Origin of the sequence: Pseudoalteromonas fuliginea, from assembly GCF_000690055.1 — a bacterium.
Classification (GTDB): domain Bacteria; phylum Pseudomonadota; class Gammaproteobacteria; order Enterobacterales; family Alteromonadaceae; genus Pseudoalteromonas; species Pseudoalteromonas fuliginea.
In genome coordinates this window covers 57,672-173,014 of sequence record NZ_JJNZ01000008.1, presented here as the reverse complement: position 1 = coordinate 173,014, position 115,343 = coordinate 57,672, and the positions used below count along the sequence as shown (strand labels likewise).

The window sequence follows — 115,343 nt, the reverse complement described above, 5'->3', positions numbered from 1 at the left end:
CCGATAATAGTTATAGACAATAAAATAAGGTAATCAATATGGCCGCAGGCTTCTCTTTTCAAAACCTAAGCATAACTAAAAAAATACATGCAATAACATGTATTGCAGTTTTGGCTTTTTTAGCGATCGTTCTGATCAATTATTTTGCAATGAATGATAATAGGATATCACTTAATGAAATGGAGAGCTCTACATACAAGGTTGTTAAGCTTACTTCAGAAAATGTTAGTACTTTAGAAAAGTTAGACGAGCTTTATACTCAAGCTGTCACATTCGGTGAGCAAGACCTTGTTGTTAAAGCAAGTGACACTTATAAATTGTTAGAAACGAATATTAATTTAATTGAACAGATAAATGAATCCTATATAAACAGTGAGACAAAAAAGCAGTTAGCTAATTATGAAGAAATATCTTCGATTATTGCCAATGGGATGGTTAGTGGCACTGCTGATTTTAGTAAAATTCAACAGCAAGCTCAGTTAAAAACATCTCTTTATAACGAGGTCTTAAGTAATTTTAAAAGTGCGCAACAAAAAGCAGACAATCGTTTTTTTGAACTTGTTACTAGTACCAAAGATCGTTCTGACTATGCATTAACTTTAATGCTAGTCGTATCCGTCGTATCGTTAATATTACTATTATTTATGGCCGTCTGGATTGCCAGAGGGATTGGCTCGTCAGCTAGTGATGCTGCAAATAACTTAAGCTTATTAGCAAGCGGTAAAGGCTCTCTTAGTACACAATTAAAAGTAAGCTCTGAAGATGAAATAGGGCAAGTATCAATTAACTTTAATGCGTTTATTACTCTGCTTAGAGAAACTGTACTTGAGGTTATTGCCGTGTGCGAACCTTTGATGGAAAATTCTACGCGACTTGTTCAGGGGATGGAGCAAGCTGAGCGTGCCACAACGAAACAAACTACCGATGCTGAAATTGTTAAGCAATCAATGGAAGAAATGAAGCAAAGCGTTGGTGATATCTCTCAATCAGCCGCTAGTGCTTCCCATGCTGCTGAAACAGCAGAAAAAGAGGTCGAACAAAGCAGAACTCAAGTACAGATGTCAGTAACTGCATCTCGCACGCTTAGTAATGAAATAAACCAAGCTGCTACTACAATAAATAAACTGGCGGATGATACAAAAAATGTATCACAAATATTGAATGTAATTACTTCTATTGCAGATCAAACTAATTTACTTGCACTTAACGCCGCCATTGAGGCAGCTCGTGCTGGTGAGCATGGCCGTGGTTTTGCTGTTGTAGCTGATGAAGTTCGAGAATTAGCATCTCGTACAGCACATTCGACCAATGAAATACGCGAGTTATTAGGTGCATTAACAACGGCTGCTAATGAATCTGTGACAGCGATGACTTCGGCAAGAGACATGGCTACTGATAATGCGACCGCAGCAGAAAAAACAGGGATTTCTATTGAAAAAATTGCAGAGCAAATGCTCGAAATAAATGGAATGAACTCTCAAATAGCTGCTGCTACGGAAGAACAAACCTCTGTAGCTGCAATGGTAGTAGAAAACGTATCGAATATGCACGTATCGTTTGAGGATACCATGGACTCATTATTGGCAGCACGTGATGTTGCTAAAAACCTTCATTACCTATCAGATAACTTATTAGATGCAACAGCTAAATTTAGAATAGAGTAGTAATACTTTTAAGTAACTATATTTATTAAAACAAAAAAACCACAATTAAAAATAATTGTGGTTTTTTTATTCATCAGTAAATTAAAATTTACCAACTACCTTTACGCTATCATTGACCTTTGCACTATCAACATAACCTATTGCGTCGTTGTTTGCTGCAACAAAGTCGAGTACTGCTTGATCATTATCTAGCTTTTCAGGAGGGGTTCCTTTACCTGTAAATACCAGCTTTGACCAATAGGCATTGAGCTGACTACTCGATTTACCAACAACCTTATCATTAAACTCATCGGCAACACTATTGCCATTTTGGTTTACTGGATTCACTTTCGCACCATTATCAAATGATTTACTTTTACCTAAATAAATCTTTTTGATTGTATCTGCATCAAGGTTACTTGTATTACTCGCATTTACGATAACAGCTACCTCAGCAGAGGCGCTGATTGAGCATAATGTTAGTGCACTGGCTAAAATTAACTTCTTCATGGTTTGCTCCAATTAAAATACTAGGTCTATGCCTACAGCAATAACATCAGTTTCTGTATCTGTTATGTCATCTTCAAATCGACTAAAATCTATTTTAAATGCAGCAGAAGGGTGGAAGTCGTATCGAGCACCAATAGTGTAAACATTACTTTGTGCACGAACACCTTCTAAAGCGCCATTCACTGCGGCATTAAGACTTGGAATCGCTTGAATTTTATCAAAACGAGAAGAATCATGTTTATCGTCATTGTCTTCATAGGTGAAATGAATAATAACGTCATCTAATCTGTAACCTACTGATGCATAATATTGAGATTGCTCAGCTAAAATACTGTTCTCAACTTCAAGCTGTGTGTATTCTGCATCAAACAAAATGTCGTTGTAGTCAATTGAAAAACCTAAACCAATGAATGTGCTATTATCTTCATCAATAGCTATATCATCCGCTAGGCTAGTCAAATTACTTGCTCTAAGTATATCTTCCAGGCCGTTCAATGCTGCGCCTGTTGAGTCATTTGAATCAAGCTCAAAAGAGGTTTCAGCAACTAAGTAAGCTGCACGAAGGCTTAACCAATCGCGTGACATTGTCCAGTTTATACCTGCAAAATTGTTTAACTCGGCTTTATCGTTAGCACTTACAGCATCAATTTCACCATCAAAACCACCGTAAATAACCTGTAGGGTTGAATCCCAATCACCTAATTGAGTATTGTGGAGTAGACTTAAGCCTTCATAAGTTGAAAATGGAATATTGTAAACAGATTGTGGAGGCCTAACCCATCTATAGGCATAGCCTACATCAATAAAGTCAGAATAACGGTAAAAAGGAACTCGCATTTTACCTGCGCTTAACTGCAACTCATCTGAAAACTCATAAGTAACATATGCCCACTCAAACTCCGCGTCGAAATCATTATCACCACGGGCTACAATTTGAGCTGTTGCGCTTAACTTATCTTGCAAATCCGCAGATAACTGCAGCGCAAATACACTTTCGTTTTTAAACGAAATGTTGTCGTCATACCCATATAATGTGCTATCACTATCTAGGCTTTTTCCGCCAACAATTGATGCAAATCCATTTATTCGTACTTCAGCACTTGTATAACTTGATACTAAAGCTGCACATACCGCTACTGCTACAGATAGCTTTTTCATATGTATTTCCTGTTTAATTTAAATGTTGATTTCATTTTCATTATAGGTACTTATTTAAAATATATCTAATAAATAGAGACGTTTATATTATTATATAAAATATAAGCGCTTCTTTTTAAAGGTGATAATAATAATTATACGAATTGTTGTTATTTTTTATATTAATAATGTGACTCCCGACACAGGATAAGTATTGACGATTAATATTGTTGGGATTATTGAGGTTTTAATTAGTTGAAAATGGAAGGTCATTCAATGACAAAAAAAATTGTAACTTAGCAGGCTAAGTTACAATTTTTGTATTTTTTGTTAATTCATATTTTAAATATGTGTATTGCTAACGCTGTTTTATATCGGATAAGCACTTAACAATAAGGTTAGTCTCAAAACTTTCCAACGACCTTGACTTTATCATTTACTTTCCCACTTTCGACATAACCTATAGCATCACCATTTGCTGCTACAAAATCTAGCACTGCTTGGTCGTTATCTAATTTTACAGGGGGAGTTCCTTTGCCTGTAAATATAAGTTTCGACCAGTACGCATTAAGTTGGTTACTCGATTTTCCAACAACTTTATCATTAAATTCGTCGGCTATTGCATTGTCATTTTGATTTACCGGATTGACCTTTGTTCCATTGTCAAATGACTTACTTTTTCCTAAGTAGATCTTTTTGATTGTGTCCGCATCAATATTACTTGCGTTGCTCGGATTAATAATAACGGCTACTTCTGCAAAGGTGCTGATTGAGCACAATGAAAATACGCCAGCTAAAATAATTTTTTTCATCATTTGCTCCAATTAAAATACTAAATCAACGCCGACAGCAACAACATCAGTTTCAGTTTCAGTTTCAGTGTCTGTTATGTTATTTTCATATCGGCTGAAGTCAATTTTAAAGGCTGCTGAAGGATGAAAATCATAACGAACACCTATTGTATAGACATTATCTTGGGCATTGAATGCATCAAAAGAGCCATTAATTGCAGCGTTTAGTGCAGGGATCTCTGGTATTTGATCATAGCTTGATGAGTCATTAGCATCATCATTATCTTCATAAGTAAAATGAACAATTATTTCATCCATTCGATAACCGATAGATGCATAGTATTGTGTTTCTTCTGGTAGTAGGCTGTCACCTGGGTTTAACTTAGTGTATTCAGCATCAAAAAGCACATCATTATAATCTATAGAAAAGCCTAAAGCGTAAAACCGTGCATCTTCTTCATCTATATCTAAACTTTTTGCTTGCTCGACAAGACCATTTTCGTTCAATGTCGCTAATAAGCCATATAGTGAGCTATCGGTTGATAGCTCTGTAGATGACTCTGCCTGTAAATATGCTACTCGCGCACTAAACCAGTCTCGTGTTACAGACCAGTTAATACCAGTAAAATCATTTAATATAGTTTTAGAAGCAGAGCCGTTGAGGTTTCCATCATACGATCCATAAATAAGTTGTAATGAAGAGTCCCAATCACCCATCTGAGTATCATATAGCAAGCTTAATCCTTCATATGTTGAAAAAGCAATGCTATATACTGATTGTGGGGGGCGTACCCATCTGTATGCATAGCCTACGTCTAAAAAGTCAGAGTACTTATAAAATGGAGCTCGCATTTTACCTGCGCTTATTTGTATTTCATCGTTTAATTGATATGTTAAATAAGCCCATTCAAAATCGGCATCAAAATCATTGTCACCACGAGCAACAATCTGTGCAGTGGCTGTTAATTTCTCTTGTAAATCCGCTGATAATTGTAATGCAAAAACACTTTCATTTTTAAATGATATGTCGTCGTCATAACCATAAATAGTTTGCTCACTATCTAGACTTTTACCGCCTATAATTGATGCAAAGCCATTAATTCTTACTTCGGCATTTACATAGTTTGTTGCAAGCGCGCAACAAACCGCTACTGCTACTGATAGCTTATTCATGTATGTTTCCTACTTGTTGTTTAAATGTTAATTCACTTTAATTGTAGTAGCATAAAAACAATTTATCTAATTAACAGAATGATTTTGTTGTTTAACTTTATCATTTTACGAGATTAAGTCAGAAGGCTATAAATGTATAACGAAATTTTTTGATAAGCTTTATGTAGATAAACCCGAACTGTGGTTGCGTTAATTAATTTGATAACTGGATAATAAATCTATCTCGAATAGTTATTTTCAGCGCTAACTGCGTTGAATTTACTTGCAACAGGCCAGCTATTGAGGCGTAAATTCGCCTTGTTTTTATTGAGAATATCGGGCTAAAAAAAATAAATTTAAATATCACCATGGTTCACTATATTAGTAAATCTCTTAACCGGAGTTCAGGTTAAGTAACAACATAAGTCGCTTTTATAGATGTTTTATGAAAAATTTATACATTTATTCACAATTCTGCCATATAATACCCCTCCAGAGGAAAGATGCTATTTAGCGTCTTTTTTTATGCCTGAAATTTATATTATCAAAATATAAACGCATAACTTATCATACGGTATCCTTTGGAGAATATTTTGAAACTACGAAACCTCTCACAGCTAAGCATAGCAATTCTTGCTGCACTGACGACCTCAATACATGCTGAAGAAGCTAAAACAACAGCAAAACAAGATGCATTTGAAAAAATCGAAGTAACAGCGCGTAAACGTACAGAGAGTCTGTTCGAATCTCCAACCGCTATCACATCAATTGGTGCCAACTTAATTGATAAAGCCAACATGAGTAATCTTGAAGATATTGGTAAATATGTTCCAAACTTAAACATCACCCGTTACGGTGTTGGTAATGCAGCACATGCCTCTGTATTTATTCGTGGTATTGGTCTGCAAGATCACATAATAACTACTGATCCAGGTGTAGGCGTATACTTAGATGGCGTTTATTTAGGCCGTCAAATGGGTTCTAATTTATCATTACCTAATGTTGAGCGTGTTGAGGTACTTCGTGGTCCACAAGGTACTTTATATGGCCGTAATACATTAGGTGGTGCAGTAAATGTAATTACAAAACAACCCGGTGATGAAGGCATTATTACAACGACAGCAAAAGTTGGTAGCCGTGGGCGAATTGCTGGTGATGTGTATTTTAATAACGCGCTTTCTGATGATTTGAGTATGTCTGCCAGTGCATCGTACAAAACACGTGATGGTGTGGGCGAAGCTGTTAATTTAGCAAATCCAGAGAAAGAAATTGGTGAGGAAGAAGAATTTAGTGGTCGTGTAGCCCTTAAATGGCAAGCGAATAGCGATTTAGCATTCACTTTTGCTTTAGATGGAGTTGATAACGAATCAGGTCAATCGCCTTACACAATTGAATTAACTGACTCGCTAGATGCAAACGATGTGTTTAATGGAGACTTCCCATTATTGACTCAAGATTTAATACCATCAGACCCAGATGATCTAGGCACAACGGTTGCTGGTATTGAATCTACGTCTTACTCAGGTTGGGGTACATCGTTTACCGCTGATTGGGCAATTAACGATACTTATACTGCTAAATTCATTTCAAGCTACCGTACATCTGAGTATGAAGGTGGCTTAGATGACGATGCATCACCTTTAAACTTATCTGAATTCCCTGAAGAGGGCGGTGCAGATCAGTACTCTTTTGAAGTTCAGCTAAACGCCACATTCGATAATATGGACTTTGTATCGGGTCTTTACTTCTTTAATGAAGATGGCTTTACACGTTCAGGTCCGTTTGTTTTTAGCCCATTTAATACACCTAATGGTTTATTAAATGATGGTGTAACGGAATCGTTTGGTGGTTACGGCGACTTTGAAATTAACCAAGAAACTAACTCATATGCCGCGTACATCAATGCCAGCTACGATTTAACTGACGATTTAACGCTTGGTGGTGGTCTTCGCTATTCACAAGATGAAAAAGATGCAAATGCTATATTCCCATCATTCCCAACTCGTAAATATGTCAGTGCAGATTTTGATGCAGTTACGTGGGATATAAATGCTTCTTATCAGCTTAGCAATAATATGAATGTCTATGGGCAAGTTCAAAAAGGCTATCAAACAGGTGGTTTCCCACCGCGCCCATTTGGCGGGCCAGACCAGTTTGTATCGTTTGATGAAACAAAAGCGATTAACTACGAAATAGGCTTAAAGGGTCAAGTACACGAAAATGTGTCTATGATGCTTGCGGTATTTGTGACTGATTACACCGATTTAGCATTACCGTTCTCTGACCCTACTTCAGGTGGTGGGTTTGTGACTATTGTCGAAAATGCTGGTCAATCTAAAGCGCAAGGTATTGAGCTTGAAACAACAGTGGCTATTACTGATGATTTTACAATTAGAAGTGCGGTAGGCTACTTAGACTCTGAAATTACCGAAGTATCAGAAGGGGTTCAAGGTATTGGTAAAGGTGATTCACCAGCACTGACACCTCGCTGGACTGTAATGATTGCACCATCTTACTTTATGGATTTAAGTAATGGCGGAACGTTAGCACTTAATGCTAATTATTCATTTAGAAGTGATATGCAAGGTCAATCTGTTTTTAACAAAAGTGAAACGATTGATTCTCGAGAATTGGTTGGCTTTAATATTTCGTACACGAATCCATATGGCGATATGGAAGTAACGTTATACGGCGAGAATGTTCTAAATGAAGTTTATGATGTAGGTCGCTTACAACAATCAGGTTTTGTTGGTGTAATGCGCAGTAATGACCGCAGCGAGTTTGGTTTGAAATTCAAAAAAGATTTTGAGCTATAATTAGTCAGTATTAACAAATATTGAAAACAAAAAAGGAAAGCCGAGGCTTTCCTTTTTTATTATTGAAGGTAAAATTAACCTTCGTTATGTTCTTTACGCGCTTGTTCAATTTCGTCAGCAATTTCTTGCGCTTTTTGCTTGGTTTTTTCAGTTAATTCGCCAGCAGCTTCTTTGCTTTTAACCCATGCGTCAACCGCAATCTCTTTGCCGTCGTCGTACATGTCTAAGCCCATTGTTTTACTTTGCTCTAATAGCTCGTTTAAAGACTCGTCATTTTTAAGATCGTTAGTTGTCTCTTTAACGTCGTTCCATGCATCACCAAGCTTTTCTTGCATTTGTGCGCTTTTATCTTTTGCATCTTCTTTTACTTCGTTGGCATCTTCACAACCAGTTAATGTAATTAAAGTGCCTAATAAAGCTAAACCTGCTAATTTATTCATGTGCTATCTCCTTTAGAGACTGATAATTAATTCAAGGTAGACTATACAGCAATGAAAATGAACGCCCCCGTAACAAAACGATTAAATTTCAAATTAATGAATGAGCATGATTGGCCTCAATTATTTGAGCTCGACCAAGACCCAGCTGTAATGCAGTATTTAACGCGAGGTGTGCCTACCTCTTTAGAGCAAATAAAAAATGAGGGAGTACCTCGTATGCTCGCATATCGAAATGAGCTAAAAGGCTGGGGGCTGTGGAGTATCACTATAAAGCAAACCAATACATTTATAGGCTGGGTATTAATAAGGCCTATGGATTTTTTTAGTGATGCACCAAATTACGGTGATATTGAAATAGGCTGGCGTTTTAAGCAATCAAGTTGGGGGCATGGTTATGCAACCGAGGCGGCTTTAGCATTATGTGATGAACTTATAAAACAAGATGACGTTAAGGCGATAAGTGCAACGGCACTCAAAGATAATACAGCCTCTATAAAAATAATGAAAAAGTTAGGTCTGCAATTTATAAAAAATTACACACATACAGATGAGCAAGGCGATTTACCAGCGGTGCTTTATTCAAAAAAAGTTTGAAGATGATTAAATATCAATAGTATAAAGATTGACCTGTCTTTAAATGACGTGCATTAATATGGGCAACAAAAATAATAAATTAAGGATGTTGTATGGGATTGTTTTTTTCACCACGTAAATTAATCGTCAAAAGTGTGCTGGTTTTACAGTTCGCTGCTTTTAGTGTTTTAGCGCAGCCTTTATCGCAAAGCGCGGTCGCAATGCCTGACTCGTTCAGTGCCGATGCTGCTAAAAGTATATTAGAGCAAGGCGGTAATGCTGTTGATGCGGCTATAACGGCACAATTTGTACTTGCAGTAACGCTTCCTGAAGCCGGCAATATTGGCGGCGGGGGATTTATGCTTATTCAAAAAGATGGCAAGGGCGATTTTATAGACTATCGCGAAACAGCGCCAACAGCGGCTCATCGTGATATGTATTTAGATGATCAAGGTAATGTTATTGCAAACAAATCAATATATGGCATTCACGCAAGCGGTGTACCTGGCAGTGTAGCGGGTATGTGGCTTGCCCATCAAAAGCATGGCACTTTAAAGTGGGAAACACTAGTACAGCCTGCTGTAACGTTGGCTGAGCAAGGGTTTGTCGTTCCGCCTAAGTTAGCAAAAGGTGTTAGCCATTATATAGCCCATCTAAAAGAGCAAAAAATAAATGTAAACTTCGAAAAATATTTTGCTGATGTAAAAACTAATAAAGTATTTAAGCAACCCGAGTTAGCGGTAACGTTAAAGCGTATCCGTGATAACGGCCAAGATGGGTTTTATAAAGGCGAAACTGCAAATATTATTGCTAAATTTATGCACCAGCATGGTGGTATTATTAATCAAGATGATTTAAAAAATTATACCGCTAAATCACGTACACCTATTAAAGCGAGTTGGAATGGTTATGAAGTACTTACTTCGCCACCGCCGAGTTCAGGTGGTATTGCTATTTTACAGTGGCTTAAAATGTATGAGTTACAAAAACCAGATGCGGGCTTAGCGCATAACTCTACTCAGTATGTACACCTACTTTCTGAAATAGGTAAACGTGTATTTGCAGATAGGGCGGAGTATTTAGGCGATCCTGATTTTTTTGATGTACCAGTCAGCGCATTAACTAATATTAACTACCTCAAAGAGCGAAGTAATGGCATTTCGTTAACCGCGATCTCGACTACTGAAAGTATTAAACCGGGCCTTAAAGAAAGTGAGCAAACTACGCACTTTTCAATCGTTGATAAAATGGGTAACGCTGTCGCAAATACCACCACAATAAACTTAGGGTTTGGTAGCGGTGTGGTTGTTGAAGGTGCAGGGTTTATTTTAAATGATGAAATGGACGACTTTAGTGCCAAACCAGGCGTTATGAATGTGTTTGGTGCAATAGGCGGTAAAGCTAACGAAATACAGCCGCACAAGCGTATGCTTAGCTCTATGACGCCTACAATACTCCTTAAAGACAACACCGTTAAAATGGTGACAGGCTCGCCTGGTGGCACAACAATTATTAGCTCTGTGTACGAATCTATCTTAAATGCGGTAGAGTTTGATATGACTGCTGAGCAGGTTGTAAATAGCCCTCGTTTTCATCATCAACTATGGCCTAAAAATATAATTAGAACACACATAGGTTTAACCGATAGCGTAAAAGCAGAGCTTACAAAAATGGGTTACACCATAGATGAGAATCACTTTGGTGACTTACACGTTATTATTAATAAAGAGGGCCAATTAGATGCCGCTTCTGAAGCATCAGGACGTGGTAAGTCAATTGTTTTTTAAATAAAAAAACACCGCGCTAAAAGCGCGGTGTTTTACACAATATAAAATTATTGAGTATCAATTAAATCTTCAACACCCACTATTAGCCATGGAGCGTCGTCTGAAATTAGACGCTCTAAGTGCCAAATTTCTAAAATAGGCTCTTCTTTTTTATCGCCTAAATCACGGTACTTACCTTTAAAGCGAACACTAACCTGCCACGATTGCGCGTTTGTATCTGCGCACACAAGTTCGGCATCAATAAACATCACTTCTGTTTCTACGCTTTGTATAGCTTCACGTTCAGCTTTAAACTCGGCAACAAGTGCAGGGCTTAAGTATTCAGCCATTGTGGTGTAATCGGCATTGTTCCATGCAGTTTGTAGCGTATGGTAATGACTACGGGCACCTTGCAAAAAGCCATTAACGTCAAAGTTAGGTGGTAAATTAAAAGGCACACTTTCACCTTGTGGGGCGCTGCTTGCAAAGCCTGTACTTGTTGGTTGCTCGATAGGTGCTTGTTTAAAAATATTTTGCTGAGCACTTGTACCTGCACTGGTATTTGCAAGTTGTGGGGCGCGATTAGCACGTAAAAAGCCCGTTACTAGCTTAAATAAAATAAAGAGCCCGCCAGCTAATAAAATCATTTCTAATAGCTGAAAACCTTCAAAATTGTCGCCTAGCATTGCTGCAATTAAGCCACCCGCTAAAAGGCCACCTAAAACGCCTGCCATAATGCCTTTTTTATTTGATTTAGCTTTTGGGGCAGCCGTTGGGGTTGTTGTATCAGCTTTTTGTTTTTGCGCTGTTTGTTGTGTTGCAGGCGTTTTTCCGCGTTTACTGCTGCCAAATTTTTTACGTGCGTGTGCATCAAAACTGGCAGTACATAACAATGCCAATAGTGAAAAAATAACGATGATATTCTTCATGAAATTCCTTAATTTTAATCGAGCCGCGATTATAATTTACTTTCATGAGGAATTTAATTAATTAGTTTATAAATAAGAGTTTTTAGGTATAAAAGGGAGGGTTTATTATAGGGTATTTAATAAAAAAACCGCTCAGTAGAAACTAAGCGGTAAATTTGTTTTTTAAAGCCAACGAATGGCGCCTGTAACGCGTTCGTTATAAGTATCTAAAGGTGCTCCAACACTTGCCACTAAAATAGTATCAGCTTGTGAACCTCGGTTGATATGGCCTTCAAAGCGCTCATCTTTAAAATCATCATCACCAAATCCAAATGATTGATTTTCAGAAGGTACTATAAATACAGTCATAGGGCCAAAGTCAGATTCAAATATTAAATGCAGGCCTTTTTCGCCTTTAAAATCACAAAACATAGCGTAAGTGACTGCACCAGGAAGTTCATCAATATGACCGCCTAAAACAGCTAACTTATCGTTTACACTTTGCAAGCTAATGGGCTCTTTTTTATCAAGCGCACTAATTTCGTAGTACACATGAGCTAGTGCATGTTCACCCGCTTCGTGTGCAATATTTTGCTCTGTACTAAAAAAGAAGGCACTAATCGCCACTACAAAAGATGCTGCTAACGCAAGATGCACGCGGTCAAGCTTAAAACGCGAGCGGGCATCAACTACATTTTTTCCTGTTGCTTGTTCTTCTTGTAGTGCTTTTTCTTTTAACGATGTGTTTAAAAGAATGCGGTCTGCAAGGTTTTCAGGCACAGGTATGTCTAAAGAATCTTGAATAAATTTATCAAAATCTTTCATATCGTTAATAAAACTTTGTCGCTCAGGATTACTGTCAGCAAACTCCATAAGCTCCTTGTCAATGTCGTTTGGCTGCGCAATAGTGCGGCGACGAAACTCAAGTTCATCCATTATTTTGATGCCCCTTTAAGTTGTTCATCATCACGGCTTAAAGCCTCTTTAAGTTGATTTCGGGCACGGTATAAACGGGTCATTACCGTGTTTTTATTTAAATTAAGTATGTCTGCAATCTCTTCACCAGAGCAGCCCATTACAACTTGCAGTAATAACGGCTCTCGGTATTCATCAGATAGCAGTGCAATCTGGCGTTGAATAACCGTTTGTTCCATTTCATCATCTAATGAGTGGCTGGTTTCATCAACAAGCGTATCGTTTTCTACGTCGCTATAATCAAACTGTTTACGTTCAAATCGGCGTGCGTTTTCTCTTCGTAATATAGTAAGCAACCAGGGTTTAGCTGCTTTTTGATCAAGTAAAGAGTCGAGTGAACGCCAAGCGCGTAAAAACGTTTCTTGTACTAGATCATCTGCTATGTGCGGATCACGACATAGCCAATAAGCAAAGCGATAAAGCTCTTTATTGTAAACGTGGACCAAGGCTTCATAACGCTTTTGTTTCTCTGCCATATCGATTAAGACCTGATTGTTTGATTTTTTCTTTCCAAGCATAAGCACTTTTTTAATTAAAAATTATTATTTATTGCAAAAAAGACCTGAGTATCGTAGTTATTAATCATAAAGGTCTTTTAATACAGCTTGTTGCGACTTTAATGCTTGAGTTTGATGGTTCTCAAGAATTTTAATAATAGCATTAAGATCACAGTTTGTAGTTCTATTACTGTAAAGCTGTGCCTGCAATTGCATAATATAGTTATTTAACTCACTATTGCTTACAATGCAGCATAGTTCATCAATTGCGCCCACATTTTTATTCGTAACCAGGACCGCATAATTATTAAGCTCATTATAAAACACTTTATTATCGTTTGATTTTGCTACCGCAACCAGCTTTTTCAAGCTTGGTTGGTTAATTATATCCGCAGTTGATTGTACTTTCTTAGTGGTATTGCTAGTAGAACGGTTAAACCAATAAAAAATTACAGTCACAATCCATAAAACATAACCTAATATCGCAACAGCAATAAGCCACAATGGTATATTTTTTTGTACTTGCATTGATTCTAACTGTGTAGCATCTACATTATTATTTGGCGAAGATGTTAGCGTATCGATAGTTTGTTGATTACTGTTAGTTGTTGAGCTAATAGCTGTACTACTAGGTGTAACAGTTATAGTACGCTTGGGTAATGTAGCTACGTTAATACGGTTCATTTTAGTATTAAACCAAGGCAGCTGTATTTCAGGTAAAGTGTAAGTACCTGGTTTTTGCGGCAGTAATGCATACGATGCAGTTTGCTGCGATACAACACGTCCGTCACGTACTGCATTGTTATTTTCTTTTTTATCAGGGTAGCTGCGTATGCCATCAATGGTAGGCATAGAGATTTCAGGTAATTGCTCTTTTGTAACGCCAAGAGCGGTAAGTGTAATAGTACGTGTTATAGGCGTACCGACTTCTACGGTGTTGTCGTTAGGTTGCCATTCTTCGTCTAGATTAACCAACTCGCTTGGTAACCACGTTCCCTTATAGTCACTCGGAATTGGCTTGATTTCTATTTGCTGGTCGTCGCCAAGAGCGGATACTTCTAATTGACGATAATTTTGTTGTACTCGCCCTTGAAAAGCAGGACCTGCAATCGTGTAGACACCACTTTTTTGTGGCTGAATTAAATACTCACGAGTAATAACAAGGTAGCGCTTGCCATCAACCAGCTCATAGCTCTCGGTTTGTTTACCTAATTGAGTAAGCTGAGCGTCTTCCATACTTGGTGCACTTAGGCTGCCATCAAGCAGTTCTTTCGCAAGGTAAAGTTTAATAGTGTAAATGCCTGCTTCTTGCACAAATAATGAATTACTCGAGAGCGACGTTTTTAAAAATATTTCGTTATTTTTATCTGCATCAACTGAGCGTTTTGCCACTTTTAATTTAATAGGCTTTGAGGTTAACCCTGCAACGCTAAATGCCGGAATCGTGTAATCACCCTCTGCACGGGTCATTAATTTAACTGACCACGTGGTTTGTTTATTAATGCTGCCATTAATAATGTTGGTACGAGAGCTTAAGCTCGTCGGGCCTACAACAAAGTCTTTTAACAGCGATGAGGTGTCTGGTTGCTCGCCTTTAACTGTATCGTCTACGGATATATTAAGCATAAAAAATTCACCCGCTAATACAGGGTTTTTATCTACGCTGGCTTCTAATTTGGTGGCAGCCCACGAAGGCATCGCACTTAATAGCAATAAACAGCAAAATAATCGCATTACCATGATTTTTCGACTCCTGTAGGGCGACGTTTATATTGTCTTTTTTGGGCTTCTAATTGCATTTTATTCCGTAATAAAATAGCCGGATCATCCGGGACTTTTCTAAGTAGTTGATTAAGCTGTTGTGCTTTTTCTTTTTCTTCATTAGTGAGCTCACTTGCTTGGGCTTTCATCGCTTGTTGCTGAGCACTTTGTTTTTGCTCATCAGTGGTCGGTTGCTCACTCATTGCTTGTGGTTTACTTTGTTGCTGCTCGTCCTCTTTAGGCTGGTCAGCGTCTTTATTTTGCCCTTGCTCACTTTGTGGCTGAGCTTGCATATCAGGTTCATTTTGCTTGTCTGATTGTTCGTCAGGCTCACCTTGTTGATTTTTTGATTGTTCAGACTCTTTATCTGATTCTTTATCAGATTTTTCATCGCTTGAGCTTTGACTTTCGTTTTCGCCTTTTTCAGAATCGCTTTTATCACCATTTTGTTGCTTATCCTGTTTTGACTCATCAGAATTTTGCCCTTGGTTTTGCTCATCTTTTTTCTGGCTATCATCTTGGTCTTGAGAGTCGTCGCCGTCGCTTTGCTGGTTTTGTTGCTCTTGTTGATTGAGTAATTGTTCAACTAAAGCTTGGTTGTCAGTTGCTTGTGTAAAGTCGTCTTGTAAGGTTTGGGCTTGTTTGTAGGCTTCAATGGCGTCCTCAAGCTTGCCAGCTTTGGCAAGGGCATTACCGTAGTTGTATAAACCGGTAGCCGACTTATCATTACTAAACTCATTAAGTGCAGCATCAAAATTACCTTGCTGGTAAAGCGCCGCGCCTTTTAACTCACTCGATTGCGCCTGTGTTGCTGCATTGTATTCTTTATTTTTGTAAGCCTCTAATGCACGTTGATCTGCATTTTGCAAAAGAGTAGGAAGCTCTACGGCATACGCATTTTGCTGCGGTAAAAAGCTAAAGGCTAAAAAAGCCCCCAGCAAGGCAGCGCGTCTAAATAAATACAAGCCAAATGGCAGTAATAACAAGAGTCCGTATATACCTGCATCTATTCGCCAAAGTGCGTGGCTTTGTTTTTCGTCTTTCAATAATTCACTCTGTGCATTTGGGGCAAACGTATTTATGTCGTTATTACTAGGCTGGTAACTAGCAAATTTACCACCACTGCTCGATGCTAAATTTTTAAGCTGACTGGCATTGAGAGTAGGTACTACAATTTGGCCGTATCTGTCTTTCAAAAAACCACCTTCAGGTAACTTAATTGGAGCGCCTTGAGCGGTACCCACGCCATATATATTTAATCTATATTGGGTGTTACTGGTAAAGCTACTCACGTCGCTTTGTTCTTGCTGGTCAATACCGTCGGTCACTAAAATAATGTCGCCATCAATATAACCCGCTTGCGTTAATAGCTCTTTGGCCATATCAAGACCGGCTAAAACGTTTGAGCCTTTGTCTGGCATTATTTCAGGGCTTAAGCTTGGAATTAAATTACTGAGTGTTGTGGCGTCGTTTGTTAGCGGCGATATTATATAGGCTGTGCCTGCGTAAGCTACAAGCGCGGTATCACCTTCTTTAAATAGCTCAATCATATCAAGCGCTTTAAAGCGTGATTGCATTAAACGATTTGGTAAAATATCGGTGCTGTACATTGAGTACGACATATCCATAACAATTACACGGGCACTTTTACTTTGAAATACAGGAACTTGTTTTTTCTCAAAGCTAGGCCCAGCACTAAATAAAATGCCAAGGCTGCAAAACAAAGCAACTAACCAAAGTGGCTGGCTGGCTTTAGTGTTTGCTTCGCTCATTATAAATTGTGCTAAATGCGGTGCAATTAGTTGCTCACTAGTCGTTTTTTTATGCTTAATTAAGGCGACAAAAAATAATGCCACAGCAGGTATGAGTAACCATAAAAGAGCGGGGCGAATAAATTCAAAATCCATTAGTTTGGCTCCTTTAATGCACGCAGTGTACTCAGCATTACTTTTAAGCTAATAAGTAAAATAGCGATAAGTAACGGGTAGTAAAATAATGAGCTTTGTGGGCGAAATGTTTGTTCATCAGCGCTAATAGGTTCAAGTTTATCAAGCTCTGCGTAAATTTGTTGAAGGCCTGCTACATCTTTGGCTCTAAAGTATAATCCGCCAGTTTGCTCGGCAATCTTTTTAAGTAAGCTTTCATCTAAATTACTGCCACTAGAGCCACCCATATTAAAGAGGCTAAAGCCGCGCGGATTATCTGAGCCAACACCAATGGTGTACACTTTAATACCTTCTTCGCGAGCTAGCAGTAGTGCATCTTCTGGGTTTAAATTGCCCGCTGTATTTTGTCCGTCAGTTAATAGCACCACAATACGGTTACTTTCATCTTTATTGGCAAAGCGTTTTACCGAAAGACCCAATGCATCACCAATGGCTGTTGCGCGTCCCACTAAACCAATTTGGGCTTCGCTGAGCATTTTACTTACTGTTTTAACGTCGCGCGTGAGCGGGGTTTGTAAAAACGCGGTGTCGCCAAATAATATCAGCCCAAGCCTGTCGCCTTGACGCTGTTCTATAAAGTCACTGAGTACGGCTTTTACCATGGTGAGGCGGTCAACATATTGGCCATTGTAAGCCATGTCTTGTTCGGTCATCGAGCCTGATAAATCGACCGCTAACATTATATCGCGCCCTTCATTTGGTAATGAAATTGGCTCATCTAACCATGTTGGATTGGCAGCGGCAGTAACAAGTAATAACCAAATTATCCACTCGAAAGGGTTTAAGCGTCGTGCGTGTGGCTCAATGCTTTGGCTGGTTAAATTGTGCTTTGCAAAACTGGGTATACGTAAACGCGTACTGGCATTACTTGCAGCGGGTTTTAATAGTAAAAGTAATAAAGGCAAGGGTAGTAATAAAAATAACCATGGCCAGCTAAATTCAAACATTTACTGACTCCTTTATTTTAAATTGCTTAATACCTTGGCGAAATTTTTCGCACAGTGTTGTATCTTTTTGGCTGGGGTTATACAAGCTTAGTATTTCTTGTTCTGTAAAGCTCAAACCGGTAAGCGTATTAAGTGTTGTGCACCATTTAGAGGTAGATTGCGCAGCAAGGCGCTTGTCGTAATATTCAATCACTAAACGTTTTAAAATAATATGCAGTTGCTGAGGATTTTGCTCACTTTGGCTCAATTGTATTGCGTAGCGTTTAGGCTTTTTAAATTTATGTTTTTTGTAAAATATATAAATAGCTGCGCACAGTGCTAAAAACAGCAGTGCAATAATAACCCACCAAGCAGGGGCGAGTGGCCACCAATTAACTTGGCTTGGCGCTATTATATCGTGCAGGCCATCGAGTGGATTGGTTTGCATGGTTATTTTCTCACTAATTGCTGCTCAAGCGGTGTTGCTGCATTGAATGATATTAAATTAAGACCCGATTTAGTTAAGCGATTAAAGCGCGTACTAAATGCTTGCTCAGCATTTTTAGCAAAGCGTTCTCTAAAGCTGTTATCCATTAATGGTAGGGCAAAGTCTTGACCATTTGCATTAACAGTAACGGCTTGCTTAAACGCAGGTAACTGATGCTCAAATGGATCGCTTATATGGCAACCAATCAGCTCGCAGTGGCGGCTTAATATTTCGAGTTGCTTAAAGCTAGCATCATCCAGAGCATTAAAATCAGACACCAAATACACTAAGCTGCCTGGTTTTGCTAAATGATTAAGGCGCTTTAGGTTATCGCTAAAGTTGTTAGGGGCTGTTTTATCAATATTGTTAAGCGCTTGCTGGTGGTTATCGCATAAATTATGGCAAAGCTTAAGCACTGCTTTTTCACGGGCACTGGGTTTTAGCTCTAAATGCGAGTGCTGATTAAACACAATACCGCCAATTCTATCGCCGCGCTGACACGCCGACCATGCAACAAGAGCGCTTATATGCGCAGCTTGCACCGACTTTAATAGTAACTTTGAGCCAAACAGCATTGAGTTTGAAAAATCAGTAAATACAAACACAGGGCGCTCTTTTTCTTCTTGAAAGAGCTTTGTGTGAGTCTCGCCGGTACGCGCAGTAACTCGCCAATCAATAGAGCGAATATCGTCACCTTGCTGATAATGTCGCACTTCGGCAAATTCCATTCCTCGGCCTTTGTGCGGTGCAAGGTATTGCCCTGTTAAGGTGTTTTTTATTTTTACCTTAGGGGCAAGTTCAAGCAATTGCGCTTTGGCTTTGTAATACATCAGCTCTTTGAGTGCTAAATTAACACCGTGGCTATGGCTCTGTTTGAGCCATGCTTGGGTTTCTAATTGTTTTTGCATAACTTATGGTACGGCTACAAGTTCAACTATACGGCTTATTACTTGATCTTTAGTAATGCCATCGGCTTGGGCTTCGTAACTTAAAATAATGCGATGACGCAGTACATTATGCACAACAGCTTGAATATCATCAGGTGCTACAAAGTCGCGACCTTGAAGCCATGCATGAGCACGAGCACATTTATCAAGTGCTATTGTTGCACGCGGGCTTGCACCAAACTCAATCCAGCTACCAAGTTGTGCGTCTAATTTAGCGCCTTCACGGGTGGCTATAATAAGTTGTACTAAATATTGCTCAAGTGGCTCTGCTAAATAAAGGCCTAGTATTTCTTTACGAGCTGCAAATAAGTCGCTTTGACTAATTTTTTGCATTACTGGTTGTTGCTCGTTAAGCGCTTCGCCACGTGTTAAACGCAGTATATCAAGCTCATGCTCTGCGCCAGGGTAGTCAATACTTAGGTGCAGTAAAAAGCGATCCAGCTGGGCTTCTGGTAACGGGTAAGTTCCTTCTTGCTCTAGCGGGTTTTGCGTTGCCATAACTAAAAACAGTTCGCTAAGCGGATAGGTATTTTTACCCACGGTAACTTGTCGCTCTGCCATGGCTTCTAATAGTGCTGATTGTACTTTTGCTGGTGCACGGTTAATTTCGTCAGCTAAAATTAGGTTGTGAAAAAGAGGGCCTTTTTCAAATACAAACTCGCTAGTTTGTTGGCGGTAAATGTCGGTACCTGTAACATCAGCCGGTAATAAATCTGGCGTAAACTGTACGCGCTGAAATGAGCCTTCAATGCCTTTAGCAAGTGCATTAACTGCACGTGTTTTTGCAAGCCCAGGAGGGCCTTCTACTAATAAGTGACCATCAGCTAAAATAGCAATAAGTAGCGCTTGTGTAAGCTCTGGCTGGCCAATGATTTGTGTATCTAAGTACGTTTTTAATTGTGAAAATGCGTTAGCTGCCATAATAAGTGGACTGTCCTCGTCAGCTGGGTTTGTACCTAATAGTGCTAGGTGATAAATACTGACCTATTTATAAGGTTTATAATTGAGTAACTCAAGGGTTAGACTGTATTTTTTAAAATAGTTCGTTATTTCTTAACGATTTTTAGCGTACCACAAAACTTTGTAAATGCGTCTAAAAAAGCCTATTGTGATAATCGTAATTAAACACTGTTTATATAAATTTGTGTTTATCTATTGGCTTTAGGGCACGGGTTGTTTAGAATCGAGGAAAACAAACAGGTCAGACCTGTCAGCGGGAGAGCATAAATGTCTGAGCAAAACATACTAAAAACACCAAAGGGCGACCGTATTGCCATCGTTAGCGGCTTACGTACACCTTTTGCAAAACAAGCAACAGCGTTTCACCATGTACCAGCACTTGATATGGGTAAATTGGTGGTTAACGAAATGCTTGAACGATTAAATTTCAATAAGTCAGAAATTGATCAACTTGTATTTGGTCAAGTAGTACAAATGCCAGAAGCGCCAAATATTGCACGTGAAATTGTATTGGGTACAGGTATGCCGGTATCGGTTGATGCATATTCTGTATCGCGCGCATGTGCTACCAGCTTTCAGGCTATTGCTAATGTAGCTGAGTCTATTATGGCGGGATCTGTAAGTGTAGGTATTGCAGGCGGCGCAGACTCGTCATCAGTACTGCCAATTGGTGTTAGTAAAAAGCTAGCAGGCAGCTTAGTTGATTTAAATAAAGCACGTACGCTTGGTCAACGCTTAAAAATATTTTCAAAACTGCGTTTAAAAGACTTATTACCAGTGCCTCCTGCAGTTGCAGAGTACTCAACAGGCCTTTCAATGGGGCAAACTGCTGAGCAAATGGCTAAAACACATAATATTAGCCGTGAAGATCAAGATGCATTAGCGCATCGTTCTCACTCACTTGCAACGCAAGCATGGGCTGATGGAAAGTTAAAAGACGAAGTAATGACGGCGCATTTACCGCCATATAAAAGCTTTATTGAAGAAGATAACAACATTCGTAAAAACTCAACGGTTGAAGGCTACGCAAAGCTTAAGCCTGTTTTTGACCGTCAGCACGGTACTGTTACCGCCGCAAATGCAACACCATTAACTGATGGTGCAGCGGCTGTACTTATGATGAGCGAAAGCAAAGCAAAAGCACTTGGCTACGAAATACTAGGTTACGTACGTAGCTTTGCATTTTCGGCAATTGGTGTAGAAAAAGACATGTTAATGGGCCCAGCTCATTCAACGCCTATTGCACTAGATAGAGCGGGTATTACGCTTGCTGATTTAGATTTAATTGAAATGCACGAAGCGTTTGCATCGCAAACACTTGCCAATATGAAAATGTTTGCCTCAGACAAATTTGCACAAGAGCATTTGGGTCGCAGCAAAGCAATTGGCGAAATTAACATGGATAAGTTTAACGTTAACGGCGGCTCTTTAGCATATGGTCACCCATTTGCAGCAACAGGTGCGCGCTTAATTACGCAAAGCTTACACGAGCTTAAACGTCGTGGTGGCGGTTTAGCATTAACAACAGCGTGTGCTGCTGGTGGTTTAGGTGCAGCCTTTGTATTGGAGAGCGCGTAATGACAGATTCAGTATTTAATTTAGCGGTAGATGAAAATAAAATCGCCGTGGTAACGATTGATGTGCCAGGGGAGAAAATGAATACCCTGCGCAGCAGTTTTGCCGATGATTTAAAAGCGTTACTAGAAGACGCTAAGTCGCAAAATGTAAAAGGCATGGTATTTATAAGCGGGAAAAGCGATAACTTTATCGCGGGCGCCGATGTAAAAATGCTCGATAGCGTTCAAAAGCGTGAAGATGCGCTAGCGATTAGCGAACTATGCCATCAAGCTTTTTTTGATATGACAAAACTGCCATACACTACAGTAAGTGCGATTCATGGCGCTGCATTAGGTGGTGGTTTAGAATTTGCTTTAGCGTGTGATTACCGTGTTGGTACCGACAGCGATTTAACAAAAATTGGCTTACCAGAAGTGCAACTTGGTTTACTACCAGGTGGCGGCGGCACGCAGCGTTTAACTAAAATTGTTGGTATTCAAAAAGCACTAGAGTGGATGCTAACAGGTAAACAAATTCGCCCTAAGCAAGCTAAAAAAGCAGGCGTGCTTGATGATTGCGTACCGCACAGTGTGCTGTTAAAAGTTGCAAAAGAATTTGCGACTAAGAAAAAGCCACAAGCAAAAGAGCCAAAGCTCGACAATATTAGTAAATTATTAGAGTCAAACCCGTTTGGTCGTAACTTTATCTTTAAAAAAGCCAAAGAAAACGTACTTAAAAAAACGGGCGGGCACTACCCAGCACCACTCGCTATTATTAAAGCAGTGCGTGCTAGTGTAGAGCTTGATGAGCTAAAAGCGTATAAAACAGAAGCTGAAAGCTTTGCAACACTTGTAATGAGTGACGAATCTAAAGCGCTTCGCGGTATTTTCTTTGCAACCACTGAAATGAAAAAAGAGTGGCGCAATGATGACGCACCCGCAATCAGTAAAACGGCTGTTTTAGGTGGTGGACTAATGGGCGCAGGTATTGCGCACGTAAGTGCAGTTAAAGCTAAAGTACCGGTACGTATTAAAGATGTAGCAGAGCAGGGCATTAGTAATGCAATGAGCTACACCTACAAAATTTTAGATAAGCGTCTTAAGCGCCGTATTATGTCTAAAGCTGATATGCAGTTAACAATGAACCGCATTACAGGTGCAACAGACTACAGCGGCTTTAAACATATTGATTTAGTAATAGAAGCGGTGTTTGAAGATCTTGCACTTAAGCAAGGTATGGTTGCAGACGTAGAGCAGCAATGCCAAGCAAATACAATTTTTGCAAGTAACACGTCATCATTACCAATATCGCAAATTGCAGCGCAGGCAGCACGTCCTGAAAATGTAATTGGCTTGCATTACTTTTCACCAGTGGAAAAAATGCCATTAGTGGAAATCATTCCACACGAAGGTACATCTCAAGAGACCATTGCCCGCGTTGTTAACTTTGCACGTAAGCAAGGTAAAACGCCAATTGTTGTAAAAGACATGGCCGGTTTTTACGTAAACCGTATTTTAGCGCCTTACTTAAACGAAGCTGCTAATTTGATGCTTGCGGGTGAGCCAATTGAAAAGATTGATGCAGCGCTTGTTGAGTTTGGTTTTCCGGTAGGACCGCTGGCTCTACTTGATGAAGTAGGTATTGATATTGGCTCTAAAATTGCCCCAATTCTTGAAAAAGAATTAGGCGAGCGTTTTAAAGGCCCTGATGCATTTGTGCGTATGATTGATTCAAAACGCCTTGGCCGTAAATCGGGTCGTGGTTTTTATGAATACGATAAAAAAGGCAAAAAGGTTGATGAGTCAGTTTACGAACTATTGGGTGTTACCCCGGCTCCACGTTTAAACAAGAGCGAAATTGCTAAGCGTTGTGTATCGCAAATGCTTAACGAAGCAGTACGCTGTTTAGATGATGGCATTATTGCCAGCCCACGTGATGGCGACATTGGTGCAATATTTGGTATTGGTTTTCCACCATTTTTAGGTGGCCCGTTTAGCTATATGGATAAATTAGGCGCAAGTAAAATAAGTGCTGATATGTCTACATTAGCTAACAGCGATGCTAACTTTGCACCATGTGAATCACTGGTAACAATGGCAAGCTCTAGTGCTACTTTTTACACTGTTTTACAAGCCGATATAGCTGGTGAGCAAGCAACTGTGGATGCAGCGATTGCGGTTAAAGCGGACGTTGAAGTTACGCAAGAAGATGCTACAGAAGCCTCGCTTGAGGTTGTTGAAGTAAACGAAGATAAAATAGTAAAGTAATCCTTCAAAGTTACTTTTGATTAAATGCAGCTCGTCTAGATGAGCTGCATTTTTTAGGGAGTTACTTCAACACATTTTTATCTTTAGAAATTAAATATACAGCGGTGTCGTTATTAAGCTCACAGGTTAAAAATATAATACTGTGATAAATCCTCTCTAAATTGACCGGTAATCCAAAAGCTTAATATGATCCTTTAAAGGTGATTTTTTCAAAAATGGACTGACTAGATCCTGTTTATTTTCGAGGTTAAACATACACTGTCCTTGCGTTCGCCCTAGGGGAAATTTACTCTTTGTTGCCTAAATGGGTGTAGGTAAGGGGCGGAAGCTTTGCTCGATTTTTACTTAGCCCACTAAGTTACAACCTCATGCCGCAATTAAATTGCCCCTAGAACGAGCAAATTTTAATCCTGAAAGGTCAACAAGCCCTCGCTTTTTAGTTTGTGTAAAGGCTAGGTTGTTCGCTACAATAGCGCCTCTTAATTGCTAAACGGACTCTGTAATGAAAATTCTTGCCGATCAAAATATGCCTTTAGTTGAGCAGTACTTTGCAGACTTTGGTGAGGTTGAGCGTTTTGATGGTCGTAAATTAACCCCTGAACAATTAATTGATGTAGATGTACTCCTTACTCGTTCAGTGACCAATGTTAATTATGAGCTGTTGTCACAAGCTAATAAGCTTAGCTTTGTGGGTACAGCCACAATTGGCATTGACCATATTGATACGCAATTACTGCATGATAGAGATATCGCTTTTACTAGCGCGCCTGGTTGTAATGCCGTTGCGGTAGCTGAATATGTAATTAGTAGCTTATTTGCATTAAGCCAAGAGAATGCGCGCCCATTGTGTGGTCAAACAATTGGTATAGTCGGGGTGGGTAACATTGGTACGTGTTTAGCTGAAAAATTAAAAGCACTAGATGTTGATGTACTGTTATGCGATCCAATTAAGCACGAACAAGGCTTACTACAAGATCATATAGCGCTTGATGAGTTATTAGCAAAATCAGATGTTGTTACTTTTCACGTTCCCCTTGTTAAAAGTGGCGAGCATAAAACGCTGCACATGATGGGTAAAGAGCGATTAAAAGCACTTAAGCCAGGGCTTACGCTGATTAATGCAAGCCGAGGCGATGTAATTGATAACCAAGCGTTGCTTGAGGTAATGGAAGCGGGAGCTGATCTGGATTTAGTGCTTGATGTATGGGAAAAAGAGCCCAATATTTTAACTGAATTACTAGAACATGTTCGCTACGCCAGTGTGCATATTGCGGGTCATACGCTTGAAGGCAAAGCTCGTGGTACACAAATGCTGTATCAAAAACTGTGTGAACTGAAAAGTGTCGATGCGAGTAAATCGTTGAATGATTTTTTACCTACTCCAGCTATTACACAATCGGTTATTACGTCAAACTTTAATGAGCAGGATGTTGCCCGTTTAGTGCATTTAATTTACGACGTTCGCCGTGATGATGGTATTTTACTTCGCCACTTAGAAAGTGATGGTTTTGATAGTTTACGAAAAAGCTATCCGGTAAGACGAGAATTTAGCACCTTGTCGGTACAAGGTGATAGCTCACAACTAGCTGCACTTAGTCAACTTGGTTTTACCATAGCTAAATAGTTATTTAACTAACGATGTTGTTTTAATGTCGTTTATAGAGGAAGAAATATGTCGCAAAAATATAACGTTGCCGTACTTGGCGCTACTGGTTTAGTAGGCCGTCAAATCATTGAAACGCTAGCAGATCGTAAGTTTCCTGTTGATCAGCTTTTTTTACTTGCTAGCAGCCGCAGCGCGGGTGAAGATATAAAGTTTCGTGGTGAGACCATTGAAGTATTAGACGTTGAAGGCTTTGACTTTAGCCAAGCGCACATAGGTTTGTTTTCTGCTGGTGGCAGTGTATCTGAAAAATATGCACCTATTGCAGCAGACGCCGGTTGTATTGTAATTGATAACACATCACACTTTAGAAATGATTTTGAAATCCCATTAGTAGTGCCAGAAGTTAATGCTTCAAGCCTAGCTGATTTTAGAAATCGTAATATTATCGCTAACCCTAACTGTTCAACTATTCAGATGATGCTAGCACTTAAACCAATTTATGATGCTTACGGAATAGACCGTATCAATGTATCTACTTACCAAGCTGTATCGGGCGCAGGTAAAGAAGCGGTTGATGAACTTGCAAAACAAACTGCTAATTTAATGAATGCTCGTCCTATGGATAATAAAGTTTTTCCAAAGCAAATAGCATTTAACGTTATTCCTCAAATTGATAGCTTTGAAGAGAACGGCTACACACGCGAAGAAATGAAAATGGTAAATGAAACCCATAAAATTTTGGGTGATACGACTATTGCTGTAAATCCTACATGCGTACGTGTGCCTGTATTTTTTGGACATTCTGAATCAATTAATATTGAAACGCGTATGCCTTATGACTTTGAGCATGTTAAGCAACTTTTAAAAGATGCCCCTGGTGTTGAGTTGATTGACGATGAAGGTGATTATCCAACGGCAGTATCTGATGCAAGTGGAAATGACACTGTTTATATTGGTCGTTTACGAGCTGATATCTCGCACCCTCATGGTTTAAATATGTGGGTTGTAAGTGACAACACGCGTAAAGGCGCTGCAACTAACAGTATACAAATTGCAGAAGAACTTATTGCTAATTACATGTAATATTTTATAGCTAACGATTAGTTTAGAAGCGGTAAGCACCAATTGTTTGCCGCTTTTTATTCGGGTTACCGCCATTTTTTTGCCACTTATCTCACGAAGTATATAAACCTACTGATAATCCTCGATAAATTTATATTATTAATAATGTTTTTAGGTATTTATTTTCAATGTGTTGCAATGGATATTACTCCTGAACTGGTTTATAGTTTGTAATTGGAATAGAGCTTGCAACAAAAATAGATTGTAATAACAAATGTGAATCAGTCATTTGACTGATAAAAGCAAGATTAATCAATGTTTATGCACTTAACTTTCTCGGTGCTGCGTTAACATTTAAACATTAAAGGATCAGCATGCGCGGTTTAGCTACACTTATTATATTAGCGTCTGCATTGATAGTAACATCAGTTTACTCTCAAGACAGTACCCAGTTAAAGGGGCCAAAGGGCGCTGACTATGGTGCGCAAGGGCGATCTATTGGGCCAATAAAACCGACGGATACGCTTTGGCGTATAGCGGCTAAGGTACGCCCGGACAACTCGGTTAGCATTTATCAAGTTATGCAGGCTTTGTATAACAAAAATCCTAATTCATTTTTAGAGCAAAACCTTAACCACATGCAAAGTGGTGCCTATTTAAAAATTCCTACTCTAGCTGAAATTAGAAATGTTAATACACAACTCGCTAAACAACGTTCTGAACAAGATGATGCGTTATGGGAAAAGAAAAAAAACGGTACGCTTACGCAAAGTGAAATTAATTCAGCTCAAACTCAAGTTACTCAAGCTCGTAAAGTTGATGTAGATGACGCAAAAAAAGAATTACAAAAAGAAATTAAAGAAATTAAAACAGATCAAACTAGTAAGTTAGTTGAGCTTCAACAACAATTCAAAAGTTCAGTTGATAACGTAGAAGAAATTTTAGTTGAAAATAATAATTTAAAAAAACAGCTTACGGGCATCTCCAAAGAGCTTGAAAATGTGCGTATGCAGCTCGGTCAAGACAGTGAAATACAGCAACAGTTAAAAGAACTAATAATTAAACAAAATGAAATGATAGAACAGCAAAAGGCTGAGAAAATAGAGCCAGAAGCTGAATTTGATCTGGGATCTTTTTTATCTAATCCTTTTGTTCTTGGATTATTGATGGTTATTCCTGGGTTATTGATTGTTTTTGCTGTTGTGATGTTCTTACGCAAGCGGGCTAGTAAAGATGATGTCCAAAGCGACGATGATTTTTTACCACAAACACCTACCTACGCAAACGATGACGATTTAGATACTCAAAATATTGAAGACCCTATCGTCCCGGAACCACTTGATGACTTAAGTATTCAGCTAGATGATAGTTTAGAAAATGATATCTTACCGGACGATGATACCCCATTACCGGATGATGATATTGCTTTTGATGACAGCCTAGAGGACTTTACTGAGTCTGATAGCCTACTTGATCAGGATGAATTAGAAAGTTTATTAAGCGATGATATTGTTTTTGACGATGAAAATATTGAAGACGATGAACTTGATATTTTCATGCAACAAGATTTCGATAAATCACCTGATGATAGCCCAGAAGGTGATATTGATTTAGATTCGCCACTAGAATCATCAAATAGTGATGATATTTTAAGTAATGATGATTTAGATAGTTTATTTAATGAAGATGATGGCTTATCGGAGTTTGACTCACCACAAACAAACGATATAGAAGAAGATAATAGCTTAGAATCGAATGATGAAATGGCCGCCCTTAGCGAAGAACTCGCTGAAGATGATGATTTTGATATTGATGACTTATTAGATCAAACAAATACTGAATCAGATTTAGATAATACAGAAGATAGTCTTTCAAGTGAAAAAGATGATTTTGATTTAGACGATATTGATAGCTTAATTGATCAAGCTACAGACGATAGCGTTGATGAAGTCTTAGTCGAAGAAAGTGATGATTTTGATTTAGATGATATTGATAGTTTAATTGATGACGCTGCGGATGACATTGCACCTGATGCGTTAGTCGAAGAAAAAGATGATTTTGATTTAGACGACATTGATAGCTTAATTGACCAGGCTACAGACGATAGCGTTGATGAAGCCTTAATCGAAGAAAGTGACGACTTCGATTTAGACGATATTGATAGTTTAATTGATGACGCTGCGGATGAAAGTGCTGCTGATGCGTTAGTCGAAGAAAAAGATGATTTTGATTTAGACGATATTGATAGTTTAATTGATGACGCTGCGGATGACAGTGCTGCTGATGCGTTAGTCGAAGAAAATGATGATTTTGATTTAGATGATATTGATAGTTTAATTGATGACGCTGGGGATGACAGTGCAGCTGATGCGTTAGTCGAAGAAAAAGATGATTTTGATTTAGATGGTATTGATAGTTTAATTGATGAATCCGCAGATGAATCCGCAGATGAAGAAGCTGAGACTGAAAAGCGTGACTCTGATATTAATGTGGCATTAGCCGATTCTGCCGATGATTTAGCCGAAGCGCAGGAAGAATTAAATGTTGCTGATGTAGAGTCTCTAGCATCTACATTAATTGAAGAGCCTGAACTTGTAGAAGAGCCTGAACTTGAAGAAGAGCCTGAGCTTGCAGAAGAGCCTGAACTTGAACAAGAGCCTGAACTTAAAGAAGAGCCTGAACTTGAAGAAGAGCCTGAACTTGCAGAAGAGCCTGAACTTGAACAAGAGCCTGAACTTGAACAAGAGCCTGAACTTGAAGAAGAGCCTGAGCTTGCAGAAGAGCCTGAACTTGTAGAAGAGCCTGAACTTGCAGGAGAGCCTGAACTTGTAGAAGAACCTGAACTTGAAGAAGAGCCGGCGCTTTTAGAAGAACCTGAACTTGAAGAAGAGCCGGCGCTTTTAGAAGAACCTGAACTTGTAGAAGAGCCTGAACTTGTAGAAGAACCTGAACTTGTAGAAGAACCTGAACTTGAACAAGAGCCTGAACTTGCAGAAGAGCCTGAACTTGAAGAAGAGCCTGAACTTGAAGAAGAGCCTGAACTTGAAGAAGAGCCAGCGCTTTTAGAAGAGCCAGCGCTTTTAGAAGAGCCTGAACTTGAAGAAGAGCCTGCGCTTTTAGAAGAACCTGAACTTGAAGATGAGCCTGAACTTGCAGAAGAGCCTGAACTTGCGGCAGACCTAGATGATTTTTCAGATACTTCAGAGACCTTACTTGATCCAGAAGATGCACTAGAAGAATACAATGATGACGAACTAAAAAGTGTTGATGAACTCTTAAATGAGTTACAGCAAGTAGAAGATGATTATATTGAAACGCCAGAGTGGTCTTTAGAAGATTTAGATAATGATATTGAAGAAGTTGAAATTGATTTAGGTGATGATCCATTAGCAGATGATGCAAGCACAAATCGATTACCTGAACATTCAGATACCAATATGGTAGTGAGTGATGAAAATTCAGACGAATATACTGAATTAGATATAGACGAACCTTACTCAGGTGCTACTGATGAACAAGATGTTGAGTCTACACAAGATATTGATTTAAAATCTGAGACTAAACAAGTTATAGCAAGTCAAACTGAACAAGATTTAGCGAGTGCACTTGCGCAAGGAAGCGATTTAGATAGCCTCGAGGATGATTTAGACGATGAGCTGTTACTCGATAATGACTTTACTGAACTTGATAAAGATCTAGCAATTGATGCTGAACTACAAAACAGTCAAATAGATGAAAATCTTAACGAATTCGATAACGATGAATTACCGATAAGCTTAGATGATGATATTACGGTTAATGAATCTGAAATTCCAGAGCTTGAAAAAACTCAACCTTTAGAGCCTGACGACGAATTGTTACTTGATAATGATTTTACTGAGCTTGATACAGATAGCGATGAATTACCGATAAATTTAGATGATGCTATTACGGTTAATGAATCTGAAACTCCCGAGCTTGAAGAAACTCAACCTTTAGAGCCTGACGACGAATTATTACTCGATAATGATTCTGCTCAGCTTGATACAGATTTAGCAATTGATGCTGAGCCACAAAATAATTCAAGCGCTGAAATAGATGAAACTCTTAATGTAGAAGATAGCGATGAATTACCGATAAACTTAGATGATGCTATTACGGTTAATGAATCTGAAACTCCCGAGCTTGAAGAAACTCAACCTACAGAGCCGGACGACGAATTATTACTCGATAATGATTCTGCTCAGCTTGATACAGATTTAGCAATTGATGCTGAGCCACAAAATAATTCAAACGCTGAAATAGATGAAGCTCTTAATGTAGAGGGTAACGATGAGTTATCGGTAAATTCAGATGCTGATATTTCGGTTAACGAACCTGAAACTCCTGAGCTTGAAGAAACTCAACCTACAGAGCCGGACGACGAATTATTACTCGATAATGATTCTGCACAGTTTGATACAGATTTAGCAATTGATGCTGAGCCACAAAATAATTCAAACGCTGAAATAGATGAAGCTCTTAATGTAGAGGATAACGATGAATTATCGGTAAATTTAGATGACGAACCAACACATTCATTACCGAGTCAAACCGAACAAGACTTAATGAATGCGCTCTCAGCTGGAAACGATTTAAATAACTTGGATGATGATTTTGACAACGAGCTGTTACTTGATAATGATTTTACGGAACTTGATGCTGAATTAGAAAGCACCGCAGGCTCTGAAACTATGATTTCGGAAAACCCAGATGAAGCGCTTTCTAATGAGCTCGCTGGTGAGCAAACGAATGCCGATCGTGAAGCTGAAATAACCCGAACTGAGTTATTTAATAGCAGTGATATAGCATCAGATGATGAGCTTGATGATGAGTTTATGGCTGAGCTAACGGAAACTGATTTTGATTCATTACTTAACGAATTAGCTGAACCAGAAGAATTAAGTGTTGAAGATAGTAGTGAGTTTGACGTTGATTTTGACAGTTTGCTAAAAGAAGACTTAGGAGTTGATGAGGCGTTAGTTGTTGAAGAACCGCTTGTCCAAAGTAACAATGTTGAGCTACTTGATAATGATGAATTTGTAGATATTGATTCATTATTAGAAGAAAGTGACGACGCAGAAATTGAACACGAACCTTACAACGACGTTAATATGGATGTTGGCTTGAGTGAATTTGACGCGTTACTTGCCGGTGATAACCCGACGGATGTTGATGCTGAAAGTGGTGGCTACTCAGCTAAATTAGATTTAGCGCGTGCTTATATTGAAATTGATGATTTTGATTCTGCGCTTAAAGTCATTGAGGATGTTATTAACAAAGGTCCTGAAGAAGTTCAAGAAGAGGCGCTTAGTTTAAAAGCTAAACTAAAATAATTAAAATGTTTATAAGAACCCGTATCTGGCTTAGCTAAATACGGGTTTTTTTATGTGTATTGGTTTGATTACGACAGGTCTCCTTTTATTGCATCGTTAGATAGCATAAAATGCCTCGTTCATTAGCACAGTAGGTAAAGCAGTAATTATGCGAGTAGCACTTGGAGTTGAATACAACGGCGCACGTTATAGTGGTTGGCAACGTCAATCTCATGTAAATAGCGTACAGCAAGAAGTAGAAAAGGCGCTGTCGCGCATTTGTAATCATCCAGTTGAAGTTATATGTGCAGGTCGTACAGATGCGGGTGTACACGGTACAGGCCAAGTAATACACTTTGACACTGAGGCCGATCGCGATATGGTTGCATTTACACTAGGTATGAATACTTTAATGCCTAAAGATATTGCTATTCGTTTTGCTCAACCCGTTGCAGATGATTTTCACGCTCGTTTTAGTGCTACAGCACGTCGTTATCGTTATATTATTTATAACTCGCCTTTGCGAGGAGCTGTACTAAATGAAGGCGTTACGCATTTCCATCATCAACTAGATGAAACCAAAATGCAGGAAGCGTGTCAGTATTTAATTGGCAAACATGACTTTACTTCTTTTAGGGCCATTCATTGTCAAGCGAATACACCGACAAGAACAATTCATCATTTATCGGTACGTCGCCAAGGTACTTACGTTATTATTGATATTAAAGCGAATGCGTTTTTACATCACATGGTGCGTAATATCACAGGCAGTTTAATGGATGTTGGTTTACATAAACACCAACCTATATGGATAAAAGAGCTACTTGATTGTAAAGAACGCGCAAAGGCCAGTGCTACCGCTAAGGCTGCTGGTTTGTATTTAGTGGATGTTGACTACCCTGAGCAATTTGATATTCCTCAAACACCTTTAGGCCCTTTATTTTTGCCGGATATAGATGTTTAATTAAGGTTAGTATAAGTGCTTTTTATGAGCACTTTTAACTACTAAGACCAGTTTTTTATACCGCGTTAGTGTAATTCATGTTTTAATTGAAAAAATTTGTCTGCTAATTGCTATTAGCAGGCTCGCGACACAGAACAGTATTAAGAGAGTTGCAAATGAGTTGGCTAGAAAAAATCTTACCTAAAACGACAAAATCATCAGGTCGTAAAGAAATCCCAGAAGGTGTTTGGGCTAAGTGTACATCGTGTGATTCAATTTTATATAAAGCTGAATTAGAAAAGTCATTAAACGTATGTCCTAAGTGTGACCACCACATGCGTGTTAGTGGCCGTAAGCGCCTAGAGCACTTTTTAGATGAAGGTGATCGTCAAGAGCTTGGTACACAACATGAGCCTAAAGATATTCTTAAGTTTAAAGATTCTAAAAAGTACTCTGACCGTATCAGTGCAGCCCAAAAAGCAAGTGGTGAAAAAGATGCACTTGTGGCGATGAAAGGCCGATTAAAAGGTATTCCAGTGGCAGCGGTAGCATTTGAGTTCTCATTTATGGGTGGTTCAATGGCTTCGGTTGTTGGTGCTCGTTTTGTTGATGCAGTTGATCAATGTTTAGAGCACAATATGCCGCTTATCTGTTTTTCTGCATCAGGCGGAGCACGTATGCAAGAAGCGCTTATGTCGCTTATGCAAATGGCTAAAACAAGTGCTGCGCTTGCAAAAATGACTGAAAAAGGCCTTCCGTTTATTTCAGTAATGACTGACCCAACAATGGGTGGTGTATCTGCATCACTTGCTATGCTGGGCGATATTAACGTTGCAGAACCTAAAGCGTTAATTGGTTTTGCAGGTCCTCGTGTTATTGAGCAAACTGTTCGCGAAACATTACCTGAAGGTTTTCAGCGTAGTGAATTTTTGCTTGAACACGGTGCAATTGACATGATTATTGACCGCCGTGAAATGCGCGATACCCTTGCACGCATTTTAGCTAAATTTATGAACTTGCCTTCTACGGAACAAGAGCATAGAGTAGCGTAAATTTCAGCTTTACTGATTACACGCTATGACAAAAACAATTCCTAGCCAATCATCAAGCCTTGATGATTGGCTTTTTTATTTAGAAAGTGTTCACCCTGCTAACATTGCAATGGGCTTAGAACGAGTTGCTAATGTTGCCAACAATATTGGCCTTTTAAACACTCCAAGTAAAATTATTCTTATTGCCGGTACAAACGGTAAGGGCACCACTGCACGTTGCTTAGAGTTGCTATTACTAGCGCAAGGTTTTAGCGTGGGTACTTACGCATCTCCACATTTAATTCGTTATAACGAGCGTGTACGAGTTAATGGGGAAGAATTGGCAGACCAATTTCATATAGATGCTTTTCACCAGCTTGAGCAAGGCCGTAAAGACACTCCTCTGACTTATTTTGAATATGGTACTTTGGGGGCATTGGCAATTTTTAAACGCTGTAACGTCGATTATGTATTACTTGAGGTTGGTTTAGGTGGGCGCTTTGACGCTACAAATATAGTAACGCCGTATGCAAGTGTGATTACCACTATAGACTTAGACCATAAAGAGTATTTAGGTGATACCCGTGAGTTAGTGGCTTATGATAAAGCCGGTATTTTTCGTGAAAACACGCCCGCTATTATCGGGGATTTAAATATTCCTCATACAATGACTGATTATGGCAAGGAAATTAATGCCAATATGACGTTGTCGGGCAGTGACTTTATTTTCAAAGAAAATGCTGAGAGCTTTAATTGGCAATATAAACAGCATAATCTTGAAATAGATAAGCCAGCAATACCGTGTCAAAATGCAGCCACTGCGCTAACTGCGCTAAGTGTTTTAAACTTATTACCTAGTGTGCAGATAATAAGAGATTGCCTAGCTAATTTAGTTGTAGAAGGGCGGTTTCAGCAGTTAAGTACTGAGCCTTTAGTCTTTACAGATGTGGCACATAACCCTGAGTCGGCGCGTTATTTAGCCAATAAGTTATCAAGCTATAAAGATAAAGGCTTTAAAATTCATGCATTAGTCGCTATGCTTGCTGATAAAGACAAAGTCGGTGTACTTAAAGAAGTAAGCAACCTGGTCGATGAGTGGTCGTTAGCGAGCTTAAGTAGCCCGCGAGGCGACACTGCAAGTAATTTACAAAATGCACTGCAGGAATTGTCTCATCATAATACTATCAATAGCTATGATAGTGTGGCACAGGCACTAAGTGTAATTTTACCAAAACAACAACGTGAGACTATGTTGATTGTATTTGGTTCTTTTTTTACTGTGGCCGGCGCTATTAATTACTTTAAAAAATAGAGAGGATGTCGGTGAACTCAAGTTTTATTAATCGCTTAGTCGGAACAAGTATAGTGGTGATCGCAGCAATTGTGTTTATCCCTAATATACTCGATGGCGAAAAAGTGCATTATAAAGAAGGCTTTAAAGCGATTCCTGATCGCCCTGAGTTCAAAACAATCGATCTTCAAGAGTCAATTGATGAAAATGTTGCTAACGCAGAGCCACTAAAGCAAGATGAAATCGAAGATATTCAAGCTGATGATGAGGCTTTTGAGCAGCAAAATGCAATAGTGGAAAGTGATTATGCTGTAGAGGATAAAGTCGTTGAAGCAAGCATAGAGCCTAAAGCAAAACCAACGACTCCTGTTCAAGCTAAACCAAAACCGATCGCACCGCGTAAAAGTGATGAAAACCTAACGAGTATGGCTTATGTTATTCAATTAGGTAGTTTTTCACATGTTGCAAACGTAAAAGCATTACAAGCTAAACTAAAGGTTGAAGGGTTTAAAACGTTTACTAAACCGATTAAAACCCCAAATGGGACATTAACCAAAGTATTTGTTGGCCCTTCACTTGATAAAAGTGAATTACAAAAGCAGCTCCCCCAGCTTAAAAAGCTTACTAAATTAAATGGTAAAGTTACGCAATACGAAGTAACAAAATAATTATAAAAAAGGCTTGTATAACAAGCCTTTTTTATTTATTAATATTTGTTTTTATGATTATCACTCGCCCGCAATACCCATTCTAAAATGTTAATTTTTTGTATTGACTACAACCCAGTATTCTCCCGTTTAAACTTGCATACTAACGATGTTTGGGTATAGAATGCGCCCCAAATTAGCGACTAATTGGTTCTTATGATCTGGGTTGATTACGCCATTATTGGCATCATTGCACTGTCTACCATCATCGGTTTAATACGCGGCTTTGTAAAAGAAGCAATGTCATTAGCGGTATGGGCTGGCGCCTTTATCATCTCTAGCTTGTTTTACCAATATTTAGCTTCCTTCCTAACAACCATTTCTGAACCCCTTTTAAGAAATGCTGCGGCCATAGCCATATTATTCTTTGCGACGCTACTGTTAGGCGGTTTACTAAACTATATTTTAGGTGAGCTTGTACATCGTACTGGTTTATCGGGTACCGACCGTGTTTTTGGCATAGTGTTTGGTGCTCTACGAGGCGTGTTGGTCGTGAGCGCGTTACTCTTCTTTCTTGATGCTTTTACTGGTGCACCCAATACGCACTGGTGGGGCAATTCTATTTTGATTCCAGAATTTGGCTTTGTTGTTGAATGGTTCTTTTCGTACCTAGAAAACAACTCGAGCTTTTTAAATTCAGTAAACCGTTAATCGGCGAGGATAAATTACATGTGTGGTATCGTTGGAATAGTCGGAACATCTCCTGTTAACCAGGCGATTTATGATGGCTTAACTGTTTTGCAGCACCGTGGTCAAGATGCCGCGGGTATCATTACCATTGAGAATAATACGTTTAGCTTACGCAAAGCAAATGGCTTAGTGAAAGATGCCTTTCACACTCGTCATATGAAACGACTACAAGGTACAATTGGTCTTGGTCATGTGCGTTATCCTACCGCAGGATCTTCAAGTTCATCTGAAGCACAGCCTTTTTATGTTAACTCACCGTTTGGTATAGCGCTTGCCCATAATGGTAACCTTACTAATGCAGAAATTTTAAAAGAGCAGTTATTCTCAGAAGCACGTCGTCATGTTAATACAACATCAGACTCTGAAATTTTACTTAATGTTATGGCACATGAATTAAGCAAATCTGATAAGTTGCATTTAGACCCTGAAGATATTTTTACTGCGGTAACCGAAGTAAATAATAAAGTAAGCGGTGGTTATGCAACAATTGCTATGATCATCGGTCACGGTATTGTTGCTTTTCGCGACCCCAATGGTATTCGCCCACTTGTATTTGGTAAACGTGAAACCGAAAAGGGTACGGAATACATGTTTGCCTCAGAGAGCGTTGCGTTAAAGCCTGATGGCTTTGAGTTTATTCGTGATGTTGCGCCTGGCGAAGCTATATATGTTACAGAAGAAGGTGAATTTCATTCGCTTAGTTGTGCTGATAAGGCATCTTACTCGCCATGTATTTTTGAATTCGTTTATTTTGCACGTCCTGATTCAACAATAGACCGTATGTCTGTGTATGCAACACGCGTAAACATGGGGACTAAACTAGGCGAAAAAATTGCACGTGAATGGGCTGACAAAGATATTGATGTCGTTATCCCAATCCCAGAAACGTCATGTGATGTAGCACTGGAAATCGCACGTGTGCTTGATTTACCATACCGCCAAGGCTTTGTTAAAAACCGTTATATTGGTCGTACGTTTATCATGCCTGGTCAAGAGATGCGTAAAAAGTCAGTACGTCAAAAGCTAAATGCAATTGATCGTGAGTTTAAAGGTAAAAACGTATTATTGGTTGATGACTCAATTGTGCGTGGTACAACATCAGCACAAATTGTTGAAATGGCCCGAGAGTCTGGCGCTAAAAACGTTTACTTTGCATCAGCAGCGCCTGAAATACGCTTCCCTAATGTGTACGGTATTGATATGCCTTCAGCAGCTGAGCTTATTGCTCACGGACGTGAAGTAGAAGATATTAATGCAAGTATTGGTTCTGACGGTTTAATCTTTCAATCGCTAAAAGATTTAATTGCTGCGGTTAGCCAAGAAAACCCTGAAATTACTAAGTTTGAAACGTCAGTATTTGATGGCCAATATATTACAGGCGATATTGATCAAAACTATTTAAATCGTATTGATAAGCTACGTAACGATTCTGCAAAAAGCACCCGCGAAAGTGCAATGTCTTCAGGTTTAGAGATACACAACCAAGACGAAAACGAAGCTGATTAACAGTTAGTTAATAAAAAGTCGTTACACATAAAAAAAGGAGCTAATTAGCTCCTTTTTTGCGAAGGAAAGAAAGGGAACATTTCTATCAAACACGACTCTCTATTAGGTAAACTTTATTAAGTAAACATTGGACTAACAATCCCATTTGTCCAAAGCATAGCTGTTACAGCTAAAATAATAACCAGTAATATTAATCCACACGTTACTACCGAGCTGGCGTAAATAAAGCCACGCTCTTCTGGGATATGCATAAGTATTGGTACGCCGGTGTAGAGTAAATAAACCGAGTAAGCCAGTGCAATAATTCCAACACACACTACAAACCAAAGTACAGGCCAAAAAGCGGCGAGTGCCGACATAAACACTGGAGTTGCAGTGTATGCTGCAAGTTCAAGTGTTTGTGTAAATGTAGGCTTAGAGCCAAATGTAACCGCCATCCAATGGGCTAAATACGCCAATGCGAATACGCCCGCTATTAAAGCAAAATACATCGCGCCTGCAATTAGCAGTGCACTATCGTGTGTTAAAAATACCGCATCACCTGCGCCTATACTCCATCCTAAATAAACAGACGAGTAGTAGCCCATTATTGAGGGGAACAGAGCAATTAATAAAATATGTGACAAGCTGTAGGTTAAACTTTCGTGGCGGTTATCGATTGTTTGCCACTCTTCTAGGGGATGAGCATAGATTCCCCAAAGATGGTTTAGTATCATAGTATTTACTCCATAAAGGAACGTATTATTGTTTTGGTTGGTTTATTTTTATACAGTCTATGTACAGTTATGGTTCACTTATTTTGCAAAGTCAAGTTAACTCGCTATTAACACTTTTACGCAAGTTAGGGCTTTGATTTATCCCAAGCAAAATTTCGTGTTAAAATAATGGTCTATCAAATTTATTTAGTAATGAGCAGTCAACGTGCCACACAGCCAACTTTTAGAGCCGATTAATAACTTTTTATTGTGTACCACCCCAGAGCAATGGGTGGAGCAAGCAATTAAAAAAGAAAACCTATCAGTCATTTTAATAGATCACTTAATTTGTGAATTAAAAGCGGCTCAAAGTGCGATGTTTTTAATACGTAAATATGCTGTTGATAAAGAGGGAAGTGATGCCTTACTTGAATGGCTAAAGCCATTTGAAGCACTTATTTATAAGCGTGAAGGTAACTGGCGCGATCTGGCGGCTAAAAATAAACTCACTAAATCAATAATACCTAAATCTAGCTCACAATACGGGCAAGGCCTAATAGATAAAATGGTTTTATTAATAAAAGAAGAGCTGCATCACTTTTATCAAGTGCTCGAAATTATGGACGAGTACGGTGTAGAGTATCAAAGCATTACACCGTGTCGTTATGCAAAAGGTATGCTTCGTCATGTTAAAACATTCGAGCCTGATGCATTAGTCGATAAGCTAATAGTAGGCGCTTATATTGAGGCGCGTTCATGTGAGCGTTTTGCAAAGCTTGCGCCACATGTTGATAAATGTTTAGGTGATTTTTATATTTCGTTATTACGCTCAGAAGCGCGTCATTACCAAGATTATTTAACTTTAGCGCAAGAAATAGCTGATTTTGATATTACCGAACGCGTGAACTTTTTTGGTGAAAAAGAAAAAGAACTAATTTCTACAACTGACACTGACTTTAAGTTTCATAGTGGCGTACCTACAGTGTCAAACTAGTTAATTTTCTTTTAAAAAATTAATGTATTCAGTAATTTTTTCATTGCTGAAATTATGTTTTTTCATAATATCAGCAATACTTTCGTTTTCTACTATTGCATCAATCCCCCTATTAAACTTTTGTAAATATTCTTTAGCTCTATAGTTTGATTGAGAAACAACTAAATATAACTTGTGAGTAGCAAGATCGGGTAACAAGTACTCAATTTTATTCTTATCTAAATTAACTTCTGTACTATACTCAAGCCAATACTTGCCAACCTCTTTAGTGCCTGCGACCAGATCAATACGCCCTTGTTGCAGTAAGTATAAGCTAGTAGGGAGGCTTTTAGTGGACGTGATTGCCAATTCGGTGTTTCTAGTGAATTCTTGGCTTATAAAAGCGCTATCTTCTTTACCAATACTATAAGGTACTAATGATTGAGTGGTGCCATCAAAATTAATTGTACTTTCTTTTCGTTTAAAAATTCCAGTGTGGGCACGTGCAAGTGGACGAGAATAATAAAAAACCTCATTCCGCTTTGCAGAATAAAAAGCGCCTAAAATAGCTGTTTTTCTCTTTTTTTCTAATAATTTTAAAGCGCGATCCCATGTGGTAAATTCTATTTCACTATTAATACCTTGTGTTATAAGGGCCGCGCGGGTTATCTCATAGAGCCAGCCGTTTTTAGGTAAGTCATTACTAAAGTACGGGGGAAAGTTCTCAGTAACAATTTGCCATGTTTGCTCGCATAATGCCTTTGTTGGAATAACAGTCACTAGGATGAAAATTATCAGCTTTATCATTTAGCCCCTCACTTTTATTAAACTTTACTGAACAAGAGTAGTCAGAATTCGAAATTATGCGAAAGGCGTGTTGATTAACTCTTGTGATTTAGGGGTGACCACTAAATAAGAACCTTGGGTATACCAGTCACCTAGCACTGTGCGAGTAAGTGTTTGTTCATTAATTTTATATGTATGAACATTAGGGCGGTGAGTATGACCATGAATCATATTAGTAACGTTATGTTTGGCAAAGGTTGCAAGTACAGCGTCGTCGACAACGTCTAAAATTTCGATAGGTTTATCAGCTTGACTTAACTTACTTTTTTCGCGAGCGTTGCGCGCTATTTTTTTACGATACCAAAGCGGCATTGCAAGCATTAGTTTTGGCCACCACCAACCACGGCTCTTTTTTCGAAAGTTTTGATACTCAGTATCTTGAGTACACATTTCGTCGCCATGTAAAATGACTGTTGGCGTACCATATAAATCAATGACCGTTTGTTCAGCAAGTAATGTCATACCGGCCATGTCTGCATATTGCTTGCGTATAATGAAGTCACGATTGCCATGAATGAAATACACCGGAGTGCCACTATCACTGACTGCTTTAAGGTGCTTTGCTACATCGCTACTTAATGCAGTAATGTAGTCATCCCCGACCCAAACTTCAAAAAAATCACCTAAAATATAAAGTGCATCTACATCTTTATTTAGTATATGTGTATTTAAAAAGTCAAAAAATGCAGCGCTAATATCGGGGCGGTTTTCGCTTAGATGTAAATCTGCAATAAAGTAAGTTTGGTGAGTCATAGAACAATCTTTTCGATATAAATAAAGCGGGCGTATACACATTGCGTAAATGCCCGCTGATACTCCACATTACGTGGGTAAACGTACTATTAGCTAACAGTAACGCTTTCGATGATCACATCTTCAAGAGGTACGTCTTGGTGAAAACCAGTACTACCTGTTGCAACTGCTTTAATCTTATTGACTACGTCCATGCCCTCTACAACTTCAGCAAAAACACAATAACCCCAACCTTGCGATGTTTCGCTGCTGTGGTTTAAAAAGTCGTTGTTGTTCACGTTAATGAAAAACTGTGCTGTAGCTGAATGAGGATCAGGTGTACGTGCCATAGCTAAAGTGCCTATTTTATTAGACAGGCCGTTATTAGCTTCATTCTGAATTGGGTCGTTTACTTCTTTTTGTTCCATACCTGGAACAAAACCACCGCCTTGAACCATAAAACCATCGATTACGCGATGAAAGATAGTGCCGTTGAAAAAATCAGCATTTGCATACTCTAAAAAGTTTTTAACTGTGTTTGGAGCTTCTTGCTCAAACATTTTAATGGTGATGTCACCAAAATTAGTGTGTAGAACAACCATGTGTTTTCCTATATCCGGTTTAAATATTGGCGCTATTTTATCGTAGTTGGCTAAGATTAACAAAGTAGATGTTTGGTTTGTTATAAAGCGCTAGAGCAGGGGCTTTTCAAGTGGTAACATAACTGTTCAAGTAAATAGTCAAGGACTCAAAGTAAATGGTAAATATATACAACACACTCACGCGACAAAAAGAGCAATTTAAACCGATGGTCGAAGGAAAAATCGACATGTATGTGTGTGGTATCACCATTTATGATTACTGCCATATTGGACACGCGCGTACTTTTGTTGGTTTTGACGTTATTGTGCGCTACTTACGTCATATTGGTTACGATTTAAAATATGTTCGTAACATTACAGATATCGACGATAAAATAATTAAACGTGCGAACGAAAATGGTGAGTCAATAAACGACTTAACTGTTCGCATGACTAAAGCGATGCATGAAGATTTTGATAGCCTAAATATGCTACGCCCAGATATTGAACCAACAGTTACAAGCCATATGGATGAAATTATCGTTATGGTTAAGCGCTTGATTGAAAAAGGCCATGCCTATGTCGCAACTGATGGCGATGTATTGTTTGATGTATCAACGTTTGAGCAATATGGCGCGCTTTCTCAGCAAAATTTAACAATGTTGCAATCAGGTTCTCGCGTTGAAGTGGCGCAAGATAAAGACGATCCACTTGATTTTGTGTTATGGAAAAAAGCAAAAGCAGGTGAACCATCATGGTCATCACCGTGGGGAGAAGGGCGTCCTGGTTGGCATATTGAATGTTCGGCAATGAGCTCAAAGCATTTAGGTGAGCATTTTGATATTCACGGTGGGGGGTCTGATTTACAGTTTCCACATCATGAAAACGAAATTGCCCAGTCGTGCTGTGCAAACAACGGCAAGTATGTAAATACATGGATACATACTGGCATGGTACAAGTAAATAAAGAAAAAATGTCTAAGTCGTTAGATAATTTCTTTACAGTGCGTGAAGTTTTAAAAGCATACGATGCTGAATCTGTTCGTTACTTTTTAATTTCAGGTCATTACCGTAGCCAATTAAATTACTCGCAAGAAAATTTAGACCAAGCGCGTTCATCACTTGAACGTATTTATACAGCGCTTCGTGATGTTGAGCCAGTAGAATGCGATTTAGAAGGCAATGAGTTTGTTGCTAAATTTAGAAAAGCGATGGATGACGACTTTAATACACCAGAAGCACTACCTGTGTTGTTCGAACTTGCTAAAGAGTTAAACCGCGTAAAAGAAAGTGACGTAGTTCAAGCTGGGCAACTTGCGTTTATATTACGCAGTATTGGTAACGTTTTGGGTGTTGCTCAACAAGCACCGGAAGCCTTTTTACAAGGCGGGCAAGATGATGACGAAGTGGCGACAATTGAAGCATTAATTGTAAAACGTAATGAAGCGCGTACTAGTAAAGATTGGGCTGCTGCTGATGAAGCTCGTGATGCACTTAATGCGTTAGGTGTAATACTTGAAGATTCAGCCGGTAAAACAACGTGGCGTAAAGCGTAAGCGTTTAAAGTAATTCACGTTCAACTAAAAAAGGGTTGCCAAATGGCAACCCTTTTTTGATTTTTTAACAGCTTAGCTGTGATATTTCTCACACGCTTCAAGTGTGTTTTCAATTAAGCTTGCGACCGTCATCGGGCCAACGCCACCTGGTACAGGTGTAATAAAATGCGCTTTTTGTTCAGCCACACTGTATTGAACATCACCGACTAATTTACCCGTATCTAAACGGTTAATGCCTACATCGATGACTATAGCGCCTTCTTTTATCCAATCTCCAGGTATAAATTCAGGTTTACCGACAGCCACAACTAATAAGTCAGCGCGGCGAACATGCGTTTCTAAGTCTTGAGTAAACTTATGGCATACTGTGGTTGTACAACCGGCTAATAAAAGCTCTAACGACATTGGACGACCCACAATATTTGATGCGCCAACGACAACTGCATGCATACCTTTATAACGTACGCCCGTAGAATCAAGTAATGTAATAATACCTTTTGGCGTACATGGGCGAAGAGCAGGCATACGTTGTGCTAATCGGCCAATGTTATATGGATGAAATCCATCAACATCTTTATGTGGGGTAATACGTTCTAAAATCTTTTCAGCATCAAGACCTTTGGGCAGTGGTAACTGCACTAAAATTCCATCAACTTCGGCATCATTATTTAGCTCGTCAATTAAATCTAAAAGAGTTTGCTCTTGTGTGTCCGCAGGTAAATCAAATGATTTAGAAATAAAACCTACTTCTTCACAGGCTTTACGTTTTGAACCAACGTAAACTTGGCTTGCTGGATCAAGTCCTACAAGTACTACTGCAAGTCCTGGTGCACGTAAACCATTTGCTACACGTTCACTTACGCGTTCTGCTACAGCGCTACGTACTTGTTTTGCGATTGCCTTACCATCAATGATGTTTGCCGTCATGGGTGACCTTTAATTGGGGTTAATTAACTAGATACCGATACTCTAAAAACGAATGCATAATAAAATAGGGGTAAAAATGCTAATAAAGAAAATACAGTCTTTATTTAACTCGTTTTATAATGTGCCTACTATTTTCGCAGAAAAGCATTGCAGCGCCAAGTTGCTTTTAAGTTATATAGTACTTGAGTGGTTAAATAGTTTAAAATTCAGTCTTCTATTATAATATTTAACCATTGTGCACTAAAAATGAACACTTGATTGATTTAATAAAAAAAACGTTTGACCTAACCCCGTCAAATCACTATTATGCACCCCGTTGTCAACGAGGTCACTCGCAAACAATAGTAAGTATCGGCGATTAGCGCAGTTTGGTAGCGCACTTGGTTTGGGTCCAAGGGGTCGCAGGTTCAAATCCTGCATCGCCGACCATTTTTTTATAATTTATTATAATCGAATAGCTTATTGGTAAACTACGAAGTTTTCGATGCGCCCATAGCTCAGCTGGATAGAGCAACGCCCTTCTAAGGCGTGGGTCGAAGGTTCGAATCCTTCTGGGTGCACCATTTGAAAACATGTAAATATAGCGGTGATTGTAGCTCAGTTGGTAGAGCCCCGGATTGTGATTCCGGTTGTCGTGGGTTCGAGCCCCATCAGTCACCCCATTTACAACGAATATCGGCGATTAGCGCAGTTTGGTAGCGCACTTGGTTTGGGTCCAAGGGGTCGCAGGTTCAAATCCTGCATCGCCGACCATTTCTTAAAATGGTCTTAAGCTCTCAGTTTAAGTGTTCAGTATGAAAAAGAAGTTAATTCTTCAATGTCGGCGATTAGCGCAGTTTGGTAGCGCACTTGGTTTGGGTCCAAGGGGTCGCAGGTTCAAATCCTGCATCGCCGACCATTTCTTATCTAGTAAGATTAGTAAATAAAATCCTCTAATATTATAAATCAATACACGTTAACCTATAATTATATTAAATAATTTGTATTTCATTTCATCTAACGCTTAGTTAGTCTGTTTTTTATTCAGTTAGCTTCTATAGTCCCATATCTAGTCCAAATAATTGCGCCCTATACTCGACTATCATAAATATTAGGTTATAATGCCGCGTCTATTGTTTAACATAGTGCCCGAAGGGCAAAGCAGCAATGGTATCTCATGGTAGCGACGGATGCTTTTAAGTGTGAAAAACCGCTTAAACTTTATCAAGACTCATGCAGATCACTTTGTTTGTAAGGAAGGCGAACAATCGCCAAAATTGAATATTGAGGTAAATCATGCAAGTTTCTGTTGAGACGACCCAAGGCCTTGAGCGCCGTATAACTATCACCGTTCCTTCAGAGAACGTTGAGACCGAAGTAAAAAAACGCCTACAACAACTGTCAAAAACACAGCGTATAGATGGTTTCCGTGCTGGTAAAGTTCCAGTATCTGTAATTAACAAGCGTTTTGGCCCTGCAGTTCGTCAAGAAGTTGCTGGCGAAGTAATGCAACGTAATTTTTACGAAGCAATCGTTTCTGAAAAAATCAATCCAGCTGGCGCGCCTACATTCGCTCCTAAATCACTTGAAGCAGGTAAAGATTTAGAGTTTTCAGCAACGTTTGAAGTTTACCCTGAAGTTGAAGTTCAAGGTTTAGATAAGATTACTGTTGAGAAACCAGCGGTAACAGTTACTGACGAAGATTTAGCTAACATGCTAGAAACACTTCGTAAGCAACATGCAGCGTGGGCTGATGTTGATGCAGCTGCTGGCGAAAACGACCGTGTAACAGTTGATTTCGTAGGTACTATCGACGGTGAAGTATTTGAAGGCGGCAAGGCTGAAGACTTCCCATTAGAACTTGGTCAAGGTCGTATGATCCCAGGTTTTGAAGATAACATCGTAGGTAAAAAAGCAGGCGAAGAAGTAGTTGCTGATGTAACGTTCCCTGATGATTACCACGCTGAAAACTTAAAAGGTAAAGCGGCTCAATTCACTATCACAGTGAAAAAAGTTGAAGCGCAAGAATTACCAGAATTAAGCGAAGAGTTTGCAACTAAATTCGGTGTTACAGAAGGCGGCGTAGACGCGCTTAAAGAAGAAGTTAAAAAGAACATGACACGTGAGCTAGACCAAGCGGTTAAAGCAAGTGTTAAAGACCAAGCAATCAAAGGTCTTTTAGCTAACAACGAAATTGAAGTGCCTAAAGCGCTTGTTGATCAAGAAGTTGATGCACTACGTCAGCAAGCGGCTCAACGTTTTGGCGGTGATGCTAAAAATATGCCTGAGCTTCCAGCTGAATTGTTCCATGAGCAAGCTGTAACACGTGTTAAAACTGGCCTTTTATTAGGTGAAGTGATCAAAGCTAACGAGATTAAAGTTGATGATGCTAAAGTTGAAGCATTAATCGCAACAGTTGCTTCTGCATACGAAGATCCAACTGAAGTAGTAGAATACTACAAAGCAAATGATCAACTTATGCAGCAAATGCGTAATGTAGCAATGGAAGAGCAAGCTGTTGAAGCTATTTTAGCTAAAGCAGTTGTAACTGACGTTGAAAAAGCATTTGATGACATCATGAATCCACAGCAAGGTGCTTAATAAGTCATTGACTTAAGCTCTCGCTAACGATTAAATGGCTCGTGCTACTCTGTTTATACAGCGTGCCCGGGCCATTTTAGTTTTTGGCCTTTAATTTGCGAAAAACGATAATTATGCTTTTCTTATAGTAAGGATAAGTATAAGCGCATAAGGAATTAAATAAGTATGAATACTGGTATTACAGATCCCCTAAATGCATTGGTCCCTATGGTTGTTGAACAAACACCTAAAGGCGAGCGCTCGTATGATATTTATTCGAGATTATTAAAAGAGCGTATTATCTTTTTAACAGGTCAAGTTGAAGACAACATGGCAAATCTGATTTTAGCGCAAATGCTATTTTTAGAATCAGAAAACCCTGATAAAGATATCTTTTTATACATCAACTCACCAGGTGGCTCAGTAACTGCAGGTATGGCTATATATGACACTATGAACTTCATCAAACCTGATGTAAGTACAATATGTGTAGGTCAGGCTGCAAGCATGGGTGCTTTTTTACTTACTGCTGGTGCTAAAGGTAAGCGTTTTTGCCTACCTAATTCACGCGTGATGATTCACCAACCATTAGGTGGTTTCCAAGGTCAAGCATCTGACTTTGAAATTCATGCGAAAGAAATTCTGTCTATTAAAGACAAACTAAATCGCTTAATGGCTGAGCATACAGGCCAACCGTTAGATGTGATTTCCAAAGATACTGATCGTGATAACTTTATGAGTGCTTCGCAGGCTGTAGATTACGGCTTGGTTGATTCAGTGTTTACAAATCGCGATAAAAAGTAAGCGCTTGGTGAGCAGGTTATCTGCTTACCACTTAGAGTTACTATGCGAAAACCAATAAATTTTGGTATAGTTAAAGCGTATTGAAATAGCCACCAACAGTTTTGGTGGCCAACGTAATAAAATGAGGTAGCTGAATGTCTGACACTCCTACAGACGGCGACAAAAGTAATAAATTGTTATACTGCTCTTTTTGCGGCAAAAGCCAGCATGAAGTACGTAAATTAATTGCAGGCCCATCAGTATACGTTTGTGATGAATGTGTAGAGTTGTGTAACGATATTATCAGGGAAGAAATTAAAGACATTGCTCCTAAGCATGACACGTCTGATAAACTACCTGTACCAAAAGAAATTCGTAAACACTTAGACGATTATGTTATTGGTCAAGATCATGCTAAAAAAGTATTGTCTGTTGCAGTTTATAACCACTATAAACGACTGCGCAATCAATCGACTAAGCAAGATATTGAATTAAGTAAAAGTAATATTTTGCTTATCGGCCCAACTGGTAGTGGTAAAACATTACTTGCAGAAACGTTAGCGCGTCTACTTGATGTGCCGTTTACTATGGCCGATGCCACTACATTAACCGAAGCGGGTTATGTAGGTGAAGATGTTGAAAACATCATTCAAAAGCTTTTACAAAAGTGCGATTACGATGTTGAAAAAGCACAACGTGGTATTGTATACATCGATGAAATTGACAAGATTTCTCGTAAATCAGATAACCCATCAATTACGCGTGACGTATCGGGTGAGGGCGTTCAACAGGCGCTACTTAAACTGATCGAAGGTACAATTGCCTCAGTTCCACCGCAAGGTGGTCGTAAACATCCACAGCAAGAGTTTTTACAAGTAGATACATCTAAAATCTTATTTATTTGTGGTGGTGCGTTTTCAGGCTTAGATAAAGTAATTGAACAACGTAGTCATAAAAATACCGGTATCGGTTTTGGCGTTAGCGTAAAAGAGTCTGCGGCGAGTCGTTCTTTAAGTGAAACATTTAAAGACGTTGAGCCAGAAGATTTAGTTAAATACGGCTTAATCCCTGAATTTATAGGCCGTTTGCCAGTAGTTGCAACGTTAACTGAGCTTGATGAAGCAGCACTTGTACAAATCTTGAGTGAGCCTAAAAACGCGATTACTAAACAGTTTTCAGTGTTGTTTGGCATGGAAGACGTTGAACTTGAGTTCCGCGATGATGCCTTAGCTGCAATTGCCCACAAAGCAATGGAGCGTAAAACAGGTGCGCGTGGTCTTCGTTCAATCGTTGAAGGTGTATTGCTTGATACAATGTACGAGCTTCCTTCAATGGATGATGTAAGTAAAGTGGTTATTGATGAAACCGTTATTAAAGGTGAATCTGACCCAATCTTGATTTATGAAAATAATAAACAAGATAAAGCTGCATCAGAATAGTTTTTAAGCTATTTGAATGAAAAAAGGAGCCTTAGGCTCCTTTTTTTATAATTAATTTAATCGAGTATGGGAAAATTGTTGAACTTTAATTAGGTTATCCCCATATACTTGAGTAATCTTTAAAATAAATGAAGTGCGAAGAGAAATTATAATGACGCTTGAGAGAACCGACCGAGTCGAAATCCCAGTGCTAGCACTGCGCGATGTTGTGGTGTATCCACACATGGTGATCCCGCTTTTTGTAGGCCGTGAAAAATCAATAAAATGCCTTGAAGCGGCAATGGACAAAGATAAACAAATTTTCTTAGTTGCACAAAAAGATGCAACTGTAGATGAGCCAGAACAAGATGATATTTATCGTATTGGTACTATTGCTACTGTACTTCAGTTATTAAAGTTACCAGACGGCACCGTTAAAGTTTTAGTAGAAGGGACGCAACGTGCACAAATTGAAGACTTCGTTGATAGCGAAGACTTTTTTGTTGCTAATGCTCAATTTATTGAATCTGACTTAATTGATGAGCAAGAGCAAGATGTATTTATTCGCAGCGCAATTAGCCAATTTGAAGGCTATGTAAAGCTAAATAAAAAAATCCCACCAGAAGTACTAACGTCAGTTTCAGGTATTGATGATCCTGCGCGGCTAGCCGATACAATGGCTGCTCATATGCCATTAAAGGTACCTGAAAAGCAAAAAGTGCTAGAAATTTCAAGCGTTACAGAGCGTCTTGAATATTTAATGGCGCTTATGGAAGGCGAGATAGACTTACTGCAAGTTGAGAAAAAGATTCGTACTCGCGTTAAAAAGCAGATGGAAAAATCTCAGCGTGAGTATTATCTAAATGAGCAAATGAAAGCCATCCAAAAAGAGCTGGGTGAACTTGATGATGTACCTGATGAATTTGAAGCACTTAAAAAGCGCATTGAAGAGTCTGGTATGCCAACAGAAGCACAAGATAAAGCGACCACAGAGCTTAATAAACTTAAAATGATGTCGCCAATGTCAGCAGAAGCGACCGTAGTGCGTTCATACATAGATACATTAATTAATGTGCCGTGGAAAAAGCGATCTAAAGTTAAAAAAGATTTAGCAGGCGCGCAAAAAATTCTTGATAGTGATCACCATGGCCTTGATAAAGTTAAAGAACGTATTCTGGAGTACCTTGCGGTGCAACAGCGTACTAATAAACTAAAAGGTCCAATCTTATGTTTAGTTGGCCCTCCGGGTGTGGGTAAAACATCACTTGGGCAATCTATCGCACGCTCTACAGGTCGTAAATATATCCGTATGGCGCTAGGCGGTGTGCGTGATGAAGCTGAAATTCGTGGCCATCGCCGTACTTATATTGGTTCAATGCCAGGTAAGTTAATTCAAAACATGACTAAAGTGGGTGTTAAAAATCCATTATTCTTGCTAGATGAAATCGATAAAATGTCATCAGACATGCGTGGCGACCCAGCATCAGCGCTATTAGAAGTGCTTGATCCTGAACAAAACAGCCATTTTGCCGATCATTACCTTGAAGTAGATTACGATTTATCTGACGTTATGTTTGTAGCGACATCAAACAGCTTTAACATTCCTGGTCCATTACTGGATCGTATGGAAGTTATTCGTTTATCGGGTTACACCGAAGATGAAAAACTAAACATCGCAAAAGAGCACTTAATTACTAAACAAGTGAAACGTAATGGCCTGAAAGAGCATGAGATTGAGATTGCTGATAGTGCAATTATTGGCATTATTCGCTACTACACACGTGAAGCGGGTGTACGTAATCTTGAGCGTGAAATTTCAAAACTATGTCGTAAAGCGGTTAAAAATATCTTAATTGAAAAAGACACTAAAACCGTGACTATCAATCAAGATAATCTAGAAGACTTTTTAGGTGTACAGCGTTTCGATTACGGTAAAGCGGAAGATGGCGATCGTATTGGCCAAGTAACTGGTCTTGCGTGGACTGAAGTAGGCGGTGACTTACTTACTATTGAATGCGCAGCGGTACCAGGTAAAGGTAAGCTTACTTATACAGGTTCACTGGGCGATGTAATGCAAGAGTCGATTCAGGCGGCCATGACGGTCGTGCGTAATCGTGCAGATACATTTCGTATTAATAGCGACTTTTACGAAAAACGTGATATTCACGTGCATGTGCCTGAAGGTGCAACACCTAAAGATGGTCCGAGCGCAGGTGCTGCTATGGTGACTGGTTTAGTGTCTAGTTTAACGGGTAACCCTGTACGTGCGGATGTTGCAATGACCGGCGAAATTACACTACGTGGTGAAGTATTACCAATTGGTGGTTTAAAAGAAAAATTACTCGCGGCGCATCGTGGTGGGATTAAAACAGTCATCATTCCAAAAATTAATGAACGTGATTTAAAAGAGATCCCAGACAATGTGCTGGCGGGCTTAGATATCCACCCAGTTACATGGATTGACGAAGTTTTAAAACTGGCTTTAGTGCATCCGGTTGAGAGTTTTTCAGTCGAAACACCAAAAAAACAGTAAAAAACCGAAAAAAGTGCTTTTTAGGGCTTTTCAAATCTAAACGATATGATAAGTTAAGCACTGGTTTTCAAGCCTAGCCCTTACGGGGCCTAGGCTTAAGAAAAATATAATCATGTGAGCATAATTAGTTTGCTCTAAAATTTTCAAAAAAGTGATGTTAGTTTAAAAAACCATCGCTCTTGATAATAACAATGAAAGAGGATGATATTGTGAATAAATCTCAATTGATCGATCAAATCGCAGCTGATGCTGACATTTCTAAAGCGGCTGCAGGTCGTGCTCTAGATTCATTCATCGAATCTGTATCTGGTGCGCTAAAAGATGGTGACTCAGTTGCACTTGTTGGCTTTGGTACTTTCTCAGTACGTGAGCGTGCTGCACGTGCAGGTCGTAACCCGCAAACTGGTGAAGCTATTCAAATTGCTGCTGCAAATATTCCTGCTTTTAAAGCCGGTAAAGCGCTTAAAGACGCAGTAAACTAATCACTGTTTTCATACAGTTTAGTTATGGCGAATGTAAATTTACTTAATCAATCTAAATGATGAATTAAGTAACTTTACCGCCAATTACTTCAAGTGAAAAAGCGTATCTGGTAAGATACGCTTTTTTTACATGTGACAAGGTAAAAACCTTGATCAAAAAGAGATAAACAAATGCTTGAGAAAATCAGAGAAGGTTCACAAGGACCTGTAGCCAAAATAATTTTAGGCGCGGTGATTTTATCTTTTGCTTTAGCTGGGATTGGTAGTTACCTAGGTCAAACCACGGAACAACCTGTTGCTGAAGTAAATGGAATTAAAATTAGCCAAACTGAATTTAATCGTGCGTTCCAAAATGAGCGTAGTCGATTAGAACAACAATTTGGTGAATATTTTGCACAAATTTCTGCAGATCCAAATTACATGGCACAAATACGTCAAGGTGTAGTTGACCGCTTAGTACAACAAGAATTGCAATCACAGCTAGCGGCTGATTTAGGCCTTCGCGTAAGCGACGAAAGTGTACGTAAAACAATCTTAGAATTACCGTATTTTCAAGTAGGTGAGCAGTTTAATAACGACCGTTACCTACAAGTTATTCGTCAAATGAATTTTCAACCAGATGCATTTCGTGAATACCTTCGTAAAGATATGACGCGCAGTCAACTTGTTACTGCCGTAGCCGGTACTGACTTTGCTCTTGAGAGCGAGCTTAAAAGCGCTATTTCTCTACAGCAGCAAACGCGCAGCATTGATTACTTAGTTGTAAACAAAGAAGCGCTAGCAGCAAGTGTTGAAGTATCAGAGCAAGAAGTATCTGATTACTACGAGCTAAATGCATCACAGTTTTTATCGCCAGAACTTATCTCAGTTAATTATATTGAGCTTAAAGCCACAGATATTACGGTTGAGTCAGTTACTGAAGATGATGTTAAAGCGTATTACGATCAAAATAAGGCACAATACGTTGAGCCAGAAAAACGCCGTGTTTCACATATCTTAATCGATAACAGCGAAGACGATGATGCAGCAAAAGAAAAAGCCAATGCACTTCACGCACAATTAGAGCAAGGTGCAGATTTTGCTGAATTAGCAGAGTCATCATCTGATGATATTGTTAGTGGTGAAATGGGCGGCGACCTTGAATGGATTGAACGCGATGTAATGGACCCTGCATTTGAAGACGCGACATTTGCGCTTAAAAATAAAGGTGACTTTTCAGAGGTTGTAGCATCAGAGTTTGGTTACCACATAATTAAACTTACTGATATTCAGCCGCAACAAGTTAAAGCATATGATGATGTTAAAGCTGATTTACGTGCGGAGCTTGAACAAGCTGAAAAAATAGATGCCTTTTACGAAAAGCAAACTGAAATGGGTGCACTAGCATTTGAAATTTCAGATCGCTTAGACGATGCTGCCGAAGTTGCAGAGGTAGAGATTAAATCAACGCCGCTTTTAGCAATTAACGCATTACCAGAGCCGTTAAATACGCCATCTGTAATTGCTGCGTTATCGTCAGTTGATTTACTGGAAGATAAAGTTAACTCTGAAGTTATTGAGCTTGGCGATGAGCATGCGATTATTGTTCGTGTAAATGAACACAAACCAGCTGCCACTAAGCCACTAAGTGAAGTAAGCGAGCAAATTAAAGCACGTTTAGTTAATGAAAAATCATCTGAGCTTGCTAAAGATAAAGCACGTAGTTTATTTGCAGAAGTAAAAGCAGGTAAGAGTTTAAGTAATGTAGCCAATGAGCAAAGCTTAACACTTCGCCAAGAAGCGCAATTAACACGTCAAAGCTATACTGTTTCGCCAGCAATTGTAACTAAAGCATTTAAAATGGCTCATCCTGCAGGTTCTGCAGTGTTTGAAGTAGTTGATTTAAATAATGGTGATGCTGCAATTGTTGCACTTAAGTCGGTAACAGATGCACAAGTTACAGCTAATATTGACCCACAAGCAAAGCAAAGTATCACTATGGCGCAAGCTAATAAAAACTACATGGTATTTATTGAAGCGTTAAAAGCGAATGCTGAGCTTAACTTACCAACGGTTGCACAACCCGTTGAGTAATTAATTTAGCTCATAAAAAAAGGCGCTTTTAAAGCGCCTTTTTTATTGTCTTCAATATAGTTGGTATTATTTGCCTCTTGCAATAAACTCTATGCGATTACCGCTAGGCTCTCTAATCATCATGTGTTTTGTTGGACCTTTACCTAGATTTTCGGGTGCAAACTCTATTTTAATATTATTTTGCGTTTTTAAATGATCGTGTAGCTGCGCTAACTTTTCAATACTCTCAACACTGAGTGCTAAGTGGTGTAACCCCACATTTTCTGCTCGATTAAACTCCACACGTTTTTCATCATTTTTAACACGCCACAACGTAATCGTTATTTTATCGTTTGACAAAAAGTAAGCTGGGTAACTTGGGTCACTCCCGAGCACTTTAAAACCAAGTACGTCAGTAAAAAAAACTTTAGACGAATCAAGGTCTGACACGGTTAATCCTAAGTGGTCAACTCCGCCAACCCAGTTTTTAACATTTGAACTAGGTGCTACATCGGCGATAACCGTTGTTGATAAAAGTAATAGCGATGAAATGCTAGCGAGTAGTGTCTTTTTTAACATAAATCCTCTTTGTAGTATTAATACCAATTCGCAATAATACTTAATCAGTTTGAGGGATTAAATCTGGCGTTAACAGCGTTAAAAATTTCTGATATAGAACAACTAAATAACGAAATTTTTGCTTTGTTATCGACACGATTTTCTTACTTCAAAATAGATCACTTAATTAAGCGAATTGGTATAACTGTTAAATGCAGTGTATTTAACAAGAGACCTTAATAAACGAGGTTATATTACAAAGCAGAATAGATAACCTGAACGCTGGATAGTAAATCTATCTCGAGCAGCTATTGACGCGTAAATTCGCCTTGTTTTCACTGGAAATTTCTGGCTAGATAAATTAAATTTAAATATCACCATGATTCAATATGATAGTAAATCTCTTAACCAGAGTTCAGGTTAGATACGAAAAAAATGCTGTTTTAACAGCTTAATAAACGTTGGGTGATTTTCGATTGAGGTGTTTGGAAAACAACTTCAGTGGCGCCATATTCAACGACTTCTCCCTTATCAAGTACAAGAACTTGGTCGCTAATATGACGAACTAAGCTTAAATGATGAGTGATCATCACATATGTCAGGCCTGTTTCTTGTTGTAATTTGAGAAGTAGATTAACTATTTGTGCACGAACAGAAGGGTCTAGTGATGATAGTGCCTCATCAAGTACAACAACCTTTGGATCTAAAATTAACGCACGAGCAAGTGCTACGCGCTGTAATTGCCCCACACTAAACATGTGTGGATAGTAATGTTGGTGATCGACTAATAATCCAACTTTTGACAGCGTAGCGCTAATTTTTTCAGTCCGTTCAGCTTTATCAAAGTCAGTATTGTATTGTAGGCAGTCATCAAGCGTATCACCAATGGTTAAACCTGGATTAAGAGAGGCCGCTGAATCTTGAAAAATCATACGAATATAGCGACACTGATTATCACGAATACCGTTATCTTCAATAATATTGCCTTCTAATAAGATCTGTCCGCAGTCTGCGCTGTCAGCGCCTGAAAGCAGTTTGGCAAGTGTGCTTTTACCCGCTCCCGTTTCGCCTATAACAGCAATAGTTTCACCTTTGCCAATGCAAAATGAAATATTTTTAAGTACCGCAAATTTTTTACGACTAAATAAGCCTGCACGAATATTAAATGTTTTAGACAAAGCTTGTACTTTCAATACTGGTTGCATTATCTCATATCCTTAATCAGCGGGAAATGACACGCGTAGCTGTGCCCGTTGTGCTTTGTAAGCTTAGGTGTAACTACGCAGGCTTTTTGAGCCTGTGGGCAGCGTGGCCCTAATCGGCAACCTATCGGTAAATGTTGTAATGTAGGTATGGTGCCTTTTAATGCGTAAAAAGGCTCTTTATGAGCTAGGCCTTGTTCGTAATCAGGTAGGCTTTTTAATAAAGCTTGTGTATAAGGGTGGCGAGGCTGACTAAAAATTTTGTGAGTTGGGCCAGCTTCAACCATTTGCCCGCAATATAAAACATGGATCCCATGTGACCAATGTGCAATTTCTTCTAATTCGTGAGAAATCATCAAAATCGACATGTTTTTTAGCTGGTTTAAACTTTTCAACAACCTAAATACCTGTGCGCGAGTGGTACTTTCTAGTGCTGTAGTGGGCTCATCAGCGATTAAAAGCTTTGGTGTGCGGGCTATGGCCATTGCAATCATTACTTTTTGACATACGCCTTCTGAGAGCTCATGTGGATAGCTATCCAGCACGGCTTCATGATTTTTAATGCCCACTTTATGAATAAGCGCTTTTACTCTGTCTTTTCGCTCGCGGTTACGTTTTAAGAAAAACCCCTTTGTTGGGTTTTCAGGTAAGGTTTCGGCTATTTGATCAAACATTTTTGCTGTAGGGTCAAGACAACGGCTAGGGTCTTGATAGATCATGGCAATATCTTGGCTTACCGTTTTACGGCGTTGCTCGGGTGTTAAGCGCATTAAATCAACACCACGCCAATGCATACGGTCGGCAGTAATATTCCAGCGTTCGTTTAGTACACCCACAATTGCTTTTGCAATTAAGCTTTTACCAGAACCAGACTCACCTACAAGGGCATGTACTTCGCCTTCTTTTAAGCTAAAGCTTACCTTGTCAACGGCTCTAATTATCGTTTCTGAGGTACGCAGCTCAATGGTTAAATTTCGAACATCAAGTAATTGCATTTAATCAGCCTTACGTGCTTTTAACACTTGTCGCAGGCCATCGCCTACTAAATTAGTCGATAACACAGCTAAAAATAACAGTACGCCTGGCAGCGCAACAGTCCATGGTGCCAAATAAATTAGCCCTAAATTTTCGGCTAAAATAGCTCCCCATTCAGTGGTAGGTGGCTGAGCACCAAGCTTTAAAAAACCTAATGCAGAAATATCTAAAATTGCAGTGGAGAGCGCCATCGTGAATATAACTACAATGTGCTCATAAATATTAGGAAAGATACCGCGTGATATAATATGCCAGTTAGACGCACCATCGAGCCTAAACGCGGTAATATAATCTTTGTTTAGTTCATCAACAATTAGGTTTCTGATTGAATGAATAAATTGTGGTAATAGCGCTAAAATAATTGCCCATACCGTGTTCATTAAGCCTGGGCCTAAAATTGCTATGATAATAATAGCCAGTAACAAAGAAGGTATAGAGAGCGTTATATCAAGTAAGTGATTTAAAAAACTTGAGCGAATACCTCGGCTAATACCTGCAAATGTACCTACTAATACACCAATAATAGTTGTAATAAGCGCGGCGACAACAGAGAGGCCAAATGTGTAAGTTGCACCATTCATTAAACGCGAAAGTACATCGCGGCCTAAGTCATCAGTACCTAAAATAAAGCGTACATCACCCATTTCCCGCCACGAAGGCGGAATAAGTAATGCATCACTATGCTGTTGGTTAACACCGTACGGTGCTAAAAGTGGAGCACTGGCGGCAAGTAAAGCAAATGCTACAAATATCCACAAGCCAACTAACGCAGGGTGATTATTTTTAAATTTACGCCAAAATCGTGCAAGTGGCGATTTATTCGACTCTTCAGAAAATATATTAAACTTTGCCATGGGCTTGATTCCGCGAGAGTGGATCGAATAGCGTATAAGTAAGCTCTGCAATAATAGTGGCTAATATAACAAATAGTGACACAGCCATTAAGCCGCCTTGTATAGCTGGATAATCGCGTTGATAAATACTATCGATAAGCCAGCGGCCAATGCCGGGCCACGAAAAAATAACTTCAGTAATCATCGCAAGCGTTATTAGCGTACTAAATTGCAAACCAATTTGTTTAATTACCGGTAATAGCGCATTACGCAGTGCATGATGAATTATAAGTTGTCTGCGGTTAAGGCCTTTAGCCCTTGCGGTTTTAATAAAACTTTGGTCCATAACTTTAAGCATAGACTCACGAGTAAAGCGCACTAATACAGTGGTCGGATACATGGCGAGCACAATTGTGGGTAGTGTTAAATGGCGCAGGGCGTCTAAAAATGCCATTCCTTTATATGGAAATCCAGCCAGTGCAATATCAATTAAAATAAAGCCTGTATTGGCGGGGATTTCATAAAGTAACCCCATTCTTCCCGACATCGGAAACCAGCCCAGTTTGAGAGAAAAAACCATAATAAGCAATAGTGCTAACCAAAATACGGGCATGGAATAACCAACCATAGTGGTTGAATTTATAAGTTTATCAGGCCAACGTTTATAGTACGCAGAACCTAAAATACCAGCGGGTACGCCAACGACAATCGATATAATTAATGCATAAACACTTAGTTCCAGTGTAGCGGGTAATAAATCAACAATATGGCTAAATACATTGTCACCTGATGCAAAAGAAAGCCCCCAATCGCCTTGGAATATTCGTCCTAAAAAGGCTATATATTGCACAAAATAGTTACTGTTATATAAATATTTATCTTCAAGCTCACTGTGTTGAGCAAAGTTACTACTTGGTACACCACTTAAATTACTTAATGGATCGCCTGGGAACAAATAACTAATTGAAAATGTAAAAACACTCAGCATTAGGGTCATAAAAAGCAATAAACCTAAACGACGTAAAATATAATCTAAGATCATTATTTTTTCCTCGCATTAGCTAGTGAAATTGCACCAAATGGGCCAAGCGTTATACCTTCAACGTCTGCGCTACTGGCTTGAAAACGTAAGCCATGTGCAATAGGCAGCAATGGCAGCTCGTCAACAATTAAGCTTTGTGCATCATCGTAGTATTTTTTTCGCATGTTTAAATCAGTCGTATCGAGCGCTTTTGTAAGTAATAAATCAAATTGCGGATTGCACCAGTTAGCAGGATTTTTACCGGTAAAGGTTGCAGTGCAACTTAAAAGAGGGCTAAAAAAGTTATCCGGATCAGGTGTATCAGCGGCCCAACCAAGCAATACACTATCATGCCTGTGCTCGCCAATACGTTGAATAAACGTATTCCATTCATACTCTACAATACTGACATTAACGCCTATTTTACGTAAGTCACTTTGCATTAGTTCTGCCATTTTTCGCGCATTCGGGTTATAAATACGGCTTACGGGCATCGCCCAAATAGTCATATCAAAACCATCTGGTAACCCAGCTTCAATTAATAACTTTTTAGCAAGTTCTGGATCAAAACTTGGCATGTTTGCTTGTGGCTCAAATGCCCATGAGGTTGGCGGTAAAATAGATTGTGCACGTGTACCATTACCATAATATACAGCTTGCATAATTTTATCGATATCAATGGCGTGAGCAAGTGCTTGGCGTACACGTAAGTCGTCAAACGGGGCGCGCTCCGTATTAAAAGCCCAGTAACCAATATTTAAATTTGTTTCTTTTTCAACGTTTATATCGTCGCGTTGCGCTAAAATACTCAATTGCGCACTACTTGGATGAGCCGTTACATCGCACTCTTTAGTCAGCATTTTTGCTATACGCGTAGTGCCGTTAGGCGTTATGTCGTAAACCAATTGTTCAAGTGCGACGTGGTGCTTCCAATAAAGTGGGTTTCGGTAAAAGCGTACGAGGTGATCTCGGCGATATTCTTTATAAATATATGGGCCGGTGCCAATAGGGTACTGATCAAATAAGTTTTCTTGATTATTTTTCTTAAGTTTCATGGCGTATTCTTCTGAAAGCACCACGGCAAAGTCGGTGGCCATATTAGCTAAAAAGCTGCTTTCAGGATTAAACAATTCAAAACGAACTTGATGATCAGTAACACGCACAATTTTACGAATAAGTTGATCAATCCCCACACTTTGAAAATACGGGTAATTGGCATCGCCCACAAAGTGATATGGATTATAGACATCAAATAGTCGGCTAAAGGTAAATATAACGTCGTCGGCGTTAAAATCCCGAGTAGGGGTAAAATAAGCGGTTGTATGAAATTTCACACCTTTGCGCAATGTGAAGGTAATAGATTTACCGTCTTTACTTATTTTCCAATCGGTTGCCAGCTCACTTTGAAACTCTGCCGTAACAGGGTCAATGCTAATTAGGCGGTCGTATAGCTGGTTGGCAATAATATCAATAGTAGAACCGGTGGTCGTAACTTGTGGATTAAACGACACAGGGTTAGCTTCAGCGCAATAAACTAAGCCTTGGTTTTTTTCTTCTATGATTTCTTCTTTGTTATCAATGCAACCTACTAAGGTGACCGCTAGTAAAGTAAGTAATAATTTATGCACCCGCATAACCTCTAACTATTGTTGATCCAACAAATTGTATTTTTTAAGATAACCACGTAATTGATGATACGTTAAACCAAGTACTTCTGCAGTTTTCTTTTGATTAAATTGGCTATGTTCGAGTGCTTTATTAATCATGTTTATTTCAAAGTCGTTTGAACGCTCTTTTAAACTACACGGAAATTGAATATCAACGGCTGTATTACTGCTTGCTTGAGCAATCGGCGGCGCAACAACAATAGGCTCGACATTAACAGTTTGGGCCGCTATAGGTGCTTTAATGCGCGCTTTTGGTCTAAATGGGCTATCGAATGGGTCTAAAATAATCTGGTGAACGGGGATATGTTCACTGCCATGGCGATACAAACTACGTTCAACCACATTTTTAAGTTCACGAATATTGCCGGGCCAATCATAACTAAGCAGTGTTTCTGTTGCGCTTCGGGTAAAACCGCTAAACAGTTCCCACTCTAAATCGCGCGCCATATTCATCGCAAACTGCTCAGCAAGAAGCATAATATCGTCTTGGCGTTCGCGCAGTGGTGGCAGGGTAATTACATCAAAGGCAAGGCGATCGAGTAAATCACTTCTAAATTCACCTTGCTCGGCCAAATAAGGAAGATCTTCGTTTGTCGCACACACTAAGCGGGTATCTACTTTTACAGTTTGCTTGCCGCCAACACGTTCAAACTCACCGTATTCTATAACGCGCAGCAGTTTTTCTTGTACCATAGCTGAGGTATTAGCTAATTCATCTAAAAACAGTGTGCCGCTGTTAGCGCGTTCAAAACGACCTTCGTGGCGTTTGCTTGCCCCCGTAAAAGCACCGCTTTCGTGGCCAAATAATTCACTTTCGAGTAGGTTCTCGTTAAGCGCTGCACAGTTAAGCTTTACGTAGTTTTGATCCCAGCGTTTTGATAAAAAGTGTAAGCGTGCTGCTATTAGCTCTTTACCTGTGCCGCGTTCACCAATAATAAGTACCGGTTTATCTAAATTAGCCAGTTGCGATACCTGATCTAATACAGACAGAAAGCTATCTGATTGGCCGAGTAAATTATCCTGTTGGCGATATTGGCTCATATTTCCTAACTCTTAGTCATTTTTACTAACAGTTAGTGTATTTCATAATTAGGGATAACTAAAGAAATTTGTATATTTAGTTTAACGTAATGAAAATAAAGTGTATTTTAACTTTTAAAAAGTTGGCAAGCATATTGATACTAGTTATAGCAGACTAACTAAGTTTTAATTACAGAGGTAAATGTTATGGGAATTTTTTCACGTTTTGCAGATATTGTTAATTCTAATATCAACGCCATTTTAGATAAAGCAGAAGACCCAGAAAAAATGGTTCGTCTGATTATTCAAGAAATGGAAGATACGCTTGTTGAAGTACGTTCTACATCAGCTAAAACATTGGCTGAGAAAAAAGAAATTGTACGCCGCTTAGATACACTTAAAGCGCAGGTAAGTGATTGGCAAGATAAAGCCGAACTGGCTTTAAGTAAAGACCGCGACGATTTAGCGCGTTCAGCCTTACTTGAAAAGCAAAAGTCGGCAGATGCAGTTGCTTCAGTAGCGAGTGAGCTTGAACATGTAGAGTCTCATATTGAGAAATTACAGCAAGAAGTAACGACGCTACAAGAAAAGCTAGCAGATGCTAAATCTCGTCAAAAAGCGATTATACTTCGCCAACGTTCGGCTGAGTCGCGCCTTGAAGTGAAAAAGACACTTGATAGCTCAAAAGTAGAAGAAGCACTTAACCGCTTTGAACGTTACGAAACCAAAATTGATGGACTAGAATCTCAAATTGAGTCGTACGATTTAGGTAAAAAGACGTTAGCGGATGAAATTGCTAATCTACAAAAAAATGAAAAGATAGATGATGAGCTAGCCGAACTTAAAAAGAAGTTAGCTGATAAATAATTTATAAAGGGGCACTTAAAGTGCCCCACTGCTTAAAAACATCAAAACGGATTGTCAGGAGAGGATTATGTTTGATCCAGAGATATTAGTTGCACCATTTATTTTGTTTATGATTTTTGTTGCTCCGCTGTGGCTAATTTTACACTACCGCAGCAAAAAACAAGTCAACCAAGGTTTAAGTGAACACGAACATCGCCAATTACTTGAGCTTGCACACAAAGCTGAAAAAATGGCTGAACGATTAGAAACACTTGAAGCATTGCTTGATCAAGAGTCACCACAATGGAGACGCAAAGTATGAGTGCCAAACGCGAATTATTAAGAGACCCACAACGCGGTAAAATAGCCGGTGTATGTGCGGGATTAAGTGACTACTTTAATATGGAGTTATGGTTAGTTCGCATTATATTTGTTAGTGCGGTACTGCTAACGGGTGGCCCATTATTTGTGGTAGCGTATATTGCAGCCTGGTTCATTTTAGATAAAAAAGAGCCCGCAGCGGCGCAAACAAAAAGCTCAACTAAAACTGACGATCCGCTAGAAGTAAAATTTAAAGTATGGCAAAAAGGCGAGCCACCGCGCCGCGCATTGCAAGATTTAAAAGAGCGTTTAACGCGTGTAGATACTCGCCTTCAAGATATGGAGCGCCATGTAACTTCAAGCGAGTTTACGGTGAGCCGTGAAATTAACAAACTTTAAAGGATTTAATAGCACCTTATTTGCAGCGTGATAAATTACGGCAAATTAGGTGCAAGACACTTTATGAGCCAATCATTTGCAAAAAAGACCTTTAAAAGTATTAAAGGCAAAGCACAAAAAGCCCTTCATCGCAGTTTAGACCAACACGTAAAACTTGCCGTAACAGGCCTAAGTGGCAGTGGTAAAACAGCCTTTATTACCGCGCTTGTTAAACACTTAACAACCCAAGCTGACGATAAAAACTTACCTTTTTTTGATGTAATGCGCGAGCACCGCCATGTGGCCACTAAAGTTGTGCCGCAAGAGGCGTTAAAAGTTCCTACGTTTAATTATACGCGCGCACTAAATTCATTATTTCCAAGCGATGGGATGCCTACATGGCCTGCATCTACCGAGCGGATTAATACGCTGCGCTTGGCAATAAAGTATCAAAGTAATGCAGGGCTGCGCGGCCACTTTTCGCCGCAATCAACGCTTTATTTAGATATTATTGACTACCCGGGTGAATGGCTCCTTGATTTACCTATGCTTGAGCAAAGCTATGCTCAATGGTGCGAGCAGCAATATCCATTATTAACTCAGCCTTCGCGCGTAAACACATCAAGTGATTTTTTAATGGCTGTTGAGCAACTTGACTTAAACGCTCCCGTTGATGAAAACGCACTTGCCCATATTGCTCAGCTTTATCAAAGCATGTTAGTAGGGCTTAAAAAAGACACCAAACTTGCCATGTTGCAACCTGGACGCATGCTTATGCCAGGTGATTTACAAGGCGCGCCATTGTTATTGTTTTTTCCGGTATCGGGTGAAATAAACAGTGACGATGTCGTTGCGGGTTCTAATTTAGCGCATTTAATTAAGCGCTTTAACGCTTATATAAAAGAAGTTGTAAAACCATTTTATAATGAGCATTTTAGACACTTCGATCGCCAAATCGTACTTGTAGATGTACTTAGTGCGCTAAACGAAGGGCACGAAACACTCCAAGAGCAAAGCAGTGTAATAAACCAATTACTCACACACTTTAATTACGGTGAGTCGGGCTTTTTTAAACGTTTATTTAAGCCAAACATAGACAAAATATTATTTGCAGCCAATAAGTCAGATCATATAAGTGCTAAGCACCATAAAGATTTAGCACTGCTACTTGATTCGCTCGTGCATGAGCAAAGTAATCATTTAAAGTTTGATGGTGTAAAAATAGAAACCATGGCTATGTCGTCAATTACAGCAACGCAGCCGCGCCAAGTTACCGACAAAGGCCAAACGCTTGACTGCATTTATGGCAAACCATTACACGAACCTGATTGGCTTACGTATTTACCGCCGCAACCTCCCTCGCGGATGCTTAATAAAAATGAGTGGCCAGCACAGGGATTTGAGTTTTTATCGTTTTCCCCAATGCCGAGCCCCGATAAACAACTAAAACATATTCGATTAGATCATGTCATGCAGTACCTGCTAGGAGACAAATTAACATGAATGAGTCAAACCAACCATTTCAAGCAGGGCGTCGCATAGATACGCAAAGCATTGAGCAAAACGAACCCGTTTTAGCACCTGCAAAAATTATTCAGCACGGACAAAGTGATTACGAAGAACTTGAAGATGAAGCACTAGAGCCAGAAATAGATCTGGAGCCTGTGTACAAAAAGTCAAAGTGGCAAACGCTCAAAGGTGTTTTTGCTATTAGTTTTATAGTACTGGTGCTTTTAGAATTTGCGTACTCGTTGGTATTTGCTTTCGAGCAGTCAATTATTTTAGGCAGTGTTTATTTAACCGCAGTTGTAAGTGGCGTGCTGCTAATTGGGCGCTTATTGTGGCGAGAGTACCGAATGCTGCGCAGTTTAAAGCGTAACCAATTGCACCGAGTGGAAGCCGACAGGCTTTTAAACAGCGAGCAAGTAGGCGGTGCATTACCTTGGCTCGAAAAGCTTAATAAACATCAGGAGCTTGATAACTTTGAAACCTTTAAAAACCAAGTAGCGACGCATCACAGCGACAAAGAAATAATGACGCTGTACGCCAACAGTTTATTAATAACCCAAGACACCAAAGCTAAAAAGCTTATAAATCGTTTTGCGACTGAATCAGCTCTACTAGTTGCCCTAAGCCCACTTGCGCTGGTGGATATGATGGCTGTGCTTTGGCGCGGTACTAAGTTAATAGAACAAATTGGTAAAATTTACGGCATTGGTTTTGGCTACGCGAGCCGTATAAAACTGTACCGTATGCTGATAAAACAAGTAATGTTTGTAGGCAGTGCAGAGCTTGTATCTGACCTTGCTGCAACTGCACTAAGTGCTGAGCTTTTAGGTAAGCTTTCGGGGCGGGCAGCGCAAGGGGTCAGTGCTGGTATTTTTACAGCGCGTATTGGTTACAAAGCAATGGAGCTTAGTCGCCCATTACCAAGGCTTGAAAACAAGCGCAGCTTACTAAAAGGCACTGTGCAAAGCATCGCAGGTAAAATTATGAGCCGTAAAAAGGCGGAACCAACACACTAGATTAGCAGTGGCAATATTTGTGTACAAACGTGCGCTGCATGGTTTTTACACAAATAGCCATCTGAGCATCCGGCATGCTTGCTGTTTGTAAGCGCATACGTTTTGATTGTTGAATCGCAAAAACATAATAATCAAAAAAATGAGCCTACAATGAGCAAGCATCATATAAACACCCAGTGTATTCACGGACCACAAAAAGCAAACGACCCGCACGGCGCACTCACTTCTCCTTTGTATCAAACCTCTACCTTTCATTTTGAAAGTGCCGCACAAGGTGCTGCGCGTTTTGCAGGCGACGAACCTGGCTATATTTATACGCGCTTAGGAAACCCTACAACCACAGAGCTTGAACAAAAAGTTGCTCAACTAGAGAGCTGTGAAGCAGCTGCTGCAACCGCAACAGGTATGGGGGCCGTATCTGCCTCAGTACTGAGCTTTTTATCGCAAGGAGATCACCTTGTTGCCTCAAGTGCTTTGTATGGTTGTACCTTTGCGTTTTTCTCGCACATGTTGCCGCGCTGGGGAATCGAAGTCACCTTTGTTGATATGACCAATGAGGACGAACTACGCGCTGCCATCAAACCTAATTCAAAAATGATATTTGTAGAAACGCCAATCAACCCCACTATGGCGGTTATTGATTTGGCACTCATTGGCGCAGTTGCTAAAGAGCACAGTTTAATTAGTGTAGTCGACAACACCTTTTTAACGCCGCTACTGCAATCACCCAAAAAATACGGTATCGACATTATAATACACAGTGCGACCAAGTACTTAAACGGCCACGGAGACGTAGTCGCCGGTATTGTATGTGGATCGCTTGAGCACATAACACACATTAAAATGACCGTACTAAAAGACATTGGTGCAACCATAAGCCCGCACGACGCATGGCTAATTAATCGAGGTCTAAAAACACTCGCTATTAGAATAGAGCGCCATTGTCAAAGCGCACAAACAATAGCCGAATATCTAGAAGCGCACCCACAAGTAAGCACCGTATATTACCCGGGGCTTAAATCGCACCCAGGTTATAAGTTTATTGGTAATCAAATGAAAGCCGCTGGTGGTGTTATTGCGTTTGAAATAAAAGGCACGCTACAAGATGGCGCGCAATTTATTGATAGTATGAAACTTTGTACACTTGCAGTAAGCCTCGGCGACGCTGAAACACTGATTCAGCATCCTGCATCTATGACTCACTCGCCTTATACGCCAGAGGAACGAGCCGCCGCTGGAATAAGTGATGGGCTGATCAGACTCTCGGTTGGGCTTGAAGATGTTAACGACATTATTAGTGATTTAGACCAAGCTTTTACTAAAATTGGTTAGGTGTATTTAATTGTATACACTTAAAAATAAGCTGCAGGCCTTTATTTAAAGGTCTGTATTTTTAATGTGCCATGAGTGTAATTTTAACTTTACGATCTAAGTGATCACGCTAAATACTGATGTTAGCCTATCTATTAAACTTTTCTTCACTTTTGCATAGTATGGGGTCATTCGATATTCAACAGGTTTGAGTATCACACTGACACCGATTTAGGGCTCACACCCAAGAAGGTAATTATGGCTAAAGCAAGTAAATACACATCCAAAACACCAGACGAAAATGGTGTTATACACTGGAGTGATGAAGAAAATAAAATTTGGTCTGAGCTTGTAGCGCGCCAACTTGAGTGCATTGAAGGCAAAGCCTGCAGTGAGTACATGCAAGGGTTAAAAAAGATTAACCTGCCGCACGATCGTATTCCGCAGTTAAGCGAACTAAACGAAGTATTGTTAGCCACTACCGGTTGGCAAGTTGCACCAGTACCTGCGCTTATCGACTTTGATGAGTTTTTTAGATTACTGGCAAACAAGCAGTTTCCGGTAGCCACGTTTATTCGTAGCCGCGAAGAATTTGACTACCTACAAGAGCCAGATATTTTTCATGAAATATTTGGCCATTGCGCCATGCTAACTAACCCTGACTTTGCCGAGTTTACGCATAAGTACGGGCAATTAGGTTACGCAGCGCAGAAAAAGGACCGTGTATACCTTGCGCGTATATACTGGTTTACAGTCGAATTTGGTTTAATGCAAACCGAAGATGGCCTGCGTATTTACGGCGGCGGCATTTTATCAAGCCCAGGGGAGACTCAGTATGTATACTCAAATACGCCAGAAATTAGCCCAATGAACGTGCTTGATGTACTGCGTACGCCGTACCGTATTGATATTATGCAACCACAGTACTACACCATAAATTCGATTCATGATCTGTTTGATATATCGCAAATGAATATTATGACTTTGGTTGAGCGAGCTAAAGAGCTTGGTTTGCACGACCCAAAATTTCCACCAAAAGAAAAATTAGCCAGTTAAATATTAATGCTAAAAAAGCTAAAAAAGCTAAAAAGTAAGGATTTAGAATGTCTTCATTAAGTGCACAAAAATGCGAAGCCTGCCATGTAGATGCGCCAAAAGTATCTGACGAAGAGTTAGCACAATTAATTACTAAAATCCCAGACTGGGTACCAGAAGTACGCGACGGCATTATGCAGCTTGAGCGTGTTTATAAATTTAAAAACTTCAAACAGGCTATCGCGTTTACTAACAAAGTAGGCGACATGGCAGAAGACGAAGGCCACCACCCAGGTTTATTAACCGAGTGGGGCAAAGTAACCGTTACATGGTGGAGCCATTCAATTAAAGGCCTACACAAAAACGATTTTATTTGCGCAGCTAAAACAGACGACGTATTTAACGCGCTGTAAACCACACTATTGAGCGAACCAACAAAAGCACTTATTTTATAAGTGCTTTTTTAGTTTTGGGAGGTCATTGCTAACAATGAGCAGCAGCTCGGTATTGTTTTTATCGGCGTAGGGAGGGTTGAGTGAAACGAAACCCAACTTTTTACGTCTTAGAATATTCAATTTTATTATTTTCTCTAAAGAGTTAGACTCAGAATGAAGAAGGTTAATCATTTAAGGCTTTAAATATGGAATATGTTTATCACTACACTTCTGCAGATGGTTTAAAGGGAATTTTAGAGAGTAAAAGTTTATGGGCTACTAATACAGAGTATTTAAATGATTTTAGAGAAATTAAGGAAGGTATTGATACGATAAAATCGCTTAGACAGAACTTGTATGAATTTTCACAAAGAAAACTCGAAAAAATCTATGCCAAGCATAAAAATATGCCTTTAGAGATTATCCAAGAAGCAATGCAAAATAAAAAGGTGCATCTCGCAAATCATTTTTTAAAGTTTCTGTGGGATATAATTGATAATAATAGCATTGATGAAATTTACACGACTTCATTTACAACTAAGCATGATAGTTTAAATCATTGGCTTACCTACGGGTCAGAGCAAACCTCATACTGTATAAAGTTTAACAAAGAAAAGCTATTTGATGATATGTATTTCAGGCAACGAAAATTTTTGAGTGGCTATGATAATGTTGACTATGAACCGGCTACGAATATTTTTCACTCTTTGCTCGAGGAACATTACCTTCCAGAGGTTTTAGGTTACATCTTAAATTCAAATTTAGATTTAGATTTAGATTTAGATAAGAAAGAACTTGATAAAAAATGTGCTATAGCTGCAATTGAAATTTTTAATGAAGTTATTTTTAAGATTGCCAGTATTAAAGATAGAGCATTTAAGTATGAGGAAGAGTATCGTTTTACCCTATTTCATCCTGGTTCGGTAATGCTAAATGACGATGACCAAATTGATTACTTTGATTTCATAGATTCTTCTGATATCGACTTTTTAGAGCAAGGAGATAAAGGTGGAAAGCACTTTCCTTTATGCTATCGCACTCTTAAATCTGGCATTATAGCCCCATATAGAGCGATACCTTTTCCTAAAAATTCAATTGAAGAAATTATAATAGGACCATCAGAAAATAATGAGTTGGCTGTTAAAGGCTTAAAGTCCCTTTTGAGTTCATTAAATTTTGATGTAGAAGTATCTAGCACTAAAACTTCATTTAGAAGAATTTAAAAAAGCCCTAAACCCAAAGGGCTTAGAGCTTTCTATATACAATTAAAGTTTAGCTAAAATACTTCACTTCAACGTATCGTTGGGTTTCGTTTCACTCAACCCAACCGACTGTTACTCATCAATTGAGCGTAGTAGGGCGTTTATGCCTACTTTTTCACGTGTTTGTTTATCTACTTTTTTCACGATAATTGCAGCGTACAGGCTGTGAGTGCCATCTTTTGACGGTAGTGCGCCTGGTACAACTACGGCGCCTGCTGGTACGCGGCCATAGTGAATTTCGCCAGTTTCGCGGTCATAAATACGAGTGCTTTGGCTGATGTAAACACCCATTGAAATTACTGCGCCTTCTTCAACAATTACGCCTTCCACAATTTCAGAACGTGCGCCAATAAAACAGTTGTCTTCAATGATGGTTGGGTTAGCTTGTAGAGGCTCTAAAACGCCGCCTATGCCTACGCCACCTGATAAATGTACATTCTTACCAATTTGTGCACATGAGCCTACAGTCGCCCATGTATCAACCATGGTGCCGTCGTCAACGTATGCGCCAATATTTACGTACGATGGCATAAGTACGACGTTTTTACCTACAAAGCTGCCTTTACGTGCTACAGCGTTTGGTACTACGCGCATACCGCCTTGCTGAAATTGCTCTGGCGTGTAGTCGCTAAATTTAAGTGGTACTTTGTCGTAAAACTGGTTTACGCCGTCGTTCATTGGTTGGTTGTCGCGAATACGAAACGACAGTAAAACCGCTTTTTTAAGCCACTGGTGTACAACCCATTCACCTGATATTTTTTCAGCAACGCGCGCTGCGCCGCTATCAAGCAAATCAAGTGCGTCGATAATGGCTTGTTTTACGTCGCTTGATACTGTGCTTGGGCTAATGCTATCGCGGTTGTCCCATGCGTTTTCGATCATCGTTTTTAAATCTGACATGTGTGTCCTCTATTCTGTTTCGGCGTTGAATTTTTTACGTAATGCCTGATGAATTTTTGCTTGCTCTTCATCAGTCAGCGCTTGGTATTCGTTATTAGATACAACAAAGAAATCCTCTGCACGTTCACCTACCGTGGTAATACGGGCAGCGTGAATGTGCAGTAAATGCGCTTGGAAAACTTCGGCTATTTTGGTTAGTAAACCTTGTATATCGACGGCTTGAATTTCTATTAAGCTACGGTCTTTGCGTGCATGTGGGCGCAACACAATTTTAGGTTTAATATTAAAATCTTTAAAGCGTTGAGAGCGGCTCTTTTTAAAGCGAATTTTTTTACGCGGATCGCTCAATGCTTGCTCAAGCCCGCGTTTAATTGATTGCGCTCGACCACTTGCAATAGGGTCGCCACTTACTTCAAGTATTACAAAGCTAAACAAGACGTAGCCGTCTTTGGTGGTCAGTACTTGCGCGTGCTGTATTTGTGCTTTTTTAGAGCCAATGACACTCACTAATCTCGCAAATAGTGCACCAGAGTAAGGGCTGTATACAAATACTTGTGTACCACCATGCATGGCTTTGTTAGATACAATTACACTGGGTTGGCTTAAATCGGTGCTACTTAATAAATGCTCACTTTGCCACGATATTTGCTGTTCGCTAAAGGCGGTAAAGTAATTGGCTTTAAAGCGACTCCAAATTAAATCAATTTTTTCCTCTTGATAGCCCAAGTTAAGTAGACGTTGTTTAGCTTGGTGCTTTTTATCGCGAATTTGGTCGCGTTGATCCATTGGGTTTTCGAGCCCTAAGCGCAACGCGCGTTGCGTGTGCAAGTACAATTCACGCAGTAGGGTGTTTTTCCAATCGTTCCATAAGTTGTCATTGGTTGCACGTATGTCGGCAACGGTTAAACAATATAAATAGTCGAGTTGGCGCTCTGTTTTAATACGTGTTGCAAAGTCTTTTATTACAGCAGGGTCGTTAATGTCTTTACGCTGCGCGGTAACCGACATAAGTAAATGGTTACTTACAAGCCATGCTACTAATTTTGCATCAGCCGATGAAAAACCATGTAATTTAGCAAAGGCTATAGCATCAACAGCGCCAAGCTCTGAGTGATCGCCCCCTCGGCCTTTAGCGATGTCGTGAAATATACCGGCTAAATAAAGTAGCTCCGGTTTATCCATGCGAGTGACTATTTCACTGCAAATAGGAAACTCGCTAATGCCTGTTTTATCAAAATATTCGTAAATGTTTTTGATTAATTTGTGAGTGTGCTCATCTACGGTATAAGCATGAAACAAATCGAACTGCATTTGCCCAAATATATTACGCCACTGCGGTAAGTAGGCGGCAAGCATGCCGTGTTTGTGCATTAACGTAAATGCGCGTCCCATACCGTTAGGGTGTTTGACTAAGCGTAAAAATGCTTCACGACAGGCTGCATAATCTTGTAAATCACCCAATAAACGACGGCGTACTTGTCGAATAGTACGAATAGTACTTGGGTAAATATGGGTGATTTCGGGGTTGTCGGCGATGTGCTCAAACAATACAAAGAGCTGGTCACGTCTAAAAAATACGGATGGATCTTTTACGCGTATTTGATGGCCAACACGTTCAAAATTTCTGTCGAGTACTTCTACAACATTTTCACTGTTTTGCGGTGAAATGCTTTGCTCAAAATACGAAAGCAGCATTTGGTTAAGCTCGCGTACGCGGCTCATTATTCTAAATAAGCGTTTCATCATACGCTCAACCGAGGCTTTACCATCGCTGCCAAAACCTAAAATTTCGGCGGCTTGGGGTTGATGATCAAACAATAAACGGTTTTCTGAACGCCCTGCAGCCAAATGAAGAGCAAAACGAATGTTCCATAGGTTTTCTAGGCACTCTGATAGCTCTTGAAACTCTTCGTGAGTTAGATAACCGTGGCTAATTAGCTCTTGCAGTGTTTCGGCTCTAAAGTGTTTTTTAGCAACCCAAATGATGGTTTGTAAGTCGCGAAGGCCACCGGGGTTTTCTTTAATGTTTGGTTCAAGGTTATACGCAGTGCCGTGGCACTTTCTGTGACGTAAGTTTTGCTCTTGTACTTTGGCAACAAAAAAGTCGCTAGAACCCCAAACAGGGGTTTCTAGTACAAAGGTTTTAAGTTTTTCGAACTCGATATGGTTGCCAAAAATAAGCCGACTTTCGAGCAAGCTGGTGGCAAAGGTGACGTCTTCACGTTTTTGCTCAATAGCTTGCTCAATGGTACGCACGCTATGGCCAATCTCTAAGTTGAGATCCCACAGCATAGTGACAAACTGGCCTATTTTTTCGCATATTTCTTCACTGGGTTGTTCAGTGACTAAAAGTAGAAAATCAATATCGGAATAAGGATGAAGTTCGCCGCGTCCATATCCGCCCACAGCAATTAGCGCTAAATCAGGTTCGTGCGATAACTCATAAACATGAAAGAGCTTAATTAATAGGCGGTCAATAAACTCAGCCCGGGCATTAATTAAATTCCCAACCGGTTGCTTAGAAAATTCGTTATGTAGCCATTTATAAAAATAGCTAGAACAATCGCGATAATCACTAAGTTGCTCAGCATCGCTAAGCAACTTTTTTACTTTGTTGGGTAATGCCACGTGGGCTGGCTCCTTGTTGAACCTTTCACACGGATAAGGTTTGTCTTATCAAGTGTTTCGGTTTTATTAGTGTTCTATTATCCTGTCGATAGTATCATCCGATCGTAGCGTTAAAATTTCAACACCATTTTCGGTCACTAATAAAGTATGTTCCCACTGTGCAGACAAACTACGGTCGCGTGTTACTACTGTCCAATCATCTTTAAGAAGCTTACATTGGCGTTTACCCGCATTAACCATAGGTTCAATAGTTAAACACATACCTGCTTTTAAGGCTTCGCCAGTGCCGGCTTTACCATAATGCATTATTTGTGGTTCTTCATGAAATCCTGCGCCAATACCGTGGCCGCAATATTCACGTACGATTGAGTAGTTAAAGCTTTCTGCATATTTTTGAATTGCTGAGCCAATATCACCTAAGCGCACACCAGGTTTTACCATTTTAATAGCAAGGTATAAGCTTTCTTGTGTTACTTCTGCAAGACGCTTAGCTTGAATGTTTGGTGTACCAACGTGGAACATTTTAGATGTGTCGCCGTGGTAACCGTCTTTAATGACAGTTACGTCAATATTTACGCTGTCGCCTTCTTTTAATGCTTTGTCATTTGGAATTCCGTGACATATAACATGATTAACTGACGTACAAACTGATTTTGGAAAGCCATGATAATTTAATGGAGCAGGGATTGCTTGTTGCACATTAACAATATAATCATGACAAAGTGTATTTAGCTCATCGGTGGTAACACCTGGCACTACATGAGGGCCGATCATTTCAAGTACATCGGCCGCTAAGCGCCCAGCTACGCGCATTTTCTCTATTTCTTCAGGGGTCTTGATAATAGCGCTCATTGAGGCTCCAAAGTTGAGTTTTTAACATTTATCGTCGAACAAATTTTGCACGCGACGTTGAGTATTTAATTTTAATATGGTATAAAGCGCGCCGTCTTTTTACAAATAAATTCTTAAATGATTTTTTGTATTTAAGGCAAACACAATTTGATTTTAACACACACACGTATCGTCACATACACTTGGGTGCATTTGAAGTTTAATTACTTCGGTGTTGGTGCTATGGGATATGTGGAGGCCTAACCCTAAACAACTATAGAGGATCTATAAAATGGCAAATGTTTCAATGCGCGATATGCTTCAAGCTGGTGTTCACTTTGGTCACCAAGCACGTTACTGGAACCCTAAGATGAAGCCTTTCATCTTCGGTACACGTAACCGTGTTCATATCATCAACCTTGAGCAAACAGTACCAATGTTCAATAACGCACTTAAGTTTTTAACTGGTGCTGCTTCAAACAAAGGTAAAGTTCTTTTCGTTGGTACTAAGCGCGCAGCAAGCGAAGCAGTTAAAGAAGCAGCTATTGCAAGCGACCAGTATTACGTTAATCACCGTTGGTTAGGTGGTATGTTGACTAACTGGAAAACAGTTCGTCAATCAATCAAGCGTCTTAAAGACCTTGAAGTACAAAGCCAAGACGGTACTTTCGAGAAATTAACTAAGAAAGAAACGTTAATGCTTAATCGCGAAATGGACAAGCTTGAAAAAAGCCTTGGTGGTATCAAAAACATGGGCGGTCTTCCAGACGCGCTTTTCGTTATCGATGCTGACCACGAGCACATTGCTATCCGTGAAGCTAACAACCTAGGTATTCCAGTTGTTGCAATCGTTGATACTAACTCTAATCCAGACGGCGTTGATTTCATCGTTCCTGGTAACGATGATGCTATCCGTGCTGTAAGCCTTTACACTAGCGCTGTTGCAGCTGCTATCACTGAAGGTCGCGAGAATAACATCGTTGCTCAAGCTGAGAAAGACGATTTCGTTGAAGCTGAGTAATTAGCTGTCATCAAGTCTTCATCTTTTTAAGGTGAAGACTTGCTATTCTTGTAGAGCGGGTAACCCGCTTATCTAAACCAGATTTCAGATTTGAGGATTTACTAATGGCTGTAACTACTGCCCTAGTTAAAGAATTACGCGAGCGCACAGGCGCTGGCATGATGGATTGTAAAAAAGCGTTAACTGAGACTGATGGCGACATCGAGTTAGCGATTGAAAACATGCGTAAAAGTGGCGCTGCTAAAGCTGCTAAAAAAGCAGGTAACATTGCTGCTGAAGGTACTATCATCATCAAGCAAAATGCGGGTGTTGCAGTACTAGTAGAAGTTAACTGTCAAACTGACTTCGTTGCAAAAGACGTAAGCTTCTTAGCATTTGCTAACAAAGTTGCTGACGCTGCAATTGCTGACACAATCTCTATCGAAGACTTACAAGCTAAGTTTGAAGAAGACCGTGTTGAGCTAGTTACTAAAATTGGCGAAAACATCAACGTACGTCGCCTGCAGTACGTAACTGGTGAAAACCTAGTTGAGTACCGTCATGGCGATCGTATCGGTGTTGTTGTTGCTGGTGTTGCTGATGAAGAAACACTTAAGCACGTTGCAATGCACGTTGCTGCATCTAGCCCTGAATACTTAACACCTTCTGATGTGCCTGCTGATGTTGTTGAAAAAGAAAAGCAAGTACAAATCGAAATCGCGATGAATGAAGGCAAGCCTGCTGAAATCGCTGAGAAGATGGTTGTTGGTCGTATGAAGAAATTTACTGGTGAGGTTTCTCTTACTGGTCAAGCTTTCATCATGGAACCTAAAAAATCTGTTGGCGATATTCTTAAAGAGAAAAACGCAACAGTTACTAGCTTCGTACGTGTAGAAGTTGGTGAAGGTATCGAGAAGAAAGAAGAAGATTTTGCTGCTGAAGTTGCTGCTCAAATTGCTGCAGCTAAAGGTCAGTAAGATTAACTATTTGTGATGCAAAAGGAAATTAGATGCAATTAAAGTACTATTTGGTTTTGCTTCACAGCTAGAAATTCTTTAAAATAACCGCGCTTTTATGTTTAACATAAGCGCGGTTATTTTTTATCCATAATTCAATAAAAGTTGGCCCCAATACTATGACTATCAATCGTAAACCTATTTTTAGACGTGTTCTTCTCAAATTAAGTGGTGAAGCTTTAATGGGAGACGAAGGCTTCGGCATCGATCCTAAAGTTTTAGACCGTATGGCACAAGAAATTAAAGAGCTAGTAGAGCTCGACGTAGAAGTGGGTTTAGTTATTGGTGGAGGTAACTTTTTACGCGGTGGATCGCTTGCAGAAGCAGGTATGAATCGCGTTGTTGGTGACCATATGGGTATGCTTGCAACAGTTATGAATGGCCTTGCAATGCGTGACGCGCTGCATCGTGCATTTGTAAATTGTCGTTTAATGTCGGCTATCCCATTAAATGGTGTGTGTGATGCATATAACTGGGCTGAAGCAATTAGCTTATTAAAAACGGGCCGCGTTGTTATTTTTGCAGCGGGTACGGGTAATCCATTCTTCACGACTGATTCTGCAGCGTGTTTACGCGGTATCGAAATTGAAGCGGATACTGTAATTAAAGCAACGAAAGTGGATGGCGTGTACAGTGATGACCCTGTAAAAAACCCAGAAGCGACGCTTTATCGCCACTTAAGCTACAATGAAATCATCGATAAAGAATTAAAAGTTATGGATTTAGCGGCATTTACTCTAGCCCGCGATCACAATATGCCGTTGAGCGTATTTAACATGAATAAATCAGGCGCGCTAAAACGCGTAATTATGGGTGAAGAAGAAGGAACACTTATTTCTTCACAAGCCTCAGATGAAATAATCAAATAATTAGGATTAAACCGTGATTAACGATATTCAAAAAGACGCGCAAGCGCGCATGCAAAAAAGTGTAACTGCACTAGGTAGCCAATTATCTAAAATTCGTACTGGCCGCGCACATCCAGCTATCTTAGATGGCATTATGGTGTCGTACTACGGTGCACCAACGCCTTTAAACCAAGTTGCTAACGTGACAATTGAAGATTCTCGTACACTTGCTATTGGTGTATTTGATAAGTCTTTGGCGCAAGCTGTTGAAAAAGCGATTATGGCGTCTGACTTAGGCTTAAACCCTATGTCAGCAGGTACTGTTATTCGTGTACCACTTCCTCCACTTACAGAAGAGCGTCGTAAAGACTTAATCAAAATTGTACGCGCTGAAGTTGAAGGTGGTCGTGTTGCTATTCGTAATATTCGTCGCGATGCTAATGGCGATGTGAAAGCGTTATTAAAAGATAAAGACATATCAGAAGATGAAGCGCGTCAATCAGATGATGCGATTCAAAAACTTACTGATAAGTTTATTAAAGAAATGGATACGCTATTAGCTGCCAAAGAAACTGAATTGATGGAAATCTAGGCAACTAAAATTATTAGTTTTGAAACGCCGTCTGGGGTATACTAGGCGGCGTTTTTTTATGGAATATTCAATATTTATGGTTCTAGACGCTGACACAATTTCACAGCAATGTTTACCTAAACATGTTGCCATCATAATGGATGGTAATGGACGTTGGGCGCAAGCTAGAAATAGACCTCGTGTATACGGGCATAAAAAAGGCGTGGATGCCGTTCGTCAGTCTGTTCAGTTTTGCACTAAGTTAGGGATACAATCGTTAACTTTATTTGCTTTTAGCAGTGAAAACTGGCGCCGACCTGAGGATGAAGTGAATACGTTAATGGAGCTTTTTTTGTTTGTTTTAACAAAAGAAGTTAAAAAGCTTCACAAAAACAATGTAAAACTGACCATTATTGGAGACTTATCACGATTCTCGGAGAGCTTGCGTAGTAAAGTATATTCCGCACAAGCGTTGACTGAGAATAACACCGGGCTGCACTTAAATGTTGCAGCTAATTATGGTGGTCGTTGGGATATGGCTAATGCAGCTAAGCAACTTGCGTTGCAAGTAGAAAAAGGCACACTTAACGCCGAAGATATTACCGAAGAGCGTTTAGCGCAGCATATGAGCATGGCAGATCAGGCAGAACCTGATTTACTTATTCGCACTGGTGGCGATGTTCGTATTAGTAACTTTTTATTATGGCAAGCCGCTTACGCAGAACTTTACTTTACCGACACACTTTGGCCTGATTTTAATGAAGCAGCATTTGCTGAGGCCATTGCGTGTTACGTTGCCAGAGAGCGACGTTTTGGTTGTACGGGCGAACAAATAAAACAATTACTCGCTCAAACCTAAATAGAATAAGGGTCACAATTTTGTTAAAACAACGCATTTTAACCTCGCTCGTGCTAGCGCCTTTAGCATTAGCATTGGTTTTTTATACACCGCTTACGTTATTTAGTTATTTTGCAGGTGCAATAGTATTATTAGGTGCATGGGAATGGTCTGCATTTATGGGCCTGTGTGACAAACTCAAAAGAAGTGCTTTTGTACTTTTAGTTGCGGCTTTACTCGCAGTGCTCAACTTACATTGGCCAATTGAAGCTTTATGGCAAAATGGTAAATTAGTGGGTGATGCAAATTATTTATTTACACTTGCATTTGCTTGGTGGATTGTTGCCAGTTATTTAGTATGGCGTTATCCCGCTATGGCTAAAGCTTGGAATGAAGGCCTCGTGATGCGAGGCATCGCTGGTTTACTAACGCTTGTGCCATTGTGGCTTGCACTTAATACCTTACGTAGTGCGCAGTATGCTGAATCTGCTCATTTTGGTTCTATGCTGATTTTAGTCGTTTTAGGTATTGTGTGGAGCGCTGATGTGGGTGCCTACTTTACTGGAAAAAGTTTTGGTAAGCATAAATTGATGCCTAAAGTGAGCCCAAATAAAACAATTGAAGGGCTCGCCGGTGGTGTCGTTGCTGCTGTTATTTTTGTCTTAATATTTTGTCATTTCACCGATGTTGATTTAGTTGTTTGGCCTGTATACGCCATTATGACCGCTTTGATTGCGTTGTTTTCTGCTGTAGGTGACTTACTCGAAAGCATGTTTAAACGCGAAGCTGGCTTAAAAGACAGTGGTAATTGTTTACCTGGTCACGGTGGGATTTTAGATAGAATTGATAGCTTAACCGCTGCGGCTCCAATGTTTGTTATGTGTTATGCATGGACGCTGAGTTTATGAGCCCAAAGCAACAACTGGTTATTTTAGGTGCAACAGGGTCTATTGGCTTAAGCACATTAGATGTTGTATCGCTAAATAAAGAACTATTTGATGTTTTTGCTTTAACCGCCGGACAAAATGCAAAAAAAATGGCTGCGTTATGCATAGAGCATGAACCTGTATATGCAGTTATGGCTTCGCAAACGGCTGCTGAGCAGTTGTCATCGTATTTAACTAATACTCAGTGTAAAACTAAAGTAAGGCATGGCGAGCAAGCTATGAGTGACGTGTGTGCTTATCCTAATGTTGATGTTGTTATGTCGGCAATTGTAGGTGCTGCTGGTTTATTGCCAACATTAAGTGCAGTAGAAGCAGGTAAAAAAGTACTGCTTGCCAATAAAGAATCACTTGTGATGTCTGGCCAGTTGTTTATTGACAAAGTTAAACAACATAAAGCAACTTTACTACCAATTGATAGCGAACATAATGCTATTTTTCAATGTCTACCTTCTTCGTTACAAAATGCCAAAGGCGATCAAAATTTACAGCAACATGGCGTAAGTAAAATTTTGCTTACCGGTTCTGGTGGCCCATTTTTAACCCGTGATATAAATACGTTAAAAGATGTCACTGTTAGCGAAGCAGTCGCTCACCCTAATTGGTCTATGGGTCAAAAAATATCAGTAGATTCGGCCACTATGATGAACAAAGGCTTGGAGTTTATTGAAGCCAAGTGGTTATTCAATTGTGACACCAGTGATATTGATGTAGTTATTCATCCGCAAAGCATTATTCATTCAATGGTGCAGTACCACGACGGTTCTATTTTAGCGCAAATGGGTAACCCTGATATGCGCACTCCTATTGCCCATGCACTTGCATATCCTGAGCGAATTAATGCGGGTGTAAAGCCTCTCAATTTCTCTGATATTACAGACTTTTCATTTACCAAGCCTGATTACGCCCGTTATCCTAATTTACAACTTGCGGTTGATGCATGTAGTGCAGGGCAAGGTGCTACAACGACAGTAAATGCAGCGAATGAAATAACAGTAAACGCGTTCTTAAATGGTAAAATTGGTTTTACCGATATATACAAAATAAATGCACAAACACTTGAAGCTGCAACGTACACCAATGTGCAAAGCTTAGATGAAATTTTAGAGTGCGATAAATTAGCGCGGATTAGCGCTTTGCAATTTATAACAAAAGTGGCGCATTAATATGTTTGATTTTTTTTGGAACCTAGGCTCATTTATTTTAGCGCTTGGTATTTTAGTGGCCATACATGAGTACGGCCATTTTTGGGTTGCGCGCAAAATGGGCGTTAAAGTGCTGCGTTTTTCAATTGGTTTTGGTAAACCACTTATAAAATGGCACGATAAATATAATACTGAATACGTAATTGCAGCAATACCACTAGGCGGTTATGTAAAAATGCTTGATGAGCGCGTTGATGAAGTACCACAAAACCAACGTCACTTATCGTTTAATGCTAAATCGGTTCAAGCGCGTATTGCTATTGTTGCAGCGGGTCCTATGGCAAACTTTTTGTTTGCTATTTTTGCACTTACTGCCATGTATATGGTGGGTGTGCAATCGGTTAAGCCAGTTGTTGGCAGCGTTACTGAAGGGAGTCGAGCGGAGCAGGCGGGCATAATGCCAAGCCAGCATATTATTAAAATTGGCGATGACGATATAACAACGTGGCAAGATGCTACATTTGCACTAATGTCGAGCTTAGGTGAGGAAAGCGTTGAGGTTACGGTTCGTGATAAAAATCTACAACCACGTATTAAAACGCTTAATTTAGATGGTTGGAAACTTGATCAGCAAGATGTTCCGCCACTGAGTTCGTTAGGTATTGTTCCATTTAGACCTCAGGCAACACTGACTATTGCCGCTGTGACTGAAAATTCAGCAGCAAAACAAGCAGATTTGAAGGTTAATGACACTATTTTGGCTGTAAATGGCGAAACAATAAGCAGTTGGCAGCAATTAGTTAATCTTATTACGCAATCGGCTAACAAATCTTTACAATTTAGTGTAAAAAGACAAGATAGTATAAAAAGCATTACAGTAACCCCGCAAAGCCGCCTTGATAATAGCGGTATTGAACAGGGCTTTTTGGGCGTAGCACCGGTTGTTCAACAATGGCCAGAAGGGTATGTAGAGACTAGACAATACGGCCCTCTTGACAGCATTGTCCGAGGAACAAAAGAAACATGGCGCTTGATTACTCTTAGCTTTGACATGATAGGTAATTTAATTACAGGCCAAGTTTCTGTTAAAAATTTAAGTGGTCCCGTGGGCATTGCAGTCGGTGCTGGAACTAGCGTAAGCTATGGCTTAGTTGCATTTTTAAGCTTCTTAGCCTTGATTAGCGTTAACTTGGGTGTATTTAATTTATTACCCTTGCCAGTGCTTGATGGTGGACACTTAATGTATTACATAATTGAACTTTTTCGTAAAAAGCCAGTCTCTGAAAAGACACAAGAGTTTGGTTTTAAAGTGGGAGCCTTGCTACTCATTTTTCTAACATGTTTCGCTTTGTTCAATGATGTATCACGTTTGTAGCTACAGCGTGACAATTACTAATTAGAACACGATTGTAAAGCATCATTAATTTTAGGTGCTAAGCGGTAATACAGTTGTATAGGATAAAGATAATAAAATGGCTATAAAAAAACATTTGGCAGTTTCAAGTTTATTGGGTGCAAGCTTTGCAGCACTGGGCCAAACTTCCTTTATTGTTGAAGATCTTAAAGTTGAAGGCTTACAGCGCGTAGCACTGGGTGCTGCATTAACGCATATTCCTATCAATGTGGGCGATAATGTTGACGACTATACGATTTCAAAAACAATAAAGTCACTTTACCGCTCTGGTCACTTTGACAACATAAAAGCACTTCGTGATGGCAATAATGTTATTTTTAAAGTAACAGAACGTCCTACGATTAGCTTTATTGAGTTTGAAGGCAATAAAGATATAAAAGACGAGCAACTTAATGAGTCGCTTGAACAACAAGATATTCGCCAAGGTGAACCGCTTGATAAAACTGTTATCGATAATATCGAAAAAGGGTTAGTTGAGTTCTTCCACAGTATTGGTAAATACAACGCTAAAGTTGATATTAGTGTAACTAAATTACCACGTAACCGCGTTAAGCTTAAATTAGAGTTTGATGAAGGTGATGCCGCCTCCATCCGCCAAATAAACTTGGTTGGTAACGAACTTTTTTCTAATGAAGACTTATTAAAGCTTGCCGAGTCACAACAAGATTTACCGTGGTGGCAATTTATGGGCAGCGACCGTTACCAAAAGCAAACGGTTGAAGGCGATTTAGAAAAAATTCGCAGCTTTTATTTAGACCGTGGTTACCTACGATTTAATATCGATTCAACACAAGTGTCAGTAAGTCCTGAACGTGAGTCAGTATATGTTACAGCCAACTTAACTGAAGGCGTAAAATACAAAGTTAAGGGTTTTGATTTTATTGGTGACTTACTTGGCCGCGAAGACTTAATAAAAAGTGTTATTCCACTTCGTGCAGGCGAGTTATATAACGGTTCAGTAGTAACGTCTTCTGAAGAGTTTATTAAAAGTTACTTAGCACGTTTTGGCTACGCAAATGCTGAAGTACGTACTATTCCAGAGATTGACGACGAAAAGCAAGAAGTGCAATTAACGTTGTCGGTTAATCCGGGTAAACGTGTTTATGTGCGTCGTATTATTGTTGGTGGTAACCAAAATACGGCTGATGAAGTATTGCGCCGCGAAATGACACAACTTGAAGGTGCTTGGTTATCTAATCAGAACCTAGAGCGTTCAAAACTACAAATTCAACGTTTGGCCTACATGGAAAAAGTTGATTTTAATGTAGTGCCAGTCCCTGGTGTGGATGACCAAGTAGATGTTGATTTTACAGTAAAAGAGCAATCAGCCGGTAGCTTTAATGCCGGTCTGGCATATGGTTCTTACCAAGGCTTACAATTTAATATTGGTGTGACAGAATCTAACTTTTTAGGTACTGGTAACCAAATTGGATTCAATATTAATACCTCTAAGGGTTCTGAACGTGTAAGTTTATCGTACACTGACCCTTACTTTACGCCTGATGGTGTATCACAAGGTAGTAGTATTTTTTACAGTAACTATGATGCGAGTGCCTTTAGTCTTATTGACTACAAATCGAAAAGTTACGGTATCGGTACAAATATAGGTTTCCCAATTGATGCGATTAATCGTATTAACTTTGGTGTGCGCTGGATCAAAGAAGAGCTATCGGATATTGCTGAGTATGAGCAAACACGCGTATTGCGTGAAACATTCTTAGATCCGGAAAACCCAGATGCTGGTTTCGATTTTAATAAATATGAGCTAAGTGTAGGTTGGTCGCGCGTTACTGTTAACCGTGGTTTATTTCCAACAGCGGGCTCACGTCAAACACTTAACCTAACTGCGACAACGCCAAATTCTGATCTTCAGTACTTTAAACTGAATTACGATTCACGTTTTTATTGGCCTATATCAAATGACCACCGTTGGGTATTTTCAACGCGTGCAGCGCTTGGTTATGGTAACGGTTACGGTTCAACAAATGGTTATGATCAAACATTACCATTTCAAGAATACTTTCGTATAACTGAAATGGAACTTCGTGGCTTTGACCGTAATACAATATTACCACGTGCTGTATCGCGTATACCGCAGTCTATTCCGGGTACACCGGGCACAGACGGTGCTACAACAGGCACAATAGGCGGTGCGTCTGAGTTTGATGTATTAATCCCTCAAGGTCGAATTGGTGGTAATGCTAAAGCGGTAGCTGGAATGGAACTAATTGTTCCTACGCCATTCTTAGATGAAGAAAATACCAGTTCTGTCCGTACGAGTTTCTTTGTTGATGCGGCAAACGTTTGGGATACTGAATTTAATGTAGATCGCTTTCAAAACTTAGGTGTTGATGAGCGTGCCAAATTAGATGATTATTCAGATCCGCTGCGTTTTAGGATTTCAACCGGTTTATCATTACAGTGGATCTCTCCAATGGGTCCTATGCTGATAAGTTTTGCGTATCCATTGCAAAAAGAAGAAGATGACGATACGAAAACCATCAGTTTTAATATTAGTAACACTTTTTAAAGGAGCTTTTTATGAAAAAATTATTTAAATCAACAGCAGTAGCTGTTTTAGCAACACTTATTATGGGAACTTCTGCGAGTGCACTTGCACATAAAGTCGGTATCGTAGATATGCAGGAAATTTATAAACAAATTCCTCAAATGGCAAAAATCGAACAGTCTTTACAAACAGAGTTTGCTGAGCGCCGTCAAGAACTTGAAAAGTTACAAGGTGATATTCGCTTTGAGGCTGAAAAGTTTAAGCGTGAAAGCACAACGATGAGCCAAGTTCAAAAAGATGCACTACGTGACAAAATTCAAGGTATGCAAAAAAACCTTGCGGAACAAGGTCGTCCTTTAGAGCAAGAAATTAAAGCACGCCAAAACCAAGAACTTGCTAAAGTTCAGGGTGTTATTATTAAAACAATTGAAGAAATTGCTAAAGATGGCGACTTTGATGAAGTTAAAGTAAAAGACACGACAATTTACTTTAACCCTAAAGAAGTTACCGATCTTTCATCTAAAGTTGTAGCCGCTGTTAGTAAGAAATAATCACTCCATGCAAAATTATACGCTTTCGCAAATTGCGGAACTTCTAGGCGCCGAACTTCAGGGTGATGGCGCTTTAGAAATAAAAAAAATAGCGACACTTGCAAATGCCCATTCTGGGCATATTGCATTTTTAGCGAACTCAAAATATCGATCGCAACTTGAGACGACTCAAGCTAGTGCTGTAATAGTAAGCCAAGCCGATGCACAGTACTTTAATGGCAGTAAAATTATTGTTGCTAATCCGTATGTAAGTTACGCTAAATTAGCGCAATTTATGGATACCACTCCACGCTCAGCCTCGACGGGTATTCATCCAAGTGCCACTGTCCATTCAACAGCGATCGTTAGTGACAGCGCGGCTATTGGTGCTAACGCAGTCATTGAAGCTGGTGCAGTGATAGGTGACAATGCGCAAATTGGTCCGAACAGTTTTATCGGGGAACGTGTTAAAATTGGTTCTGGCACTAAGCTTTGGCCTAGTGTGACTATTTATCACGATGTCGAAATTGGTACAGATTGTTTGTTTCAAGCAAATAGTGTTATAGGTAGCGATGGGTTTGGTTATGCGAACGAACGCGGGCAGTGGGTTAAAATACCCCAGCTAGGTTCTGTGATCATAGGTGACAAAGTTGAAGTGGGTGCTAGCACAACAATTGATCGTGGCGCACTGGACAACACCATCATCCATAGCAATGTTATTATCGATAATCAATGTCAAATAGCGCACAACGTTGAAGTTAATTCAGGCACCGCAATTGCGGGCTGCACTGTACTTGCTGGAAGCGTTACCATTGGCAAAAACTGTCAAATTGGTGGCATGGTTGCAATTAATGGTCACATGTCTGTATGTGATGGTGTTATAATTACCGGCATGAGTATGGTGACAAAATCAATCACCGAACCAGGTATTTACTCATCTGGTATGCCCCATACAACAAACAAAGAATGGCGTAAATCAATAGCTCACTTGCGTAACCTTTCAGATATGAAATCTCGTCTTAAAGCGCTTGAAGCATTGGCTAAGTCATAAACGTTGAACACTAATAAGGATGCTATTTTGGCAAACGAATTAAATAGCCTTGATATTCAAGAAATTTTAGCTTTATTACCGCACCGTTATCCGATGCTATTAATAGATCGTGTTATTGACTTTACTCCTGGTAAATCTTTACATGCTATTAAAAATGTTTCTATAAACGAACCTATTTTTACTGGGCACTTTCCAAATCAGCCTATTTTTCCAGGTGTGTTAATTTTAGAAGCAATGGCTCAGGCAACGGGCTTACTTGGTTTTAAAACGGTTGAAAATCGTAGCGAAAACGAGCTTTACTTGTTTGCAGCAGTCGATAATGCGCGTTTTAAGCAACCGGTAATTCCTGGTGATACAATGCATCTTCATGTTGAGTTCTTAAAGGAACGTCGCAACATTTGGAAATTTTCGGCAGAAGCAAGAGTCGACGGCAAAATAGTATGTAGTGCCGAAATTATGTGTGCTAGAAGAGAGTTTTAATAGTGATCCATTCTACAGCAATAATCGAACCTGGCGCTAAACTAGGCAACAATGTCTCAGTTGGTCCGTATAGTTATATTGGCAATGATGTTGTTATCGGTGATAACTGTATTATTGAGTCTCACGTTGTTGTTAAAGGGCCATCAACTATTGGCGCTGGCAATCATATTTTTCAATTTGCGTCTGTAGGCGAAGCCTGCCAAGACAAAAAATACAACAACGAGCCAACCACATTAATCATGGGTGATAACAACGTTATCCGTGAATGTGCCACTATTCACCGTGGTACGATTCAAGACCAAGGCGTTACTAAAATTGGTAGTAATAATTTGTTTATGGCTTATACACACGTTGCACATGACGCGGTAATTGGCGATAACGTAATTTTTGCTAACAATGCAAGTGTGGCTGGTCATGTACATGTAGGCGATTGGGTTATCTTAGGTGGTAATTCGGGAGTTCATCAGTTTTGTAAAATCGGCGCACATGCATTTATTGGCATGTATTCTGGTGTTAACAAAGATGTACCACCATTTGTTACTACCATTGGTATGCCAGCAGGCCCTGCAGCTATCAATAAAGAAGGCATGAAACGCCGTGGTTTTGAAAGTGACGAAATTATGGCTGTACGCCGTGCATATAAAGCATTTTATCGTAAGAGCCTAGGTGTTGAAGAAGCTATTGAGTCGCTTAGTGAAGATGCTGCAAAGTATCCTGCAGTGCAGTTGATGATCGACTTTGTTAAAGGTTCTGAGCGCGGTATTGTAAGATAACGGCTTCTTAATTAAAAAAACCACCTTAGAGAAATCGAAGGTGGTTTTTTATTATTTAAAGTTTACTGTCGCGTTAGTTCAAACATTTGATTTTCAGATCCAGCGCTGCAAGTCCATTGCAATAGATTTGCCCCGTCATTTGCTTTATTTCCCTCAACATCAAAACAAAGTTCACTATTACGATTTATTATCCGCCATTTTCCTGTACCAGCGGCTTGGAATCTAAATTGTTGATTATAACTACCGGTATATGTGTACAGAGCAATGTTTGCACCATTAACCGTTGAATTAGCGGCTACATCAAGGCCCTTTGATGGAGCATTAACTGGTGAAATTCTATGCCAAATACCATCGACCGTTGATATATTGAATTTTTGACAATCGTTATTTAACCATGACCATTGCGATATGTTAGCACCATTGCTATTTGCACAATTAGCTACATCAAGTGATTTAGCACTGTGCTTAGGTGTAACCCTGTATACGCCATTAACTAGGGTATTAGTGACTGAACTACCTGAGTCGTTATAGCCATTGTAAACCTCAAATTCAGCAACTCTCGGTGTTGAGTTTGAAGAGTTAATAACAAAACTGACTTTTGACAAATTTACACTCGAAAAGGTGATTACATTAGGTACAGCCCCGCCATTAGCGAGCGTTGTGCCTGTATCGTAATTAACCAGCGACCATGAAGTAATATTTCCTTGAGCACCTGACGCTTCAATAATCTTTACAGCATTAATTGTCGTATTTAAGTTTTTAATATTTATTGTGCCAGTAGATGAATTTGGCGACCAGTAAGTGGATGTATCTCCATCTTTAACATTACCATAACTTGTACCGCTGGCTTTAGAGCTGCCATCTACACCTGCAGCCAAAGCAAGATTTTCCCCTGAAGGAGTCGGCTCAGGTGGATTTGTTGGATCAGTAGGCTCAGTTGGATCTGTGGGCTCAGTCGTACCACATTCACCATTGGACTCTTTTAAGCCCTTATTTGCACCTGCGGTTGCTGCAATAATTGCAGGAACACACTGAGTATTATCCAGTTGATAGTTATAAGGTATGCTAATAGAAGTAGTTGATGAAGGATTTGGGCCTGCTGGGTGAAGCTTACTTTCATCTTCAGACCAATCAATATTGTCCCAGATATTACCGCTTACTTGCCAATATCCCATATCGTTAGTGTAAAAAGTACCTAGTGGGTCTTTAGAGTCTTGAAAGTAGTTATTTTCTGCACGTATTTTACCACCTATGCGTGGATTCATCCCAGATGACTGTATGCCACTATAGTAGTTATTATAAGCATGGGCTGTTGCATGTCTGAGTAAGGGTGTTCGTGAATTTATATTTTGATAGTAGTTATGATGGAATGTTACAGGGCCATTAGCATCATCGCTGTCGCTCGAGCCAACCAAACCACCTCGACCTGAATTACGCAAAATGCTATAAGATAAAGTTACGTATTTTGTATTATTTTTCATATCAAAAAGTGCATCATAGCCACTGCTTTCACCACCACTTGCTTCAAGTGTTACATGGTCAACCCATACATTTCGAACATTAGATTCCATACCAATTGCATCACCTCCGTTTGAGATTGGTGAGCCTGATTTTTTTACATTTCGTACATGAACATTTTGAATAATAATGTTTGACGAAGAACGAATATGGATACCGAGTTGGTCAAATAAAGCACCACTGCCAACACCAATAATAGAAACGTTACTAATTTCTTTTAGTTCAATTAAGTCAGGACCAGTGTTACAGCTATCACCAGATACCTTGCTTGTATTACCATGATTAATTGTGCCTTCAACTTGAATGATAATTGGTGTATCACTCGATGCACGATTACATAAAGCTTGGTGTATTTGGGTTCCTGTTGTTGCATATACTACATCACCACCGGCACCACCTGTTGTATTACCGTTTGTTGAAGCATATCCAGATGCATTTGCAGCTAGGGCACTGCCGCCATAAATCGCGGCTAATATTGCAGTTGTGTGTAAAGAGTATTTTAAAATATTAGTTTTTTTCATTTTAACTCCAATTAAAATGGTTTTCAGTGTAAAAACTTTTGTATTTAAGACTGCAGTGATCATTAACAAGTTTTATTCTTGAACTACAAATGCCACCGGTGGCATATTCACTTTAAATAATAATAATAACAATAAGTAAAAAGGATTAGATGGAGCGATCTTTTTTGTAATAATTAATTTACAATAAAATAACATATAAATATCATGCATTTAAGAAAGTGTGTATATTTGTAATCACAGCCTTTTTTTTGTAATCAACTAAGAAATACTTCATTTTGGGCCTGTTTATCTTTCGAGGCTGAACTCGCAGCAGTAAGCTTGGTGTTTAGACAAGACAGGGCCTATGTAGTGCGGTGTTCCCCATAAATAGGCGATAACGTAGAATAAATGCCAAACATGTGCTGCCCGTACGGTTTTGCTCAGGGGCAATTTAATTTGTTAAATTGCTCAAAAATTTATGCAGGTTGGTTTAAGCGGTACTGTTTAACTGAAAAAACTAAAAATGGAATTGTTACTTAACCTAAACCCTGGTTAAAGGATTTATTATCCAAAGTTCAGGTGACTTTAACTAAAACCGAGTAGTGAGCGCCACATAGTTGGGATAAGTGCCACTGAGCTCTTTATGAGAGCCTTGCGCAACTACTTTGCCGTCTTCTAACCACACAACATTATCCATTTGAGCAAGTAGAGCGGGATCGTGCGTAATTGTCAGCACGCTGGCATTATCCATAACATGCATTATTGCTTGCATTACCCCTTGCTTAGATTGATTATCAAGACCTTCTGTTGGTTCATCAAGAACCAAAATAGCAGGGTTTTTAAGTAATGCTTGTGCAATAGCTATACGCCTAGATTGACCTTGCGACACGTTACGCCCGCCAGTGCCTAATCGTGTTTTTAAACCTTCTTTTAGCTCATTAAACCACGGGCTTAATTGCGCTAATGAGAGCGCTTCAATCATTTGCTCTTTAGTTGCATTTGGCGCGGCATAACGTAAATTTTCACTCAGTGTGCCATCAAAAATATGGTGCTGCTGGGCGAGTATATTTATCACACTTGCGCGTATATCATTATTTAACGAATGTAAGCCAACAACGTTATTTTGATTGTTTAACGTTATGCTGCCTTGCTGCAAAGGCCATAAACCAGTTAGTAAATTTACAAGCGTCGTTTTACCGCTGCCGCTTCGACCTACAATTGCTACTTTTTGCTGGGGCATTAGTTCAAAACTGATATTAGTAAGTGCTGTTTGCTCACCATATTGGTAGCTAATATTGTTAAGTGCTAGCGTGTGGTTTTGCGCGCTAAAGCTTTCATCAACGTTTACATGTGTACTTTCAATTTGCGAACTAGCTGCTTTGTCTTCAAGTGTAAACAATCGCTCTGCTGCTTTTAAAACACTTGGAAGCTCTATAAACGCGTTAGGTAATAGTAATACGCTTTCAAAGCTTGCCAGTACAAACAAACTTAACATAGCAAGTTCTACATTTACCATACTGCTTGCGTAAACCAGTGGCACTATGGTTACTATGCTAGCAAGCATGGCTAATTGAACAACCAACAAGCTTAACCCATCAGAGTTTGCCAGTGCTTTGTGGCGAATAAATAATTGCTGATTGTACTGCTCGCTTAATTCGTCGCACTTATTAAGCTGCTGCGAACGGGCTTGATAAATACTAAGCTCTCTAAGTCCTGTGAGTGTATCTGAAAGCTCAGAGCGAAGTTGTGCACTAAGTTGTGTTTCTTTGTGGCTGTTTTTAGTGAGCTTTGCGCTGAGTAGGGCAGGTATAACCACACCAATAAGCACAATGCCAGTAAAGCAAATAAGGGCGACGTTACCATTATAGGCCGACATAAACAGCATGATGATTGGCACACTTAAAAGAGCAACCAACATAGGCAGTAAAACGTTTAAATAAAATTTGTCGAGTGCGTCTACATCGTTTTGTAATCGGTTAACTAGATCAGCGCTGCGGCTCATTGCTAAATCAACATTGTTAAGCTTACTTAACGTTGCAAATACATTGGTACGTATTTCACTTAGTAATAAGAACGTGGCGTTATGAGTAACTAGGCGTTCGCCATAGCGCGATGCTGTTCGTACAATGGCTAAAAAACGAATCGTGCCGGCAGGAGTAAAATAATTCATTTGTACGCCTGCAATACCAGCAGCGGCCATTGATGCTAAAAACCAGCCAGATATAGCCAACAGGCCCACATTAGCTAATACCGTAATCGTCGCTAAAAATGTACCTAATAGCATAGCTTTGTAATGAGGAGCACAAAGCTTTAATAAGCGAATAAAATTACGCATGCGCCACCCCTTGTTCAGCCGTTTTTAGTAAGTCAGCAAATGCACCATTTTGCGCTGCAAGTGTTTCAAAGTGACCTTGCTCAGCTATTTTTCCATCGTGCATCACAATGATATTGCTGGCATGTTTAACCGTATTTAATCTATGGGCAATAACTAACACTAAGTTGTTTTTAGCATATTCATTAATAGCATCTTGGATAAGCAGCTCTGTTTGGCTATCAAGGTGCGCTGTGGGCTCATCAAGCACTAAGACTGGTGCTTGTTTTATAAATGCGCGAGCCAGTGCAATACGTTGCTTTTGACCGCCAGAAAGCCCTTCGCCTTGCTCACCTATCAGCGTGTTAAAACCATCGGGTAGGGTATTTATAAATTCAAGCACACCAGCTTGCTCTGCTGCATGTTCAAGCTCTTGCTGTGTGGCAGTGGGTTTGGCCAATTTAATGTTGGCAGCAATGGTGTCGTAAAACAGCGTCGCTTTTTGTGGAATCCATGCAATATTATTTTGCAAGTAAGTAATATCGGTTGCACTTAAACTCTGCTCATTAATAGATAGGTGCTTAATTACCTCAGGGTGAAACCCTAATAGACAATCAAACAATGTACTTTTACCTGAGCCACTACTGCCCACAACGGCAATTAAGCCTTTATTTGGTAGTGTTAAATTTATATTTTTAATGCCTTCGTTACTATCTGGGTATATAAAATTAAGGTCGGTAATACTTATTGAGTTAATTGTATTTAAAGTTAAATTGTTTTCAGGTGTGCTTGTAGCCACTAACGCATTTACGTCACTTGGCAGTGGTGCATTTAAAATTGCAACCATATCGGCCGCCGCACTAATGCCTTGTAAGCGCGCATGATAATGGCTACCCAGCTGGCGCAGTGGTAAATAAAATTCAGGTGCTAAAAGCAGCACGACAAAGCCAGTTGCAAAATCAAGAGTACCAAAAAACAACCTAAAACCAATAATTACGGCAACGAGTGCCACGCTAATGGTAGCTAAAAACTCAAGTGCGAATGATGACAAAAATGCGATTTTTAAAACATCGAGTGTCGCGTGTCTAAAGTCGTCTGAAATTTTAGCTATTTGTTTAAGTTCGGTACGTGTTGCATTAAATAGCTTGAGTTGAGTTAAACCTTGTACGCGGTCAAAAAAGTAATTGCCTAGTACAGCAAGTTGCTTCCAGCGTTTTTGGTTTAAAGCCTCGGCTTTTGAGCCTACCAAAATCATGAAAAAAGGAATGAGCGGGGCGGTTAATAAAAATATCAGCCCAGCTTTATAATCTGTCGGAAAAATAACAACCAATATTGCCAGCGGAATAAGCGCACTGTAAGCAACACCGGGTAAGTATTTAGCATAATAGTCGTGGAGTGCTTCAACGCCATTATGCAGGGTATTTAATGTAGCGCCTTGGCCGTGTTGTTCTATATAGCTTGGCCCAAGTAAACTGAGCTTATTTAAAAGTGTTTGGCGCATAGCCGATTTTATTTTAAGTGCAGCAAATGCACTCAAACGTTCACTTAGCGCCAAAAACACTGCGCGTAATAAAATAATGCCTGCTAAGGGCCATAGTAAATAAGTAACTTGGGCTAAGTTATTACCTTCAAACATTACATTATGAATAGCTTGAGCCAGTAAATAAGCACCTGCAATCATTAGTAATGCGTTAAAAGTACCCAATGCAATGCTTAACTTTAACCACACTGCAGCGGGTTTACTTTGACGCTTTAAAAAAGCGCGCAGTGATTGCTGCTGCGCGCGATCTGGTCGGGGGTTAGTCGTCATCTTTGGTCGAGTTATTTTCATTTAATAAATCATGCATAACTTGCTCATCATCAGCAATACTGTTTTTATTTTGATGAAACTCATACCACATTACATTTATTACACCTAAGGTACAGGCCAAAAGTACACCTAAAATCCAAGCGAAATACCACATAGTTTAGTCTCCTTAATAGCTACCGTGAGTGTTGTTTTCAATTTCTTCTACCGTTACTCTGCGCCACATTTTTACGTAACACCAAGTGGTGTAGGACAAAATTAGTGGTACAAAAATACACACTGCAATAAACATTATATTGAGCGTTTTATGGCTCGATACCGCATCCCAAATTGTTAAGCTAATATTAGGGTTGTTGCTAGATGGCATAATAAATGGGAACAGTGAAACACCGGCCGTCATAATTACGCCAATTAACATTAAGCTTGTTGAAATAAGCCCAAGTGCTGGTTTATTTAATTTAGAAAACACAAGTGCACTTAATGCCATTGCAAAGGCTAAAATAGGGAAGGTCATTGTCCACGGACGGGTGCTATAGTTACTTAACCAAGCACCTTGCGCTGTAGTGACCACTTTAGCTAAAGGGTCTGCATGACTTTGTGTATCAGCCATAGATACAATTTGGTATCCCGTTAAATTAGCAACCCAAAAACCAGCTGCAGCAAATAACACGATAAACACAATAAGAGAATAGCGACCATATTGACCCGAACGCTCTGCGACCACACTTGCTGTACGAAGTTGTAACCACATTCCCGCATGCGCAACTAACATGGTAATACTCACTAAACCTGCAAGTAATCCAAATGGGTTAAGCAAGCCAAAAAATGAACCTTGGTAGCTAACACGCATAAGGTTATCAATATTAAACGGTACGCCTAAAAATAAATTACCAAACGCAATACCAAAAACTAATGCTGGAATCGCGCTGCCTGCAAGCAAACCCCAATCCCAGTTATTGCGCCAGCGTTTTGAATCTACTTTACTGCGGTAATCAAACCCAAGTGGTCTAAAAAACAAAGCAAAGAGTACCAGCATCATGGCAAAGTAAAAGCCCGAAAACGCGGCAGCATAAACCATAGGCCACGCTGCAAATAACGCGCCGCCTGCAGTTATAAACCATACTTGGTTACCATCCCAATGCGGGCCAATTGTGTTTATTACTGTGCGGCGCTCTGAATCTGTTTTACCAACTAGGCGAAGTAACATAGCAACGCCCATATCCATGCCATCGGTAATAGCAAAACCAATAAGCAGCACACCAATGATCAACCACCAAAGCATTTTTAATGTTTCATAATCAAAAATCATGATTGCTCTCCTTCAGTTTGATCAGTTTTGTTTGGTAATTCAAAATGATACTTACCAGTATGTAGCGAGCTTGGTCCTTGCTTAACAAAGCGGATCATCAACCAACCTTCAACAATGGCTAAACCAGTATAGAAAATAACAAACCCAGTTAAGCTAATTAAAATATCATTTACTGTTAGTGACGACGTGGCTAAAAAGGTCGGCAGTATTTCAGATATAGCCCAAGGTTGGCGGCCATACTCGGCAACTATCCAGCCAAATTCAATCGCTATCCAAGGTAGTGGAATGCTCAATACGGCAGCCCATAACAACCAGCGTTTTTGCTCAATAACGCGATGTGCGTTGTAGTAAAAAGCCAATATAAATACACCAAGCATGGCTACACCACAGGCAACCATAATCCTAAATGACCAAAACATAGGCCCTACTTTAGGAAAAGAGTCTTTAACTGCTTTTTGAATGTGCTCTTCAGTAGCATCTACAACATCAGGTGTGTAGCGCTTAAGTAGCAAGCCATAACCTAAATCATCTTTTAGAGTATTAAATTTGGCAATATTATCTGGCGTATCTTCACCGTTTCTGAGTTTTGTAAGGTATTCATAAGCAACCATACCGTTGCGAATACGTACTTCATGTTGTTTTTCTAGGTCGTTAATACCCGTTACTTGCTCATCTAGTGAGCGCGTAGCAATTAACCCAAGTGCGTAAGGTATTTTAACCGCCGCATGTGTTACTTGCTCTTCTGAATCAGGAAAACCAAATGCGGTAAACGCAGCTGGAGCTTCTTCTGTGTGCCATTCGGCTTCAATTGTGGCAAGTTTCACTTTTTGGACTTCGCCTACTTCGTAGCCTGATTCGTCACCGAGTAAAATTACACATAAAATTGACGCTAAACCAAAGCCTGATGCGACTGAAAAAGAACGTTTAGCAAACGCAAGGTCACGGCCTTTTAATATGTACCAACTGCTTATGCCTAGAACGAACATAGATGCAGCTACATAACCTGCCGATACGGTATGAATAAACTTAACTTGGGCTACAGGGTTAAACACAAGCTCTGCAAAGCTGGTCATTTCCATGCGCATGGTTTGATAGTTAAATTCAGCGCCTACTGGGTTTTGCATCCAACCGTTGGCAATTAAAATCCACAGCGCCGACATGTTAGTACCAATGGCCATTAAAAAGGTTGCACCTAAATGTTGGCGTTTAGAGAGCCTGTCCCAGCCTAAAAAGAACATACCTACAAAGGTCGATTCTAAAAAGAATGCCATTAAACCTTCAATAGCCAGGGGAGCCCCAAAAACATCACCTACGTAATGCGAGTAATAAGACCAGTTAGTACCAAACTCAAATTCCATGGTTAGGCCTGTCGCCACACCAATTGCAAAGTTAATACCAAACAATTTTCCCCAAAACTTAGTCATATCGCGATAAATTTCGCGACCGGTCATAACATAAACCGATTCCATAATAACTAAAATCCAGGTCATACCTATCGTTAACGGTACGAATAAGAAATGAAAGAGAGCGGTAACAGCAAACTGTAATCGCGATAGATCCACAAAGGTTTCATCTATCATTATTGGCTCCTTGAGAGTGACGGATTAACAGGGCAATGTTTAATTGGCAAAGTTAATGTTTAATGAACTTTCAGTAATTACTGAAAGTTTGTAATATTATTTACGTTTGTGCAATTTTTGTCAATATGTATATTAGTAAAACTTAATATATTTCCTATGCTACATCAGTATTAAAAACAAACAACATAAAGGCTTAACTTAGGTGATAAAAAACCAGTTATTTAAAGCGTTTAATCAAACAGTAAAACACGGTAAACTAACAAGCATGAACGCCTGGTTTACTTGTGAAATAAAATCAAATGAATAAAGATAAAAAACAACTACGAATTGGTATTGTGGCAGGTGAACTGTCGGGCGATATTTTAGGTGAAGGCTTAATTAAAGCCCTTCAAAAACACTTTCCGGACGCTATTTTTGAAGGGATAGCGGGGCCTAAAATGCAAGCGCAGGGTTGTAAAACACTTTACGACATGGATGAGCTTTCGGTAATGGGGCTTGTTGAAGTGTTAGGGCGTTTACCGCGTTTGCTCAAAATACGTAAACAACTCGTGCAGCATTTTGTAGATAACCCACCTGATGTATTTATAGGTATTGATGCACCCGACTTTAACTTACGAGTAGAAAAGCCGCTCAAAGATGCGGGTATTAAAACGGTGCAATACGTAAGTCCATCTGTTTGGGCATGGCGCGAAAAGCGCATTCATACAATAAGTGCAGCGACTAACTTAGTCCTTGCATTGTTGCCTTTTGAGAAAGAATTTTATGATAAGCATCAAGTACCGTGTACGTTTGTGGGTCATACCTTGGCAGACGATATAGCACTTGAACACGACGACAGCAAAGCGCGTGAAGAACTCGGCTTAAGCCTTGATGACAAAGTACTGGCATTGCTACCTGGTAGTCGAGGCTCTGAGGTTGGTTTACTAAGTGAAACTTACATTAAAACAGCTGAAAAGCTGCAAGCGCAAAACCCAAATCTTAAAATTGTGGTGCCACTGGTAAACGAAAAGCGCAAAGCGCAGTTTACTGAAATATTAAACGCCACCGCGCCTGACCTTAATGTTAATCTGCTTGATGGGCAATCAAAATTAGCGATGCAAGCTGCTGATGCCATTTTATTAGCGTCGGGCACTGCAACACTTGAAGGCATGCTTTATAAAAAGCCAATGGTAGTGGGTTATAAAATAAAGCCTTTGAGCTATTGGATTTTTAAAACTCTATTTACGTTTAATATTAAGTACTTTTCGCTGCCTAATTTATTAGCCGACGAAGAGCTAGTGCCTGAGTTTTTGCAAAGTGAGTGTAACGTAACTAACTTAACAAATGCGCTTACTCCTATGCTCAACACAGATAACAAAGCGCTAAAAGCACGCTTTTTAGCCATTCACGAAAAAATTAGATTAAATGCCAGTGAACAAGCAGGCAACGCTGTGGCGGAGTTAATAAATGCAAATTGATAGACCAAATGTAACCCTAATTGCCGGTGTAGATGAAGTTGGGCGCGGCCCGCTTGTTGGTGATGTAGTTACTGCCGCCGTTATTTTAGATCCCACTAAACCTATTGCTGGCTTAGCGGATTCTAAAAAATTAACGGATAAAAAACGCCAAGCACTGGCAATTGAAATTAAAGAAAAAGCATTGTGTTACGCGTATGGTCGCTGCAGTCCAACAGAAATTGATGAATTAAATATTTTACACGCGACTATGCTTGCCATGACTCGCGCAGTGGAGGCATTAAGTACGCAACCTGAATTTGTATTTATAGATGGTAATCGCTTGCCAAAACTCACTATGCCAGCGCAAGCTGTTGTTAAAGGCGATAGCCTAGTGGCAGAAATTTCAGCCGCGTCTATTTTAGCTAAAGTAGCGCGCGATGACGAAATGCTTGAGCTTGATAAACGCCACCCTGAATATGGTTTTGCAGGGCATAAGGGGTATCCAACTAAAGCGCATTTTGCAGCGCTTGAGCAGTACGGCGCGATTGACGAGCATCGTAAAAGCTTTAAACCTGTGCAGCAGCGTGTATTGGCGCAAGCCAATGGTGAGGGCTAAGCATGGCTGCTCCTGATTTTGTTCATTTAAGAGTTCATTCAGATTTTTCGATGGTTGACGGCCTTGCTAAAACAAAGCCAATAGTCGCAAAAGCGCAAGAGCTGCAAATGCCCGCGATTGCGATTACCGACCAAATGAACTTTTGTGGTTTAGTGCGCTTTTATGGCGCAACACATAATGCCGGTATTAAACCTATAGTGGGTGCTGATTTTTGGGTTCGTAGCCCAGAATTTCCTGATGAGCCAAGCCGTTTAACCATATTAGCCAAAGACAACGACGGCTATAAAAACATTACCTTATTAATATCTAAAGCGTATCAACGTGGGCATGTATTTCATCGCCCTGTGATTGACCGCGAATGGTTAGTTGAGCTAAAAGCAGGCTTAATTATTCTCTCAGGTGCTAAAGACGGTGATTTAGGTAAGGCGTTATTAAAAAATAATCCGAGTGTAATTGAATCGGTTGTTAGTTTTTATAAGCAGCATTTTAGCGATAACTACTACCTTGAGCTTGTTCGCACCAATCGCCCGCTTGAAGAAGATTACTTACACATGGCGGTAGAGCTTGCAGCTAAAGAGCAGTTACCTGTTGTAGCCACCAACGAAGTGGTATTTTTAAAACCTGAAAACTTTGAAGCGCACGAAATTCGTGTTGCTATTTTTGACGGTTACACACTTGATGATAAACGCAGGCCTAAACGGTTCTCTGAAGAACAATACCTAAAAACACCAGAGCAAATGGCTGAGCTGTTTAGCGACATTCCAGAAGCGCTACAAAACACCGTAGAAATCGCTAAACGTTGTAATGTAACTGTGCAATTAGGGACATACTTTTTACCTGATTACCCAACTGGCTCACTTAAGATTGATGAGTTTTTAGTTAAAGTGTCAGAAGACGGCCTTGAAGAACGTCTACAGTTTTTATTCCCCGATGAAGAAGAGCGAAAAGTAAAACGCGTTGAATACGATGAACGACTTGATATAGAGCTTGGCGTAATTAACCAAATGGGATTCCCAGGTTACTTCTTAATCGTAATGGAGTTTATCCAGTGGAGTAAAGATAACAATATTCCGGTTGGACCTGGTCGTGGTTCAGGTGCGGGTTCGTTAGTTGCGTACGCGCTTAAAATTACCGATTTGGATCCACTTGAATTCGACTTGCTTTTTGAGCGATTTTTGAATCCTGAACGTGTATCAATGCCCGATTTCGACGTCGACTTTTGTATGGATAGACGAGACGAAGTAATTGATCACGTGTCGGCTTTGTATGGTCGAGATGCGGTATCGCAAATTATTACCTTTGGTACTATGGCTGCAAAGGCGGTAATACGCGATGTAGGGCGAGTGCTTGGGCATCCTTATGGATTCGTTGATCGTATCTCAAAAATGATTCCAGGGGACCCTGGGATGACACTTGCTAAAGCGTTTGATATAGAACCGCGCTTGCAAGAAGCCTACGATGGCGATAACGAAGTAAAAGATTTAATCGACATGTGTCGCATCCTAGAAGGGTGTACACGTAACGCCGGTAAGCACGCTGGTGGCGTAGTAATATCGCCAACCACGATTACCGATTTCGCCGCGCTTTATTGCGATGACGAAGGTAAGTTTCCGGTCACACAGTTTGATAAAAATGATGTAGAAACTGCAGGCTTAGTTAAGTTCGATTTCTTGGGTTTACGTACACTGACTATTTTGCAGTGGGCGGTCGATATGACCAACGTGCGCATGGAGCGCCAAGGTAAAGACCCTGTCGATATAAACACTATTCCACTGGATGATAAAAAAAGTATTGAGCTACTACTTCGCGCTGAAACGACTGCTGTATTCCAGCTAGAATCGCGCGGTATGAAAGACTTAGTACGCCGACTTAAGCCCGACTGCTTTGAAGATATGATTGCACTTGTGGCCTTGTTCCGCCCAGGTCCGCTGCAATCAGGCATGGTAGATAACTTTATCGACCGAAAGCTGGGCCGAGAAGAAATCTCATACCCTGATGCGCAATATCAGCACGAAAGCTTAAAACCAATACTTGATCCAACGTACGGCATTATTTTGTATCAAGAACAAGTAATGCAAATTGCGCAAGTACTAGCAGGTTACACGCTAGGCGGCGCCGATATGCTTCGCCGTGCAATGGGTAAGAAAAAACCCGAAGAAATGGCAAAGCAGCGTTCAACATTTGAAGATGGCGCAAGAAATAACGGTATCGACGGCGAGCTCGCGATAAAAATCTTCGACTTGGTAGAAAAGTTCGCAGGTTACGGATTTAATAAATCTCACTCGGCAGCTTACGCACTGGTTTCGTATCAAACATTGTGGATGAAAACCCATCATCCGGCAGAGTTTATGGCTGCTGTAATGTCGGCCGATATGGATAACACCGACAAAATCGTTATTTTGGTGGATGAATGTGAAAACATGAAACTCACCTTATTACCGCCAGACGTAAATGCAGGTGAGTTTAAGTTTACAGTAAACCTTGAAGGTGAAATTGTTTACGGCATTGGCGCAATAAAAGGCGTGGGTGAAGCACCGGTTGATGCAATCCTAGAAGCGCGTGCAAAAGGCGGCCCATTTAAAGATTTATTTGATTTTTGTGCCCGCGTTGACTTAAAACGCTTAAATAAGCGTGTGACCGAAAAATTAATTTACTCAGGCGCACTTGATAAGCTTGGGCCTGAAAAAACGCAACCTGGACGTGCCACGTTATTGGCTAGTTTAAAAAGTGCAATGCGTGCGGCCGACCAACACAACAAAGCTGAGCTATTAGGGCAAAGTGACTTGTTTGGTTTATTAGCCACTGAGCCTGATGAAGTTGAACAAGCTTTTATTAAAGCCATAGGCCTCACTGATAACGAATGGTTAGAGGGCGAAAAAGAGACCCTAGGCCTTTATTTAACAGGGCATCCGATAAATCAATACCGCCGTGAACTTAAGCATTACACCAGTGGGAAAATAGTTGATTTACAGCCTACTAATCGCGATGTGTTTGCCACAGCGGCTGGTTTAGTGATTGCTTCTAGGGTGTTAATTAATAAAAAAGGAAATCGTTGGGCCTTAGTAACTTTAGATGACAAGAGTGCACGCATTGATGTACGCTTGTATTCAGACGAGTTTGAAAAGTACCAAGATATGCTCCAAGTTAATAATATCTTGGTAATATCTGGACAGGTCAGCTTTGATAACTTCTCTGGTGGTATTACAATGACCGCCAGAGAAATAAACACCATTGCTCAGGCGCGTGAAAAGCGTATTAAAGCGATTAAAATGACGCTGAACATGGTGCAAATCGAGGCTGGTTTCTTCGATAAATTACAAAAAGTACTCGAACCCTACAAAATGGGAACGTGTCCGATCAAGGTTTATTACCAACGTCCAGACGCGTTGGCACAATTAACTCTTGGGATCGAATGGTGTGTTACGCCAAGTGATGACTTAATTCATAAGTTATCGCTAATGGCGGCGCAAGATGTAGAACTGGAATTTAACTAATTAGGTAGTTTAGAGCATGAGCCTCAATTATCTTGATTTTGAGCTTCCGATTGCAGAATTAGAAGCGAAAATTGAAGAATTACAAAATGTAAGCCGCGCTGGCGAATTAGACCTTGGATTAGAAGAGGAAGTCAGCAAATTAAAAGAGAAAAGCGACCAGTTAAAAGGGAAGATATTCTCTGAACTTGGCGCTTGGCAAGTATCACAGTTGGCACGTCACCCGTTGCGTCCTTATACTCGAGATTATATCGAGCGTATTTTCACGGAATTTGACGAGTTTGCTGGCGATCGAACTTTTGCTAACGATCCGGCTATTTTAGGAGGCGTTGCGCGTTTAGATGGCGAACCAGTAATGGTTATTGGCCAACAAAAAGGCCGCGACACTGCTGAAAAAATTAAACGCAACTTTGGTATGCCAAAGCCAGAAGGTTACCGTAAAGCATTACGCTTAATGGAAATGGCTGAGCGTTTTAAAATGCCAATCATGACCTTTATCGACACGCCGGGTGCATACCCAGGTGTAGGCGCTGAAGAGCGTGGCCAATCTGAAGCAATCGCACGTAACTTAAAAGTAATGGCGACACTTAAAGTGCCGACAATATGTACAGTTATTGGTGAAGGTGGTTCAGGCGGTGCATTAGCGATTGGTGTTGGCGACAGAGTTAATATGTTGCAGTACAGTACTTATTCTGTAATTTCGCCTGAAGGTTGTGCGTCTATTCTTTGGAAAAGCGCCGACAAAGCACCCCTTGCAGCAGAAGCAATGGGTGTAACCGCCGAGCGCGTTAAAGAACTAGATTTAATCAGCAACTTAGTTGATGAGCCACTAGGTGGTGCGCACCGTAATTACGATGCTATGGCACGTAACTTAAAAGTACGCCTAAAACGAGATTTAGCTGACCTACAAGCACTTACGCTTGAAGAAATGCTTGATCAGCGTTACAAGCGTTTAATGTCGTTTGGCTATTGCTAAGCACATTAAATGTTAAAAAAAGCCGCTTATGCGGCTTTTTTACTTTAAAATACTCAGAGTTTTTATATTAAAGTGCGGACACATGTATACATCAGCAATTTATCAACAATTAAAAAAATCACTAAATAGCTATATTGAGCAAGGCAAGACTGTTTTTACAGTTGCGTTATCTGGTGGCGTTGATTCTGTGGTGTTACTGCATTTAATGCGTGCGTTAAAAGAAGATAACCCTGTAATTGATGTATCGGCTATTTATGTTCACCATGGTTTAAGCCAGTATGCTGATGACTGGCAACGCTTTTGCAAAAACGTATGTGTTGAGCTCAATGTGCCTTTTGAAGCTGCGAAAGTGGTAATTGAGCAGCAGTCGCGCACGAGCCTTGAAGCCCAAGCGCGCGACGCCCGTTATAAAGCACTTGATGAACTAAGCCCACAAGGCAGCATTATTTTACTGGGCCAACACTTAAATGACCAAGTAGAAACGTTTTTACTGCGCTTAAAGCGTGGTTCAGGTTTAAAAGGGCTTGGCGCTATGCACCAAGCGCGTTTTCTACAAAGTGGGCGTGTGTGTTTCAGGCCGTTATTGAATGTAAAGCGAAGTGATATAGAAGCCTTTGCGGCGCAGTTTAATATTAAGCATATCACTGATGACTCTAATACAGATGAGCGCTTTGATCGAAACTTTTTACGTTCCAAAGTTATTCCATTATTAGCCGAACGCTTTAATGGGTTTGAGCAATGTACAGCGCGAAGTATTGAGCTACTGCAGCAACAACAAACATTACTTGATGAATATACTCAGCTTGATTTAAATAAGTGTATTAACCAGCATCAAGCATTGTGTATTAATAAAATAAGCGAATACAGCACTGCGCGCATTGCAAATATAGTGCGTGCGTGGCTTGCATTATTTACACAAATTATGCCATCGCAAAAACAACTTGAGCAAATTATTAATCAAGCTATATGCGCTAAGAGCGATTCGCAAATGCTTATTGATTTGGCTGGTGGGCAAGTACGTCGCCATCAAGGCTATTTGTATTTTGTGAATCCATATCAAATCTTACAAGATCAAATGCTTGTAAGTGATGAGCTTAAATTTAATGATGACCGTTTGCTAATAAAAAAAAATGGCAAGGGTATTCGACCGCCGTTTAAGCATGAACAAGTTACTGTGCGTTTTAACTGTAACAATGCGCGGATCAAACCGGAAAAAAAACCAGGTGGTAATACATTAAAACATTGGTTTAAAGATGCAAAAGTAGCCCCTTGGTTACGTGCTAATGTGCCATTAATTTTTTATAATGACGAATTGGTTCAAGTGGTTGGCTACTTTATGAGTGCCAATCATCTTGACGAAACAGGTATTTTTTGGGAGTGTAAATAATGACAGAACAACCACATGTAGGCTTGTCACTAGTAAACAAAGCACCACTGGGGATGTTAGTTACAGCTATCGTTGCGGTATTAGCTAATGCCTTGTTTTCGCTTAACCTAATTACTTTGGGTCACGCTATTGCTGGTGGAATATTATGTGGTGCATTATTACTGGCTTATTGGTTAGGTAAAGGTGGGCTGTTTTTTGTTTTAGGAGTGAGTACACCGTTAATTTTAGTTTTATTCACGCCAATTGCAAAGAGTGCTGCATTACTTAACTTAGTGAGTGGTTTCTTTTTTGGTTTTTGCTTAGTACTTGTTATATATAAATTTTTACCAATAAAGTCAGAGCGTTAAGTCATGCTTTTTAGTGTGTTGTCCTGAGTTTTAAACAGGACAATACAGCAAAATAAAAAAGCCTAACGGGGGAAGTTAGACTCTTCTATTTTAAATGTATTTTTAAATTTTAATATGCTTTAGCACAGTTTCTGCCCGAGGCCTTTGCTTTATACAGCCCTTTATCTGCGCGAGAAAATATCTCATTATCACAATCTTGACTGCTTGCTAAGGTAAAACCTATGCTGGTTGTTACGCCATATTGCGACATTAAACTTGATTCTCTAACAAGGCGCATGATCCGTTCAGCAACTACTTTGTTAGTTGTAAACTCAGGGTCTTCGATTAAAATTGAGAACTCATCGCCGCCAAACCTAAATACTGAGTCTGTACCACGAATACTGCTACATAAAACTTTAGCGAATTCTTTCAATGTATCGTCGCCCACTTTATGACCAAAGTTATCGTTAACTTGTTTAAAGTTATCTAAGTCGAGCAGCATTAAGCTAAAAGGACGTTGGTAGCGGCGACAATTTTCGAGTTTTTGCGACAAAATATCATTAAATTGACTACGGTTATTTAATCCCGTTAAGGTATCTTTTGTCGCAAGTTTTAATACTCGGCTATACATCATCGCATTTCGAAGTGGGTAAATTAATGCGGTATGTAAAACGCGTAATTTTTTTTCAATTACAGCACTAAGAGGATATTTACTAAAGTAAATTAGTTGCCCTAAGTGTTCTGCTGCTATTGTTAAGTCAAAAATATAGGGTGTATTGTTTGTATCACTATCTGATGTTTGCGCTGTGCCAAGCGTCGATTGAAACTGTATACCCGAAAAGTTTAGCAATTGTTTTGCGAACTTAGCATACATAGCTAAAACATCTTCAATAACTAAACTAGTTTGTAGTTCAGTAACAAGTTCGTGTGTTTCAGTTGGTTCATCTACACGTGTGTGTTCTGCCGAGAACGGCAAAAAATCACCGCGACCTGATACACGTTGTGTCAAAATATGGACGTTTTCCATTAAATTCTCCCCCGAGGGTGTTGCTTTACAATTACTAAGCTATTTCTATGCCATATTTTAAAACTGGCCGAAAAACAGATGGTTGCTATATTTAATGTAAGTCCCTTGGTTTAATTTAAGCGTGAGGTTCAGTTTGCAGAGTATTAATGTTCAATTTTTTGGCTTATTAGTTGTTGCAGTACTTTTTGTATGGTTTTTTAAGCGCATTGGATTGCCGCCTATTTTGGCGTATCTAGCAACAGGGGTTTTAGCTGGCAGCCATGGTATTGGTTGGATGGCACACACGCACGAAATCGACTTTGTGGCAGAGCTTGGTATTGTATTTTTGTTATTTAGCTTAGGGTTAGAGTTTTCTATTTCACGTTTAATGGCAATGCGCAATATTGTGTTTGGCCTTGGGTCACTACAAGTCGTTGTGACCAGCCTGATACTTATTGTTGTTTTATATTGCTTAAATTTCAGCTTATTAACTAGCTTTGCTATTAGTATCATTATGGCGCTTTCATCCACTGCCGTGGTGGTTAAGTTATTAAAAGAAACCGGTGAGCTAAACCAGCGTCGTGGACAACTAGCCGTTGGTGTATTGTTATTTCAAGATATAGCGGTTGTTCCCTTGCTTATTATCCTTCCTTTATTAGCATCTAGCGATTCACAAAGCATTAGTTGGGCGCTTGCTTTTGCATTAACTAAAGGCGCATTTGTTTGCCTATTGTTATGGGCTATGGGCAAATGGATACTGCCTAAAGTATTTAACGAAATAGCGCTAGTACGCACTGATGAGTTATTTGTGCTTACAACATTACTGGTTGCGTTATTTGCCGCGTTGCTAACATATATGTTTGGTCTATCGATGGCTCTTGGCGCTTTTTTAGCCGGTATGATGTTGGGCGAGAGTCATTACAGACACCAACTAGAGGCTGATATAAGGCCCTTTCGCGATATTTTAATGGGCCTTTTTTTTGTAACTGTCGGCATGCAGCTTGATTTATTATATGTGTTTAGTAATGGCTTATTTATAATTGGTGCGTTACTTGGCTTATTAATTTTAAAAATAACCGTTGTTGCAATAAGCGCGCAGCTTATGGGTGAGCGAAGACAAGATGCATTGGCTTGTGCAATTATGCTTTGGCAAATGGGAGAGTTTGGTTTTGTACTTATTGCCTTAAGTGGACAACAGCAATTATTAACGAGTGATCAAACCTCATTTTTAATTGCATTGGGTGTACTTTCAATGGCCTTTACACCATTTTTAATTGATAAAACACCGCTTATTTTAAAACGTTTAGGCGTATTAAAACGCGCAAGTATGGGATGGGAAAATGAACCTAAAAGTAGCGCGCTTTATAGTAATCATGTTGTTATTTGTGGCTTTTCAAGAGTTGGGCAAACCATTGCGCGGTTTTTAAAGCCTGAGGCAATAGAATATGTCGCTATTGAGAGTAACCCAATACTCGTTCAAGAAGGTAAAGCCGCTGGAGAACCCGTAATATTTGGACACGTTAAACAAAAAGACATTTTAAAATGTGCAGGGGTAGAGCGTGCACGCTTAGTCATTATTACCTTTACTGAATTTGAGCAAACACAAATAGTAATAGACGCTATAAAGCAAATAGCGCCCGACGTTAAAATACTTATACGCACGCGAGATGACAGTCAGCTCGAAAAGTTAAAAGAATTGGGGGTAACCGAAGTTGTGCCCGAAACTTTAGAAGCAAGTTTAATGTTAGTGTCGCATGTTTTATCTATGTCGGGTGTACCCATGAGCCGAATTGTTAGGCGTGTAAGTAAAGAGCGCCGTAATCGCTATAAATTTTTGCAAAGCTTTTTTTCCGGTGAGCACATTGATAGCGATGAAAATAATAGCGATAGATTAGAATACCTGCATGTTATAGCTTTGCCCGATAAAGCGTTTGCTGTAAATAAAAGTATTAGTGAGCTTAATTTAACAAAACGAAGAGTGTTTATAAAAGCGTTACGCAGGCAAGATCGCGAAATAGACGCTCCATCGGATCAAACCTTATTACTGGCTAACGATATATTAGTACTGCAAGGAAAACCAAGGCGCGTTGAGCGGGTAGAGCACTACTTGCTCGACGGAATAGAATAACGTTTCTGTTTGGGCTTAATCTAGTTCTAAAAACTTGCGTATCTCCGGTAATTTTTTCATACCGTCTTCATAACCAATTTGCATTAAATGCTGGGTGTAGCGTTTTTCAAACAATAGATAACTGGTTAAGCTCGATTGCGAATGCTTTTTTACACCTATGGTACGAAGCAATACTTTAATAGCCCATGGCATATCGTTGTAATACTGCGCTGCAATGGCATTAAAATTTTGCGAAGGGTTAATTACAAACGTATCAATTTGTTTAAGCTCTTGATGTTTATCGCGTGCAGGTAATAGCCCTAGGGTTCGGTTAATACGGTCCAAACGTTCTAAATCCGATTGCATAGTGTCGGTAAATACACTGTCGAGTAAATGCCCTGCAACAGCAGATAGACCCGGATAATGTGGCGAGTAACCCGGTGGGTGTAATTCTTTGGGTTGGTCGACCCCAATAATAAATATTTTTTCAGCGCCTAAATGAATCGACGGACTAAGCGGAGAAAGCTGATGTATAGAGCCATCACCAAAGTAATGGTTATAAATATTTACGCTAGGAAATACCATCGGAATGGCACTCGACGCCATTAAATGCTCAACATTAATGCGCGTAGCACGACCCTCGCGTTTAGCTCGTTGCCAAGATGTTTGCGTATTAGATTGAAAAAATGCAACCGAGTCACCCGTTGTATAACTTGAGGCCGTAATAGACAGCGCATCTAAATAATTACGATGTAAATTGCGTTCAATGCGGTGTAAATCTAAAATTTCGTTCAATAAACTACGAAGAGGGCGATTATTTAGCAAGCTCGCAGGCGGGTGATTAATATGCTCTGACTGAAAGCTTGTTAAAATATTACGCGCAATATGACCAAACACACTTAAAAAGTCGCTTTTGTACACCATAGAGGTTGAAAAGTTTTTCCAAACAGATTCGAGCTTTCGTACAGCTAAATGTGCACACGAGGCGTAACATGCTAACGCTGCAGAATTAATTGCCCCAGCTGAGGTGCCATTTATTACCCTAAATGGTAATGGAGCTGTACGCGGCATGCTATGAGCGAGTGCTTTTAGTACGCCCACTTGGTAAGCAGCACGTGCGCCACCACCTGTAAGTAACAAGGCTATTTTAGGTTTTTTGGGATCAACTTGCTTGATTTTCATATTGGTGGTTAAACTGTTCTACGTCTTTGCTTTATTTATTCACTGTAAGTCTTTAAGCTAGAAGAATCAAAGGATAACTGCCCTTATACTCATTACATTATTTAACTTTGCAATTTAGCGCTTAACCTTTGAGCTATTATTGCCGTGTTATTAAATGTCATAGTATGTGTGTCAGAATGAATTTAATCCACTTAGCGTATTCTAAGTGATATCGCATTTTAATTTTTATGGAGTTCGTATGTCAGATAAACCAGAAGTGTCAGATGTTCAAAAACGTCCACCTAATAACAATCTTCTTTTTGCCGTTATTATTTTAATAGTCGTAGCATGCGCGGCTGCCTTCGTATTACTTAAACCAAGTGATGAAAAAGTAACACGCACAGAGGTAGAGCCGCCAGTTAAAGAGCAGCCAATAATGGAGCTTAAACCAGAAATTGCTCCTATTATTGATACTCCTTCTGCAGTAAAACCAGAGGAACCTAAAGAACTTGAAGTGCCAACACAACGCGCTGTTGAGCCGGCCCCAAAAGTAGAACCATTAGTGACGCTTGACGAAAGTGACACGGTGGTTGTTGCTAAAATGGATGAGTACTTGAGTGATTCAGTGATGAGCTTAATGGTAACCGACGATGTGATTCGCCGTGGTGTTGTATTTATAGATAACATTGCCCAAGGCAAAATCGCCAAAAAGCATACACCTGTTATTAAGCCAGAAGAGAGTTTTAGCGTAACAGAAGGAGATATTTTAACGATTGATCCTAATAGCTATGAGCGTTATACACCGTATGTAAAAGTATTCACCAGTATGAGTGCCGCTCAAGCAGTGCGTATGTACGAAGAATATAAACCGCTTATTAATAGTGCATACACTGAAATAGGTTACGGCGATGATGAGTTTAATCAAACCCTAACCGATGCAATTGATTTGTTACTTGATACGCCAGAACCTGAGGGCGACTTACCATTACTTCGTAATTCAGTAACATATCAATATGCATTTTCAGAGTGGGAGCAATTACCAGCTGCACAAAAACAACTTTTACGCATGGGCCCTGAGAACATGAAAAAAGTAAAAGCAGCATTACGTAATATTAAAACTCAGTTAGAGAGCAATTAATACGCATTAAAACAGCTAAATGCACCGCGATTGTATATGAAGTATGCAATCGCACTTTCTTTTTAGATTACCCCTTGAATAACAGAGCAAAAGTAGAGATAATCCCCCCGCGCCAACCAAGGCCCTCAATGGTAGTCTTATTGGTCCTCTCGCAACACTAGCAGGCGAACCTGGTCAGGCCCGGAAGGGAGCAGCCACAGTTTGTGACGTGTGTGCCGAGATGTGGCTGGTAAGACTGCCACCCAAATTCCTCATTTGGGTGTTATAGATAAATTTAATCAAACATTCTTCGTAAATATATTATTTTTTAAATAAAGTTATTAAAGCTTGCTTATCCATATTCTGATCTTTAAATTAGCTATCTTAAGTATGATCATTTAAATGGAATTAAAAGCTAAATTTATGTCTACAGTCTCTAAAGTATTTTTACCTGACGAAGGTAAAGGCTATACCTCTAATGAAATTCTATTTTTAGATGAAGCAGGCCTATTTAAGCTTAGACGCTTTCTAAGAGAACCTGAAGGGCTTGGTAGTATATTATGTGCTACATGTTTTCAGTCTTTAATACTTGCTGGAACTCCATCACAAAAACATCATTTCAAACATCCTATTGGTTCAGAAGATTGCCCTGTAAAAAGCACAACAACTCTCACCGATAGTGAATTGCATGCTATTAGTTACAATGGTGTAAAAGAAAGCAAAAAACATAAAGACTATAAAACGACTATATCAAATTTGCTTAAAAGCGAAGTTGAGTATGAAAATATTCGAGTAGAACAAACTTATCGAGAGCAATTTCAAACGGGGCTAGCTAAAGCATGGCGAAGACCAGATATAAGTTTTTACTCTAATACACATAACATGGATATAGCTATTGAGTTAGTGTTAGACCAAGTGCCACTCGATGTTATCGTTGCAAGAAACCGATTTTTTAAAGAGCAAGGCGCTACTGTTCTTTGGTTATTTCTGCAAGACAAAAACAACTTCACCCGAAAAGACATATTTTATAGTTCTAATGAAAACCTTTACGTATTTGACCTTGAATCAAAAATTACTAGCCGAGATCAAAACAAGCTATTTTTTAAGTGTTTTTATACACAATACGAAATCGATGATTTAGGCTTTCAGGTACAAGTTGTCAGTTCAGAGCAATCTAAATTAGTGAGTTTGAACGACTTACACTTTAACGAGAACAGCCTTACTTATTTTGATGTTCAGCAATCAGAAATTGATGCAAAAGACGAAGCCGAACAGATATATAAACAGCGCCAGTTGGAGAATGATGATTATAGAAAAAGGTTAGATGAAAAAAGGAAAAGTAGACTAAGTGGTAACTCTGCTCACGCATCAGTAGCTGATAAATATATACAGCCAAGAGTTATTCAAGAAGGTTTAATTGCTGAACTAAATGAGATATGTAAAAAATTGAAATGCCACTGTGGGAATGAGGATATGACACAGTTTAGAAGCAAAGCATGTTTTATTTATTGTAAATTATGCGGTAATTCAGTGTTATATGATTAATAAGTTATTTTCATGTGGGCAATTGAATTGCAATATGAAGTAATCCAGAGTACTTAGATTCGTAAGTAGTACGTAATGTATTAACGGCAGTAAAAAGGTAGATTATAGATGGCTAAAATGTATCCTGATTTTGGGCCTAAATCCAATAATAGTTTTTATGCAGAACCTAAACTATATCAATCATTAAAAACAGGATTAAGTGATGAATACACAGTTATTCATTCAATTCCTTGGCTATCATCTGCTTTAGTCGAAATATACGATGATCCTAGTGGAATAGGTGAGGTCGATTTCTTAGTAATTCATCCAGAAAAAGGCATGTTAGCCATCGAGGTAAAAGGCGGTAACTTTTCACGTAATGGCAATGGTTTTTATTATAGCCAAGGAGAGAGCGGAAGCCATTTTGATCCTTTTGAACAGTTGAATCGTGGTGTTTTCGCTATTCAAAAGATATTAAAAGATGCAAATATATATAGTCGACTAGGAAAAGCTTATTACTTCCCTAATACTGATTTCGGATTAAATTTACCCCCTGAATATGTTGATATACACATGGGTAAGCGTATTCGTTTAGTAATAGACAAAGAAGATCTAACTTATGAAGCTGAAAGGGTAGAGTCTCTGATGGATTTTTATAAAGCCCTCCTTGGCATAGGTGCTTTAGGCATTAATAGTGTTAATAAAGTAATACAATGTTTACTGCCTCAAGGTCATGGAAGAGCTTGTTGGATAGCTAGGATTAAGGATGATAATAGGACTTGGCTTAAGCTCACAGAGGAGCAAAGTAGCTATGCTAACCAAGCAGTTGAGAGTAAGAGAACTTTGGTTACTGGCTGGCCAGGATCAGGTAAAACAATTGTCCTTATTCACGCATGTCGACAAATAGTTAAGAAAGGAAAGCGAGCATTAGTTGTTACGTTCAACAAGCTACTTTCAGATAAAATTGCCAAAGAGCTGGTAGGGGAGTCTAACTGTAAAGTTATAAGTTTCAATAAGCTTTGTTCTGAATATAGTGATGAACCAGCTGCTATATTTCACGATGAATCGACTTTGTCTAAAGTGGTAAAAGAAAATAAATTAGACGAATTTGATACTTTATTGGTTGATGAAGGCCAAGCTATAAGTCAGGAAGCGTGGAAATTATTCGAAAATTCATTTAAAGATAAACAGATAATAGTGATGTGTGATGACGCTCAAGCTTTTGGGTATGAACGCTCAGTCTCTGAAGGTTTATTGTCTGAACTATTGGACGTTACTCCATATCTACTCACTGAGAGCTTACGAATGCCCAAAGCTGTCTGTGAAGAATTAAAACTCTTTAGTACTCCACGTTATGCAGTCATAAATAAAAGGGAGCCAGAAAAAGATACGTTGCATAGATTAGTTACGCATGATCAAACACAAAGGCTGAGACAGGTCGTTGCTAGGCTATTAAGCGATGGTATAGCGAAGGAAGATATTTGCGTATTAAAACCTGGTTACCTTAGTATACCAGCAGATCTTGTTCCAGCTGGTGTAGATGTAGAAAGTATTGGCCGGTTTAGAGGATTAGAAAAACCAGTCGTAATAATCTATTCATCAGAAAATATTTCTGACTCTGAGTTTTTCTGCGCATATTCCAGAGCAACTAGTCGGTGCATTGTATTATTAGACGCTAACTTAATAAAGAAAGGACGTTACAGCGAATTGGGGAAACGTATCTTTGCTGCTGACCCTAACAAAGTAGATACGATAGCTGAAAAAGGGTTGATGAAAAATAAAATTCAGGATTTTAATTTTGAGAAGCGATTAATTGTAGATGATTTCATTCAACTGGAGTGGTGTGAAGAATGGAAAGGGTTCTTGTTTTTCTGCGATTTAAATCCCCTTATTCAAGAGCTACTCATATCACACTTACAAATAAATTGTCCTAAAAAGGGAATTATTAGCTGGAGTAATACTAGTACTGAATATCTTAAAATGACAGGAATCAGTAATATAAAATTGGGGTCGCAGATAAATCAGGGGCAAGCTAGTTTATCTTTCTGTGATAAATGTGGACTAATAACACCAAGGCACTTAAATTGTTTCACATGTGAAGCTAAAGAATTTAATCAAGACGACAAAGATTTTATTGTGAACCAAGTAAGAGAAATTGGGGCTTTGTTGAATAAAAAAAGAGTAATTAGCGCTGAAGAAAAAAAGGATATGTGTATATTTTTAAGTGCAGTACTTTTAGCCATGAGTAACCAAAAAGATTTTAAGCGTCCGATTGTCTTAAAAGCTGTTGAGTCTGCTAATAGCTATATTTGTCAGGCGGTTGTTGTTCATACACTTTACCTAGTATTTAGAAATAAACAGCAAACGCTGTTAAAGATTCAGAATAAAAAAGTTATAGCTTTTGTGAAAAAATGTGCTCCAAGTATTAGTGATGATCTATCAGATAGTTCATTAGCTGCGTTTGTCGCGGACGGAATAAATAAATTGATTGATGCTGAAATACTTAGACGAGTAGAAAAAGGCGTGTGCGAAGTTATTTTAGAATTTGAAACATAACTATTTTGTAATCAAAAGCAAATTTCTTTTTGATGAATTGGACTATTTAGAGAGCGAAAACCTAAAACTGAGATATGTTAAAATTCAGCCCTCTGGAAATACTATTGAGATTTATTTGATAGTATTTTTAATCATAGGGTGATTACAAGATTACAAGATTACAAGATTACAAGCCTTTGGCTGTGCTATAGCTACCTTAAGTCATTGTTAGATAATCAGAAGGATTTCTAATTGATGCATATGCATGAATATTTTCATATGAAAAAAGGAGTTAAATAATAAAATGAATGAATCAACAAAGATTGAATTAGCGGCATTATATTTAAAGTTGTACCCATGGGTACGTATTGCAATTAATATTTTTATACTATTCTTCGCCATCAGTTGGGTTATTAACTCCTCGGACGAATTGAAAGAGCCGATAATTGTTACAATGCTAGCAGCATCGGCAGTTTTAGACATGGTAGCAACTCTTTTTGACAAAGCTGCAAAACAGTTATCTAGTGGACGATTATAGCAAGGATAACCTATGTACTACGAAGTTGTTCCTCAATTATCGAAAAAACTCATAGATTCGCCTAGCTGGCAAAAAATTTTAGAAGAAATTTTGGGCAAAGCTAAAAAGAGGCTGGATGATATTGGTGAAGGTAGGAATTTTCCTGAATATAAGCGTTGCCTTTATGACTCAACCATTTCAGAGTATAAGAAAGTTGCCTATCAATTGTTTCAAGATCGATTTCTAACGAGGCAAGAATACAATCGAATCCAAAATATTTTACCCTGCAACAGTTTACTTTTTCACGGTACTTTAGGTTCTGGGAAATCAAGCCTCGAAAAATCTTTTTCGAACATAGCAGGTCTAAAAGTCGTAAACCTATTGAGTGCATATAGGGAAGGTACAAGTGTTGATGAGGAGTTAGAAGTAAAACGAGTTCGAATAAATCAGGTACTCAATGGTGATTTTTCTCAGATTCCTGAAATTGTGGAAGAAACTAATACACTTTTAATCATAGATACAATTGAAGAGTTAATTGAGGAAGTTGGAATATCGTTGAGAAAGATAATCGAAACGATGGATAGCTCAACAAAACACAAAAATGTAAGGTGGGTGATTACGAGTTCTGATCATGTAAATATTATATGCAACCCTTTATACTCAAAACTTAGTTCATTTCAATTTAAAAACCAGTTTGATTCAGGGTCGCAAAATGACGAGAAAGCCTACTTAGCTAATTGGTATGATTTGGATTTGATTAATATTCAATTCAATGTTTCTCAAAGGCTTTGGTGCGACACTTTTAAGGAAAGAAATATTGAATTAGAG

At 39.5% G+C, this 115,343-nt stretch carries 94 protein-coding genes, 5 tRNA genes, 1 other RNA gene and 1 pseudogene (1 of these 101 only partly in view); 64 read left to right on the top strand and 37 right to left on the bottom strand.

Going from position 1 to position 115,343, the window contains the following annotated elements; genetic code table 11:
- Positions 1-38 precede the first annotated feature (38 nt).
- A complete protein-coding gene (locus DC53_RS17105; protein WP_033023762.1) occupies positions 39-1,664 on the top strand; it encodes a methyl-accepting chemotaxis protein in 1,626 nt (541 codons plus the stop codon).
- An 81-nt stretch (positions 1,665-1,745) separates the two neighbouring features.
- Here DC53_RS17105 and DC53_RS17110 read toward each other — a convergent pair whose 3' ends face one another.
- The 4 genes from DC53_RS17110 to DC53_RS17125 form a co-directional block, all read right to left on the bottom strand.
- A complete protein-coding gene (locus tag DC53_RS17110) occupies positions 1,746-2,153 on the bottom strand; it encodes a type 2 periplasmic-binding domain-containing protein (RefSeq protein ID WP_007377777.1) in 408 nt (135 codons plus the stop codon).
- 12 nt (positions 2,154-2,165) lie between these two features.
- Entirely contained in the window at positions 2,166-3,311 is a 1,146-nt protein-coding gene (locus DC53_RS17115; RefSeq protein WP_008136002.1) for a porin, read from the bottom strand.
- A gap of 383 nt (positions 3,312-3,694) precedes the next feature.
- On the bottom strand, positions 3,695-4,102 hold the full coding sequence (locus DC53_RS17120) for a type 2 periplasmic-binding domain-containing protein (RefSeq protein ID WP_033015656.1): 408 nt from the start codon (positions 4,100-4,102) through the stop codon (positions 3,695-3,697).
- Positions 4,103-4,114: 12 nt separating this feature from the next.
- Positions 4,115-5,254, bottom strand: a complete 1,140-nt coding sequence (locus DC53_RS17125) for a porin (protein ID WP_033028580.1) — start codon at positions 5,252-5,254, stop codon at positions 4,115-4,117.
- Positions 5,255-5,826: 572 nt separating this feature from the next.
- On the opposite strand from DC53_RS17125, the gene DC53_RS17130 reads away from it, so the two are divergent.
- Positions 5,827-8,049 carry a TonB-dependent receptor gene (locus DC53_RS17130; protein ID WP_033028579.1) on the top strand — a complete coding sequence of 741 codons (2,223 nt, stop codon included), beginning with the start codon at positions 5,827-5,829 and terminating at the stop codon, positions 8,047-8,049.
- Positions 8,050-8,123: 74 nt separating this feature from the next.
- Here DC53_RS17130 and DC53_RS17135 read toward each other — a convergent pair whose 3' ends face one another.
- Positions 8,124-8,489 (bottom strand): hypothetical protein, encoded by a 366-nt coding sequence (locus DC53_RS17135; protein ID WP_008138625.1) that lies wholly within the window; start codon positions 8,487-8,489, stop codon positions 8,124-8,126.
- A 51-nt stretch (positions 8,490-8,540) separates the two neighbouring features.
- On the opposite strand from DC53_RS17135, the gene DC53_RS17140 reads away from it, so the two are divergent.
- Both DC53_RS17140 and ggt read left to right on the top strand, forming a co-directional pair.
- A complete protein-coding gene (locus tag DC53_RS17140; RefSeq protein WP_008138626.1) occupies positions 8,541-9,083 on the top strand; it encodes a GNAT family N-acetyltransferase in 543 nt (180 codons plus the stop codon).
- A 92-nt stretch (positions 9,084-9,175) separates the two neighbouring features.
- Positions 9,176-10,849, top strand: a complete 1,674-nt coding sequence (ggt, locus tag DC53_RS17145) for a gamma-glutamyltransferase (protein ID WP_033028578.1) — start codon at positions 9,176-9,178, stop codon at positions 10,847-10,849.
- Positions 10,850-10,896: 47 nt separating this feature from the next.
- On the opposite strand, the gene DC53_RS17150 is transcribed toward ggt, so the two are convergent.
- The 9 genes from DC53_RS17150 to DC53_RS17190 all read right to left on the bottom strand — a co-directional run bounded on the left by DC53_RS17150 (position 10,897) and on the right by DC53_RS17190 (position 20,196).
- The gene (locus DC53_RS17150; protein ID WP_033028577.1) at positions 10,897-11,757 is read right to left on the bottom strand and encodes a Tim44 domain-containing protein; all 861 of its coding nucleotides are present in this window, start codon (positions 11,755-11,757) and stop codon (positions 10,897-10,899) included.
- A gap of 162 nt (positions 11,758-11,919) precedes the next feature.
- The gene (locus DC53_RS17155; protein WP_008138632.1) at positions 11,920-12,672 is read right to left on the bottom strand and encodes a DUF3379 family protein; all 753 of its coding nucleotides are present in this window, start codon (positions 12,670-12,672) and stop codon (positions 11,920-11,922) included.
- A complete protein-coding gene (locus tag DC53_RS17160) occupies positions 12,672-13,229 on the bottom strand; it encodes a sigma-70 family RNA polymerase sigma factor (protein WP_007377767.1) in 558 nt (185 codons plus the stop codon). Before DC53_RS17160 ends, DC53_RS17155 begins: the two co-directional genes overlap by 1 nt.
- 60 nt (positions 13,230-13,289) lie before the next feature.
- Positions 13,290-14,948, bottom strand: a complete 1,659-nt coding sequence (locus tag DC53_RS17165) for a BatD family protein (protein WP_033028576.1) — start codon at positions 14,946-14,948, stop codon at positions 13,290-13,292.
- On the bottom strand, positions 14,942-16,876 hold the full coding sequence (locus tag DC53_RS17170; RefSeq protein WP_033028575.1) for a VWA domain-containing protein: 1,935 nt from the start codon (positions 16,874-16,876) through the stop codon (positions 14,942-14,944). Before DC53_RS17170 ends, DC53_RS17165 begins: the two co-directional genes overlap by 7 nt.
- A complete protein-coding gene (locus DC53_RS17175) occupies positions 16,876-17,862 on the bottom strand; it encodes a vWA domain-containing protein (RefSeq protein WP_033028574.1) in 987 nt (328 codons plus the stop codon). The genes DC53_RS17170 and DC53_RS17175 overlap by 1 nt, the downstream gene beginning before the upstream one ends.
- Positions 17,855-18,289: a DUF4381 domain-containing protein gene (locus tag DC53_RS17180; protein ID WP_004335624.1), complete on the bottom strand. Its 435-nt coding sequence runs from the start codon at positions 18,287-18,289 to the stop codon at positions 17,855-17,857. Before DC53_RS17180 ends, DC53_RS17175 begins: the two co-directional genes overlap by 8 nt.
- Before the next feature lie 2 nt (positions 18,290-18,291).
- The gene (locus DC53_RS17185) at positions 18,292-19,236 is read right to left on the bottom strand and encodes a DUF58 domain-containing protein (RefSeq protein WP_033028573.1); all 945 of its coding nucleotides are present in this window, start codon (positions 19,234-19,236) and stop codon (positions 18,292-18,294) included.
- A gap of 3 nt (positions 19,237-19,239) precedes the next feature.
- Positions 19,240-20,196: an AAA family ATPase gene (locus DC53_RS17190; RefSeq protein WP_007377762.1), complete on the bottom strand. Its 957-nt coding sequence runs from the start codon at positions 20,194-20,196 to the stop codon at positions 19,240-19,242.
- A 306-nt stretch (positions 20,197-20,502) separates the two neighbouring features.
- Here DC53_RS17190 and fadI point away from each other — a divergent pair, with 306 nt between their 5' ends.
- The 12 genes and pseudogenes from fadI to purF all read left to right on the top strand — a co-directional run bounded on the left by fadI (position 20,503) and on the right by purF (position 38,228).
- The gene (gene fadI / locus DC53_RS17195; RefSeq protein WP_008138643.1) at positions 20,503-21,813 is read left to right on the top strand and encodes an acetyl-CoA C-acyltransferase FadI; all 1,311 of its coding nucleotides are present in this window, start codon (positions 20,503-20,505) and stop codon (positions 21,811-21,813) included.
- Positions 21,813-24,059 (top strand): fatty acid oxidation complex subunit alpha FadJ, encoded by a 2,247-nt coding sequence (gene fadJ, locus DC53_RS17200; protein ID WP_033028572.1) that lies wholly within the window; start codon positions 21,813-21,815, stop codon positions 24,057-24,059. Before fadI ends, fadJ begins: the two co-directional genes overlap by 1 nt.
- 502 nt (positions 24,060-24,561) lie before the next feature.
- Positions 24,562-25,683 carry a 4-phosphoerythronate dehydrogenase gene (locus tag DC53_RS17205; protein ID WP_007377759.1) on the top strand — a complete coding sequence of 374 codons (1,122 nt, stop codon included), beginning with the start codon at positions 24,562-24,564 and terminating at the stop codon, positions 25,681-25,683.
- Positions 25,684-25,731: 48 nt separating this feature from the next.
- A complete protein-coding gene (locus DC53_RS17210; RefSeq protein ID WP_007377758.1) occupies positions 25,732-26,748 on the top strand; it encodes an aspartate-semialdehyde dehydrogenase in 1,017 nt (338 codons plus the stop codon).
- Between the two features lie 353 nt (positions 26,749-27,101).
- A pseudogene (locus DC53_RS22945) lies at positions 27,102-27,455 on the top strand (FimV/HubP family polar landmark protein); the annotation flags it as partial.
- Positions 27,456-30,164: 2,709 nt separating this feature from the next.
- Positions 30,165-32,081 carry a FimV/HubP family polar landmark protein gene (locus DC53_RS22940; RefSeq protein ID WP_084712724.1) on the top strand — a complete coding sequence of 639 codons (1,917 nt, stop codon included), beginning with the start codon at positions 30,165-30,167 and terminating at the stop codon, positions 32,079-32,081.
- Positions 32,082-32,229: 148 nt separating this feature from the next.
- Positions 32,230-33,024: a tRNA pseudouridine(38-40) synthase TruA gene (truA, locus tag DC53_RS17220; protein ID WP_007376857.1), complete on the top strand. Its 795-nt coding sequence runs from the start codon at positions 32,230-32,232 to the stop codon at positions 33,022-33,024.
- A 155-nt stretch (positions 33,025-33,179) separates the two neighbouring features.
- Positions 33,180-34,055 carry an acetyl-CoA carboxylase, carboxyltransferase subunit beta gene (gene accD, locus DC53_RS17225; RefSeq protein WP_007376856.1) on the top strand — a complete coding sequence of 292 codons (876 nt, stop codon included), beginning with the start codon at positions 33,180-33,182 and terminating at the stop codon, positions 34,053-34,055.
- Between the two features lie 25 nt (positions 34,056-34,080).
- The gene (gene folC, locus DC53_RS17230; protein WP_033028570.1) at positions 34,081-35,346 is read left to right on the top strand and encodes a bifunctional tetrahydrofolate synthase/dihydrofolate synthase; all 1,266 of its coding nucleotides are present in this window, start codon (positions 34,081-34,083) and stop codon (positions 35,344-35,346) included.
- Positions 35,347-35,357: 11 nt separating this feature from the next.
- A complete protein-coding gene (locus tag DC53_RS17235) occupies positions 35,358-35,993 on the top strand; it encodes an SPOR domain-containing protein (RefSeq protein WP_007376854.1) in 636 nt (211 codons plus the stop codon).
- Positions 35,994-36,188: 195 nt separating this feature from the next.
- On the top strand, positions 36,189-36,683 hold the full coding sequence (locus DC53_RS17240) for a CvpA family protein (RefSeq protein WP_007376853.1): 495 nt from the start codon (positions 36,189-36,191) through the stop codon (positions 36,681-36,683).
- 18 nt (positions 36,684-36,701) lie between these two features.
- Positions 36,702-38,228, top strand: a complete 1,527-nt coding sequence (gene purF / locus DC53_RS17245; protein ID WP_033028569.1) for an amidophosphoribosyltransferase — start codon at positions 36,702-36,704, stop codon at positions 38,226-38,228.
- 116 nt (positions 38,229-38,344) lie between these two features.
- Here the strand turns inward: purF and DC53_RS17250 are convergent, their stop codons facing one another.
- Positions 38,345-38,944, bottom strand: a complete 600-nt coding sequence (locus DC53_RS17250; protein WP_007376851.1) for a Yip1 family protein — start codon at positions 38,942-38,944, stop codon at positions 38,345-38,347.
- Between the two features lie 205 nt (positions 38,945-39,149).
- Between DC53_RS17250 and miaE the strand changes: the two genes are divergently transcribed.
- Entirely contained in the window at positions 39,150-39,917 is a 768-nt protein-coding gene (miaE, locus tag DC53_RS17255) for a tRNA isopentenyl-2-thiomethyl-A-37 hydroxylase MiaE (protein WP_033028568.1), read from the top strand.
- Here miaE and DC53_RS17260 read toward each other — a convergent pair whose 3' ends face one another.
- The 3 genes from DC53_RS17260 to DC53_RS17270 form a co-directional block, all read right to left on the bottom strand.
- Complete coding sequence (locus DC53_RS17260) at positions 39,918-40,703, bottom strand: substrate-binding periplasmic protein (protein ID WP_033028567.1); 786 nt, start codon at positions 40,701-40,703, stop codon at positions 39,918-39,920.
- Positions 40,704-40,757: 54 nt separating this feature from the next.
- On the bottom strand, positions 40,758-41,495 hold the full coding sequence (locus DC53_RS17265; protein ID WP_033028566.1) for a UDP-2,3-diacylglucosamine diphosphatase: 738 nt from the start codon (positions 41,493-41,495) through the stop codon (positions 40,758-40,760).
- Positions 41,496-41,584: 89 nt separating this feature from the next.
- Complete coding sequence (locus tag DC53_RS17270) at positions 41,585-42,076, bottom strand: peptidylprolyl isomerase (protein WP_007376847.1); 492 nt, start codon at positions 42,074-42,076, stop codon at positions 41,585-41,587.
- Positions 42,077-42,231: 155 nt separating this feature from the next.
- Between DC53_RS17270 and cysS the strand changes: the two genes are divergently transcribed.
- Positions 42,232-43,611 carry a cysteine--tRNA ligase gene (cysS, locus tag DC53_RS17275; protein WP_033028565.1) on the top strand — a complete coding sequence of 460 codons (1,380 nt, stop codon included), beginning with the start codon at positions 42,232-42,234 and terminating at the stop codon, positions 43,609-43,611.
- Positions 43,612-43,683: 72 nt separating this feature from the next.
- Here the strand turns inward: cysS and folD are convergent, their stop codons facing one another.
- Complete coding sequence (gene folD / locus DC53_RS17280; RefSeq protein WP_002958348.1) at positions 43,684-44,538, bottom strand: bifunctional methylenetetrahydrofolate dehydrogenase/methenyltetrahydrofolate cyclohydrolase FolD; 855 nt, start codon at positions 44,536-44,538, stop codon at positions 43,684-43,686.
- Positions 44,539-44,890: 352 nt separating this feature from the next.
- Here folD and DC53_RS17285 point away from each other — a divergent pair.
- The 11 genes from DC53_RS17285 (at position 44,891) to DC53_RS17335 (ending at position 54,386) form a co-directional block, all read left to right on the top strand.
- Positions 44,891-44,967 (top strand) — tRNA-Pro (locus tag DC53_RS17285).
- Between the two features lie 57 nt (positions 44,968-45,024).
- A tRNA-Arg gene (locus DC53_RS17290) sits at positions 45,025-45,101 on the top strand.
- A gap of 23 nt (positions 45,102-45,124) precedes the next feature.
- Positions 45,125-45,200: transfer RNA gene (locus tag DC53_RS17295), tRNA-His, on the top strand.
- 14 nt (positions 45,201-45,214) lie between these two features.
- Positions 45,215-45,291 (top strand) — tRNA-Pro (locus DC53_RS17300).
- A gap of 68 nt (positions 45,292-45,359) precedes the next feature.
- Positions 45,360-45,436, top strand: a tRNA-Pro gene (locus DC53_RS17305).
- A gap of 377 nt (positions 45,437-45,813) precedes the next feature.
- Entirely contained in the window at positions 45,814-47,118 is a 1,305-nt protein-coding gene (gene tig, locus DC53_RS17310; RefSeq protein WP_007376845.1) for a trigger factor, read from the top strand.
- A gap of 165 nt (positions 47,119-47,283) precedes the next feature.
- Positions 47,284-47,901 (top strand): ATP-dependent Clp endopeptidase proteolytic subunit ClpP, encoded by a 618-nt coding sequence (clpP, locus tag DC53_RS17315; RefSeq protein WP_007376844.1) that lies wholly within the window; start codon positions 47,284-47,286, stop codon positions 47,899-47,901.
- A 134-nt stretch (positions 47,902-48,035) separates the two neighbouring features.
- Positions 48,036-49,319: an ATP-dependent protease ATP-binding subunit ClpX gene (gene clpX / locus DC53_RS17320; protein WP_007376843.1), complete on the top strand. Its 1,284-nt coding sequence runs from the start codon at positions 48,036-48,038 to the stop codon at positions 49,317-49,319.
- 151 nt (positions 49,320-49,470) lie between these two features.
- The gene (lon, locus tag DC53_RS17325) at positions 49,471-51,831 is read left to right on the top strand and encodes an endopeptidase La (RefSeq protein WP_008134748.1); all 2,361 of its coding nucleotides are present in this window, start codon (positions 49,471-49,473) and stop codon (positions 51,829-51,831) included.
- 185 nt (positions 51,832-52,016) lie between these two features.
- A complete protein-coding gene (locus tag DC53_RS17330; RefSeq protein WP_304646709.1) occupies positions 52,017-52,313 on the top strand; it encodes an HU family DNA-binding protein in 297 nt (98 codons plus the stop codon).
- Positions 52,314-52,484: 171 nt separating this feature from the next.
- Positions 52,485-54,386: a SurA N-terminal domain-containing protein gene (locus DC53_RS17335; RefSeq protein WP_033028564.1), complete on the top strand. Its 1,902-nt coding sequence runs from the start codon at positions 52,485-52,487 to the stop codon at positions 54,384-54,386.
- 66 nt (positions 54,387-54,452) lie between these two features.
- On the opposite strand, the gene DC53_RS17340 is transcribed toward DC53_RS17335, so the two are convergent.
- The 7 genes from DC53_RS17340 to pspF form a co-directional block, all read right to left on the bottom strand.
- On the bottom strand, positions 54,453-54,944 hold the full coding sequence (locus DC53_RS17340; RefSeq protein WP_033028563.1) for a VOC family protein: 492 nt from the start codon (positions 54,942-54,944) through the stop codon (positions 54,453-54,455).
- 422 nt (positions 54,945-55,366) lie between these two features.
- Positions 55,367-56,128 (bottom strand): ATP-binding cassette domain-containing protein, encoded by a 762-nt coding sequence (locus DC53_RS17345; protein ID WP_007376838.1) that lies wholly within the window; start codon positions 56,126-56,128, stop codon positions 55,367-55,369.
- The gene (locus DC53_RS17350) at positions 56,128-57,120 is read right to left on the bottom strand and encodes a peptide ABC transporter ATP-binding protein (RefSeq protein WP_007376837.1); all 993 of its coding nucleotides are present in this window, start codon (positions 57,118-57,120) and stop codon (positions 56,128-56,130) included. The genes DC53_RS17345 and DC53_RS17350 overlap by 1 nt, the downstream gene beginning before the upstream one ends.
- Entirely contained in the window at positions 57,121-58,014 is an 894-nt protein-coding gene (locus DC53_RS17355) for an ABC transporter permease subunit (protein ID WP_007376836.1), read from the bottom strand. It abuts the gene before it with no gap.
- A complete protein-coding gene (locus DC53_RS17360; RefSeq protein ID WP_033028562.1) occupies positions 58,001-59,035 on the bottom strand; it encodes an ABC transporter permease in 1,035 nt (344 codons plus the stop codon). Before DC53_RS17360 ends, DC53_RS17355 begins: the two co-directional genes overlap by 14 nt.
- On the bottom strand, positions 59,035-60,642 hold the full coding sequence (locus DC53_RS17365) for an ABC transporter substrate-binding protein (RefSeq protein ID WP_007376834.1): 1,608 nt from the start codon (positions 60,640-60,642) through the stop codon (positions 59,035-59,037). Before DC53_RS17365 ends, DC53_RS17360 begins: the two co-directional genes overlap by 1 nt.
- Positions 60,643-60,657: 15 nt before the next feature.
- Positions 60,658-61,722, bottom strand: a complete 1,065-nt coding sequence (gene pspF / locus DC53_RS17370; RefSeq protein WP_008134758.1) for a phage shock protein operon transcriptional activator — start codon at positions 61,720-61,722, stop codon at positions 60,658-60,660.
- A 186-nt stretch (positions 61,723-61,908) separates the two neighbouring features.
- Between pspF and pspA the strand changes: the two genes are divergently transcribed.
- The 9 genes from pspA (at position 61,909) to DC53_RS17415 (ending at position 69,774) form a co-directional block, all read left to right on the top strand.
- A complete protein-coding gene (gene pspA, locus DC53_RS17375) occupies positions 61,909-62,568 on the top strand; it encodes a phage shock protein PspA (protein WP_007376832.1) in 660 nt (219 codons plus the stop codon).
- Positions 62,569-62,635: 67 nt separating this feature from the next.
- Positions 62,636-62,869: an envelope stress response membrane protein PspB gene (pspB, locus tag DC53_RS17380; RefSeq protein WP_008134759.1), complete on the top strand. Its 234-nt coding sequence runs from the start codon at positions 62,636-62,638 to the stop codon at positions 62,867-62,869.
- Positions 62,866-63,267 (top strand): envelope stress response membrane protein PspC, encoded by a 402-nt coding sequence (gene pspC, locus DC53_RS17385; RefSeq protein WP_007376830.1) that lies wholly within the window; start codon positions 62,866-62,868, stop codon positions 63,265-63,267. Before pspB ends, pspC begins: the two co-directional genes overlap by 4 nt.
- A gap of 63 nt (positions 63,268-63,330) precedes the next feature.
- On the top strand, positions 63,331-64,749 hold the full coding sequence (locus DC53_RS17390; protein WP_033028561.1) for a YcjX family GTP-binding protein: 1,419 nt from the start codon (positions 63,331-63,333) through the stop codon (positions 64,747-64,749).
- A complete protein-coding gene (locus tag DC53_RS17395; protein WP_033028560.1) occupies positions 64,746-65,771 on the top strand; it encodes a TIGR01620 family protein in 1,026 nt (341 codons plus the stop codon). Before DC53_RS17390 ends, DC53_RS17395 begins: the two co-directional genes overlap by 4 nt.
- Before the next feature lie 150 nt (positions 65,772-65,921).
- Entirely contained in the window at positions 65,922-67,103 is a 1,182-nt protein-coding gene (gene megL / locus DC53_RS17400) for a methionine gamma-lyase (protein WP_033028591.1), read from the top strand.
- A gap of 237 nt (positions 67,104-67,340) precedes the next feature.
- Positions 67,341-68,138: a phenylalanine 4-monooxygenase gene (phhA, locus tag DC53_RS17405; RefSeq protein ID WP_033028559.1), complete on the top strand. Its 798-nt coding sequence runs from the start codon at positions 67,341-67,343 to the stop codon at positions 68,136-68,138.
- Between the two features lie 47 nt (positions 68,139-68,185).
- On the top strand, positions 68,186-68,530 hold the full coding sequence (locus DC53_RS17410; protein WP_002958326.1) for a 4a-hydroxytetrahydrobiopterin dehydratase: 345 nt from the start codon (positions 68,186-68,188) through the stop codon (positions 68,528-68,530).
- A 227-nt stretch (positions 68,531-68,757) separates the two neighbouring features.
- Entirely contained in the window at positions 68,758-69,774 is a 1,017-nt protein-coding gene (locus DC53_RS17415) for a DUF2971 domain-containing protein (RefSeq protein WP_033028558.1), read from the top strand.
- A 111-nt stretch (positions 69,775-69,885) separates the two neighbouring features.
- On the opposite strand, the gene dapD is transcribed toward DC53_RS17415, so the two are convergent.
- The 3 genes from dapD to map all read right to left on the bottom strand — a co-directional run bounded on the left by dapD (position 69,886) and on the right by map (position 74,193).
- Positions 69,886-70,713, bottom strand: a complete 828-nt coding sequence (dapD, locus tag DC53_RS17420) for a 2,3,4,5-tetrahydropyridine-2,6-dicarboxylate N-succinyltransferase (RefSeq protein ID WP_002958324.1) — start codon at positions 70,711-70,713, stop codon at positions 69,886-69,888.
- Between the two features lie 9 nt (positions 70,714-70,722).
- Positions 70,723-73,341 (bottom strand): [protein-PII] uridylyltransferase, encoded by a 2,619-nt coding sequence (gene glnD, locus DC53_RS17425; RefSeq protein WP_007376821.1) that lies wholly within the window; start codon positions 73,339-73,341, stop codon positions 70,723-70,725.
- 66 nt (positions 73,342-73,407) lie between these two features.
- Positions 73,408-74,193, bottom strand: coding sequence for a type I methionyl aminopeptidase (gene map / locus DC53_RS17430; RefSeq protein ID WP_007376820.1), 786 nt, complete (start codon positions 74,191-74,193; stop codon positions 73,408-73,410).
- Positions 74,194-74,464: 271 nt separating this feature from the next.
- Here map and rpsB point away from each other — a divergent pair, with 271 nt between their 5' ends.
- The 13 genes from rpsB to lpxA all read left to right on the top strand — a co-directional run bounded on the left by rpsB (position 74,465) and on the right by lpxA (position 87,291).
- Complete coding sequence (gene rpsB, locus DC53_RS17435; protein ID WP_007376819.1) at positions 74,465-75,193, top strand: 30S ribosomal protein S2; 729 nt, start codon at positions 74,465-74,467, stop codon at positions 75,191-75,193.
- 104 nt (positions 75,194-75,297) lie between these two features.
- Positions 75,298-76,149, top strand: a complete 852-nt coding sequence (gene tsf / locus DC53_RS17440; protein WP_007376818.1) for a translation elongation factor Ts — start codon at positions 75,298-75,300, stop codon at positions 76,147-76,149.
- A gap of 158 nt (positions 76,150-76,307) precedes the next feature.
- Positions 76,308-77,057: a UMP kinase gene (gene pyrH, locus DC53_RS17445; protein ID WP_008133874.1), complete on the top strand. Its 750-nt coding sequence runs from the start codon at positions 76,308-76,310 to the stop codon at positions 77,055-77,057.
- A 49-nt stretch (positions 77,058-77,106) separates the two neighbouring features.
- The gene (gene frr, locus DC53_RS17450) at positions 77,107-77,628 is read left to right on the top strand and encodes a ribosome recycling factor (protein WP_370587472.1); all 522 of its coding nucleotides are present in this window, start codon (positions 77,107-77,109) and stop codon (positions 77,626-77,628) included.
- A 58-nt stretch (positions 77,629-77,686) separates the two neighbouring features.
- Positions 77,687-78,466 (top strand): undecaprenyl pyrophosphate synthase, encoded by a 780-nt coding sequence (gene uppS, locus DC53_RS17455; RefSeq protein WP_007376814.1) that lies wholly within the window; start codon positions 77,687-77,689, stop codon positions 78,464-78,466.
- Between the two features lie 20 nt (positions 78,467-78,486).
- Entirely contained in the window at positions 78,487-79,353 is an 867-nt protein-coding gene (locus DC53_RS17460) for a phosphatidate cytidylyltransferase (RefSeq protein WP_007376813.1), read from the top strand.
- Entirely contained in the window at positions 79,350-80,555 is a 1,206-nt protein-coding gene (gene ispC / locus DC53_RS17465; protein ID WP_007376812.1) for a 1-deoxy-D-xylulose-5-phosphate reductoisomerase, read from the top strand. The genes DC53_RS17460 and ispC overlap by 4 nt, the downstream gene beginning before the upstream one ends.
- 1 nt (position 80,556) lies before the next feature.
- Positions 80,557-81,909 carry a sigma E protease regulator RseP gene (gene rseP / locus DC53_RS17470; RefSeq protein WP_033028557.1) on the top strand — a complete coding sequence of 451 codons (1,353 nt, stop codon included), beginning with the start codon at positions 80,557-80,559 and terminating at the stop codon, positions 81,907-81,909.
- A gap of 97 nt (positions 81,910-82,006) precedes the next feature.
- Positions 82,007-84,478 carry an outer membrane protein assembly factor BamA gene (gene bamA, locus DC53_RS17475; RefSeq protein ID WP_033028556.1) on the top strand — a complete coding sequence of 824 codons (2,472 nt, stop codon included), beginning with the start codon at positions 82,007-82,009 and terminating at the stop codon, positions 84,476-84,478.
- 11 nt (positions 84,479-84,489) lie between these two features.
- On the top strand, positions 84,490-85,008 hold the full coding sequence (locus tag DC53_RS17480; protein WP_007376809.1) for an OmpH/Skp family outer membrane protein: 519 nt from the start codon (positions 84,490-84,492) through the stop codon (positions 85,006-85,008).
- 7 nt (positions 85,009-85,015) lie between these two features.
- Entirely contained in the window at positions 85,016-86,038 is a 1,023-nt protein-coding gene (lpxD, locus tag DC53_RS17485; protein ID WP_008133880.1) for a UDP-3-O-(3-hydroxymyristoyl)glucosamine N-acyltransferase, read from the top strand.
- A gap of 27 nt (positions 86,039-86,065) precedes the next feature.
- Positions 86,066-86,518 carry a 3-hydroxyacyl-ACP dehydratase FabZ gene (gene fabZ, locus DC53_RS17490; RefSeq protein WP_007376807.1) on the top strand — a complete coding sequence of 151 codons (453 nt, stop codon included), beginning with the start codon at positions 86,066-86,068 and terminating at the stop codon, positions 86,516-86,518.
- 2 nt (positions 86,519-86,520) lie between these two features.
- Complete coding sequence (gene lpxA / locus DC53_RS17495) at positions 86,521-87,291, top strand: acyl-ACP--UDP-N-acetylglucosamine O-acyltransferase (protein WP_033028555.1); 771 nt, start codon at positions 86,521-86,523, stop codon at positions 87,289-87,291.
- Between the two features lie 62 nt (positions 87,292-87,353).
- On the opposite strand, the gene DC53_RS17500 is transcribed toward lpxA, so the two are convergent.
- The 6 genes from DC53_RS17500 to DC53_RS17525 form a co-directional block, all read right to left on the bottom strand.
- Positions 87,354-89,330, bottom strand: a complete 1,977-nt coding sequence (locus DC53_RS17500) for a pectate lyase family protein (RefSeq protein WP_033028554.1) — start codon at positions 89,328-89,330, stop codon at positions 87,354-87,356.
- Between the two features lie 568 nt (positions 89,331-89,898).
- Positions 89,899-91,644, bottom strand: coding sequence for a thiol reductant ABC exporter subunit CydC (gene cydC, locus DC53_RS17505; RefSeq protein WP_033028553.1), 1,746 nt, complete (start codon positions 91,642-91,644; stop codon positions 89,899-89,901).
- A complete protein-coding gene (gene cydD / locus DC53_RS17510) occupies positions 91,637-93,430 on the bottom strand; it encodes a thiol reductant ABC exporter subunit CydD (protein ID WP_033028552.1) in 1,794 nt (597 codons plus the stop codon). The genes cydC and cydD overlap by 8 nt, the downstream gene beginning before the upstream one ends.
- Positions 93,420-93,584, bottom strand: a complete 165-nt coding sequence (gene cydX, locus DC53_RS17515; RefSeq protein ID WP_007376801.1) for a cytochrome bd-I oxidase subunit CydX — start codon at positions 93,582-93,584, stop codon at positions 93,420-93,422. Before cydX ends, cydD begins: the two co-directional genes overlap by 11 nt.
- A 12-nt stretch (positions 93,585-93,596) precedes the next feature.
- Positions 93,597-94,736 carry a cytochrome d ubiquinol oxidase subunit II gene (gene cydB, locus DC53_RS17520; RefSeq protein ID WP_007376800.1) on the bottom strand — a complete coding sequence of 380 codons (1,140 nt, stop codon included), beginning with the start codon at positions 94,734-94,736 and terminating at the stop codon, positions 93,597-93,599.
- Positions 94,733-96,316 (bottom strand): cytochrome ubiquinol oxidase subunit I, encoded by a 1,584-nt coding sequence (locus DC53_RS17525; RefSeq protein WP_007376799.1) that lies wholly within the window; start codon positions 96,314-96,316, stop codon positions 94,733-94,735. The genes cydB and DC53_RS17525 overlap by 4 nt, the downstream gene beginning before the upstream one ends.
- Positions 96,317-96,615: 299 nt before the next feature.
- On the opposite strand from DC53_RS17525, the gene lpxB reads away from it, so the two are divergent.
- From lpxB to DC53_RS17555, 6 genes are all read left to right on the top strand, one after another.
- A complete protein-coding gene (gene lpxB / locus DC53_RS17530) occupies positions 96,616-97,773 on the top strand; it encodes a lipid-A-disaccharide synthase (protein ID WP_033028551.1) in 1,158 nt (385 codons plus the stop codon).
- On the top strand, positions 97,763-98,368 hold the full coding sequence (rnhB, locus tag DC53_RS17535; RefSeq protein WP_033028550.1) for a ribonuclease HII: 606 nt from the start codon (positions 97,763-97,765) through the stop codon (positions 98,366-98,368). The genes lpxB and rnhB overlap by 11 nt, the downstream gene beginning before the upstream one ends.
- Before the next feature lie 2 nt (positions 98,369-98,370).
- A complete protein-coding gene (gene dnaE, locus DC53_RS17540; protein WP_033028549.1) occupies positions 98,371-101,862 on the top strand; it encodes a DNA polymerase III subunit alpha in 3,492 nt (1,163 codons plus the stop codon).
- Positions 101,863-101,878: 16 nt separating this feature from the next.
- Positions 101,879-102,835 carry an acetyl-CoA carboxylase carboxyl transferase subunit alpha gene (gene accA, locus DC53_RS17545; RefSeq protein WP_033028548.1) on the top strand — a complete coding sequence of 319 codons (957 nt, stop codon included), beginning with the start codon at positions 101,879-101,881 and terminating at the stop codon, positions 102,833-102,835.
- A gap of 82 nt (positions 102,836-102,917) precedes the next feature.
- On the top strand, positions 102,918-104,222 hold the full coding sequence (tilS, locus tag DC53_RS17550; protein ID WP_033028547.1) for a tRNA lysidine(34) synthetase TilS: 1,305 nt from the start codon (positions 102,918-102,920) through the stop codon (positions 104,220-104,222).
- Positions 104,222-104,569, top strand: coding sequence for a hypothetical protein (locus DC53_RS17555; RefSeq protein WP_007376793.1), 348 nt, complete (start codon positions 104,222-104,224; stop codon positions 104,567-104,569). The genes tilS and DC53_RS17555 overlap by 1 nt, the downstream gene beginning before the upstream one ends.
- A 109-nt stretch (positions 104,570-104,678) precedes the next feature.
- Here DC53_RS17555 and DC53_RS17560 read toward each other — a convergent pair whose 3' ends face one another.
- On the bottom strand, positions 104,679-105,575 hold the full coding sequence (locus tag DC53_RS17560; protein ID WP_033028546.1) for a GGDEF domain-containing protein: 897 nt from the start codon (positions 105,573-105,575) through the stop codon (positions 104,679-104,681).
- Between the two features lie 133 nt (positions 105,576-105,708).
- Between DC53_RS17560 and DC53_RS17565 the strand changes: the two genes are divergently transcribed.
- Positions 105,709-107,682, top strand: a complete 1,974-nt coding sequence (locus DC53_RS17565; RefSeq protein ID WP_033028545.1) for a monovalent cation:proton antiporter family protein — start codon at positions 105,709-105,711, stop codon at positions 107,680-107,682.
- Between the two features lie 15 nt (positions 107,683-107,697).
- Here DC53_RS17565 and DC53_RS17570 read toward each other — a convergent pair whose 3' ends face one another.
- A complete protein-coding gene (locus tag DC53_RS17570; protein ID WP_033028544.1) occupies positions 107,698-108,843 on the bottom strand; it encodes a patatin-like phospholipase family protein in 1,146 nt (381 codons plus the stop codon).
- Positions 108,844-109,081: 238 nt separating this feature from the next.
- Here DC53_RS17570 and DC53_RS17575 point away from each other — a divergent pair, with 238 nt between their 5' ends.
- The 6 genes from DC53_RS17575 to DC53_RS17595 form a co-directional block, all read left to right on the top strand.
- Positions 109,082-109,960 (top strand): DUF3014 domain-containing protein, encoded by an 879-nt coding sequence (locus DC53_RS17575; protein WP_033028543.1) that lies wholly within the window; start codon positions 109,082-109,084, stop codon positions 109,958-109,960.
- Between the two features lie 138 nt (positions 109,961-110,098).
- An RNA gene (gene ffs, locus DC53_RS21475) (signal recognition particle sRNA small type) lies at positions 110,099-110,195 on the top strand.
- A gap of 146 nt (positions 110,196-110,341) precedes the next feature.
- Positions 110,342-111,484 (top strand): competence protein CoiA family protein, encoded by a 1,143-nt coding sequence (locus DC53_RS17580; protein WP_033028542.1) that lies wholly within the window; start codon positions 110,342-110,344, stop codon positions 111,482-111,484.
- A gap of 108 nt (positions 111,485-111,592) precedes the next feature.
- Positions 111,593-114,019: a nuclease-related domain-containing DEAD/DEAH box helicase gene (locus tag DC53_RS17585; protein WP_033028540.1), complete on the top strand. Its 2,427-nt coding sequence runs from the start codon at positions 111,593-111,595 to the stop codon at positions 114,017-114,019.
- A gap of 283 nt (positions 114,020-114,302) precedes the next feature.
- Positions 114,303-114,536 (top strand): hypothetical protein, encoded by a 234-nt coding sequence (locus DC53_RS17590; protein WP_033028539.1) that lies wholly within the window; start codon positions 114,303-114,305, stop codon positions 114,534-114,536.
- Between the two features lie 12 nt (positions 114,537-114,548).
- Positions 114,549-115,343, top strand: the 5' end (the start) of a protein-coding gene (locus DC53_RS17595; protein WP_033028538.1) for a P-loop NTPase family protein. The gene runs 1,596 nt beyond the window's last position; the window shows 795 of its 2,391 coding nt (coding positions 1-795); it begins with the start codon at positions 114,549-114,551; the stop codon falls past the right edge of the window.

Bases quoted from the DNA above. Each gene is read 5' to 3' on its own strand.
- cydC (WP_033028553.1), bottom strand. From the start codon at position 91,644: ATGCGTAATTTTATTCGCTTATTAAAGCTTTGTGCTCCTCATTACAAA.
- DC53_RS17360 (WP_033028562.1), bottom strand. From the start codon at position 59,035: ATGATCTTAGATTATATTTTACGTCGTTTAGGTTTATTGCTTTTTATG.
- DC53_RS17395 (WP_033028560.1), top strand. From the start codon at position 64,746: ATGAATGAGTCAAACCAACCATTTCAAGCAGGGCGTCGCATAGATACG.
- DC53_RS17270 (WP_007376847.1), bottom strand. From the start codon at position 42,076: ATGGTTGTTCTACACACTAATTTTGGTGACATCACCATTAAAATGTTT.
- tig (WP_007376845.1), top strand. From the start codon at position 45,814: ATGCAAGTTTCTGTTGAGACGACCCAAGGCCTTGAGCGCCGTATAACT.
- megL (WP_033028591.1), top strand. From the start codon at position 65,922: ATGAGCAAGCATCATATAAACACCCAGTGTATTCACGGACCACAAAAA.
- DC53_RS17560 (WP_033028546.1), bottom strand. From the start codon at position 105,575: ATGGAAAACGTCCATATTTTGACACAACGTGTATCAGGTCGCGGTGAT.
- DC53_RS17210 (WP_007377758.1), top strand. From the start codon at position 25,732: ATGTCGCAAAAATATAACGTTGCCGTACTTGGCGCTACTGGTTTAGTA.
- DC53_RS17575 (WP_033028543.1), top strand. From the start codon at position 109,082: ATGTCAGATAAACCAGAAGTGTCAGATGTTCAAAAACGTCCACCTAAT.
- rseP (WP_033028557.1), top strand. From the start codon at position 80,557: ATGTTTGATTTTTTTTGGAACCTAGGCTCATTTATTTTAGCGCTTGGT.
- DC53_RS17500 (WP_033028554.1), bottom strand. From the start codon at position 89,330: ATGAAAAAAACTAATATTTTAAAATACTCTTTACACACAACTGCAATA.
- fadJ (WP_033028572.1), top strand. From the start codon at position 21,813: ATGACAGATTCAGTATTTAATTTAGCGGTAGATGAAAATAAAATCGCC.
- DC53_RS17120 (WP_033015656.1), bottom strand. From the start codon at position 4,102: ATGAAAAAAATTATTTTAGCTGGCGTATTTTCATTGTGCTCAATCAGC.
- cydX (WP_007376801.1), bottom strand. From the start codon at position 93,584: ATGTGGTATTTCGCTTGGATTTTAGGTGTACTTTTGGCCTGTACCTTA.
- DC53_RS17480 (WP_007376809.1), top strand. From the start codon at position 84,490: ATGAAAAAATTATTTAAATCAACAGCAGTAGCTGTTTTAGCAACACTT.
- DC53_RS17185 (WP_033028573.1), bottom strand. From the start codon at position 19,236: ATGCAAAAACAATTAGAAACCCAAGCATGGCTCAAACAGAGCCATAGC.
- map (WP_007376820.1), bottom strand. From the start codon at position 74,193: ATGAGCGCTATTATCAAGACCCCTGAAGAAATAGAGAAAATGCGCGTA.
- DC53_RS17335 (WP_033028564.1), top strand. From the start codon at position 52,485: ATGCTTGAGAAAATCAGAGAAGGTTCACAAGGACCTGTAGCCAAAATA.
- DC53_RS17580 (WP_033028542.1), top strand. From the start codon at position 110,342: ATGGAATTAAAAGCTAAATTTATGTCTACAGTCTCTAAAGTATTTTTA.
- DC53_RS17410 (WP_002958326.1), top strand. From the start codon at position 68,186: ATGTCTTCATTAAGTGCACAAAAATGCGAAGCCTGCCATGTAGATGCG.
- DC53_RS17170 (WP_033028575.1), bottom strand. From the start codon at position 16,876: ATGGATTTTGAATTTATTCGCCCCGCTCTTTTATGGTTACTCATACCT.
- DC53_RS17160 (WP_007377767.1), bottom strand. From the start codon at position 13,229: ATGCTTGGAAAGAAAAAATCAAACAATCAGGTCTTAATCGATATGGCA.
- DC53_RS17355 (WP_007376836.1), bottom strand. From the start codon at position 58,014: ATGGCAAAGTTTAATATATTTTCTGAAGAGTCGAATAAATCGCCACTT.
- DC53_RS17570 (WP_033028544.1), bottom strand. From the start codon at position 108,843: ATGAAAATCAAGCAAGTTGATCCCAAAAAACCTAAAATAGCCTTGTTA.
- fadI (WP_008138643.1), top strand. From the start codon at position 20,503: ATGTCTGAGCAAAACATACTAAAAACACCAAAGGGCGACCGTATTGCC.
- DC53_RS17180 (WP_004335624.1), bottom strand. From the start codon at position 18,289: ATGCAAACCAATCCACTCGATGGCCTGCACGATATAATAGCGCCAAGC.
- folC (WP_033028570.1), top strand. From the start codon at position 34,081: ATGACAAAAACAATTCCTAGCCAATCATCAAGCCTTGATGATTGGCTT.
- DC53_RS17155 (WP_008138632.1), bottom strand. From the start codon at position 12,672: ATGGATGAACTTGAGTTTCGTCGCCGCACTATTGCGCAGCCAAACGAC.
- DC53_RS17340 (WP_033028563.1), bottom strand. From the start codon at position 54,944: ATGTTAAAAAAGACACTACTCGCTAGCATTTCATCGCTATTACTTTTA.
- DC53_RS17525 (WP_007376799.1), bottom strand. From the start codon at position 96,316: ATGATAGATGAAACCTTTGTGGATCTATCGCGATTACAGTTTGCTGTT.
- DC53_RS17250 (WP_007376851.1), bottom strand. From the start codon at position 38,944: ATGATACTAAACCATCTTTGGGGAATCTATGCTCATCCCCTAGAAGAG.
- DC53_RS17265 (WP_033028566.1), bottom strand. From the start codon at position 41,495: ATGACTCACCAAACTTACTTTATTGCAGATTTACATCTAAGCGAAAAC.
- dnaE (WP_033028549.1), top strand. From the start codon at position 98,371: ATGGCTGCTCCTGATTTTGTTCATTTAAGAGTTCATTCAGATTTTTCG.
- pspC (WP_007376830.1), top strand. From the start codon at position 62,866: ATGAGTGCCAAACGCGAATTATTAAGAGACCCACAACGCGGTAAAATA.
- DC53_RS17140 (WP_008138626.1), top strand. From the start codon at position 8,541: ATGAAAATGAACGCCCCCGTAACAAAACGATTAAATTTCAAATTAATG.
- lpxD (WP_008133880.1), top strand. From the start codon at position 85,016: ATGCAAAATTATACGCTTTCGCAAATTGCGGAACTTCTAGGCGCCGAA.
- DC53_RS17135 (WP_008138625.1), bottom strand. From the start codon at position 8,489: ATGAATAAATTAGCAGGTTTAGCTTTATTAGGCACTTTAATTACATTA.
- phhA (WP_033028559.1), top strand. From the start codon at position 67,341: ATGGCTAAAGCAAGTAAATACACATCCAAAACACCAGACGAAAATGGT.
- DC53_RS17240 (WP_007376853.1), top strand. From the start codon at position 36,189: ATGATCTGGGTTGATTACGCCATTATTGGCATCATTGCACTGTCTACC.
- clpP (WP_007376844.1), top strand. From the start codon at position 47,284: ATGAATACTGGTATTACAGATCCCCTAAATGCATTGGTCCCTATGGTT.
- DC53_RS17115 (WP_008136002.1), bottom strand. From the start codon at position 3,311: ATGAAAAAGCTATCTGTAGCAGTAGCGGTATGTGCAGCTTTAGTATCA.
- tsf (WP_007376818.1), top strand. From the start codon at position 75,298: ATGGCTGTAACTACTGCCCTAGTTAAAGAATTACGCGAGCGCACAGGC.
- frr (WP_370587472.1), top strand. From the start codon at position 77,107: ATGCAAAAAAGTGTAACTGCACTAGGTAGCCAATTATCTAAAATTCGT.
- DC53_RS17125 (WP_033028580.1), bottom strand. From the start codon at position 5,254: ATGAATAAGCTATCAGTAGCAGTAGCGGTTTGTTGCGCGCTTGCAACA.
- uppS (WP_007376814.1), top strand. From the start codon at position 77,687: ATGGAATATTCAATATTTATGGTTCTAGACGCTGACACAATTTCACAG.
- DC53_RS17205 (WP_007377759.1), top strand. From the start codon at position 24,562: ATGAAAATTCTTGCCGATCAAAATATGCCTTTAGTTGAGCAGTACTTT.
- DC53_RS17260 (WP_033028567.1), bottom strand. From the start codon at position 40,703: ATGATAAAGCTGATAATTTTCATCCTAGTGACTGTTATTCCAACAAAG.
- dapD (WP_002958324.1), bottom strand. From the start codon at position 70,713: ATGTCAGATTTAAAAACGATGATCGAAAACGCATGGGACAACCGCGAT.
- DC53_RS17585 (WP_033028540.1), top strand. From the start codon at position 111,593: ATGGCTAAAATGTATCCTGATTTTGGGCCTAAATCCAATAATAGTTTT.
- cysS (WP_033028565.1), top strand. From the start codon at position 42,232: ATGGTAAATATATACAACACACTCACGCGACAAAAAGAGCAATTTAAA.
- DC53_RS17415 (WP_033028558.1), top strand. From the start codon at position 68,758: ATGGAATATGTTTATCACTACACTTCTGCAGATGGTTTAAAGGGAATT.
- DC53_RS17555 (WP_007376793.1), top strand. From the start codon at position 104,222: ATGACAGAACAACCACATGTAGGCTTGTCACTAGTAAACAAAGCACCA.
- lpxB (WP_033028551.1), top strand. From the start codon at position 96,616: ATGAATAAAGATAAAAAACAACTACGAATTGGTATTGTGGCAGGTGAA.
- DC53_RS22940 (WP_084712724.1), top strand. From the start codon at position 30,165: ATGGTAGTGAGTGATGAAAATTCAGACGAATATACTGAATTAGATATA.
- clpX (WP_007376843.1), top strand. From the start codon at position 48,036: ATGTCTGACACTCCTACAGACGGCGACAAAAGTAATAAATTGTTATAC.
- DC53_RS17110 (WP_007377777.1), bottom strand. From the start codon at position 2,153: ATGAAGAAGTTAATTTTAGCCAGTGCACTAACATTATGCTCAATCAGC.
- DC53_RS17165 (WP_033028576.1), bottom strand. From the start codon at position 14,948: ATGGTAATGCGATTATTTTGCTGTTTATTGCTATTAAGTGCGATGCCT.
- pspA (WP_007376832.1), top strand. From the start codon at position 61,909: ATGGGAATTTTTTCACGTTTTGCAGATATTGTTAATTCTAATATCAAC.
- folD (WP_002958348.1), bottom strand. From the start codon at position 44,538: ATGACGGCAAACATCATTGATGGTAAGGCAATCGCAAAACAAGTACGT.
- DC53_RS17190 (WP_007377762.1), bottom strand. From the start codon at position 20,196: ATGGCAGCTAACGCATTTTCACAATTAAAAACGTACTTAGATACACAA.
- pyrH (WP_008133874.1), top strand. From the start codon at position 76,308: ATGACTATCAATCGTAAACCTATTTTTAGACGTGTTCTTCTCAAATTA.
- DC53_RS17590 (WP_033028539.1), top strand. From the start codon at position 114,303: ATGAATGAATCAACAAAGATTGAATTAGCGGCATTATATTTAAAGTTG.
- DC53_RS17390 (WP_033028561.1), top strand. From the start codon at position 63,331: ATGAGCCAATCATTTGCAAAAAAGACCTTTAAAAGTATTAAAGGCAAA.
- bamA (WP_033028556.1), top strand. From the start codon at position 82,007: ATGGCTATAAAAAAACATTTGGCAGTTTCAAGTTTATTGGGTGCAAGC.
- lon (WP_008134748.1), top strand. From the start codon at position 49,471: ATGACGCTTGAGAGAACCGACCGAGTCGAAATCCCAGTGCTAGCACTG.
- tilS (WP_033028547.1), top strand. From the start codon at position 102,918: ATGTATACATCAGCAATTTATCAACAATTAAAAAAATCACTAAATAGC.
- DC53_RS17345 (WP_007376838.1), bottom strand. From the start codon at position 56,128: ATGCAACCAGTATTGAAAGTACAAGCTTTGTCTAAAACATTTAATATT.
- rpsB (WP_007376819.1), top strand. From the start codon at position 74,465: ATGGCAAATGTTTCAATGCGCGATATGCTTCAAGCTGGTGTTCACTTT.
- accA (WP_033028548.1), top strand. From the start codon at position 101,879: ATGAGCCTCAATTATCTTGATTTTGAGCTTCCGATTGCAGAATTAGAA.
- ggt (WP_033028578.1), top strand. From the start codon at position 9,176: ATGGGATTGTTTTTTTCACCACGTAAATTAATCGTCAAAAGTGTGCTG.
- DC53_RS17150 (WP_033028577.1), bottom strand. From the start codon at position 11,757: ATGAAGAATATCATCGTTATTTTTTCACTATTGGCATTGTTATGTACT.
- ispC (WP_007376812.1), top strand. From the start codon at position 79,350: ATGAGCCCAAAGCAACAACTGGTTATTTTAGGTGCAACAGGGTCTATT.
- pspF (WP_008134758.1), bottom strand. From the start codon at position 61,722: ATGAGCCAATATCGCCAACAGGATAATTTACTCGGCCAATCAGATAGC.
- DC53_RS17350 (WP_007376837.1), bottom strand. From the start codon at position 57,120: ATGCAATTACTTGATGTTCGAAATTTAACCATTGAGCTGCGTACCTCA.
- pspB (WP_008134759.1), top strand. From the start codon at position 62,636: ATGTTTGATCCAGAGATATTAGTTGCACCATTTATTTTGTTTATGATT.
- rnhB (WP_033028550.1), top strand. From the start codon at position 97,763: ATGCAAATTGATAGACCAAATGTAACCCTAATTGCCGGTGTAGATGAA.
- DC53_RS17175 (WP_033028574.1), bottom strand. From the start codon at position 17,862: ATGTTTGAATTTAGCTGGCCATGGTTATTTTTATTACTACCCTTGCCT.
- accD (WP_007376856.1), top strand. From the start codon at position 33,180: ATGAGTTGGCTAGAAAAAATCTTACCTAAAACGACAAAATCATCAGGT.
- DC53_RS17105 (WP_033023762.1), top strand. From the start codon at position 39: ATGGCCGCAGGCTTCTCTTTTCAAAACCTAAGCATAACTAAAAAAATA.
- cydD (WP_033028552.1), bottom strand. From the start codon at position 93,430: ATGACGACTAACCCCCGACCAGATCGCGCGCAGCAGCAATCACTGCGC.
- truA (WP_007376857.1), top strand. From the start codon at position 32,230: ATGCGAGTAGCACTTGGAGTTGAATACAACGGCGCACGTTATAGTGGT.
- purF (WP_033028569.1), top strand. From the start codon at position 36,702: ATGTGTGGTATCGTTGGAATAGTCGGAACATCTCCTGTTAACCAGGCG.
- cydB (WP_007376800.1), bottom strand. From the start codon at position 94,736: ATGATTTTTGATTATGAAACATTAAAAATGCTTTGGTGGTTGATCATT.